79 protein-coding genes, 2 other RNA genes and 1 riboswitch are annotated in these 109542 nt (G+C 29.2%); of the genes, 56 read left to right on the forward strand and 25 right to left on the reverse strand.

The window, feature by feature from the left end:
• Window positions 1-462: 462 nt before the first annotated feature.
• Window positions 463-1449 carry an Abi family protein gene (locus JV122_RS01905; RefSeq protein WP_205842827.1) on the reverse strand — a complete coding sequence of 329 codons (987 nt, stop codon included), beginning with the start codon at window positions 1447-1449 and terminating at the stop codon, window positions 463-465.
• Window positions 1450-2447: 998 nt separating this feature from the next.
• Between JV122_RS01905 and JV122_RS01910 the strand changes: the two genes are divergently transcribed.
• The 4 genes from JV122_RS01910 (at window position 2448) to ssrA (ending at window position 4411) form a co-directional block, all read left to right on the forward strand.
• Entirely contained in the window at window positions 2448-2783 is a 336-nt protein-coding gene (locus JV122_RS01910) for a hypothetical protein (protein WP_205842828.1), read from the forward strand.
• Between the two features lie 292 nt (window positions 2784-3075).
• A complete protein-coding gene (gene rplJ / locus JV122_RS01915) occupies window positions 3076-3585 on the forward strand; it encodes a 50S ribosomal protein L10 (RefSeq protein ID WP_205842829.1) in 510 nt (169 codons plus the stop codon).
• A 1-nt stretch (window position 3586) separates the two neighbouring features.
• On the forward strand, window positions 3587-3955 hold the full coding sequence (rplL, locus tag JV122_RS01920; protein WP_205842830.1) for a 50S ribosomal protein L7/L12: 369 nt from the start codon (window positions 3587-3589) through the stop codon (window positions 3953-3955).
• Between the two features lie 85 nt (window positions 3956-4040).
• Window positions 4041-4411, forward strand: a transfer-messenger RNA (tmRNA) gene (gene ssrA, locus JV122_RS01925).
• 4 nt (window positions 4412-4415) lie between these two features.
• Here the strand turns inward: ssrA and JV122_RS01930 are convergent.
• On the reverse strand, window positions 4416-4667 hold the full coding sequence (locus JV122_RS01930; RefSeq protein WP_205842831.1) for a hypothetical protein: 252 nt from the start codon (window positions 4665-4667) through the stop codon (window positions 4416-4418).
• Window positions 4668-4824: 157 nt separating this feature from the next.
• Here JV122_RS01930 and JV122_RS01935 point away from each other — a divergent pair, with 157 nt between their 5' ends.
• The 14 genes from JV122_RS01935 (at window position 4825) to JV122_RS02000 (ending at window position 16063) form a co-directional block, all read left to right on the forward strand.
• Complete coding sequence (locus tag JV122_RS01935; protein WP_240463426.1) at window positions 4825-5631, forward strand: DeoR/GlpR family DNA-binding transcription regulator; 807 nt, start codon at window positions 4825-4827, stop codon at window positions 5629-5631.
• Window positions 5632-5654: 23 nt separating this feature from the next.
• Window positions 5655-6074 (forward strand): Dps family protein, encoded by a 420-nt coding sequence (locus tag JV122_RS04965; RefSeq protein WP_205842832.1) that lies wholly within the window; start codon window positions 5655-5657, stop codon window positions 6072-6074.
• Between the two features lie 277 nt (window positions 6075-6351).
• Entirely contained in the window at window positions 6352-7680 is a 1329-nt protein-coding gene (locus JV122_RS01945) for an ABC transporter ATP-binding protein (protein ID WP_205842833.1), read from the forward strand.
• The gene (locus tag JV122_RS01950; RefSeq protein WP_308699323.1) at window positions 7680-8528 is read left to right on the forward strand and encodes an ABC transporter permease; all 849 of its coding nucleotides are present in this window, start codon (window positions 7680-7682) and stop codon (window positions 8526-8528) included. The genes JV122_RS01945 and JV122_RS01950 overlap by 1 nt, the downstream gene beginning before the upstream one ends.
• Complete coding sequence (locus tag JV122_RS01955) at window positions 8521-9354, forward strand: ABC transporter permease (RefSeq protein WP_205842834.1); 834 nt, start codon at window positions 8521-8523, stop codon at window positions 9352-9354. The genes JV122_RS01950 and JV122_RS01955 overlap by 8 nt, the downstream gene beginning before the upstream one ends.
• Entirely contained in the window at window positions 9341-11053 is a 1713-nt protein-coding gene (locus JV122_RS01960) for a type 2 periplasmic-binding domain-containing protein (RefSeq protein WP_205842835.1), read from the forward strand. The genes JV122_RS01955 and JV122_RS01960 overlap by 14 nt, the downstream gene beginning before the upstream one ends.
• A gap of 228 nt (window positions 11054-11281) precedes the next feature.
• Window positions 11282-11869 (forward strand): type IV toxin-antitoxin system AbiEi family antitoxin domain-containing protein, encoded by a 588-nt coding sequence (locus tag JV122_RS01965; RefSeq protein ID WP_205842836.1) that lies wholly within the window; start codon window positions 11282-11284, stop codon window positions 11867-11869.
• Window positions 11870-11883: 14 nt separating this feature from the next.
• Window positions 11884-12678 carry a nucleotidyl transferase AbiEii/AbiGii toxin family protein gene (locus JV122_RS01970; protein WP_205842837.1) on the forward strand — a complete coding sequence of 265 codons (795 nt, stop codon included), beginning with the start codon at window positions 11884-11886 and terminating at the stop codon, window positions 12676-12678.
• Entirely contained in the window at window positions 12671-13189 is a 519-nt protein-coding gene (locus JV122_RS01975; protein WP_205842838.1) for a hypothetical protein, read from the forward strand. The genes JV122_RS01970 and JV122_RS01975 overlap by 8 nt, the downstream gene beginning before the upstream one ends.
• Before the next feature lie 164 nt (window positions 13190-13353).
• Window positions 13354-14211 (forward strand): hypothetical protein, encoded by an 858-nt coding sequence (locus tag JV122_RS01980; protein WP_205842839.1) that lies wholly within the window; start codon window positions 13354-13356, stop codon window positions 14209-14211.
• On the forward strand, window positions 14189-14689 hold the full coding sequence (locus JV122_RS01985; RefSeq protein ID WP_205842840.1) for a hypothetical protein: 501 nt from the start codon (window positions 14189-14191) through the stop codon (window positions 14687-14689). Before JV122_RS01980 ends, JV122_RS01985 begins: the two co-directional genes overlap by 23 nt.
• A gap of 69 nt (window positions 14690-14758) precedes the next feature.
• Window positions 14759-15124 (forward strand): hypothetical protein, encoded by a 366-nt coding sequence (locus JV122_RS01990; RefSeq protein WP_205842841.1) that lies wholly within the window; start codon window positions 14759-14761, stop codon window positions 15122-15124.
• Window positions 15125-15179: 55 nt separating this feature from the next.
• Window positions 15180-15620 (forward strand): hypothetical protein, encoded by a 441-nt coding sequence (locus tag JV122_RS01995; protein ID WP_205842842.1) that lies wholly within the window; start codon window positions 15180-15182, stop codon window positions 15618-15620.
• 53 nt (window positions 15621-15673) lie between these two features.
• A complete protein-coding gene (locus JV122_RS02000; protein ID WP_205842843.1) occupies window positions 15674-16063 on the forward strand; it encodes a hypothetical protein in 390 nt (129 codons plus the stop codon).
• 59 nt (window positions 16064-16122) lie between these two features.
• On the opposite strand, the gene JV122_RS02005 is transcribed toward JV122_RS02000, so the two are convergent.
• Both JV122_RS02005 and JV122_RS04970 read right to left on the reverse strand, forming a co-directional pair.
• Window positions 16123-16974 carry a hypothetical protein gene (locus JV122_RS02005; protein ID WP_205842844.1) on the reverse strand — a complete coding sequence of 284 codons (852 nt, stop codon included), beginning with the start codon at window positions 16972-16974 and terminating at the stop codon, window positions 16123-16125.
• 1 nt (window position 16975) lies between these two features.
• On the reverse strand, window positions 16976-19093 hold the full coding sequence (locus JV122_RS04970; protein ID WP_205842845.1) for a S8 family serine peptidase: 2118 nt from the start codon (window positions 19091-19093) through the stop codon (window positions 16976-16978).
• Between the two features lie 564 nt (window positions 19094-19657).
• Between JV122_RS04970 and pyk the strand changes: the two genes are divergently transcribed.
• From pyk to JV122_RS02150, 28 genes are all read left to right on the forward strand, one after another.
• A complete protein-coding gene (gene pyk / locus JV122_RS02015; RefSeq protein WP_205842846.1) occupies window positions 19658-21082 on the forward strand; it encodes a pyruvate kinase in 1425 nt (474 codons plus the stop codon).
• A 239-nt stretch (window positions 21083-21321) separates the two neighbouring features.
• Window positions 21322-23673: a putative immunoglobulin-blocking virulence protein gene (locus JV122_RS02020; RefSeq protein WP_205842847.1), complete on the forward strand. Its 2352-nt coding sequence runs from the start codon at window positions 21322-21324 to the stop codon at window positions 23671-23673.
• A gap of 11 nt (window positions 23674-23684) precedes the next feature.
• Window positions 23685-25946: an Ig-specific serine endopeptidase MIP gene (gene mip, locus JV122_RS04975; RefSeq protein ID WP_205842848.1), complete on the forward strand. Its 2262-nt coding sequence runs from the start codon at window positions 23685-23687 to the stop codon at window positions 25944-25946.
• Window positions 25946-27457, forward strand: coding sequence for an MSC_0624 family F1-like ATPase-associated membrane protein (locus JV122_RS02030; protein ID WP_205842849.1), 1512 nt, complete (start codon window positions 25946-25948; stop codon window positions 27455-27457). The genes mip (JV122_RS04975) and JV122_RS02030 overlap by 1 nt, the downstream gene beginning before the upstream one ends.
• A 3-nt stretch (window positions 27458-27460) precedes the next feature.
• Window positions 27461-28018, forward strand: a complete 558-nt coding sequence (locus tag JV122_RS02035; RefSeq protein ID WP_205842850.1) for an MSC_0623 family F1-like ATPase-associated protein — start codon at window positions 27461-27463, stop codon at window positions 28016-28018.
• 1 nt (window position 28019) lies between these two features.
• The gene (locus JV122_RS02040; RefSeq protein WP_205842851.1) at window positions 28020-28940 is read left to right on the forward strand and encodes an MSC_0622 family F1-like ATPase gamma subunit; all 921 of its coding nucleotides are present in this window, start codon (window positions 28020-28022) and stop codon (window positions 28938-28940) included.
• A complete protein-coding gene (locus JV122_RS02045) occupies window positions 28940-29410 on the forward strand; it encodes an MSC_0621 family F1-like ATPase epsilon subunit (protein WP_205842852.1) in 471 nt (156 codons plus the stop codon). The genes JV122_RS02040 and JV122_RS02045 overlap by 1 nt, the downstream gene beginning before the upstream one ends.
• Window positions 29403-31616 carry an MSC_0620 family F1-like ATPase-associated subunit gene (locus tag JV122_RS02050; RefSeq protein ID WP_205842853.1) on the forward strand — a complete coding sequence of 738 codons (2214 nt, stop codon included), beginning with the start codon at window positions 29403-29405 and terminating at the stop codon, window positions 31614-31616. Before JV122_RS02045 ends, JV122_RS02050 begins: the two co-directional genes overlap by 8 nt.
• Window position 31617: 1 nt before the next feature.
• Window positions 31618-33144 (forward strand): MSC_0619 family F1-like ATPase alpha subunit, encoded by a 1527-nt coding sequence (locus JV122_RS02055; protein WP_205842854.1) that lies wholly within the window; start codon window positions 31618-31620, stop codon window positions 33142-33144.
• Window positions 33144-34526 carry an MSC_0618 family F1-like ATPase beta subunit gene (locus tag JV122_RS02060; protein ID WP_205842855.1) on the forward strand — a complete coding sequence of 461 codons (1383 nt, stop codon included), beginning with the start codon at window positions 33144-33146 and terminating at the stop codon, window positions 34524-34526. Before JV122_RS02055 ends, JV122_RS02060 begins: the two co-directional genes overlap by 1 nt.
• A gap of 26 nt (window positions 34527-34552) precedes the next feature.
• Complete coding sequence (locus JV122_RS02065; RefSeq protein WP_205842856.1) at window positions 34553-36952, forward strand: putative immunoglobulin-blocking virulence protein; 2400 nt, start codon at window positions 34553-34555, stop codon at window positions 36950-36952.
• A complete protein-coding gene (gene mip, locus JV122_RS04980) occupies window positions 36953-39367 on the forward strand; it encodes an Ig-specific serine endopeptidase MIP (protein ID WP_205842857.1) in 2415 nt (804 codons plus the stop codon).
• Between the two features lie 181 nt (window positions 39368-39548).
• The gene (rpsB, locus tag JV122_RS02075; protein ID WP_205842858.1) at window positions 39549-40400 is read left to right on the forward strand and encodes a 30S ribosomal protein S2; all 852 of its coding nucleotides are present in this window, start codon (window positions 39549-39551) and stop codon (window positions 40398-40400) included.
• Between the two features lie 21 nt (window positions 40401-40421).
• Window positions 40422-41330 carry a translation elongation factor Ts gene (gene tsf, locus JV122_RS02080; RefSeq protein WP_205842859.1) on the forward strand — a complete coding sequence of 303 codons (909 nt, stop codon included), beginning with the start codon at window positions 40422-40424 and terminating at the stop codon, window positions 41328-41330.
• A gap of 84 nt (window positions 41331-41414) precedes the next feature.
• Window positions 41415-41966 carry a hypoxanthine phosphoribosyltransferase gene (gene hpt, locus JV122_RS02085; RefSeq protein WP_205842860.1) on the forward strand — a complete coding sequence of 184 codons (552 nt, stop codon included), beginning with the start codon at window positions 41415-41417 and terminating at the stop codon, window positions 41964-41966.
• Between the two features lie 9 nt (window positions 41967-41975).
• Complete coding sequence (gene topA, locus JV122_RS02090; protein ID WP_205842861.1) at window positions 41976-43835, forward strand: type I DNA topoisomerase; 1860 nt, start codon at window positions 41976-41978, stop codon at window positions 43833-43835.
• 322 nt (window positions 43836-44157) lie between these two features.
• Window positions 44158-49545, forward strand: a complete 5388-nt coding sequence (locus JV122_RS04985; protein WP_205842862.1) for a PDxFFG protein — start codon at window positions 44158-44160, stop codon at window positions 49543-49545.
• Between the two features lie 7 nt (window positions 49546-49552).
• A complete protein-coding gene (locus JV122_RS02100; protein ID WP_205842863.1) occupies window positions 49553-52600 on the forward strand; it encodes an ABC transporter substrate-binding protein in 3048 nt (1015 codons plus the stop codon).
• On the forward strand, window positions 52601-53656 hold the full coding sequence (locus JV122_RS02105) for an ABC transporter permease (protein WP_205842864.1): 1056 nt from the start codon (window positions 52601-52603) through the stop codon (window positions 53654-53656). It abuts the gene before it with no gap.
• Window positions 53656-54660 carry an ABC transporter permease gene (locus JV122_RS02110; protein WP_205842865.1) on the forward strand — a complete coding sequence of 335 codons (1005 nt, stop codon included), beginning with the start codon at window positions 53656-53658 and terminating at the stop codon, window positions 54658-54660. Before JV122_RS02105 ends, JV122_RS02110 begins: the two co-directional genes overlap by 1 nt.
• A 9-nt stretch (window positions 54661-54669) precedes the next feature.
• Window positions 54670-55905 (forward strand): ABC transporter ATP-binding protein, encoded by a 1236-nt coding sequence (locus tag JV122_RS02115; protein WP_205842866.1) that lies wholly within the window; start codon window positions 54670-54672, stop codon window positions 55903-55905.
• Window positions 55889-57205, forward strand: a complete 1317-nt coding sequence (locus JV122_RS02120) for an ABC transporter ATP-binding protein (RefSeq protein WP_205842867.1) — start codon at window positions 55889-55891, stop codon at window positions 57203-57205. The genes JV122_RS02115 and JV122_RS02120 overlap by 17 nt, the downstream gene beginning before the upstream one ends.
• Window positions 57206-57208: 3 nt before the next feature.
• Window positions 57209-59059, forward strand: a complete 1851-nt coding sequence (locus JV122_RS02125; protein ID WP_205842868.1) for a hypothetical protein — start codon at window positions 57209-57211, stop codon at window positions 59057-59059.
• Between the two features lies 1 nt (window position 59060).
• Window positions 59061-59642 (forward strand): hypothetical protein, encoded by a 582-nt coding sequence (locus JV122_RS02130; protein WP_205842869.1) that lies wholly within the window; start codon window positions 59061-59063, stop codon window positions 59640-59642.
• Between the two features lie 28 nt (window positions 59643-59670).
• Window positions 59671-64980 (forward strand): PDxFFG protein, encoded by a 5310-nt coding sequence (locus JV122_RS04990; RefSeq protein WP_205842870.1) that lies wholly within the window; start codon window positions 59671-59673, stop codon window positions 64978-64980.
• 134 nt (window positions 64981-65114) lie between these two features.
• Entirely contained in the window at window positions 65115-65861 is a 747-nt protein-coding gene (locus tag JV122_RS02140; RefSeq protein WP_205842871.1) for a hypothetical protein, read from the forward strand.
• A gap of 9 nt (window positions 65862-65870) precedes the next feature.
• Window positions 65871-66422 (forward strand): hypothetical protein, encoded by a 552-nt coding sequence (locus JV122_RS02145; RefSeq protein WP_205842872.1) that lies wholly within the window; start codon window positions 65871-65873, stop codon window positions 66420-66422.
• Window positions 66423-66434: 12 nt separating this feature from the next.
• The gene (locus JV122_RS02150; protein ID WP_205842873.1) at window positions 66435-67466 is read left to right on the forward strand and encodes a DNA cytosine methyltransferase; all 1032 of its coding nucleotides are present in this window, start codon (window positions 66435-66437) and stop codon (window positions 67464-67466) included.
• A gap of 45 nt (window positions 67467-67511) precedes the next feature.
• Here JV122_RS02150 and rnpB read toward each other — a convergent pair.
• From rnpB to JV122_RS02245, 19 genes are all read right to left on the reverse strand, one after another.
• An RNA gene (gene rnpB, locus JV122_RS02155) (RNase P RNA component class B) lies at window positions 67512-67788 on the reverse strand.
• Window positions 67789-67800: 12 nt separating this feature from the next.
• Complete coding sequence (locus JV122_RS02160) at window positions 67801-68064, reverse strand: DivIVA domain-containing protein (RefSeq protein WP_205842874.1); 264 nt, start codon at window positions 68062-68064, stop codon at window positions 67801-67803.
• Window positions 68057-68797: a TrmH family RNA methyltransferase gene (locus JV122_RS02165; protein WP_205842875.1), complete on the reverse strand. Its 741-nt coding sequence runs from the start codon at window positions 68795-68797 to the stop codon at window positions 68057-68059. The genes JV122_RS02160 and JV122_RS02165 overlap by 8 nt, the downstream gene beginning before the upstream one ends.
• On the reverse strand, window positions 68787-69314 hold the full coding sequence (locus tag JV122_RS02170) for a tRNA (cytidine(34)-2'-O)-methyltransferase (protein WP_205842876.1): 528 nt from the start codon (window positions 69312-69314) through the stop codon (window positions 68787-68789). The genes JV122_RS02165 and JV122_RS02170 overlap by 11 nt, the downstream gene beginning before the upstream one ends.
• 1 nt (window position 69315) lies before the next feature.
• A complete protein-coding gene (gene rnhB, locus JV122_RS02175) occupies window positions 69316-69924 on the reverse strand; it encodes a ribonuclease HII (RefSeq protein ID WP_205842877.1) in 609 nt (202 codons plus the stop codon).
• A gap of 333 nt (window positions 69925-70257) precedes the next feature.
• The gene (locus JV122_RS02180) at window positions 70258-70809 is read right to left on the reverse strand and encodes an inorganic diphosphatase (RefSeq protein ID WP_205842878.1); all 552 of its coding nucleotides are present in this window, start codon (window positions 70807-70809) and stop codon (window positions 70258-70260) included.
• 60 nt (window positions 70810-70869) lie between these two features.
• Window positions 70870-71580 carry a SemiSWEET family transporter gene (locus JV122_RS02185; RefSeq protein WP_205842879.1) on the reverse strand — a complete coding sequence of 237 codons (711 nt, stop codon included), beginning with the start codon at window positions 71578-71580 and terminating at the stop codon, window positions 70870-70872.
• Window positions 71580-72992, reverse strand: a complete 1413-nt coding sequence (locus JV122_RS02190) for an MSC_0618 family F1-like ATPase beta subunit (RefSeq protein WP_205842880.1) — start codon at window positions 72990-72992, stop codon at window positions 71580-71582. The genes JV122_RS02185 and JV122_RS02190 overlap by 1 nt, the downstream gene beginning before the upstream one ends.
• Window positions 72992-74509, reverse strand: a complete 1518-nt coding sequence (locus JV122_RS02195; protein WP_205842881.1) for an MSC_0619 family F1-like ATPase alpha subunit — start codon at window positions 74507-74509, stop codon at window positions 72992-72994. Before JV122_RS02195 ends, JV122_RS02190 begins: the two co-directional genes overlap by 1 nt.
• An 8-nt stretch (window positions 74510-74517) precedes the next feature.
• Window positions 74518-76866: an MICOS complex subunit MIC60 gene (locus JV122_RS02200; RefSeq protein WP_205842882.1), complete on the reverse strand. Its 2349-nt coding sequence runs from the start codon at window positions 76864-76866 to the stop codon at window positions 74518-74520.
• Window positions 76859-77374 carry an MSC_0621 family F1-like ATPase epsilon subunit gene (locus JV122_RS02205; RefSeq protein ID WP_205842883.1) on the reverse strand — a complete coding sequence of 172 codons (516 nt, stop codon included), beginning with the start codon at window positions 77372-77374 and terminating at the stop codon, window positions 76859-76861. Before JV122_RS02205 ends, JV122_RS02200 begins: the two co-directional genes overlap by 8 nt.
• Window positions 77367-78209: an MSC_0622 family F1-like ATPase gamma subunit gene (locus JV122_RS02210; protein WP_205842884.1), complete on the reverse strand. Its 843-nt coding sequence runs from the start codon at window positions 78207-78209 to the stop codon at window positions 77367-77369. Before JV122_RS02210 ends, JV122_RS02205 begins: the two co-directional genes overlap by 8 nt.
• Complete coding sequence (locus JV122_RS02215) at window positions 78196-78729, reverse strand: MSC_0623 family F1-like ATPase-associated protein (RefSeq protein WP_205842885.1); 534 nt, start codon at window positions 78727-78729, stop codon at window positions 78196-78198. The genes JV122_RS02210 and JV122_RS02215 overlap by 14 nt, the downstream gene beginning before the upstream one ends.
• On the reverse strand, window positions 78729-80117 hold the full coding sequence (locus tag JV122_RS02220) for an MSC_0624 family F1-like ATPase-associated membrane protein (RefSeq protein WP_205842886.1): 1389 nt from the start codon (window positions 80115-80117) through the stop codon (window positions 78729-78731). The genes JV122_RS02215 and JV122_RS02220 overlap by 1 nt, the downstream gene beginning before the upstream one ends.
• Complete coding sequence (glyA, locus tag JV122_RS02225; RefSeq protein ID WP_205842887.1) at window positions 80098-81366, reverse strand: serine hydroxymethyltransferase; 1269 nt, start codon at window positions 81364-81366, stop codon at window positions 80098-80100. Before glyA ends, JV122_RS02220 begins: the two co-directional genes overlap by 20 nt.
• Before the next feature lie 105 nt (window positions 81367-81471).
• Window positions 81472-82671 carry a phosphopentomutase gene (locus JV122_RS02230; RefSeq protein WP_205842888.1) on the reverse strand — a complete coding sequence of 400 codons (1200 nt, stop codon included), beginning with the start codon at window positions 82669-82671 and terminating at the stop codon, window positions 81472-81474.
• Between the two features lie 118 nt (window positions 82672-82789).
• Entirely contained in the window at window positions 82790-83701 is a 912-nt protein-coding gene (locus tag JV122_RS02235; RefSeq protein ID WP_205842889.1) for a 1-phosphofructokinase, read from the reverse strand.
• Window positions 83701-85779, reverse strand: a complete 2079-nt coding sequence (locus tag JV122_RS02240; protein ID WP_205842890.1) for a PTS fructose transporter subunit IIABC — start codon at window positions 85777-85779, stop codon at window positions 83701-83703. The genes JV122_RS02235 and JV122_RS02240 overlap by 1 nt, the downstream gene beginning before the upstream one ends.
• Window positions 85780-85866: 87 nt before the next feature.
• Window positions 85867-86886 carry a YihY/virulence factor BrkB family protein gene (locus tag JV122_RS02245; RefSeq protein WP_205842891.1) on the reverse strand — a complete coding sequence of 340 codons (1020 nt, stop codon included), beginning with the start codon at window positions 86884-86886 and terminating at the stop codon, window positions 85867-85869.
• A gap of 156 nt (window positions 86887-87042) precedes the next feature.
• Between JV122_RS02245 and JV122_RS02250 the strand changes: the two genes are divergently transcribed.
• Genes JV122_RS02250 through JV122_RS02275 form a run of 6 tightly spaced genes read left to right on the forward strand, consistent with a single transcriptional unit; the run spans window position 87043 to window position 96625 of the window.
• Window positions 87043-87798 carry a DNA-processing protein DprA gene (locus JV122_RS02250; RefSeq protein ID WP_205842892.1) on the forward strand — a complete coding sequence of 252 codons (756 nt, stop codon included), beginning with the start codon at window positions 87043-87045 and terminating at the stop codon, window positions 87796-87798.
• Window positions 87798-88097, forward strand: a complete 300-nt coding sequence (locus JV122_RS02255) for an Mbov_0395 family pilin-like conjugal transfer protein (protein ID WP_240463430.1) — start codon at window positions 87798-87800, stop codon at window positions 88095-88097. The genes JV122_RS02250 and JV122_RS02255 overlap by 1 nt, the downstream gene beginning before the upstream one ends.
• Window positions 88097-89227 (forward strand): Mbov_0396 family ICE element transmembrane protein, encoded by a 1131-nt coding sequence (locus JV122_RS02260; RefSeq protein ID WP_373422604.1) that lies wholly within the window; start codon window positions 88097-88099, stop codon window positions 89225-89227. The genes JV122_RS02255 and JV122_RS02260 overlap by 1 nt, the downstream gene beginning before the upstream one ends.
• Window positions 89227-91836 (forward strand): Mbov_0397 family ICE element conjugal transfer ATPase, encoded by a 2610-nt coding sequence (locus JV122_RS04995; RefSeq protein WP_205842894.1) that lies wholly within the window; start codon window positions 89227-89229, stop codon window positions 91834-91836. The genes JV122_RS02260 and JV122_RS04995 overlap by 1 nt, the downstream gene beginning before the upstream one ends.
• Window positions 91823-95785, forward strand: coding sequence for an Mbov_0399 family ICE element protein (locus JV122_RS02270; RefSeq protein ID WP_205842895.1), 3963 nt, complete (start codon window positions 91823-91825; stop codon window positions 95783-95785). The genes JV122_RS04995 and JV122_RS02270 overlap by 14 nt, the downstream gene beginning before the upstream one ends.
• A gap of 18 nt (window positions 95786-95803) precedes the next feature.
• Window positions 95804-96625 (forward strand): HAD-IIB family hydrolase, encoded by an 822-nt coding sequence (locus JV122_RS02275; RefSeq protein WP_205842896.1) that lies wholly within the window; start codon window positions 95804-95806, stop codon window positions 96623-96625.
• Window positions 96626-96643: 18 nt separating this feature from the next.
• Here JV122_RS02275 and JV122_RS02280 read toward each other — a convergent pair whose 3' ends face one another.
• Together JV122_RS02280 and JV122_RS02285 are read right to left on the reverse strand one after the other, a co-directional pair.
• Window positions 96644-97231, reverse strand: a complete 588-nt coding sequence (locus tag JV122_RS02280) for a hypothetical protein (RefSeq protein ID WP_205842897.1) — start codon at window positions 97229-97231, stop codon at window positions 96644-96646.
• A 15-nt stretch (window positions 97232-97246) separates the two neighbouring features.
• Window positions 97247-97335: riboswitch (TPP riboswitch) on the reverse strand.
• Window positions 97336-97439: 104 nt separating this feature from the next.
• Window positions 97440-99731 carry a putative immunoglobulin-blocking virulence protein gene (locus JV122_RS02285; RefSeq protein WP_205842898.1) on the reverse strand — a complete coding sequence of 764 codons (2292 nt, stop codon included), beginning with the start codon at window positions 99729-99731 and terminating at the stop codon, window positions 97440-97442.
• A 101-nt stretch (window positions 99732-99832) separates the two neighbouring features.
• Between JV122_RS02285 and mip (JV122_RS05000) the strand changes: the two genes are divergently transcribed.
• The 4 genes from mip (JV122_RS05000) to JV122_RS02305 all read left to right on the forward strand — a co-directional run.
• The gene (gene mip / locus JV122_RS05000) at window positions 99833-102082 is read left to right on the forward strand and encodes an Ig-specific serine endopeptidase MIP (RefSeq protein WP_444850753.1); all 2250 of its coding nucleotides are present in this window, start codon (window positions 99833-99835) and stop codon (window positions 102080-102082) included.
• A 173-nt stretch (window positions 102083-102255) separates the two neighbouring features.
• A complete protein-coding gene (locus JV122_RS05005) occupies window positions 102256-107118 on the forward strand; it encodes a PDDEXK-like endonuclease domain-containing protein (RefSeq protein WP_205842900.1) in 4863 nt (1620 codons plus the stop codon).
• Between the two features lie 282 nt (window positions 107119-107400).
• A complete protein-coding gene (locus JV122_RS02300; protein ID WP_205842901.1) occupies window positions 107401-108636 on the forward strand; it encodes a restriction endonuclease subunit S in 1236 nt (411 codons plus the stop codon).
• Between the two features lie 169 nt (window positions 108637-108805).
• Window positions 108806-109542: restriction endonuclease subunit S (locus JV122_RS02305; RefSeq protein WP_205842902.1), on the forward strand; the 737-nt coding region annotated here is incomplete at its 3' end.

Here is a 109542-nt window from a genome sequence, read left to right on the forward strand (position 1 = left end):
ATCATTAAAGCTATTTCTTTCTTGAATTTTGTATGACATTTTTCCTCCTAATATCATTATAAATTATGATACAAGTTCTCGAAAATTACTATCTAATTCTATGCGACAAAATTCATGGTATTCTATAAAATAATTTATGCTAAAAACAAATTTTTATGTGGTATCATTTATTTATTGGAAGATGGTCGCCCCTTGGCGGTACTGGGTATCTTCGACTTAAATGACGAATACGCAGAACAGTGAAAGCTTGCAGCAATGTGAGCTTTTTAAATTAAAAAGCAATAGATGTGCGTCCTAATAATTTTAATATAACAAAAAAATAAATAAATTTTTTGATAAAAATTAGTTTAAGTGATAGAATTTAATTATTGGAAGATGGTCGCTCCTATTGCGGCTCAACGTATCTTCGACTTAAATGACGAATATGTTGAACAGAGAAAAGCTCGCTTTTTAGCGAGCTTTTTAAAATGCTTTTTTAAAAATTTGAATTAATGTTTTAAAATCATCTTGAATAATTTTATTAACTGATTTATTCTCTTTTGTTATAAAAAAATCAAATGAACATGGTATAACACCTTCATTGCTTGAAAAGAAATAGATGAATTTACTTTGCTCAAAAGTTTTAATTCTAATCTGATAATCCTTTTTTAAGAGTTCTTTTCTAATAATGTCATTGACTTCTAAAATATAAAAGTACTGAATATTTTTTGAATGAGCTAGAAAATTTCTTAATCTTGATGTAAATGAGATAACTCTTTTTATTTTACTGGAATAAATGTTTCTTTTAAAAATTTCAAATTTTAAATTCTTTTTCTCTTGCTTAGATAAAAATAAATTATTTTCGTTTAAGAGGTTTTCTAATAGAGTTTGTAGATTCCCAAAACTTAAGTTTTCAATATCGAATCAAATGTAATTTGAGTGATGTTCAATTTTTGATCTAAATTTTAAATATTCTTCTTTATTTACTCAGATAGTTTCTAAAAAATCAAGTCATTTATCATATTGACCTTTGAAGGTTTCGACTTCTGTAACAGAGATTCATTTAGCAATGAAATTAGCTAAAATACTTTTAATTCTTTTTTCCAGTTTTAAAATGTTAATTAATAAATAATCAGAAAACTTTTTGTTGTTTTCATTAAAATTTTTGAGTTTATCAAAACTAAATCAGTTTTTGTAAATGTGATCTTGATTTTCATTTGTTTTGTAAAGGGATTTGAAGAAATTATGGTACTTATTTTGACCTTTTCAGTTTTGAGTGATTTGTTCTCACTCAATCTCTTCATTGTTTTTAATTTCTGCAAAAACTGGTTTAAAAGGAGTGAAAAAATGTACATAGTTGTTTTGTTTTAGATAGATAATTATCTCTTGTTCTTGGTCTTGTTTTGTTTTCATATTTTTGACTTTTTTTAGTCTTTTCAATTGCTGTTCAAATGTTAAATATTGTTTCATTTTAATCCTTTCTGGAGACTATTTCTCCATCTAGAATAGAAATTTTTTGCCAAAAACGGCCTAAAAAAGAAAAATTTGGGAAAATTTCCAGAATTTTTCCTAAATTTTTCCTTTAAAAAACAACACTTTTAGTTGTATTTTGTTTTTAAGTCCTAAAATAAAAGCTATATCAATAAAATTAATAAATTACAAAAAATCTTTACAAAAAATGATAGAATTTAATTATTGAAGGATGGTCGCCCCTTGGCGGTACTGGGTATCTTCGACTTAAATGACGAATACGCAGAACAGTGAAAGCTCGCAGTAATGTGAGCTTTTTAAATTCAAAAGTAATAAATGCTCATTCAAATAATTTTAATATAACAAAGAAATCAATAAATTTTTAATAAAAATTAATTTAAGTGATAGAATTTAATTATTGGAAGATGGTCGCTCCTATTGCGGCTCAACGTATCTTCGACTTAAATGACGAATATGTTGAACAGAGAAAATCTCGTCTTAAAGGCGAGATTTTTAAATTAATTTTTTATGTTTAATTTTGAAATTTTAATTTCAAGCAATTTGGTTATCAAGATCAAAAAGCTCAAAAAATGACAAAAAAACGCACAATTTTTTAAAGAATTAAACGTTATGTGGTTTTGTAAAAAAGTTAGTTGTATAATTTTAGTGTAACAATAACTAAAAAATCAAAATAAATAATTTAAGATTTTATTAAGTTTAGAATTGATGTTATTGTTTTAGCAATAAGAAACTACGAGGTGTTTATGCAACAAAACAAAAAAGTTAAACTTTCTACAAAAATTAATTTAATTACATATTGGATTTTTTCTCTTGTAATTATTGCGGCTTATATAATTTTTACGATGATTTTTAAAACTTGAAAAAACTATTCATTTTTTCTTAATGTAACACTAATTTCCTTATTTATCTTTTTCCTTTTCAATTTTTCATTTATTATATGGATAAAAAAACTCAAAAATAAAGAAGTTCCTGTAGGATTGAAAATCTGAGAATATATTCTGTTTTATTTTAATGATCAAAAAATTCCTACAACAAAAGAATTAACAGACAAAAATATTAGAAATCTCAAGACTTTTGTATCGATCTTTTATGTATTGCAAATTATTTATTTATTAGGTACTATTGGAACTGTGTTTGTCTCACTTTTGGTGGCAGCAGAAAATAAAGAAATTTTCAACATTAGTTCTTTTGTTTGTTCTGTTTTTCTTTTCTTTAACACAACATTTTTAATTCTTTTAAGAAAAGTTTGTCAAGTTTATATTGGAACAAATAGACAGAAACAAAAAAGTGATTGACTTTTCTTCTTTTATTAAAAAACTTACTAACTTGAATTTGGTTTAAAATTCAAGTTTTTTTTCATCAAAAATACAGAAATTTTCTGTATTTTAGAATTAATTTTAAAAGATAATCAGATTTTTTATTACCCTTAAGAGCATCATTAATATTTAATCCCTTATTAAAAGTCAATTATTTTCTTTTAAAAAAGTAAAAAAGTTGTATAATTCAAAAGCAATATATGGAGATAATAACTGCTCAAAGGCTTAATTCGTTATTTGAATATATTTTCATGATTATTGCACTTACAAATAATAAAAGGAGGTGTTAATGAATTCTTTTAGACAAGAAAAAGAGAATATCGTTGCTGAAGTTAAATCTACTTTAGAAACTCACTCATCATTAGTTATCGCTGAGTACCGTGGATTACACGTTTCAGAATTTGAAGAACTAAGAAAAGAACTTAAAGCAGCTGGTGTTAAAGTTAAAGTTTACAAAAACAGACTTTTCAAAATAGCAGCAGATTCTTTAGGATATTCAGATCTAAATAGTTCATTAGTTGGTCCAAACGTATTTGCATTTGGTTCTACAGATGCAATTGCTCCAGCTAAAATTATTGCAAAATTTGCTAAAAAATACCCAGCATTACAATTTAAAGCCGGGATTTATGAAAACTCAGTTATTAATGCTGATGAAGTTAAAAAAGTGGCATCTCTTCCAAGTTACGAAGAAGCTCTTACAATGCTTGCATCATCATTGATGGGTTCATTAAGACAATTATCAGTTGGACTAAAAATGTTAGTCGATGAAAACAAATTATCATCAGAAGGAGAAAAATAATATGGCTAAATTAACAAAAGAATCATTCATTGAATCTTTAAAAGAAATGAACATTAAAGAAGTAATGGAATTAGTAGAAGCAATGAAAGAAGAGTTTGGAATTGACCCTTCAGCAGTTGCTGTTGCTGCTGCTCCTGCTGCAGAAGCTGCAGAAGCTAAATCAGAAGTTAACGTTACACTAAAAGGTGACGGTGGACAAAAAGTTAACGTTATTAAAGTAGTTAAAGATGTTCTAGGATTAGGACTAATGGAAGCTAAAAAACTAGTTGACTCAATCCCAGTTGTTATTAAAGAAAACGTTAAACTTGCAGAAGCTGAAGACATCAAAGCTAAACTAGAAGCTGCTGGTGCTGAAGTTACTTTAGGATAATAATATTCCATACTAAACAAAATACTCAAATTTATTTTGAGTATTTTTTTCATTTATAGAAAATGTGCTAAAATTAAATAAATGCGGGGGTGTAAAGGCTTCGACATGCATTGATGAATATAGAACTCAGTGGTGTGGCAGACCATAATTGCTTCTAGGCTTTTCTAAACGGAAAAGAAAACAAAAAAGAAGCAAACACATTCATGTTTGCTTCAAACTCATCAAACCTAGCTTTCGCTTAAGAAACTAGTCAACTTTAAATATTCCCCTGATGTTTAAAGTTGTCGTTTAAGGGGTATGTGAGTGGATTTAACTAAAACTCAAAGAATTTCAGTTAAATAAAGTAATTTCTTTTTGTTGATTACAGACTTATTTTATTATCAAAAATCAACTAAACTGTAAACTCCTATATAAGTTGATGTGTGGACCCGGGTTCAATTCCCGGCATCTCCACCATTTTTTATTTTTTCATTTTGTAAAGATTTTCTAGTGAAATTTTTGTGTCATAAAAGAAGACATTTTCAGCATTTGGATCATTTTTTTCGCTCACACGATAAGTGATTTCTTGTGTTTTTTCATCAAAACTTAAGAAGTGGTAATAACTTCTTTTGAATCCGCAAGATAAACTCTCTTCTTCATCTCTTTTCGCTTTAGTTTCAAAAATTTCATCAAAATCTTGTTGTATTTGTTTTAGTGAATAAATTTTTTCCATAACAAAATTATTTTAGACCAAAAAGTACAAAAATTGACTAAAAAATTAAAAAAAGACAAAAATTACAAGCTTTTTTCATCTTTTTGATATTATTGCACATTTTTTCATTTTTGTTGTATAATTGCTATAAATAAGATTATCAAATTCGGGAGGATTTATGGATAGACCACATGGTAAAAAAGTTATGTCTTTCTTAGTTCAAAAAGACATAAAAGAATTCATTAAAAATAAAAAATTTCTAAAACCAAAAGAAATCCAAGAAAAATTTAATTTAACAACTTCAACAATCAGAAGATACTTAATTAAACTTGAAGAAGAAGGATTTGTAAAAAGACCTTTTGGTGAAGTTATTTACAACGAAAAAAGAAATTACATTGATAAAGTTGCTATTGAAGAAGTAAAAATTAATAAAGAAGGAAAAAGAGACATTGCAAAAACAGCAGCAATTCTTGCAAAAGAATATGTTAATGTTTATGTGGATAGTGGTTCAAGTTGCTTCCATTTATTAGAATTCTTAGATCCAAGTGTTAATTTATATACTAATTCAATCTATAACGCAATGCGTGCAATCGATTTAGGTTTTGAAAAAGTTAATATTATTGGTGGGCAAATCAAAAGTAAAAGTTTAGCTACTGTTACAACAGACTTAAGAAGCTTAGACAACATGAAATTTCAAATTGCGTTTTTAGGGGTTAACGGAATTGATGAAAATGGACGTCTAACAACACCAGATATGGTACAAGGAATTATGAAAACATTTATCGCTGATCACTCAGAATTAGTTGTAGTATTAGCAACAGAAGAAAAATTCGGATATAGAACATTCTATGACTTTACACCAAAAGATCGTTCAATTCTTGTTGTAACAGATTCTCAAAAACAAAGAGAATACGAATTCTTAAACATCATCAGAGTTAAAAAATCTGAAGAAGATGAAAACAAAGAAAAAGAAACTCAAGAATAAAAATATAGTGGTATAATATTGCCATGAACGAAATTAAAAAATTAAAACAAATTCAAGCAAGTTTACAAGTTTTTTATCAAAAACTAAATAACATTCACTGAAACATCGAAGGTGTAGAATTCTTCGAAATTCACGAAGAAACAGATTCTCTAAAAGAAGATGTTCAAAAATTCATCGATGAAATCGCTGAAAAAATCGTGATGAAAGGTGAATTAGCTTTAGGAAGCTTTAAAGAAGTTTTAGAATTAAGTTTAATTAAAGAACTTCCAACACAAGCTTTCAAATACGAACAAGCAGCTAAAATCATCACAGAAGACTTAAATGTTTTATTAACAGAAAGTGAATCATTTGAGTGAACAAAAAGAGTTCAACCAATCTTTGATGAAGTGCTTTTATCATTTGATAAATGACTATGACAGTTCTCAAAACTACTTGCTAAATAATCTGCTTTGGCGGATTATTTTTTTATTCACTTTTTTGAGTGTTAATTTTCAAGTTTTGGTATAATTTTCAATATGAATTTTTTAAGACTAGGAAACTTGAGAATCAAGCTTTACAAATTCATAAGTTTAGACTATACAAACTTACGTTTTTTAGCGATTGAATCCTCTCAAGATATTTTCGATAATTTCCCCATTCCGCTTCATTAGAGAAGGATTTTTTCCTTTATATAATGAAGTCTCAGGCAAATTAAAGTTATAGAAAGGTTTTTTATTTTACATGCAAAAAGAAAATCAAAAAACTCTAATTGAACTTATCAAAGTAGATAAAGAGTTTGGAGAAAAAAAAGTTTTAAATAATGTTAACTTACAAATCAAAAAAGGAGATTTTGTAACATTATTAGGACCTTCAGGGTCAGGAAAAACAACCATTTTAAGGTTGATTGGTGGTTTTGAGTGAACCACTCGTGGAGAAATCAAATTTGATGGATTAGACATCAAAGATTTACCAGCAAACAAAAGAGATGTTTCAACAATCTTCCAAGATTACGCTCTTTTCCAACACCTGACAGTTTCAGGAAATATTAAATATGGACTAAAACTAAAACGTTATCCAAAAAATGATGTTAAACAAGAAGTTTTAGACAAACTAGAATCTTTAAAAATTGAATGATCTAAACACGCACAACAAAAAATGCAAGAGTTAGACAAACAACAAAAAGAATACAAAGATGAACTAAACAACACAAGTTTATCTTCAAGAAAAAAAGTTAAAATCCAAAAATGATTGGATGATTCTGATTTCAAATACTCATACTGAGAAAACTACACAAATTCTAAAGTAGAACACTACACAAAAAGACACCTTACAAGAAAAATTACCAAACAAGAAATGGAACAAGAAGTTAAAGAAATGATTCAACTTGTTGGACTTGAAGGAAATGAAAACAAAAACATCAATGAACTTTCAGGAGGAATGAGACAAAGAGTTGCTCTTGCTCGTTCATTAGTTATCGAGCCTGAAATCTTACTATTAGACGAACCTCTATCAGCGCTTGATGCAAAAATTAGACAAAAAATGCAACAACTTTTAAGATCTGTACAACAAAAATTAGGACTAACATTTGTTTTTGTTACTCACGATCAAAAAGAAGCTTTAGAGCTTTCAGACAAAATTGCAGTTATTAGAGACGGAGAAATCGAACAATACGATTCCCCAACACACATCTATGACTACCCAGTTAACAAATGAGTAGCAAACTTCATTGGAGACTCAAACTTCTTTGATGTTGAGTTTATTGAACCTGGAAAAGCAAAAATTATGAATCACATTGTTGAAACAATTCATACAGAATTTGCTAATGGAGAAAAAGTTGATGGTTTAATTAGACCTGAAGACATGATTCTTTCCAGAACTCAAAAAGGACACTACTTTGGTAAAGTTGTTAACTCTACATACAAAGGTTCTTACTACTTTATCGAAGTAGAAGTTGGTGATAAAAATATTTTAGTTGAAACAATTGAAAACTTTGAAATCGGTGAGGAAGTTTATGTTCACTGAACAAAATCTTCACTACACTTAATGAAAAAAGACCGTAAAGGATTTTAGTGTTTTCTAACTTTGTTAAAAAATTAAAATCTAATCTTAATCCAAGATTATCTTTAATTTTACCTTATGTACTATTTTCACTAATTTTTATCATTTTACCTTTAATTCTTTTAGTTGTTAAAGCTGTATCACCTTTAACTACAGATGAAGGACAACAATTTAACAACCACTTATTAATTCAGCAAAAACAAACATGAATAATCATGCTTAGATCAGTTCTTTTAGGACTTGGAACAGCATTTATTTGTTTAGTTATTGCCTTGCCTTATGCTTTCTTTGTTTCAACAGCAAAATCAAAAGCACTTAAGGTATATGCTATTTCTTTAATGGTTTCACCATTGATCATCTTTACAATTGCAAAAACATTCTCACTTAGAGCACTTTTTGTAACAATGTTTGATGAAGCAAGCTTAAATAACTACTGATTTATGCTTGTTGGTCTTGTTTTCTTAAACTTACCATTTATGATCATTCCGCTTTATACAGTCTTTAGAGACATGCCTAAAAACATTTTAGAAGCATCTGCTGATTTAGGTTACAATAAAGCTCAAACACTACTAAAAGTTGTACTACCTTATGGACTAAAAGCAATTTTCTCTGGAATCGGACTAGTTTTCTTAATGGCTGCAACAAGCATCATTATTTCAGATAAATTACTTCCAAACGGATCACAAAACCAACTAATTGGTAATGTTATTAATGTTAATGCTAACCCTTCAAACCCATTTGATTTAGCAAGAACATCTTCACTTGTTTTAATTACAATTATTGTAATGATGGCTGTTTATGGCCTTGTGTATTTATTCCCAATTATTATTATGAAAATGAGAGGAGTAAAACATGACTAGATTCATTGACTTTCTTAAAAAACACGAAATCTTAAGAAAAAGCTACATCTGAATAATCTTAATTTTATTCTACATCCCAATTTTTGTTGGTTTAGTATTCTCATTTAACAAACCATCAGACAAAGACTTAATTTCAACTACCTGAAACACATTTAGTTGAAAAGGTTACCAAGATCTTGGATCTCAAGACAAACTATTAGCTTTAGCAAACTCATTTATCATCGCAGTTTCTACAGCACTAATTGTTATTATTATCTCTTTAGTTACTGTTTTTGCTCTTTGAAAACAAAGAAACAAAAGTGCTAAAGTTTATCTAAACACAACATCAAACATCCCTTTAATTAACCCTGATGTTATTACAGCTATTTCACTAGCAATCCTTTTAACTCTTTTCTTTGGAGTACTAAAAGCAACAGAAGAAGGAATGATTAGAGCAATCGTTTCTCATGTGACAATGACTCTTCCTTATGGAATTATGTTAATGTTCCCAAGAAGCGAAAAATTCTCTAAAAACCTTTTTGAAGCTTCTTTAGATTTAGGTTATGGAAAAATCAAAACCTGATTCAAAATCTACTTAAACTACATGCTTCCTTCAATTTCTTTTGTTTTTGTAATTGTTGCCTTTTTATCTTTTGATGATTTCATCATCACAAGAATTACATCAAACGCCTCAACAATTGGAGTTGAACTTTACCAAGGAACATTTAAAACTTGAGCTCTAGCTTTAGGAGCAATTATGTTAGTTATTACAATTTTAGGAAATGCAATTTACATTTGAAACAAAACTGTAAAAGCAAGAAAAGGAGTTAAAAATGGCTCTGTCTAGAAAAGTTAAAGTTGCAATTGCTTCTTCAGTAGTTGCTGCTGCTTTAGTGGGTACAGTTGCTCACATCAAAACCAAAAACCACTTCAAACCTAACATTTGAAACTACCAAGCTTACATGTCTAAAGAATCAATTGAAGGATTTTCAAAAAACTTTAGTTATAAAGAATTTGGAGATGTTTCAGAATTCTCAAAAGCAATTGAAGACAAAAGAGCAATTGCTGGAGTTGGTTCAGATTTCCAAATTGCTTGAATGGCTCAAAAAGAGTTAATCAGAAAAGTTGACTTTGCAAGATTATTTAAATCAAACAAAGCACTTTCAGAACAATTTGCAGTTGATCCTGACAAAAAACCAGAAGAAAATCTTGCAAAAAGAAGAGCTGCAATTGCTTCAATTTTAAGACCTGAAACTCTTGCTCACTTAGATAACTACAATGCCTTTATGTACAAAATGGGTTCTAAACAAAAAGGAATTATCGACGTTGACGGAGATGGTCTTCAAGATCAATTATGAGAATTTGTTGTTCCTTATTTCATCCAAGATAAAGTAGTCGCTTATACAACAGGAGACTACGACAACAACGGAACTCAAACACCTTTAAGACAAGCAATCACAACTTGAGATGATGCTAAAAAACAAGACATCAGAGAAAACGGAATCAAATTCCCAAAACAAGATCTAGTTTCTATTGCCAAAACACTTCGTGAAAACGGTTATAAATACTTTGAGTGAACAGAAGCTATGCGTGATAATTTACTTGCAGGAAGTGAATTAGTAAACGATCCAGAACTCAAAAATAACGGTTATACAGGAGTTGTTGATTCTCAAAACTACATCAAACAAATTGATAAATATGTTGAGCTTGTAAAAGAAGCAACAGGACATGAATTATCAAACACAGAAATTAACTCAATTAAATCATCTGGTCTTGAGCTACTAACTGCTCTAATCGATCCTAACGTTAAAACAGAAGTAGGATTTATTTACAACGGAGATGCCCTAGATGCTCTTAATGGTAGCGATAACTTCTCTTCTTTAGAAGATGGAACCACATTAAGAGTTATCCGTCCAAAAAATAACTTAACCCTTTTAGATGGTTGAATTATTACAAAAGATGTTGATGATAATTTAGTAAATCAATTCATTGATGATCTTTATGAAAACTTAGTTAAGGGTGAAGATTATTCAGTAGATGAGTTAGTATCAGAAAGCTTGCAAAAAGTAAATTACAACTTTGTTAAAGAAGATGATAAGTTTGTTGAGAAAAAAGGAAGAGGATTCAAACTTGATTTTTCAGCCCTTCCAAACCTTAACAACTTTGATGCTGTAAACTATACACCAGCCTTTAAATCAACTTATGAATACTTCGAAAAATTCTATTTCAATGATGCAATTAAAGAAGTTAAAAAATCAGAAGATGATGAAGAAGCAGAAAGTGTATTAGTAGATGCAAATGATGAAATCATTTCAGCTCTACCTTCATATCAAAACATCAAAGTTGAAACTTCAGAAGGTTCAACAATGCTTGCTAAAAACATCTACAAATCACAACCTAAAAAACAAACAATCAATGGACTTGAAGTTAAAGAAGACACTCCAGAACAAGAACAATATGAAGTTGTTTATAAATTCATTGTTCCTGTAGGAGAAAGTCTTAACTCAGAAATCAAAACAGAATACAACTCAAAAACAAAATCCTAATTTTACAACATTGCAATTAGTTGCAATGTTTTTTATTTACAGGGATTTTGTGTTATTTTAGGAAAAAATAAGAGAGTTTTTTAAGTTTGAGAAGTTGAAGAAATATATACAGAAAATTTGCCTATTTTAATTTAAGCAATAATTAAGACAAGCAATTAAAATACAGGTTTATACTATTTAATATTGCTCAAAATGGTATATAATTTAAATATAGAAAAAGGAGAATAAATGACAAAAAGAGAATTAATAAAGAAAATAATTAAAAAAAATGAAGGTTTTATAAGTTCTAAAGAACTGAAAGAGAATTTAATACCTTATAAATTGATTAATGAATTAGTAAAAAAACAAGAACTTGAAAAAATATACAGAGGTTTATGATTTGACTGAAATTACACAAATTATGACGAAACTTTTATGTTTTTAAAAGATAAAAAGAACTATGCATTAAGCTTCCAAAGTTCTTTGTATCTTCATGAACTTACAGACAGATTGCCTTTTAAAGAGGAAATTACAACTTTTAATAAAAACAAAACTCTTTTAGAAGAAAAATTTAATATTCACAAAATTAAAAAAGATAATTTTGAATTAGGACTTGAGAAAAAGAAAACAATTTTTGGAAACAAAGTCAATGTATACAACATGGAGAGAACCATGTGTGATATTACAATTGATAAAGACAACCAAGATCCAGAAATATTTGAAAATGCTTGATTTTACTACATTAATAGCAAAAATAAGGACTTAAGCAGACTTAAAGATTATGCTCTAAAATTAAACTGTTTAAATGAAATACAAGCAATTTTAGATAGCTTTTAAAACAAAGGAGAAAAATGAACAAAGAAATATTAAACAATAAACAAAAAGAAGAATTTATAGATTATGTAATTTATAAAATTTTTAGTAATAAAACTTACAGAAATTCCTTTGTTTTAGAAGGATCTCTTTCTCTTAAATTACAAGGTTTAAAAGTTGAAAAGATATTCTATAGACTTCCTAAAGATATGGATTTAAATCTGGTAACTATCAAAGATTTTCAAAAAAAGATGATAAATGTTTTACAAGAAGTTTTTCAAGATGACAAAGATATTAAAATTGAACTAAAGGGACAATTTGCTGAAAATAATACAGAAAAATGAAACAACTTCATTATAAAAAACAGCAAATCCAATTTGAGTATTGATTTAATCAAAGAACAAGAAATATTTGATAAAAAAGATGTAGAATTTTTAACATACAAAGGTTTAGTTAAAGTAAATGTTTATGATATAGAAAAGCAATTTGTTTCTAAACTGGAACAATTTATTAAAAACAACGATATTAAATACTTTTTAGATTTATGCTGAATACTAAATTCTTTTGACATAAATGATAATAAAGTAATTCTGTATATTAACAAAATAATATATAAAACTTTTAGTCTTAAAGAATTAGAAAATTTTATTTCTAATTTTGAAACTAACACAAAAGAGAACTTAACATTTAATATTTGAGAAAAACATTTAACAAACAACAAAATAGATTTTTGAACCAACACCGAAGAAGTGTATAACTTACAAGTTTTTAAATTTTTAGATTATTTAAAAAGCATCATTTTGAAATTAAAAAAGGAGAATAATAATGCTTAAAATTGCTAAAAAATCATTGCATTTTACATACAAGCAAATATCAGCAGCAACAAAATACAATAATTATTATTTCAATAATTATGTGGATGATGTTGAGTTTTGATACAAAGATAAAGAAAAAGAGAATAGAGTTTTATACATTACAAATAATCCTGAAAAACACCTTTTATCAGGAACTTATACTTATCCTGAAGATATTATTTATGTTCCTGGATTTGATGCTTCAGGTTTAAGACAACTTGAAAAAGCTGACAAAATCTATGTTTGATTATACCTTTTAAAATTCTTAGCAAATGAAAAGCTTAAAAATAAGCACAACATTTATTTTTCAGCCTGAGTCTTTATTGATTTAGTTCAAAAAGGCGAACTGAAAAAAGACTGAAATAAAATAATAAAAACAATCAAAACAAGATATAGTCATTTTCAATTTTCTAAAAAAGAAATTTATGAGTGATTTACTATTTTATTAGGTCGTGATATAAGTTATTTAAACACAGAAATTGATTGATAATTTGTTTCTAAAGATAATTGAATATCTTTGTTATATTAAAATATAACATTTTATATAATTCAATTAGGAAACTCTATAATCAATTTAATTTTTCTTTTTTCTTCTATTTCTTGCTTTAAAATAATATAATTTTAAAGAAGAACTTAATTTGATATAGAGGAGAAATGACAAAAATTACAAAGAAACAACAGAAAAAACAGGACTTTTTGGACTATATTGTCTACAAAATTTTTAGCTCAAAATATAGTGATAACTTCATTTTAGAAGGTTCAGAAGCTATTTTAATAAAATCACAAGATGAAATAAAATCAAAAAAGGTTTTCTTTAGATTGCCTGATGATTTAGACTTAAATTTAATCAGCATCGAAAAACACTATCAAGCTGTTTTTGATTTAATTAAAGACATTTTTAAAAATGATTCTCAAATTCAAATCAAACTCAGAAAAAATAATTTTGATAGAAATAACCATCTTGTAATTTCTATTTCTATTCCTTTTAAAAACAGTATTAGTGTTGATATTATTCACGATCAAAATATCTACAAAATAGAAAAAGAACCGTTTGTATACAAAGATCAAACAATTTTAGTAAACACTTATGACATTAATAAATATATTGCTAATAAAATTGTTTCATTTAGAAAAGTTCCTAATGAATCATTTAATAAAAGCGAACTAAATCATTGATTGGATCAATTTGAATCCAACAAACAGAATCAAATTACTGTCGATCTTTGGTGATTGGTTCTTAATTTCAATTTTGATCACATTGTAGTTGCTCAATATTTAGAGTTGATGTTTAAACAGAAAGATTTTAAGTCTCTTAAAATAGACTTGAGTGAATATTTGGATTACATCATAAATTACTTGAGTTTAGAAATTACCAAAAAAGGATTAATTGAGTTTTTAAACAACAGAAGGATGCTTGTGTTTTTTGAAAGTTTTGATCAAAACTACAACTTCTTTATTTCAATACTTAAAAAAATTAGATTGGAGTTAAATGATGTATATAGATTTCATTAAACAAAGAAACAAAAAGATAAATTACATTAATCAAAATCCCTGAAACAATATTTACAAAAAACTGGGTGATTTTGATGTTAAATTCTTTTGTAAGCACGAAGATAGCCAAAAAGCTTATTACATTACTAATAATCCCGATAAACAGCATTTTTCAAAATCTTATTTAATTAAAGACGATGTAATTTTTATTCCTAATTTAAAGAAATTAAAACTTGATTTTATTGATCGTTTATATATTCATATGTATCTATTAAAATTTTATGCAACAACACCACAAACTTCTTATTATCCCCAAGATCAAAGTTTCAGTTATATCTTTGATTATTCAATTAGAGAAGATTGAGCTAAAATTTTAAAAAGACTAAAAAGAAGATATAACGAATTCAGTTCTGAGTTCAATATTCACAATTTATACAAGTGATCAAATAAAATCGAAAATGAAGAATGAGAAATTCCAGAAACTTCAGAAATTTGGTAAGCTTTTTTAAAAAAAGCGATAGAATGAAATTGACTAAAATATTGATATATTCAAAATAAGGAGAAAAATATGACTCAATTACAACAAGAAGAAACAAGAGAAGTTAAATTCCCAATTAGTCTACAAATATTTTATGAAAGAATGATTACCTCTAGCTCATCAAATGGTTATGCTCTTGAATCTGGCGTCGCCAAATGCTTGAGGAAGTATATGTTTAAAGAAAACTTTGATCAATTTTTATTGAACAAAAAATTAAAAAACTTAAAACCCAGAGAAATCATTTTAGAAAGCGATTTTGAAGATTTTTCAAACAAAAGAAAATTCATTAAAATGTGAATCGAAGAATGTGTTAGAAATCACAATTTAGAAGGAGAATTTTCAATTAATGATTTTGAACAAAAAATGAGAGAAGGTTTAATTTTGGTAAAGAAATAATCTAAAACAAAGGGAAAAATCAGTATTTTAGTCAAAAAAACAAAAAGGAGAAGAAATGAAAAAAGTAGAAACTAAAATAATAGAAATGTTAAAGGAAGTTATTGAAGAACGAACACTAAACAAAACACAAAAAACAGAAATTTTATATAAAAGAACACTTGAAGTTAAGTTTCCTTTAAGCCTTCAAAGGTTTTATGAAAACATGTATGTTTCAAGTTCTGTTCACGGTTATTCACTAGATACAGGAGTTGCAAAATGCTTAAAGATATATATGTTTAAAGATTCATATAATTTAATGTACCAAAAGAAAAAACTTAATAATCTTCAAATGAATCTAATTTGAATTAAGTCAGCTTTTGATGACTTTTCAAACAAAAGAAAATTCATTAAAATTTGAATCGAAGAATGCATTAAAGCTCATAATCTTAAAGGAGACTTCTCTATTAATGATTTCGAGCAAAAAATGAGAGAACGCAAAATTTTAGTGATAGAATAGTATAAAAATAAAGGAAAAATCGCTATTTTAGTAAAAAAAGAAAAGGAAAAGAAATGAAAAAAGAAGATAACAAAATAATAGAAAATGTAGATGAAGGAAGAATTGAAGTTAAGTTCCCTATAAGTCTTCAAAAGTTTTATGAAAATATGGGGCAGTATATTTCTATTAATGGTTATGGACTATCTAGTCCAAGCATTGCAAAGTGTTTAAAAATGTATATGCTTAAAGATTCTTATAATCTAATTTACCAAAGAACTAAACTTAATAATCTTAAAACACGTTTAATTTGAATACAAACACCGATTGAAGACTATTCAAACAAAAGAAAATTCATTAAAATGTGAATCGAAGAATGTGTTAAAGCTCATAATCTTAAAGGAGACTTTTCTATTAATGACTTTGAGCAAAAAATGAGAGAAGGCAAAATTTGAGTAAAAAATTAAAATAAAGCAGTAAACTTAGGAACTTATACTAAGTTTACTGCTTTATTTATTTTAGTTTGTTAATTAGTGACTTTTTCAACGTTTTCTTTTGGAACGAAACTAATAATGAGTTCTAAAGGGGAATCTGGCAGCGATTCATCAATATCATATACATGATTATAGGTTAATTCTTTAAGATTTATGATTCCTTCTTTTCCAATTTTAATTGGTTGATCCTGTCTTTTGTAGGTAAATAAGATAATATATTTTTGAAAAAAATCATCATTTCATGATAAGTTATAGTCTCACATTCCATCATATTCTATTTCATGCTCGTGTTTTGGAATTCAAGTATCAAGATAATACTTAACTTCTTTATCATATTTTTTTATCTTGCCGTTCTTTTCAATAGAAAGAGGCAAAATTGTTTTTAAATTGTAATATTTATTAAGATTCTTATACTTTTTATCCAGTTCATAATTATCAATTTTTTGAAGCTGATTAAAAATATTCATTTGTTCAGCGTTTACTATAGGTACAAAATAAGAATTTTTATCATTTTTTTTAAAATTTAAAAATTCAGGATCATAAAATTTTACTTTCTCTCCCTCTCAAAGTCATTTATAATAAGAGAATCTATTTGAAAATTCAATATCTTGCTTTTTTGTAATTACTTTTAATTTAAAAAAATTTTTTGTATTGACTGTGGTTGATTCTAAATCATCTTTTGCGCCTTCATATGCTTTTTTTACTTTTTCATATTGCATAAAATTGGCATATTTATCATATTCTTTATATTTAACACTATAGTTTCAATCATTTAAATCGACATTTTGATCATTTTTATCTTGAGACTGTTTCGAAGTTTGGCATGATACCAATGGTAAAACAGAAGAAACAAACATTGAGATTGCAATAATTTTCTTTTTCATATTAGTCCACTAAATAACTTAAAGCAACTTCATCATTTTCAACAGATGTGTTTGTTGAATTTTTAACAATATAAAATCTGTATTTACCATTTTTTTCAACATCGAGTTTTAAAATTTCTTTATTTGCATTTTTTGATGATGTTGATTTTATTTTGTTTCATTTCTTTTGATTAGAATCTCACAACTCTATTTCTATATTAAAATCAGTTAATTGATGAAGTTGTAATTGATTTTTAAAATAGTCTTTTCCATTGTTTTCTTTTAGAAGTTTATTATTTTTAGAGTAATTTTTAAACCCTTTAAAAAGTCAAGCTGCACTTATTGTTATACTTTGTCCACTTTTTAAATTAATTTCTTGGACAGTATCATCGATTTTTCCATTGCTTAAATTTGAATTTATTTTATATTCATTTAGATTTTCAATTGCTTTTAGTGCTCTTTTGTAGTTTATAATACCAGAGCCTGTTGATTTGCTATAATCATTACCTGTAAGTAAATCTTTTTTTCAATTATTAAATTTAACAGAAGATGCTCCGATAATTGAAAAAATGGAAGCTGGTTTTTTTCTAATTTTTTCACTATTTCTAATCAATTTTGAAATTACTCCAGCAACAAGTGGTGAAGAAAAACTTGTTCCTGCAATGTCGTCTTCAAGATTTTTTGAAATTTTAGAAAAATAAAACTTATTACCAGGGGCTGAAACTGTTATATTTGGAAAATCCGTTTCAAAATATTCATCAGTCGAATCGTCTGTTGAAAAGTTTGTTGCTCCACTTTTGTATTGCATATCAAAAGCACCAACCTTAAATGCATTCATTGTTAACTTCATAGATTCTAATTTGGTATTAACTGTTTTATTTTTTGAATTACCTGCTGAAAAAACAAAAACAACTTTATAATCATTAACAATTTTATCTAGAAAATAACTGAAGTCATCATAGTAATGAATACTTTCTGAAAAAGTATTAGTTAAACCAAAGCTTGCGTTAATTACTTCCACACCTTGTTTTATTGAAGAAAGAATATTTTTTTCAAACGTACTTCCTGAATAAAAATTTAATTTTCAAACATTTATTGTTTTGTCATCTGAAATTTTTATTGTTCTTAAAAGTTTGCCGTTATACATATATCCTGGGTCTATATCGAATAATTCTGCGAAGGTATCAACACCCTCTAAACCTACAGCTAATGAAGATGTCTCAAATTTATGTGAATAACTATCATTTTTTAATTTTTCTTCATCATAACTACCGTTAAGATTGTTGAATTTAAAATTAGGGTGATTTTGAATTTTGTTACTTTCTCAAATTCCAACTTTTGTTCTGTAAATATCTACAGGTTTATTTGTTTTTTTATCGATTTTTACTTTCGATTCATCCTTTATATCACCGATAAAATCTAGCTCTTTTTTAAAAATATTTTTATATTCGTGGTCTTTTAAATAATAGTACTCATTTTCCACTTTAGGAGTACTATAAGTTGAATATTGTTGTTTTGGTTTTGTATTTATTTCTTTTGGTTTTTTTCAAATGGTAGCACAATTACCATTTGCATCAGGTCTATCTAAACAAAAACTATCAATTACTTTTTGTTTAAATTCTTGAATATCCATCGAAGCTATAATGTCTTTGATTAAATAATTTTCAAATTCTGTATTTTTTAAGATATCTTTTAGTTGTTCTAAATCCTTTTCTTCAACTTCTATTGAAATTGTGTTTATAAGTTCTGAACTAAAAGAACTTTTTACTTCAATTTTATCACTTAAAATATTAAGAAGTTTTTCGAGATGTTCTTTGTTTTTTGATGTGTAAAAATTTATCTTTTCAAGATTATTCAATTTTTCATCCACATCATAATTAATATAGAACTTTATTTCCTTATTCTTATTTAGAGATTTTGAAAATTTTTCTAAATCTTCTTGTTGCACTTTTTCATTTTCAAAATTTTCTCCTTTTGTATAGTTTAAAAAGGTGTCTATAAAATCATAAATATTAAAATTATTAGCCTGTTCTTTCGTTTCGCTTTTATTTTGTTGAGAATTACCAACAAAAGACAAAGTGCTTAAAGGTATCATCGCTACTGATGAAAGCCAAAATAAACTTTTTTTACTTTTTTTCATTTTTCCTCCAATTAATTTTAGTTGTTATAAAAAAAACTTGTACTCTAAGTACAAGTTGTGCTAATTCTTCTTTATTATTTGTTTTAAATGTAGAATTAAACCTTACTTAGGGTAGTATAAAATTGAACATTATCAAAAATAATGAACTTAACCATAATATTACGTTTTTTATTAATGAATGTTTTCATAATACTACCCTTTCTTTTTATAACAAACTAATTATAGCATAAAATTTAAATCATTTTAAATAAATTTATTTTATGTTAATAATAGATTGCTAATAATTAAGATAATCAAACTTGAAAAATTTATAGTTTATTAAAAATACTATAAATTCATTCTTGAATCTCTTATTTTATAAAAATGGTTTATTATAAATGATAAAAATATATTCTTTATTTTTGTCTTGCAAAACCAAAAATATTAAAAAAAGCATTTTTTTGAGTGCTTTATCAACTAATTTACTTTTTTGAAAAAATTCTACTAAAAAAAGCAAAATAATAGTAAAATTTAAAAGAAAATTTTATATTAAGTATAAAAGACATAAATTAAATAGGAGACACAGTGAATATTACAGATAAAAGATCAAAAATGATCGCTACAATCGGTCCATCTACTCAGGACTATAAATTACTAAAAAAATTAGTAGAAAACGGAGTTACAACAATTAGAGCTAACTTCTCACACGGGGATTTCGCTGAACAAAATGCAAAATTCGAAAATGCTAAAAAAGTTCAAAGAGAATTAGGAATTCCAGTTTCAATTCTACTTGATACAAAAGGTCCAGAAATTAGAGTTGGAAAAATGAAAGATGGAGCTCAAGTTATTGAAGCGGGTTCAGAAGTTACAATTTTAACAAGTGCTAACGACTTCAAAAACTTTGAAGGATCATCAAAACAATTTTCAGTTTCATATGAAATGGACAAAGACCTTAAAGAAGGAGACAGAGTTCTATTTGATGACGGAAAACTACAATCAGTAGTTAAATCAGTTAAAAACGGTAAAGTTATCGTTAAAATGGTTAACACACACAAACTAAAATCAAACAAAAGAATTAACTTACCAGGTGTTGAATTCTCACTTCCTTTCTTAGCGGAAAAAGACATCAACGACGTTAAATTCGGAATTGAAAAAGGTGTAAACTACATCGCTGCATCATTCGTTAACTCAGCAGACAACGTTAGAGAATTAAGAAAACTATTAGTTGATAACGGTGGATCACACATCCAAATTATTTCAAAAATCGAATCACACGTTGGAATTGAAAGAATCGATGAAATCATCGCTGAATCAGATGGAATTATGATCGCTAGAGGAGATTTAGGATTAGAAATTCCTTACCAAGATGTTCCATACCACGAAAAAAACATCATCAGAAAATGTAGACTAGCAGGTAAACCAGTTATCGTTGCTACACAAATGTTAGACTCAATGGAAAACTCACCTCAACCAACAAGAGCTGAAGTAACAGACGTTTATTGAGCAACAGAATTAGGAGCAGATGCAACAATGCTTTCTGGAGAATCAGCACAAGGAAACTATCCTTTAGAATCAGTTCAAGTTATGGCTACAATTAACAAAAGAGCTGAAGCAGAATTCTACAACAAACTATTCTACAAAGTGCAATTAGCAACAGTAGCAAAACACTCAGCAGGAAAAAGAGCTGAAATTGCTCACAAACTAGCTCACCTAACAATTGAAGAAGATATTAAATATGCAATCGTTCTTTCAAGAACAGGTGAATTACTAAAAACAGTTGCTAAATTTAGACCAAATACAGCAATTATCGGTATTTTACAAAACGAAAAAATGATCGGTGGATTCGGTGTTACATCTTCAGTTTTCACATCTCTAGATTCACTAAAACTATTCCCATTAATTAAACAATCACCAGAAAAAGCAAGAGAAGCTCTAAAAGTTTACGGTGCTCAAAAAGGTGACAAATTCGTTATTGTTGAAAACGAAAAAATTACAAAATTCACATTCTAATTTCACAACTAAAACCCTCTTTCGGGTTTTAGTTTTTTTATTATATTAAAGTCCGAAAATCGAAGTTATTGCCAAAAACTCAATCAGTTTGTTATTTCAAGCAAAAATGACAAGCAAATCAAAAAATAGTGAAAAAATGGCCTTTTTTTGCATTTTTCAACTAAAAAAAAAAAAAAAAAACGATGATTTTTTGTGGCAAAGTTATAAAATATAAATATAAAATAAAGGAAAAATACGCAATGAAAAAATCAAGCAAAAAATATGTTAAAATTGCTGCTTTAAGCACATCAATTGCAATTCCTGCAACAGTGTCTTCATTGTTGTATTTTTCCAGTTCAGATAATTCAAACTCAATCGAAAAAACTCGGCTTATTAAGGACAACACAACTCAACTAAATTCAAATGTTAATCTAAATTTTCAAGATGCTACTGATTCAATTAGAGATAAAAACCTTAAGCCAAAACCTCAAGTTCCAAAAGATAAAGCAGTTGTTGTAGAACCTAAAGTTGAACCAACGCCAACACCAGAACCAAAAGAACCAGAACAACCGCCAAAACCACAAGAACCTCAATCACCCAAGCAACCCGAACCAGACCCAATTGAAACAGAAACAAAACCAGAACCACCAAAAGAACCAGAAAAAGAACAAACACCACCTCCAGTTGTTGAAGTAGCACCAGAACCGAAACCAAACCCACCAGCTTCTAATAACAATCAAGACACAGATACTAAAGTAATTGATTTCCAAGGAACTCCAATTGTTGTTAGAGTTAAAAAAGTTACAGAAAGAATTCAAGATCCAGAAGATATCAATTTTGAACTTACAAACAGAATTGATTATATGAGAGATATTTCAGACACAATAGTTTCAGTAAATGTAACCGATGAAATTCGTCAAGCCAATCAAAAAAGTGCAGCTCAAGCAATTTCTAAAAGAACATTCAATACAACTAATATTGAATATCTAACAGCAAAAAACACTGAATTATTTAATATCAAAGATTACATCCGACAAAATCAAACTTATTATCAAAAAGAATTTGATAAATTTAGAAGGTTGATTGAAAATGGTGATAAGGTCTATGAGTTCTTAAAACCTGAAGGTCAAAAAATTTATTATTCAGAATTAAAGAAAATTGAAGATAAAAACGAAAAATATGCTAGAATTATAGGTTATCTAGATCCAACTAAATTTACAAAAACATCTGAAAATGTAAATCAGTTTCTAGAAAAAGGACTTGTGATTGAAAATGACAATTCCGAAGTTTACATAAACGAAAATGGAGAACTTGACGCTTATGTATTCAGCCCACTAATCAACAAAGTTGTCGACAGTAGAAAACGTGACAACAGCGTTAAAAGAGTATTTGGTTATAACGATCAATACGGGAGAAATGCAGAAGATATCAAAGCAGGAGTTTATCGTGGTTGAAACTCAAAAGATGTTACAAACGACGCTCGCTTTTCTGCTTACAATGTTTCTAAAAGTGATGGTTTCACAATCAGAGAACTAACAAGACAAGAACCTCAAGAAGGTCAAAGAAACAAAGGTTTAGTAGTTGATATTGATGTTTCTAACGCTTCGGGATATTCCAAAACTCTTAATTTTATTAAACAAGCAAAAGCAAACAATCTAGAAATAACGTCTTACAGAATTAAAAATATCGGTCTTAAAGATTCTAATCAACAATTTTTTAAGATATTCAAAGAATTACCTGATAAACTACCACAATTAGAATTATTCTTTGAAACAGAAAACTCTGGAGCACTAATTGCTCTTGAGAAAAAAGAAATTGATGAATTATCTTTATACACAACAAGAAACTCACTAACAGAAGGATGATCGCTTAATCCTTTAGCTCTTAGAAAAACTGCTTGAGTAAACACAATTGATTACAATGTAAGTAGTGAATATGCTTTTAATTACAAACCAATCACCAGAATAACCTTTAATTCCCTTTCTTTTGAAGAAAGTGATTTAGGGCCAGAAAATTCTCCAAACCGCTTAACAAGAATTAACAACGGCTTAAGAATGGCTTATTTTGTTAGAAATAACGAAGCTATTTTCCAAGGAGGTTTAGGTCCTGGATTAGATCCAGATCACAACGAAGGTGGTAATAGTTATCCAACAGGATTAGACTTAAGCAGAGTTCCAAGCTTAAAATCCTTACGTGGTTTAATTTTTGAAGATACCAAAAAACCTCAAAATGGATTAAGAAAACTAAGAAGACTTGTTTTATACAACAAAGGACCAACATTTGAAATAGACGCTGATGAACTTAACAACGCCCAATTTAGCAAAATAATTGATACAAATCCAAGATTAATGCCTAAAAGTAAAATTGTTTTTAACAACAAATCAGAAACCAAAAACATCAGGATTATTTCTAAAAATGGCGTTAACAAACTCACGTCAGTTGGAATTTCAAATTTAAATACTTTAATCAACTTTAGTGATAATACATTTAGTTCTTCAACACAATTTAGTGTTGGTCAAAACGATGATGAATTATACAACCAACTAAAAGGTTTAGGTAAAAAAGTTGAAAAAGTAAGTGTGCAATATGTCGACGCTGATGTATTTGCATAAAGGAGGTACAAATGAAAAAAACACACAAAAGAATCTTGTTTGCAACAACAGCTCTAGCAACTGCTTCTTTATTATCTGTAAGTTGTAGTTCAGAAAAGGTTGATAGAAATGATTTTATTGATACTTCTGGAGACAAACAAAAACAAAAAGCACTCGATGAAGCAGCAAAAAATGCTAAAATCACAATTGAATCCTATGAAGCACCTTTTCCAAGAGATAAAAAAGACATTTACTTTAGATCACTAAAAAATCCAGAACAAGTTAAATACAAAGTTGAAAATTTAGACACTTCCAAATTTAGAGTTGAATTCACCAACTATGATGAAGAATATCAAAATGGAACGGGAGTTTCAAACCTAACAGGAAAAGGTTATTTAATCTTTACTTTCTATTATAAAGATGATAAAAAAGAAGAATTTTATTCAACAAGAGAAATTTTAGAAGAAGGATTTAAAACAAACCCATTTAATGCTAATGAAGATGGTTCAATTCCTACTCCACCTTCGACCCCTGAAAGAGAACGTCAAAAAAGAGAAGATTATGTTAAAGGCGATCAAAGATTTAGATACAACTTTGACAACGAAGACTACATAAAAACGGCTGTATCTCAAATTACAAAAGGTGGACAAAGAGATATTGCTGATTTCAGAAAAGACGTTTCTTGAGACAAAATAAGTGCTGAAAAACTTGATGTTGAAGCAGAAAAATTAGGTCTTTCTAAATTCCAAGATGCTCTTTATAAAGGATTTAGTGTTCCTTCTTGAAATAAAGATGGAACAATTGACGGACTGAGAATTAATGACTCTGATCCAGTAGGTCAAGGACCTTCATGATTAGATTCAGTAAATCACAAAGGTGAAGAAGCATACAAAACTGTTGGTCTTGCAAGATATTTAATAAACGAAAAATACAAAGATTATGCACTACAAACGTTTCATGCTGCTTTCAATAACCCAGAAGACAGACCAGGGCAAACTGGACAATCATACGACACTGCAGGAACTCTTTGAATCCTTGATTTTGAGAAAAAAGATGATAACAGCTATCCAACTAAGTGATACTTTGGAACAAACTTGCACGTTGTTAATGCTTTAACAGATAAAACAAATAGCATCACAATCGGAAGATTGAACAAAGATGCAAGTATTCATACAAAATTTGATCTATTTTCTAAAGATGCTAACTTCTCAAACTTCATTTTCAAAAAATCAAACGATGGATTTGCTGTAAAAACAGTTTTCACAGGAGAAGATTATCTAAAAACTAATCCAGCACAATTCTTAGCTTCAGATCAAAAAGAAAAATACAAAGACTATGAAGAATTTGCTGATTTTGCTGTATTAGAGGTCGATTTTGAAAAAGCAGTTAAAAATGGAGTTGAAGCGAGAGGAAAAAACACTGGAACTACTGATGAAATTCTCAAAAATGCTCAAGAACTCGCTAAATTAGTAACAAACGACTATGCAACAGAAACAACAAAACACATCAGTTTCTTAAAAACATCTTATTTACAAGACTATGAAAAAGTAAATAGAGATATTACTAAAGCAAAAGAAGGTCAAAAACCTAAAGAAGTTGATGAACACTACTTAGTTGGTTATCCATCTTCTATAAAAGATTTCTATTTAGATCAATATGAAGATGCAGATAGTATTAGTCGTCAAAAAAGCGATTACAGTCTTTGAACAAACGCTGCTCCAAACCTTTACAATGCTATTAATAAACTAGATAATGGTTCAGAAGAAGATAATTATTCTATTTCTAAATCGGTTTGAGATCACGGGAACTACTTATCTTATGAAATTGGTTATAGAAGCTTCACTGATAAACCCGGAGTAACAGATGAGTTTATCGCATCACCAATTTTAGGAAGCGAAGTAATTACTTCTTCACAAACACACAAAAAACTACTTGCAATGGGACTTGCTTACATGCCAAGATTTTATGCTCCAGCTGGAGGTTCTTCTGGTTCTTCAATGAGAAACCAAAGAAATGAATTAGTTGCTGTATTCCATGCAGCAAACGATACAGCTCGTACAGGATTAGCTGCGGCATTTAGATCTGAAGGATTTGATTACAAAGGAGTTTATGGTTCTTACAATCTGCCACAATACGATCTGATCTATGGTGGAGGCGACCAACAGAAAAACTCTTATCGTGAAGCAATGAAAAAACTCTATCCAGGCGCAAAAACAAACTTATTCCAAAACGGATTTGATCAAATCCCTGAAGAATACAAATTTAAGAAAACAACCCAAGGAGGTACAAGTTAATGAATGTTTTTAGCACTAAACAAACAAATTTATCTAAAAACCAAAAAGCGAACACACTGTTGATTAATTCAAACACATTGTTCTTTATTTTAAAATATATTCTTATATTTCTTTTGGTTGTAGGAAGTCTGTTTATATTTACTTTCTATCAAAGAACCATTTTAGGTTCAGTCAACACAGCAGCTTTACTGTTTGATTTTAACGATGCAAACAGAAGGCAACTGAATTTCTTAGTTTTACTAAGAGTTTCGATATTGAGTTTTGTCTTTATTTACTCAATTTTCAAAAACTATATCAATCTAATTCTTAATAAAGAATTGATTTCAAAATATTGATATTTCTACATTGCTTATGTTTTATTTACACTGGCATCATTCATATTATTCTTTGCATTTACAATTTACACAGGAAATCAACAAGAGTTTTTAGTTCAATATAATTTCCCTGATCCAAACTTAGTTTATTCAGTATTTGGTTTAAGTTTTATCTTTTTACCATTAGTTCTTTTAAATGCTGGCTACCACACATTCATTTATTTAGAACAAAGAAAAACAAACCCATTACTTAAATTAAACTTAATTTCACTAATTGCTTCTGCAGTTGCTCAATTATTACTATTTATCACAGGAATTCTTTTATTCTATTTCTTTATAGAAAAAGATCAAAACACATACCGTGTGCTTGATAAATCAACTCTTTATAAATTCTTTGATCAAATTTTTGAAGTTAAACAAGCAACAAATATTGTCACAATCATTTTTGGAACACTTGGATTAACAATTTTAGTGTTATTAGCTAACGCTCATAAAATACTTGTTTTATTAAGCAAATATTACAGCACACTATTTTTCAAAAATTTAATCCTACTCTACTTTATTCTTTTATCTACAGCTCTATTATGATTCATTATTGTAATGTCTCTAGAACAAGGAATTAAAAACGCAATCGACGCACCGCAAACAGTTGCTGTTTTAGCTGTGAGTCTTGCTGTAGTAATTTCTTTATTAATTACAACAGCCTTTGTTTTAAGTCAGTTCTTAAGACAAATTCAAATCAAAGGTTCACTATACAACACAATGTTCTTTGGTGCAACTCAATCACTAATTTGATTAATTGCATTTATTCTTTTTGGATTTTCATCCTCAAAAGAAACAAATATTGTAATGATCTTCTTTAGTAGCTTATTCTCAATTATTACAACTGTATCATTCGCCATTAAACAAAAAAACATAACATTCTACTCTATGTTCTTTAGTTTAATGATCGTTGGTTCAAACATCTTATTATTATTTGCAACAGGATTTAACCAAATTCTACTTAGTCAACAAAACTACTACTTAAGTGCAATTAATGAACACTTTAGTACAATTGATTTATTTGTATTATTTGCAATTATTGCTTCTGTAATGATCATGCTTTCAACATTTGCTGATTTACTGTTCTCAATTTTCAAAAACTACAAATACAATCAAAAAGCAAAACAAACACAAAACCCAAAAGGAAAGGCGTAAAAAATGGCATTTAAATTATTTTCAAACAAATCACAAAACCAAGCACAACCTAAAAAAGTTGATCCACAACAAAAAAAGAAAGAACAACAAGAATTATTCGCTCTTTTTGATGTTTTTGGTGAAGTTGAAAAAGTTAAAAAAGATAAAAACTTTGTTTCATACGATAGTTTAATGTCTTCTGTTTTACTAAAATCAAATTTCGGTTATGAATCAGAAGTTTATAAATGATACTTTTCTACATTTAAAAACATCATTGACAAAAAATATGAAGCTGAATTTGATGGATTTATTATTTCCTTTTCAAAAGATTTAAGATTTGGAGACAAATTAGTTCCAATCGTTACAACAGAAGCAAATTCTCATCTTGAAACTTTTACATTTAGAACTTCAGATGACCAAGATGCAGAAGAGTTTTTAATTAAATTAAACTCAGAAATCGAAGATTTATTTGATAAAAATTCTTTCATCGAAATTTTTCCAGGTTTAATTATTTACTATTCACAAACTTCAAGAGCTAAAAAGATTCTTTTTGAAAAATCTTTTGTAGCACAAATTAAATAACATGCACTTAAAGAAAATAATCCAAAAGAAAAGCAATCTGGAAAAAATTTATTTAAAGGTTAATAGTGAAAAAAATATCCTACTAATCAAAATCATGAAACTAAATCAACAACTAAAATTCTTTGTTAATAATGCTTCTATTAACAAAAACACAATTGATTTTCTTTCTAAAAAATACAACATTCAAAACCCTTTTATAACTCAAAAAGATGAACTAAGTCTTTTTAAGGGACTGCTAAAAAAAGCTAATGCTAATTTAATTAAAGAAAAAGAATTATGAATCTATTTAAGAGAAGAACAAAAATACTCAACCGATTCATATTCAAGATATGAAAAAATGATTCTCAAAAACACAGAGAACAAAATCGCAAGCTTCATTGCTTTAGGACAACAAGCAAGCGATTTCTTTAGCACAAACAACATCAAACCACTTTATACATTTGATCTTAACAATCCAAACTTAGCTAAAGACTTATCAATCATTGTTAAATATCTTTACACAACAGAAAGATACTCAAAGGTAAACTTTGTAATTAACTCAAACAAAAATTACAACAAACCTTTTACAATCTTACCGATGAATGATTTTGATTTAAGCAAGCTAACTTCCTTTACAAAAGAAGAAATCTCACAAGATGCTTTAGCAAATCTTAACATCTATCCTTCTGTTAGTGAATATGTTGACTCAAATGCCAACATCTTCATTGAAAACGCTCTACAGTCTTTAATTATTGAATCTTCTTTCTACAACGCTAAAAACGGTTTAGTAAGAACTAACAAAATCATTAAAGATCTAGACGAAGAAATTTGAAAAATCTCAAAAAGAATTACTAAAATCAAAAGAGAAAACGAAATTGAAGAAATTGTTCTATTGACCAAAAACAACAATGAGTTTTCTTTAATGAAAAAAGGAGAGAACTAATGAAAAACACAAATCTCTCTAAAATTAAAATTGAAATTAATTTTAATAACAACACTAAATACAAAGCTTGAAACAGTGAATTAGAATTCTATTTAGAAGAAAGCTTATCTTGAGAAACAATCAAAGAAAACTCAATCGCTTCTTTTGAAAACATTCTAATCAGAATCACAAACCCAAAATTTGCTAAAAAACACTATCTATTTTTAAGAAATGCTAATTTCTTATTATTTGAACAAGTGATGAAAATTAATACCTTAAGCTCAAATGAAATTTATGTTGAAAGAGCTTCAAAACAAAAGGATAACAAAGACTTTAGTGAACTAAATAACAAAATTAGTTATTTAAATCACAGCCAAAAACTAAATCCTTCCCTTGAAACTCTCATTGAAATCAACCAACTAAATTTTGATCTTTATAAATTTAGTAAAATCAGCGAATTTAACTTAAGAAAAGGAGATGGAGATGAATAAAAGAAAAAAACTTAAACAACTATTAGCTCTTTCGGTTGCACCTGTTTTAGCTTCTCCAATCGCCTTTTTAAGTGCCGATCCTGCAGATAACAACGCAGGATCAACAAATGGTTCAACTAATGGCTCAACCAATGGTTCAGGTGATGCAAACAACCAAGGTGGAGAAACTAAACCAAAACAAGTTTCTACATTATTTGATAGTTTTAAAATTGACACCGAGAACGCTCTTAAATTAGCTTTTGATACTGCTATAGCTGGTGCTGTTGCCAAAATCAACGATGCTCAAAGCAGAATCAAAAACGATCTTAAAAACCCTGAAAAAGATGCAGAATTCAAAGAAAACATCAAACAAAGTTACTATCTACAACTTCTTAAAGACTACTTAGAAAAAAACAAAGACAAAATTAAAGAAAGTCCTAATAAAGAAGGATTTAATGTAATTTTCCCTAATGTTTATTCAACAAGAAAGAAATTTAAAAGAGGAAATGTAACTTTCCAAGGTGTAGAATACCCTGATGTTATCTTCGATCCCGAAATTTCTACAACTAACTACTCAGGTGTTATTGGTGATGGTGATAAACAAGAAGCAACAGCTGATGAAGACAACTTCTACACAAAAGAAGATGTTACCAAATTTACAAATGAATATGTAAATGCTCTAAAAGAAGGTTTCTATGATATTGTTTATAACTCATCAGACATTCCAGAAGATTTACAATTCGATACATCACTAATTGATGCAAAAGACGGAAAAATCAGTGCGATTACTTCTAAAGTTCCAGAAGGTTTCAATAGCTGAGATGATTATATTAAATCAAAGATTACACCAAGATATACAGCTTTCGATCTTGAACACAATAAAACAGATCAACCAGAACAAAATCAACCAGACAAAAAACCTGAAGATGACACTCTTGAACCTTTAGATCCAACAGATCCAATTGAAGGTCCAATCATTGAACCTACACCAATTCAAACTAAAGAAGCAGTTGAAAAACTACCTGCTTTAGCACCTAAATTCAAAAGCGAACTACTCAAAAAAGAAGGATACAACATTGACAAACTTGTACAAAGTTTCCAAAGCGATCCTCAAGGTGGTTCTGATAAATACTTCTGATTTGACAACCCAATCAACACAAGATACAAATACGAAGTTGAAACAGTAGAAAAAACTCAAACAGGAATTAGCTTTGTTGTATCAATTAGCGACACTGTTGACACAGAAGCTTCAAGAAGATACAAAACAACACCACAACCACTTCAAAAAAGAGAAAATTACGCTTTTGATGCTGCCAGAGAAAAATTTAGCTCTGAACTAAGAAGAGAAATGGTGCAATTATACAGTGCAATTGGTCTTGATGAAAGCATTGACTTTGCCAAAATCGGAAACAACTCAATCAAAAACAGACTTGTTACCTTTATTCAAACAATCACAAAAGACATTTACACAACTAAAAAATACGCTGATAACCAAGCAAACATCCTTAACACACTTGTACAATCGCTCGATATCAACTCAAGCGATTCAGAATTTGGTGATGTTTCAGATGCGCTTGAAATTCAGTTCTTAAGTTCTGTAAAAACTTCTACAATTACAAAACTATATTCTTATAGTTTCCTTATCAAAGGATTTGAAATTGCTGTTTCAAACCTTAGAGCAAAAGTAGAACAAAGAAAAGATCTTAAAGATGCTCTTACAAAAGCATTTGCCAAAGAAGGTTATGATTTAAATATCATCAACGAGCTATTTTATAACTTAGAACGTGATATTTCTGTTGGATACAAAGTTGCAGAAGCTCAAACATTTAATACTTTATCTTGATACCAAAGATACATTGAAGTTCTTTCAAAAATTGGTAAACAATTTAAATTACTACAAAGACTTTTAAATGTTCCTTTAGTTCCTGAAGAAACTGAAGAACAAAAAGCTCAAAAAACAAAAGAATTCAAAGATTCTTATACACAAACACAGCAAGTTCTTAAAACAGAAAGAAAAGAACAAAACACCTTTTTAGTAACAATTGGTTCACTATTTTCAATCATGTCACTTGCTGGACTTTCATTATCAACAGCAAACTTAATTACAAAACAAAAAGCAAAACAAAAATCTATGTTTAAAGCAAATATTTCAATTATTGCTTTATCATCAATAATATTACTAAGTGCAGTTGCTTTATTAGTAATAGGAATTATAGGAGGACTCTAATATGCAAAACCCAAAAATTACTGCGATATTTGACTATGTAATCGAAATTACAGGAGAATATCCATATAAACAAAGACAAAACTTTACTTCAGCAGAATTTCCAGATGTTAAAATGATGGTAATTAGTGCTACAGAAAACAAAGCCTTTTTATTAAGTGATACAACATCTTTAGAAAACTTAAAAATCGGTCAAGAAGTAATCGAAGTTTCAAATGATAACACAGTAGAAACATCATATTCACACTTTGGAAAAATCATTGATATTGAAGGAAAATCAATCTTCCCAGAAAAAGAGGAAATTTATGGGGATTTTGTAGGTTACAGAAGCAAAATGTTCGGTGATGCTCATAACTTAATGACAGTTAAAAAACTGAACGAACAACTATATACAGGTATCGTTTCAATTGATTTATTAATTCCAATTGGAAAAGGACAAAGACAATTAATTATTGGTGATAGACAAACAGGAAAAACACACTTAGTAGTTAATACAATTATTAACCAAGCTAAAAACAATGTTAAATGTATTTATGTTGCTATTGGTCAAAAAAGAGAAGATTTATCACGTCTTTACCAAACACTAAAAGAATTTAATGCATTAGATAACACAATCATCATCGACGCTCCTGCAACAAGTGCTTACCAACAATATCTAGCACCTTATGTAGGAATGGCACATGCTGAAAACCTTTCATACAACGATGATGTTTTAGTTATCTTCGATGATTTAACAAAACACGCCAACATCTTTAGAGAAATTGCTTTATTAACAGATAAACCAGTAGGTAAAGAAGCAATGCCAGGAGATATGTTCTTTGCTCACTCATCACTGCTTGAAAGAGCTGGATCATTTGTTGACAGAAAAACAATTACAGCACTACCAATTCTAAAAACAGTTGATGGAGACATCACAAGCTTAATTTCATCAAACGTTATCTCAATTACAGATGGTCAAATTGTAACAAGTGCTGATTTATTTGACAGTGGTAAATTACCAGCGATTGACATTGATCTATCAGTTTCCAGAACAGGTAGCTCTGTACAATCAAGAACAATCACAAAAATCGCCGGAGAAGTAGGAAAAATCTACAAAGCATACAAAAGACAACTTAAACTTGCTTTATTAGACTATGATTTCAATGAAGAAACATCACTACTTCTACACAAAGGAAAACAAATTGAAAAATTATTCTCACAAAAAGGATATTCTGTATATTCTTCAAGATTTGTTTTATTAACATCTAAATTAATTCTTTGAAATACACTAAAAGGTGTAAAAAACGAACAACAAGCTATGAGATTAATCAACATCTTAATTGATAATCACGAACTTGCAAAAAGCATCTTTGAAAAAATCGTTAACAACGAACAATACGACGAAAAAATCGTTAAAAACTTCTTCTCATTCGCTCTTAAACAATACTCTAATTATTTAAATTTAGGATGAGAAATTGATGTAGAACACAACTTCGTTGACTTTAGTCAAAACGAACTAGAAACACTTGCTTTATTAATGGGGGATAAATAATGAACGGAAAAATAGTTAAATTTTGAAGTGATGTTGTTGAAGTAGAATTTCAAAAGGACAACCTGCCATCACTTAACACAATCCTAACACTACACGATGATCAAACTTATCTATTAGTAAAAAGACTTGTTAATGAAACAACAGTTAGAGCAATTGTTATTTATCTACACAAAGAAATTTCAGTTGATGATGCTGTATTTAACACAAACAAAAGCTTCATGGTGCCAGTTGGTTCTGAAGCTCAAGGAAACATCTATGACTTCCATGGACAACCACTTTTAAGTGATAGATACACTTTCCCTAAAAGAGTTGAAATGAACTCAACAATCAACAAAGACAGAGTTTTAAACTCAGAAATCGAAATTGTTGAAACAGGAATCAAAGCAATCGACTTCTTTATGCCAATTGTTAAAGGATACAAACTCGGAATCTTCGGAGGAGCTGGGGTTGGAAAAACTGTGTTAATGAAAGAAATCATTTTCAACGTTAACAAAAACAACGAAAACACCTCTAACATCTTTATCGGTTCTGGAGAACGTTCACGTGAAGGAATTGAGCTATACAACGAATTAGAAGAATCAAACTTAATGTCAAAATCTTCAATGTACATCTCAAAAATGAACGAATCACCAGGAGCTAGAATGTCAATTGTGCCAATCGGAATTACGGCTGCTGAATACTTAAGAGATCAAGAACAAAAAGACGTTTTACTCTTTATTGACAACATCTACCGTTTCATTCAAGCTGAAAACGAAGTTAGTGCTTCTTTAGGTAAAAAACCTTCTGTTGGAGGTTACCAATCAACACTTGAATCTGATGTTGCTCACGTTCAAGAACGTCTATTTAAAACAGACAACGCCGGAATTACATCATTCCAAACAGTATTTTTACCAATGGATGACATCAGTGACCCTTCTGCTGTTGCTGTGTTTAACCACTTAGATGGTAATCTAGTTCTTTCTAGAGCACAAACAGCTAAAAACATTTTCCCAGCATTTGATCCTTTAGCTTCATCTTCAAAATCAGTTGATCCAAAAATCATTGGACAAAAACACTTTGATGCAATTATTGAAGCTAAAAGAATTCTTAAAACTTATAAAGACTTAGAAGATGTTATTTTAATTCTTGGATTTGATGAGCTTGATGATGAATCAAAAATCATTGTTAAAAAAGCACTTCAGTTAGAAAACTTCTTCTCACAAAACTTCTTCATGACTCAACACTTTACAAAAGAAGAAGGAGTTTATGTTCCTAAAGATGAAACTGTTGAATCAGTTATCAGAATCATTAATGGTGAGTATCTAAACCAAAGCCCAGAAATTTTCAGTTATGTAGGTTCAAACTTAACTATTCCTACAGACGCTGAACTTAAATTAAACTAAAATCCAAACAAAGCGAGGTATAAAAGGTGAAAAAGATTTTAAAATCAAAAGGTTTAAAGGTAGGTGTAATTTCTGCTACATCAATAGCAGCAGCGACTGGTGTCGGTACTGGTATTTATTTTTCAACATCTAATAGCATAGACGCAGTTGAACGTTCAAGATTAATCAAAAACAACACTGTTCAACTAAACACAAACGTTAATGCTGATTTTAAAGATGGAGATAATTCCTTTAGAGATGTTAATAATAAATACGTTAAACCAAAACCAAAACCAATAAAACCTCCTGTTATTGTTGAACCAGAACCAGAACCTCCAAAAAAACCTGAACCTCAACCAGATCCTAAACCAGTAGAACCGGAACCAATTCCTGATCCACCAAAAAACCCAGATCCAGAACCAGTTCCAACTCCACCTGAACCACCAAAACCAGACCCAGAACCAATTCCTGAGCCTCCAAAACCTCAACCAGAGCCTGAACCAGAGCCAGAGCCAACACCTCCTGCACCCGAACCACCGGTTGAAGAAGTTATTCCAGAACCAACACCTGAGCCACCTAAACCAGCACCTAAACCTTCAGACAATACAAGAACTGTTGATTTTAATGGTGTTAGAGTTAAAGTTACAGGATACAAAGAAGTTACACCAAGAAAAGAAGATCCAAGAGACGTTGCAGCGGGTATTACTAACCGTGAACCTTACACAAATAAACCAATTGGAGAAATTACAGCAATTGAAGTTACAGATGAAATCCGTAAGAAAAACATCGAAAACTCAATTAAAGCTATTAATAAAAGTGTGCCAAAATCTGAACTTTCAACATTAAGACTTGATAATCCAGGAATTAAAACTCTTGACGATCTTAAAAAATTAGTTAATGTAGGACCGACCTCAAAACGCTGATATCAAAGAATCATTGAAAAATACAAATTACTAATTGAAAATGGTGATAAAGTTAAAGAATACTTAACACCAGAAGGTCAAAAAATTTATGAAACAAAGCTAAAACCTCACAAAAACACAGAAGAGGGAATGCTTCAAATTATCGGTTACATTGATCCTTCTAAATTTACAAGACAATCAAGTCACTTAGAAACAGAATTAGCTAAAGGTTTTGTTATCTATGAAGACAACGACAATATCTATATCAACGCAAACGGAGAAATAGATTCTTATTCTATTTCACCGCTTTCAAACACAACAATTGCTCGCTATGAAAGAGATAATGAATTAAAACGTGCTTTTGGTTATAAAGACTGAATCTGACGTCCTGGAGGAGATATTGAATCAGGAAACTACCCGGGTTGAAAGAAAACAAATATTACAGACCAGTACAAAAAATATGGTATTTCAAACGGTGATGGTATCCAAGTTGATAGACTAAACAGAGAAGAGCCTGTTGAAGGTCAAAGAAACGAAGGGGTTGTTGTTACAATTGATGCTGCTAACAAGCAAGGTTATGAAAAAACTCTAAAATTAATTCAAGATCTTGTTAAAGCCGGAGAAAAAATAACTTCTTATAGAATTAAAAATATGGGACTAAATAATTCAGGTCAAGCATTCTATAAAATTATTCAAGCATTGCCTAAAAAACTTCCTCAACTTGAGTTGTTTTTAGAAAATCCTACTATAGCTCCAGCTCTATGAGCACTTAGAGATAAAGAAATTGATGAATTAGGTCTATATACTTCAGGGAACTCATTGCTTGAAACATGAGCAATTAACCCACTTGCACTTAATAAAGTTGCATGAGTTAACACAGTTGACTACAACGTAAGCTTTGATTTCAAGAAAAATGAAAGAGTTTATACTCGTGTTGTATTTAACATGCTTTCATTTAATGATAAAAACTCAATCGAAGACATCAACAATGGGTTGAGAATGGCTTACTTTGTTAGAAATAATGAAGGAGCATTCCAAGGTCAAAGCGGTCCAGGTACAGAACCTGATCACGACGAAAAAGGAAACAGTTACCCAACTGGTTTAGATTTATCACAAACAAAACTAAAAAGCTTGAAAGGGCTTGTATTTTATGACAAATACAAACCAGCAAACGGTTCTAGAAAACTAAAAATTATCAAACTTCACAACACAGGTTCTGTGTATGAAATTAGTGCTGCTGAGTTAAATGAAGCTCAATTTGATGTTTTAGATACACAATTACCTCAAATGCCAAGATCAAAAATTATTTTTGATAATGGTTCACAAACAAATACAATTAAGATTGTGGGTACTGATTCAAAAACAAGACTTACATCTCAAGGTATCAAAAACTTATCAATTCTTACTAAATGATCTGAAAGTTTTACTGACAATTCAACAATCTTAATTCCTGTTGGACAAGAAGCACTCTTTAATCAAATAAAAGGAAATGGTTGACGTCCACAATACACTAACCAATCAAGCGATAGCGACATTTTTGGATAGATGAAAAAGAAATTTAAAGCAATTTTAGCTTCTGTACCTTTAGTTTCAGCTGCTTTAGTTTTCAGTTGTAACACACAACAATCTAAATCAAAAACAGACCCAGATCAAGATAAGAATAATCGAAGCAATCCTGCAAATCCTAATAACCCAAACCCAAGCAATCCACAAAATCCAAACCCAGGAAATCAAAATCCTACAAACCCACCATCACAACCTCAACAACCATCAGTTTTAGACAACAAAACACAATATATTTCTGTTCCAAAACCTAACAAAACTTTAGAAAAAGTTGTTGAAGGTCTTAAAGTTGAATTTGTGCAATTTGATGAGAGAAACACAAAACAATCAGAATTACTGTTTGCAAAAGTAAAAAATAACCTTGATTCAATCAAATTTAAGATTACAGGAGAAAATGCAAACACAGTAGGTGCTGAATTAGTTTCTTCTGTGGGAATTTTAAATGAAAACGGAGATGATATTTCTGCTCTTGTAGGTCGTGGAAACTTCACTTTAAGCTTCTTCTTTACAGAAGACAAAGATAATAAACAAAAACAAACCTTTGAAAAAACATTTGAGGTTGGAGGATTTTTAGAAAGTCCAGTTAACATTAATGAAGATGGGACAATAAATCAAGGGCATTTCTCTTCAGTTCCGCAATCTGAAGAAGGAAAATACGCAAGAGAATTTAATCAACAACAAAGATTTGACAAAGACAATGAGCAATATATTGCAACTTTAAAAAGAGGTCAATTTAATGATGATCAAGATGCTATTTCTAAATTTAGAAATCTAAATACTTCAACAGAAAAAATCCAAGAATTTAATCAAAAAGCAAAAGAGATTCATCAAGATAGCTATGATGATGCCAGACTTAAAGGATTTAGCGTTCCAAGCTATAATGCTGATGGATCTTATGATGGATTAAACATCTATGATTCTAGAGAAGTTGGAAAAGGTCCTTCTTGAGTTGATGTTAAAGACAGAAATAGATATCGTGCACAGGGAATTCCAAGATATTTAACAAATGAAAACTACAAAAAAGCTGCTCTACAGTCTTTTCAAGTTTCATTTAATAACAAAATAGAAGGAAAACCAAAGGAATTCAAAACAGATTCAGGAACTGCTTGAATTTTAGACTACGTTCCAAGAGCCGATGGAAAATATCCTACAAAGTGATATTTAGGAACAAATCTGCACGTAGCAGATGCTATTTCTAAAAACACAACAACAATGTCACTTGCGAGAATCAATGAAGATGCTGGAATTTACACTAAATTCAAACTAATTGGATTAGATGAAAACTTCACTCGTTTTGGTTTTCCAATTGATAACCAAAACCAAAATTACAACCCTATAAAAGTAGTTTATAGTGCTGCAGATTTTATGAATACAAAACCAGCAGATTTTCTATCTAAAGAACAAAAAGCTAAATTTAGTGATGTTGAAGAATTCATTGATTTTGCTGTAATTGAGCTTGATTTTGAAAAGATTTTAGGAAACGATCCTGAAAGAGGAGTTTATGTTTCTAGAGGTTATGATTCTGAAGAATTAGTTAAGGATCGTTCTAAATTTGCACAAGCACTAACAAACAATTATGCAAACAAAAAAGAAGATCAAATTAAGTTTTTAGCTACTTCATATCTCAAAGACTACTCAAAAATTGATCGTAAACTAACAGTTGACGACATCAACAAGCAATATGAAAATCAAAACACAAGGCCAGATGATCTATATGCTGTTGGTTTCCCTTCTGGATTCTATGATTATTTCTTTGTTCCTTATGTTGATGATGATCAAAGAAGTGTTTCTCAACACTACTTCACAATGTGAACTAATGCTGAAGAAAAATTCTTTGACAAAATAGTAGTAAATCAAACAACAGAAAAAGTTGATGCTTTTAGCGAAAGAGAACTAAAACAAGGAAACTATTTATCATATGCTTTAGGTTATAGAACTTTCAGCGATAAACCAGGTGTGCTAGATTCCTTTATTGCAGCGCCAAGACCACAAAAAGATCTCTTTGTAAACAGATTAGATAATAAAAAATATCTTGCTTATGGTCTTGCATACAATCCAAAACACTACGCTCCTGGAGGTGGTGCTTCTGGAACATCAATCAGAAATCAAAACAATGAATTAGTTGCTATTTATCACTACTCAAACTCTTCAGCAAACACAGGAATCGCTTCTGCATTTAGATCTGAAGGATTTGATTACAAAGGGCTTTATGGAACAGGCCAAAACGCCTATAAATTACCTCAATATGACTTAATTTATGGTGGTGGTAAAAACCAAAAAACTTCATATCGTGAAGCATTGATTAAACTTTATGGAGACAAATTTAAAACTAATTTATTTGAAAATATTAAAGAAATTCCAGATAAATTTAAGTTTAAAAATGATGCTCAAAAATAATTTCAAAAACACACATTGCTGTGTTTTTTGTTTTTTAGTTTTTTAAAAACCGCTTTTGTGGTAGAATTTAAATAATTAATTTTAAAAAGCACCAATATGGATTCGTCGGGTGTGCTTGTGAAAAGTGCTGGCGTTAGAAATATTGGGAAGACTAACAAACTAAAAAAGAAAAGGATACCTTATGGAAAACACACAAAAAGAAAAACACTTAGATAGAGAAGTTGTTTCAAAACAAAAACTTCTAGAAGCAGGAACATATTTCGGACATAAAGCTGCTCAATGAAACCCAAAAATGAAACCTTACATTTATACAAAAAAAATGGGTACACACATCATTGACACACAAAAAACACAAAAATCATTACTATTTGCTTACAACTTAATTTTTAAATTTGCAGAAAACAATGCAAAATTCATTTTCGTTGGAACAAAAAGACAAGCTAAAAAAGCAGTTGAAGAACAAGCTTTAAGAACAAACTCAGCTTATGTTTCAGAAAGATGATTAGGTGGAACACTAACAAACCACAGAACAATTTCAAACAGTATTAGAAAAATGGAAGACTTAGAAGTTTTAGCAAAAAACAACTTCGAAGGTTACACTAAAAAAGAAGGAGTTCTAAAAGCTAAAGAACTTCAAAAACTACAAAAAAACCTAAATGGTATTAGAAACATGCAAGGATTACCTTCAGTAATGATTATTGCTGATCCTAAAAACGACATTATTGCTGTTCAAGAAGCAAGAAAAAAAGGACTTAAAGTTATCGGAATCATCGACACAGATACAGATCCAAACTTAGTAGACTTTGCTATTCCAGCAAACGATGACTCAACAAAATCAATTACTTTAATTTTAACAATTCTAGCTGATGCTATTGTAGTTGCTAAAGGTGGAAAAGCTCTATTTGCTTACCAAGAAGACGACAAAATCGTTTTACCAGAAGATCCAGTTAAAGAAAGAAGAGAATTTAACGGACAAAGAAGATTTGCAAACAGAGAAAACGCTCAAGAAAACAAAAAAGAAGAAAACAAATAATTAAACAATAAAAGGAGAAATATGTCACAAATTAACACAATGGCTCTTATTAAAGAATTAAGAGAAAGAACTGATGCTCCTATGGTTGATTGTAAAAAAGCACTTGAAGCTTCAGATTGAAACATTGAAAAAGCAATTGCTTGATTACAAGAAAACGGTAAAGCAAAAGCTGCTAAAAAAGCAGGAAGAATTGCTGCAGAAGGATTGGTTTATGCAGTTTCAAACAACAACAAAGCAGTTATTTTTGAAGTTAACTCAGAAACAGACTTTGTTGCTCAAAACAAACAATTTGTTGAATTAGTACAAGAAATTGGACAAATTCTATTAAATAACAAATTTGCTTCAAACGAAGAAGCATTAGCACTAAAAAATGCATCTGGAAAAAGCATTGAAGAATTAACAGTTGATGCAACAGCAACAATTGGAGAAAAAATTGCTTTCAGAAGAGCAGAAGCATTTGATATTGCGGCTGACCAAAAAGCTGGAGTTTATGTACATACAAACGGTAGAGTTGCATCTATAGTTTTAATTAACGGAGCTGATGAAGAAGCTGCTAAAAACGTTTCAATGCACGTTTCAGCTATGAACCCAGAATACACATTAGTTTCTGATTATCCACAAAACAAATTAGATGAATTAACACAAGAATTCGCTAAAGAAGTAAACGAAGATCCTAAAAACGCTTCAAAACCAGATAAAATCAAAGAATCAATGATCAACGGAAAAGTACAAAAAAAACTTGGAGAAGTTGTTCTTGAACTACAAGAATTTGTTATGGATTCACAATTCAAAGTTGCTAAATACTTAGAATCTAAAAAATCATCTCTAGTTAAAGCAATTCGTTTTGAAGTTGGTGAAGGAATTGAAAAACAACAAACAGACTTTGCTGCAGAAGTTGCTGCTCAAGTAGCTGAAGCTAAAAACAAATAAATCTGTTTAAAATAAAATCAAGAGAAATCTTGGTTTTATTTTTATATTAAGTGGTAAAATAGTTATTAAAGGTTGTTAAGTAATATGGAAATAGACAAAAGAATAAAAAAAGTTTTATATACAAGAGAATATTTAGAAAAAGTGATTTATGACTTGGCTCAATGAGTAAATGAAACATACAAAGACTCAAAAGATTTAGTTATAGTAGGTTTATTAAAGGGATCTATCCCTTTTTTAGCACAATTAATTAAAGACGTCAGAGTTGATCACATCATTGATTTTATGACCCTTTCTTCTTATCAAGGAGGACAAGAATCAACGGGTTCTGTAAAGGTTATCATGGATCTTGCTTATGATGTACAAAACAAAGATGTTTTAATTGTTGAAGACATAATTGATTCAGGAATCACAATTGAAAAAGTAGCTAATCTACTCAAAACCAAAAACCCAAAAAGTGTTAGAGTACTAACTCTTCTAAACAAACAAACAGGAAGAAAAACAGATTTTAATGCTGATAAATACGGAATTGATGTCCCTGATGCCTTTTTAGTTGGTTTTGGATTAGATGTAAAAGAAAAACTCAGAAATTTACCATATATTGGTATCTTTGATGAAGAAAAATTTGATGAATTATAGGAGTAAAAAATGCAAAAATTAGTAATCGTGGAGTCACCTAATAAAATTAAGGCAATCAAAAGCTATTTAGGTGATGAATATGAAGTTTTAGCTTCAGTAGGACACATTTATAAACTAAAAACAAGCGGGCAATTTGGTTTTGGAATAGACATGGATAACTGAGAACCGCTGTATTCTCAAGACACAACCAAAAAAGAAGTTATTAAACAACTTAAAAGTGCTGCTAAAAAAGCCGATTTAGTTTATATTGCAACCGACCCTGACCGTGAAGGAGAGGCGATTGGAGCTAACTTAGTAGAACTTTTAGGCGTGCAAAACAAATACGAAAGAATTAAATACAACGAGATTACAAAAGAAGCAATTCTAAACTCTTTAGAAGCTCACTTAAAAATTGATGAAAACCTTGTAAATGCTCAAAAAACAAGAAGAATGATCGACAGAATTGTTGGATTTAGACTTTCTAACTTGCTTGCTAAAAAAATATCTAATGCTCCTATTCAACCATCAGCTGGTCGTGTGCAATCTGTTGCTCTAAAACTTGTAATCGATAGAGAAGATGAGATTTTAGCATTTATTCCTAAAATTTACTACACACTCGAAGCAATTCACAACAAAAAAGTTTCTTTTAGCTACTACAATAATGAAGACAAATTCGAAGGAAATGCAGAATGAATCGCGCCTGAAAAAATTGAAAAAATTCTTTCAGAACTAAAAGGTGATTTAGTTGTTGTTGACAAAAACGAAAGAACAAGAACAGAAGCTAAAATTACTCCTTTCAAACAATCTGTTTTATTCAAAAAAGCAGGATTAGCAGCTTCAACAGTGCAAGATGCTCTACAAAGACTTTATGAAGGATTTGGTGAAAGCGGAGGGCTAATTTCATACCCAAGAACTGACTCAACGCGTTTAAGTGCATCTTTTGTGCAACTTGCTAAAAAATATGTTTTAGAAACATGAGGTCCTGAATATGTTTCAGCAACTGTTAAAGGTGATGCTGGAGATCAAGATGCCCATGAAGCAATCAGACCTACAAACCCTTACTTAACACCACAAAAAGCTCAAGAACAATATAACTTGAGTAGTACAGAATTAAAAGTTTATACTTTAATTTACAACACAACACTTCAAGCGATAATGGAACCGCCAAAAAGAACCATTGTGCGTTATGATTTAGAAAACAATGGACACAAATTCAAATATGCAACTTCAAGAATTGATTTTGATGGTTACTACAAACTTTTCAAAGAAGATGCTGAAAAAGAATTTTTAGACCCAGGTTATAAAATTGGTGATACAGTTTCAGTTGAAAAATACAAAGAAACAAAATCACAAACAAAACCTGTTCCAAGATACAACGAAGGAACATTAATTGAAAAACTTGATGAAATCAAAGTTGGTCGTCCTTCAACCTTTGCTTCAACAGTTAAAATTCTAAAAAACAGAAAATATGTTGAAACAGAGAACAAAGCATTAATTCCTACAGAATTTGGTAGAACCGTTTTATCTAAACTATTTGAATTAGATAAAGAAAGAAAAATCATCAACGAAGGTTATACAGCAGAAATTGAATCAGAACTTGACTCAATCGCCGAAGGTCAATCAGAATATAAAGAAACAATGACAACCTTCTGAACTCTATTTAGAGAAAACTTCGAAAACGCAGCTGAATCAACAGAAAAAACTGTTTTAGAAGTTGAAAAAGTTGGAGAACTTTGTCCAAATGACAATGCAGAATTAGTTTACAGATACAACAAAAAGAATGGACAAAGATTTATTGCTTGTTCTTCTTTCCCTGCTTGTCGCTTCCTAAAAGCTGATCCAAATGCTAAACCAGTTTTCAGAAGAAGATTCACCAAAAAAGAAGAATAATTACTCAAACACAGAAAAAAATCTCTCTGTGTTTGTTTTTTTGCAAAAAAATTAAGCAAATACTTGGAAAAAAATTATTATTTAGTATAATTCTAATAACTTTATTAAAACAAGAAAGGAAACTGAAATGAGAAACACATTTAATATTATTATTAAAATGAATAAACGTATTTTTGGCACAGACAAAACTACATGTGTTTCTTACTTTTAATTTCTTTTATAAACCATTTGCATTTTATAGATTAATATCCTTTATTTAGAAATTAGAAGTTAAAAGCTATTTTTAAATAAAGGATTTTTTTTATAGACATAGGAGAAAAAAATGAAAACGAAATTAAGTCTTAAAACTAAAACAATAATATCGGCTGCAGCAATCGCTTTAACTTCAGGTGCTGTTGTAGGTTCAATGTTTATTTATGCCAACAACTCTTCAGAGGTTAAAGGAAGAAATTCAGGACTAACAAAAAGTCAACTAAGTAATGACTACTCAAAAATTTACAATGATAAAAGAGAGCTAAATCCAGTTATTTCAATTGTAGATCCACTAAAGAAAAACAAGGTTGCTGATTTTGATTATGATACAAATACTTTTTGATTCGTTGAAAATTCATCAAAAAAATACTCATTTCAAGATTTCTTTTCAGAATACCACAAGCGTTATAATGAAAGCTTTGTTCTAGAAGTTAAATATGGTTCATTTAGCTTTTTTGATGAATATGTTTTAGCTGTACAACCAAGACAGTTTATTGATTTTACAAAATGATTCTTTGAAAATGTTTCTTGAGGTCCAGATTTAGTAACACTTGAAAGTTTTAGAATTGTTCCGGGAGTTGAGCAAAACGGTAACTCAATTACTTTAGGTTCACACTCAACACTACACAAAGAAGTTAGTGAAATTAAATTCTTCCCAGATGCTTTCTTCGGTTCTTTACCAATTTATTCTTCAGGAGCTGGACAAAGTAATGCAACAGATGCTCTAACTTATTCTTTCTTTAGAACAGAAGAACAAAAACCAGCTGTTGACGCTTTATTAAGTTCAATCCCTCTGTCAAGTGCACTCAAAAACTCAATTGGTGAAGGTTCAAACGATGCCTTTTTATCAATCATTAACCCTTCTAAATTTGATAAATTAGAGTTTTCGGCAATTGTACACAGAGATGTTGCATCATCACTAAAAGAATATGGTAGAGGAACACTATTATTTAAACGAGGAATAACAGAAGCTGAATTTAACCAAAAATTAAAAGACTACAACATTAAAGCTGACTCAAACATTTCTTATTCTAAACTTGAAAATGTTGTTGTTTCAAAAGTTGTTTCAGGCTACAACAATGGAAATGAAGCACTTGATTTAACACTACAAACAGAAAAAACAACAAAAGACAACCAAAAAGAAGAAGTTCTTTTCAGAATGACAAGTGGTGAGATTTCAGAAAAATGAAGACTTTCTTATGAGTTTTTAAAAGATATTGTTGATTCTCAATTAGTTCACTTTTTAGACTTCTATGACATTAAATCATACGAAAACAAAAACATTTTTGTTTACAAAGATAACACACAAACAAGATACTTCAGCTCAAAAATAGAAGCAATAAATGAAGTTGATGAACTTAAAAAATACAACGAATTATCACAAGATAAAAAAGATCAATTAGTTCAATATAAAGTAGAAAAACTTTCTGTAGAAAACAAAAAACTTATTGCAAACCTTGTTTCAGTTGCTGATGCAAATAAAAAAGAAACAATTGAATTTGAACTTAAAAAGACAGAAAATGAACTAAAAGAAAACTTCAATGAATTTAAAACAGCTTTAGGTTACAAAGGAGGAATCAATCCAATTGCAATTTCTTTTGGACCAGAAGATATCAACCTTAAAGATGAAAACAACAAACCACTTACAGGTTTAGCTGCTAGAAGATACCAAGTTTATGTTGAAGCTTATGATGGAATCATTGAAAAAGTAACTAAAAAATACCCACATTTACTCAAAAAAGTTACAGGACCTTACATTGATAAATTCCTTAATGATAAAGGATATTATGAATATAAATTAGCTTATGGAGAAAAACTTTTATTCCAACCTTCAGATAGAATTGGACTTCCTTTAGTTTTAGGTGCTACAATTGATAATTTCGAAGGAATTTCAACAGATTTCTTAAAATACGTTGCAGCTCATGAATACGGACACCATTTCACATTAGATCAAACACAAGCACTAAACACAAATGACAATGCGATTTTAGTTGGAGGTCTTTCAACTCGTGGAGGAATTAGTGAGTCTTCATATTACTCAGCAACAGCTCTAAAAAACTATTTAGATGCTCGTTCTAATTTAGAATTTGAAAGAGTTAATGTTTTAGGAGTTCCAAGTCCAAAAGGGCAATACATCAGATTTAAATTTATTAAAGAAGATGGAACAACAGAAACAGAAACATTCAAAGACATTTGAGGTTCTGATGACGAAAAAGCTTCTGTGTTTGAAATCACAGATAACCCAAGAAGAAGATTCTTACAAACCTTTTCAGGACTACAACAAGCTGCTAAATTGCGTGGTGTAAAACTTGGAGATCTATTCTTAGCAAACTCCTTTGATGAAAACTCAGGAACACTTAACCCTTCAATTAGTGGACCTTACAAATCATTTAAAAAAGAAGAAGTTACAAATGCAGATGGTTCAAAAACAACACACTACAGACTTGAAGAAAACACACCAGAAAATGTTTTAAAAGACATTAAAGACGGTCAAGGAAACTCTTTATATGATTTAATTACTTTTAACCCTGATGGTTCTTTCACAATTAATCCTTACAAACTAACAACAACAAAAGAAGGCGATAAAACCATTACAAAACTTCTTGAATTACCAAAAGTTTACAATGCAGATGGAACTCCTTACATTAATGTTCCTTTAAATGAACCGCTTGACAAACAAACAGTAGATTACATCAAAAAACAAGAAGAACTACTGAAAACAACTTTTGAAGCAATGATTTCCAGAAGATTCTTTGACAACGGTTGAAACAACTCAAGTACAAGTATTGGTGGAGAAATCAAATCAGGATTCCAAAGTTTCTTTGGAGAAAATGAACCAAAATTCGTCAAAGACAATCTCCTTTATAGAACTGAAGAAGCAGAAAAAAATCCACAATACAACGCTTCTGTTATGTCAAAAGACACAAAAAGAAAAGGACATGAGTACCACGTATTTAACAATAATACTCAATCAAATACCAATCTTGCACAGCAACTTCAAAGTCTTTTAGTTGCTGATCAACACTTTGCAACTTCAAGATACGCTCTTGCAACCCGTGGTCAAACAAACAACACTTGACTATTTAAAGAAGGGGATACAGAAACAGCATATAGTTTCCCACTGACACAAAACGGATTATTGTCTCAATCAATTAACTATTGAGAAAACCTTTCAAGAGTTAGAGAAATAGGAACAGATTTAGGAACACGTGTTTCAGGAAGAGTTCAAGTAGCACCTTCAGTAGCTATTGTTAGAGATGGACTTGGATTTGGTCGTTTATTACAAAACAACATAAGACAAAGAGTTAACAACTCAATCAACCACTTTTTAGCAATTGCTAAAAATGACAACTCACAAGCAACTGCAGAAGAAATCTTTGGACTCTTTACAAATAGCGGCTTAAGTCCAGAACAACTAAGACAAAAAGCTGCTGAGTTAATAAACAAAATTGTCTTTAACAAAAATGCTGCAAACCTCGAAAATGCCTCATATTCACTGTTTGATGCATTTAATGACTCTGTTTTAGTTGACTTCAAAACATCAGACAACAAAAACATCAAAACAGTTGGATTTAGTTCCTTTAAAGACTTATTAGAATTTGCTTCTATTGATTATTCAAAAGCAACATTAAGAGAAGTAGAAACATCTGAAACAGATAAACAAAATGCTATTTATGACTGAAATGTTGACTATGTAAAAACAAAATTTGATTTTGAAAAATTCAAAAAAGCAGCTAAAGCAAGCACAAACGCTAACTCAAAAATTGAAGACATTGATAGCTATGATGATCAAAAAATAGCAAATGAGCTAATGAAAAGATTCAGAAGATCTTCATACTTCTTAGCAACAAAAGATTTCAATCCAGCTACAGAACTTGCACAAAACTATGCAATTTTCTCTGAAGATTACGGAATCCAAATTGCAAACGAAGCATTTGCAGAAGGTTTAGCATTTGATATTAGCAAACTACATGCAAAAGACACAAGAACAAGATTTGATGCTGCTAAATTATTAGAAGCATTCAAAAAATACATTATTTCCTTTGTTGGACAAGAAAATTACGAAGCTGTATCACAACACCTAAACTCACAAGATCTTTACAGATTCATGGGAAATGTTATTGCTTGAAGAGACTTTGGGGTATTAACTACAGCAACTTTTGGAGACATTTATTTCAGTACCTTTGTTAACGGAGTTCCGACTGAGGATGTTATAAACTATAACCAAACAAGAATTGAACCTCTAATTAATGATAAATTTACAGACTATGTTTATAGTATTGCCGAAACTCTAACAAGGGATTATGTGCAAACAACATATGTTCCAAGTAGAAGCGATTTCCAAAACTTACCTAAATTCGTTTCTGGAATTAATGAAATTTCAACAGGACTTGATTATGTTGTTGATGCAACAAAATTAAGTATCTGAAACGACAGAGCAAACACTCAAATTAGACTAAACAACTCTATTTTCCTAGCAATCAGAGGTCAAAAATTTGATGAGTACTTAGAAAAAACTTACCCAATTTTCCTCAAATACTCAGCTAGAATTGAAAAAATTAGAGATGATGTTAGAGAACTTGCGATTGAATTAGATAAAGCAAAAGCAGAAAAAGACGAAAAGAGAACTGCAACACTTGAAAAAGCACTTCAAGACACAAGATTATCAATTAGTCAATACTCAGATCAAAGAATTAATGAAACAAAACCAATCAGAGAAAAAATCTTTGGAAACTTCAGTTCAATTTCAGTTTATTCTCAAAGAGAACAAAGAAACTCTTCATTCTTTGGAAGATTCATTTCCAAAAATAACGGATATTTCAAGGATTTAGGTCAAAAAGAAACAATCGATTCAAGGTTATATGATGACAATGGAGATGAAGTAGTTGATGACTCAATTAGACTATTAGATTTTGAAGGAAATAAAATTAATACAAGAGCTAAAGCTTTCTTTATATCACAACTTAAAAATTATGGAGTAGGTCACAGAAACGTTGCTGGGTTATTTAGAAACAAACAAAAAGACGCAATTGCCCTTTATGGATTTGTTAAAAATGAAACAGCAGCTAAAATCAAAAAACTGAAATTTACAGACACAGTTACAAAAGAAGTTAAATATCTTGATGTAAATATTTCTGACACAAACAACCTCTTCTATTTACAAAAACAAGCTGATGGTTCTTCTAAAAAAACACTAAAAGATTTAGGGTATTCATCATGAGTTTCAGATTATGCACTAATGGCAAAATACAGCGATACTCTGTTAGTTCCTAAACATAAATACTTTATTGAATTTGTTGATCAAGACAACAAATTAGTTGAAGGAATTGAATTAGGAGATATTCCTTCACTATCAGAAAACGGAAAAACAAACTCTCAAGCTTCAGTAAGAATAGAAAAAGATTCAGACAATAAAACAATTATTAATATTGATTACCAATTCAACATTACAGGATAGGAGATAAATGAAAAATACACTAAGAAAGGTAATTTTAGGTAGTTCAGCTCTGGCAATGCCACTAACAACACTGATTTTTGCTGCCTGTTCAAAAAGTGAACAACCGGCAACTCAATCATCTAGACAAGTCAGTGTTGATTATGATTTAGGACTAACTTCAGAACCTATCAACAACCTAAATTACATTCGTTATAAATCGATGGATAAATTACTTCCAGCCCTGATTGACCCTTTAATTAAGAGTGGACCAACAGCAAGCTTGAAATCATTGATCCACACAAATAACTTCAACTTCGTTTTAGTTGATACAAAGGATTCTAAAAACGATCAAGGTCAAGAATCAAGTAACTTTAACGATCTTTTCAAGCTTTCAAAAGAGCTAGAAGATAAAGATGGTTATGGACTTGTGCAAGCGAGCTACTACAACTTCTCATCAGCTTTTGAGCTTGTTGGAGGTATTGCGGCTTCATCACAAGGAGACATTGTTAGAAACGGTTCTTTCTATGCTTTTAGAAACCCTAAAAACTCAAACAACTACATGGCTCTAACAGCTAAAATCAACAACAAACTAAACCGTTGAAGCAATGGAGACTATATTTCAGCAAACGACGTTAGAGACTATTTAGAATACATTTTAGACATCAACACAGGTTCACAAAGACTTGATCAAATAAGAAAATTTGGAATCAGGGGTGCTGAAAGATTTATTGATGCTCAAAAAGAGTATTTACAAAAATTCAACACACAATACATCAACCCTTGAGGTAGAAGAAAATACATCAAAGACAAAGATGGAAACTTCATTCAAGATCCTGAACAAAAAGTTTGACAATCACAAGCCAAAGATGCAAATGGTAATCCAATGGATGATTCCAAAGAAGTAGAAGCAATCAAACAAGCTGCATTAAACTTTGGATTCTACACAGGGCAAATCTTTTTAGACTATTCAAACGAAGAAATTGAAAAAAACCTTGAGTACAACAAAGGTTTTGATTTAGAAACTAATGACAACCAAACTTTCAAAATCAAAACAGGAACAAACGCTAAAAACGAACCAATTTTCAAAACTGTAACTTTAGTTAAAAACGATTATCTAAACCCTTATCAAAAATTTATAATCAAAGACAACAAAATCGTTGCAAGCTTCAATCAAATTGCAAACTCTGAAAACGTTTTTACAGTAATTTTTGATGAAAACAGAACACCAAGCTTAAGTTTCTTAATTACTCAAATAATGACTAATTTATATCCAGCAAACAGAAAATACATTGAAACAGTTGCTGGAGGAATTGATAAATTCGGTTCAAACCCTTATCAATTCTTAACGAGTGGTCCTTTCAAAATGAATCCTAAAGAAGTTATTTTAGGACCTCAAGGTGAAATTAATCTTGAAAAAGATAAAGACTACTTTGATGCAACTAACACAATTTCAAACAAAATCAAAATCTATTTCTCAACTGATAGAAACATTAACTCAACATTCTTTGAAGATGGTTATATCTCTCAAACTTATATTCCAGCTCAAAAAATCAACAAATACTGATCAAATCAAGAATATAAAGATTATCTAAACAAAAATGTTGGTTATGGAACAATTGCTTTTGGATTTAACTTAGACGAAGAAACAAATGCTCAAAGCTACATTCAAGATCAAGACTTAAGAAATGCTATTTATTACTCAATCAACAGAGAAAACATTATTAAGTTTGTAGGATGAGACTTCTCATTCCCTGTTAACACCTGAACAGCTTATGGACAATACAAAACTGTTGACGGAAAAAACATTGAAACATTCTTCAGTGATCTACAAGCTTCAGCAAAAAATAATAAAGAATTTGCTGTACAAAACTATGATTATGTAGTGCATTTATCTAAAGGATACACCTTTGAAAAAACTTCTAGAGGTGACATTGCTTTTGATGTTGACACAGCACAATACTACATTAATCGTTTCAAACAAAAACACCCAAACCTAAAACAAGTTAAATTAACTTTCTTAAATAACTCAACAGATGAACAGAAAAAAGCTGGAACATTCTTAAAAGAAGCTGTAAAACACGCTTTTGGAGGATTTGTTGAAATTGAAGTTAAGAGCTTACCAGAAAACACCTTTGCTTCCTTTATTGAAACAGGAAAATATGATATTATTTACCAAAACTACGATAAAATCGGAGGGAATGGTGCTCACGACTACATCGCAGCCTTTTTCAGAAGAGATGAAATTGATAGCTTAATCCAAAAAAGCATTGGATTTAAAGACAACCCAGTTGGTTCATTTACTTATGCAGACTACATTGCTGATTTAGTACTTGAAAAACAACAAAAAACAAGAGAAGAAATTTTAGCTCCTTTAATCCAAAAAATAGTTGCTAAAATTAACTCAAATACAGGAATTAAGCAGGAATTCTACTCAATTAAAACAGAAGACGATTCCAAAAAATTAGACATTGTTAACTTCGCAAATAAATACTCAATTGACTTTGCAAAAGAATTTAGTGATGCTCAAGACGCTGATGCTAAATTACTATCTCAAAGACTAATTAAAGAACTTCTTGAAAGAGAACTAATTAGTAACAAAAACATCAAAATCGGAAGACTAAAAAGAGCATTTAACACTTATTTAGTAAGCAAAATGAGTGTTAAAGAAATTGCAGAATTAACAAAAGATACAGAAAAAAGACTGAAATTCGAACAATCAATTGATCACCAAAAATACCCAGAAATTAATTTCTGAGAAAAATTCATTGAACTTTCTCTACAAAAAGATTCAGAAACAACTTCTCAATACTCAAGTAGATTAAGTGCTTTCTTTTCAGCTAACTTTAGTCAAGAAGAACTAAAACAACAATGAAAAGAAACATTTGTGTATGTATTAATTGGTCATTTCGAAAAAATAGTTAGAGATGGTGCGTTTGTAATTCCTTTAATGGAAGTTGATACAAACTGAGAAATAACAAAAGTTGGAGGAGTAAGCTCTGTGTTTACTTTTGCTCTACAATATGCATATGATTTTACAAGACCACCTAAAGCTGGTTTACCAAGAAAGAGAGGATAGATGAAATTAATCAAACAAAAACAAGATAATAAAACTATTTATTTTGATAATAATGATATTTATTTCACAAACAAACGTACAGAAAAGAAAACAGTTGCTCAAAAAATTGTTTCTGTCGACTCTCCAGTTCTAAAATCATCATGAAAACTACTTAAAATTATTCTAGAATTCTTTTTAATTGGTTTTATTGTTATTTCCATCACATTCTTTTTAATCAACGCCGTTCCAGGTTCAAACAGTTTAACTGCAGGACTTGATGAAGCTGCAAGAAAAGCTGTAGAAGCTAAATACGGACTAAACCTTCCACTAATGCAAAGATATCTCAATTATTTAGGAGGCTTATTCAGGGGTGATTTTGGAATTTCTCTATCACTTTTCCCTGGACAAGAAATTAACTCCTTTATTTGAGAAAGATTCCTAAAATCATTCTATGTAGGGATTTTCTCTGTAGGATTGACTGTTTCAATCGGAATTTCTTTAGGGGTTTGAGTAGGTAAAAATCCTGGAGGATTTGTTGATAATGCTTCAACAGTAATGGTAAGTATTTTCTCTTCTATCCCTTCAATTATCTTTGCTCTATTATTAGTATTTTTAGGAAGATTAGTGGGTTTACCTTACATCTTCGATTCTAAAAACTTCTTAACATACATCCTTCCTGGACTTGCACTTTCTTTAGGAAGTATCATTGTTTATATTAAATACATCAGAACTGAGCTTAACAGAGAATTAAACTCAGTTCATGCGAAATTTGCTTATTTAAAAGGTTTATCAAAAAACCGTTTTGTTTGAGTGCATGCACTTAAACCATCACTATTCCCAATTGCAACATTCTTCCCTGCTGTAATCTTTGGTTCATTCTTAGGAAGTATCTTCATTGAACAAATCTTCTTTATTTCAGGGTCTGGAGCAATGCTTCTACAAGCTATCCAAACAAAAGACTACAATGTTGTATTGTTCTTAATTGTGATGTTCTCATTATTAACTATTGTTTCATATGCAACAAGAGATATTCTTTATGAATTAATCGATCCAAGAATCAGAAGAAAGGGTGCTTAATGTCGATCTTTAAATTTTTCAAAAAACCAAAGCCAAAAGATGAAATTGATGCAGAATCAATTTTACTGGCACCAAACGCTGTTTTGCAACCTTTCCAATATCAAGCTTGAAAAATAGTTGGTAAAACATTTGAGTACTCAAACGATACTCACATGAAACCAGAAACCAAAACATTCAAAGAATTTATTTACCGTTATTCAAATAACTTTTCAGGTGTTTTAGGTTTTATGATTATTACAACAATCATTCTTTTAGCACTTATTATTCCTTTTACAACTTTAGATCCAACAATTTCTGATGTTGAAAACCGTTATTTAATCTTTAACCAAAGAGACTCAAAGGGAATTTACCATATTTTAGGAACTGATGACACAGGAAGAGACTTATGAGCTCGTTTATGACATGGTCTGAGGTATTCTTTATCTTTAGCCTTTGTTGTTACTTTTATTGAGGTTATCATTGGACTAAGTGTTGGAATAATGATGGGTCAGTTTAATGTCTTTGACAAAGTGATGACCTTTATAATTAAAATTCTTTCTGTTGTACCAACAATTCTAATTTTGATTTTAATTACAATTGTTGCACAACCAACTTTCTGAGTTATTGCTCTTGCTCTTTCTTTAACCTCCTGAACAGGAATGGCAAACCAAATTAGAGCACAAGTAAAAAGAGCCAAAAACTTTGAATGAGTTGCTGCTTCTAAAGTTTTAGGAACACCAACAATCAAAATCTTAAGCAACTATGTTCCAGTTATTTTACCAATCCTAATTACTCAATTAGTATTTACAATTCCTGGAGTTGTTTTATCAGAAACTTCACTTTCATTTATTGGTTTAGCAATTGAAGATGTTCCTACATTAGGAAACTTAATTTCAGAGGGTCAAAAAACATTCCCAACTTATTTAAGATATGTTTTTGTTCCTTCAACCATTTTAGTCTTAATCACAACAAGTGTTCAATTAATTGGTGCAAGTGTACAAGATGCACTTAGAAGACAAAGATAGGAAAAAACTATGAATAAGATCTCTAAACATTTTAAAATTCTACACTCAAGAGCCAAAAGAAAATTTAACGATTTTAAAACAACACTAAAATCTAAAAAGAAGACTAAAAAAATTGCTAAAAAACACTTTAATTTTGCAGAGTTTTCCAAAAATGCAAAACTACAAAGCTTTGCAAACGGAACTGAATTAAAAGTTGCTGCAGAAATCAAAAACATTCATTTATCTTTCTCTAACCCTGCAAGACCAGGAGAGAAAAACAAAGTTTTAAGAGGTCCTTCAATCAAAATTTATGAAGGTAAAGTACATGCAATCATTGGTGAATCAGGAAGTGGTAAATCAGTTATTACATCTCTGCTTTATGGACTAACAGGAAACAATGCAATCATTGACTCTGGTGAAGTTTTACTTTATAACAACAATGTTGAAAAATTCTCACTAAAAGACTGAGAACGTTCTAACTTCCGTGGGCGTGTTGTATCTGCCGTTTTCCAAAACCCGATGTCAACACTAAATCCAACAATGAAAATTGGAAAACAAATCATTGAAGGAATGCTTTTAAACAAAATTGTTAATACTAAAAAAGAAGCTCAAGAAAGAGCAATTGAATTTTTAAGATTAACAAAAATTAACGACCCAGAAGCTGTTATGAAGCTTTATCCTCATGAACTTTCAGGAGGAATGATTCAAAGGATTGTTATTGCTGCTATTGTTGCTCTTGAGCCAAAAATTCTTGTTATGGACGAACCAACAACAGCACTTGATCCAACTGTACAAGCCCTTGTTTTAGATGTTATTAAATCACTACAAGAAAAACTAAAATTAGCAATTGTTTTTATTACTCACGACTTAGGAGTTGTTGCCTCAATTGCTGATTACATCTCAATTATGTACGCTGGACAAATCATTGAAGAAGGTACAAGAGAAGAAATTCTTAACTACCCACAACACCCTTATACTTGAGGTTTAATCTCAAGTATGCCCGATTTAAATAAAGGAAGAAGACTTGCCACAATTAGAGGAAGTGTTCCTTCTAATTTAAATAACATCCAAGGAGATGCTTTTGCAGTCAGAAACGACTACGCCCTTGGAAGAGACTTTCAAATCGAACCTGATTTTTACTTTGTATCAGATACTCACAGAGTAAAATCTGCTCTTTTAGATAAACAAGCACCTACATACGAACCACCAGAAGTTATAGCTCAATTATGAAAGGATTATTTAAATAAAAATGGAAAACAATCATAAAATTTATAGTGTCAAGAAATATCCTTTCGGAACAAAAAAGGTAGCTAGAAAAAACACAAAAGGTGTAGAGCAAATGCTTGAGCCAAAACAAGGCCAAGAAATCATTGCTACATTTAGAAACGTTGATATTTCTTATGGTAGTGGTTCAAAACAGTTTAGAGCTGTAAGTGATCTAAACTTAAACATCTACAAAGGAGAAGTTTTAGGACTTGTAGGAGAATCTGGTTCTGGAAAAAGTACAATCGGAAAAACACTTGTTGGACTTGTTCCTTATAGCTTTGGAGAAATCCAAATGCTTAACAAAACCCTTCCTAAAAAAATGCAAAGAGGACTAAAATTTGGTCAAAAACTGAAAGAATACAAAGAAATCGAAAATTTCTTAGTAAATAAAGTTCAAATGATTTTCCAAGACCCAGCAAACTCACTGAATCCACACAAAAACGTTGAAGCAGTAGTTTCTGAAGGTCTAATGAACACAAAGAACTCAAAAGAAATTTTCCTGTTTAACTTTGATCAAAATATTAAAAGAGAAATCTATTCTCTTTTAGAAAAAAATGACCAAAATAAAGGATTTTACGGGGAATTCGAAAAAGAATTAGACGCTAAAATCTCTTTAGACTCAAAAAGTGCTTACAGTGCTTTATATGAAGATTTACTAAACAAACTCACAAATGAAGAAATTAAAGCAAAACTTCAAGAATTCAAAGCTCAAAGAGACAAAATGTCTGAATTAAGCGAAAAAGAGTGTAGAAGAGAGCTTGTAAGAGATATTCTACAATCTGTTGGACTTGATGAAACTGTTTTAAGAAGATATCCACTTGAGTTTTCAGGGGGACAACAACAAAGAATTGGTATTTCTCGTGCTGTTGTTTTAAGACCTTCTTTATTAGTTGCTGATGAGCCAATTTCAGCACTTGACGTTTCTATTCAAGCTCAAGTAGTTAACATCTTTAATGAACTTAAAGAAAAATACGATCTAACCATTCTCTTTATTGCTCATGACTTAAGAATGGTTGAGTACATTTCAGACAGAATTGCTGTTATGAACAAAGGAAGATTATTAGAGGTTGGTAGCGCAGAAGAAATTATGAATAACTCACTCCACCCTTATACAAAAAGCCTTTTAGATGCTGTTCCTTCTATTTCAGGAAACAAAGGGAGTCTAATTGGTTATGTGTATGATATTAACATGCACCAATACTCAGAAACAAATCAACCTGAGTGAATTAAAATAAATGATGATCACTTCGTGTTAGGAACACAACAAGAAGTTGAGAATTGAAAGAAAGGAAACTATTAAAATATGAAAAAAACTAAGAAACTTTTATTTGCCCTTAGTCCAATAGCGCTTTCAACTGTTGCTTTAGCATCTTGTCAAAAAGTTGCTAAAACAGAACAAGAAATCGAAAAAGAAAAATATGAAAGTGAAAAAGCAAAATTAGCTACAAAAATTAACGACTCACAGTTTTTAAGTCAAGCTGAAAAAACCACTTTCACTACAAAACTAAATGAAACAAAAACTTCAACAGAAGTTGAAGTACTTAATTCAGAAGTTGACACAACAATTGCTCAAAATGAACTAAATATCTTTTTTGATCAAATTGAGGCACAAATTAATACATTCTTTACAAGGGATGTGGCTGAAAAATCAGAACTTAAAAACAATTTAACTGCTACACAAAGAACAAAAGAAGAGTTAGAAAAATTCAAAGCTACTGTTGATCAAAAAATCAAAGAACAAAAAGCAGAAGTTGAAGTTGAAATTAACAAACTTGAAACTGAAGCTAAAAAACAAGAATTTACTATAGAGCTAAACTCAATCGAAAACAACAAAAAGCTAGATGAACTTAAAGCTAAAGTTCTAGAACAAAGAAACACAGAATTTGTTGCTAAATTAGATGAATATAAAGCAAAAACAACAAAATACATCGAAGACAACTTCAACAAAAAAGAAACAATTGCTAAATTAAGTGAAGAAGTTCAAAGTGTCGATAGTTATGCAAAATCACTTGAATTTGATAAAAAACTAAAAGCAGCTCTTAAAGAAGATATCAGAGATACAGAATCTTCAAGATACTCACTACTTCAAGAATTTGATATCTACTCAACATTATTAGCAAATGATAAAAAAGAAGAATTTAACACAAGATTAGGTCAAAGACTCGAAATTGCTGATAGACCTCTTAATACTTTAGTTGAAGAACTTAAAGAAGCAGCAAGAACACCCCAGCCTTCTGATGAGCAAGTTGCTCAATTTAAAGCTAAAGTTTCTGAGTTAATAGGAACATTAGAAGAATCAACAGACGCTGAGAAAAAAGTGAAATCTGAACTAAAAACAGAATCACAAAAAGCAGATTTAACATTAGAAGAAGCTAAAGCACTTGCAAGAAAAGTTCTAGATCAATATCAAAAAGATGATAAAAAAATAAGAGCTTTAGCTCTTGTAAATGTTAATACAATCGAAAGATATGAACCAGGAACAAAAACTGAAACTTTAGATCAACTTAGAGAAGCTGACACTTTAGAAAAATTAAGAGAAGTTAGAAAAGTATTTTTAGCTAGAATTAATTCTCACAAACCTTCTCTGTTTACAAAAGCAGATGGTTCATATGATTATGATAAATTCTTTAGATCATCAGCTTACACTTCTACTGTAGTTTCTGAAACTAATCCTTTAGAAAAAGGAGCTACAAAGGTTAGAACTTCATACATTAGAAGCAGAAAAGAAGAATACAGAATCATTTCTGATTTAGCACCAAAAGTTGAAAGAGCTTACAAACAAAATGAAGAAGATATTAAAATCAAAAATCTTTTAATTGAACTTAAAAAAGAAGTTCTTAAGGCATTTTTCGAAGAAAAACCAGTTGGAACAGAAAAAGAATTGCAATATAAAGCAATTCTCTTTGGTGGAACAACAAACCTTCCTATAAGAGATAAAATTTCTAAACTACTTTATTCAATTGATAGAGCTATAATTGATGGATATTTCTATGAAGAAATGTATAAAATTCTTTCAGGGTATACAGTAGCAGAAAGAGCATCAGAAAGAGAAAATTACACTGTTTATGATCCTAAAGGTTTTCGTGATCAAAAACCTTTCTGATCATTTAGATACATTAAAGAAAATGCAGAAGGTCTAAAAAAACTTAGCTAATATGAAAACAACCAAAAAAGCATTTATTTTGCTTTTTTCTTATTCTTTGGTTTTATCATATTCGGCTTTATCTTCATGTCAACAATCCATAAAACCACAGAATGAGAAAGAAGCAAAAATATTTTCAAAAGAAGAAGATTTTGAAAACAAAAATCAAATTATTAATTTAAACAACTACAACAAATCAAAACAAATTTCACAGCAACAAAAAGAAAAAAACAAAATAAATACACAAACATACGATAACGCAAACAATCCACAAATTCTTTCTGAATTTTTAGTCGAACTAAAAGAAAATACAGAAATTTCTTATCAAGAATTTGTTGATAAACTCTTTTCATTGTTTAATGAAAACAACGATCTTAATTTCAATGATGCTTTAATTAAATTAGATCAATTAGGTTTTATCAATTATTATACTTATCAACAAAACATCAATCTTGATCTAAAAATTAGTTTAAATTTAGATCCTAAAAGAAAACTAGTTGCTTTTAGTTTTGCTATTAAAGGTAAACTATGACACATTAATCACTATGATGAAATAATACAAACCAAAAACGATATACTCAAATTTAACAAATAAACAAACAATATGCAATATATGAGGAAAAATGAAAAAAATTAAATCACTGAAAACAAAAGGGTTAATTGCAGCCGGAATCATTTTGGGATTATCTGCAGCTACACTAACTTCAATGTTTATTTATGCAAATAACTCGAATGAATCAAAAGGATATTCTTCAGGTCTAAAAGCTGAAGATTTTGATAATGATTACACAAAGATTTATGATCAAAATCGTAATTTAGTTTCTCAGTTATACATAACAGATCCATCTAAAAAACAAAAAGTAGGTTCTTTAAACAAAGAAGGAACTCTCTTTTGATTCAATGAAAATGAATCAAAAAAGTATGACTTTGATCAATTCTTTAATGAATACTACAAACGTTATAATGAAAGTTTTATTTTAGAAGTTAAATATGGTTCATTTAGTTTTTACAATGAATATGTTTTGGCGCTAAGACCAAAACAATTTATTGAGTTTTCTAAGTGATTCTTTGGAAATGTTGCTTGAGGACCTGATTTATTAACTTTAGATTCCTTTAGAATAGTTCAGGGAGTTGAGATGAATGGTAATGCTATAACTCTTGGTTCTCACTCATCTCTAGATAAAGAACTAAATGAAATTAAGTTTTTCCCAGATGCCTTTTTTGGTTCACTTCCGATTCACTCCAATTTAGCTGGAGAAGGAAATGAAACCGATTCACTGAGTTATTCTGTATTTAATGACAATCAGTCTTATCAAGATTTAGTTGATTTTGTTAACACAATACCAACTTCAAGTTTAATTTCTAATTTTATTGACTCAAGCACAAACCGTTCCTTTTTAGATCTACACTTACCAAAAAGACTAATAAACAGAGAATTTATTAGTGTATTTTCTAAAAGTGCTCTAAAGCCTATTTTTATCAAAAAAGACACAACAAAAGAGCAATTTGATGCTTTAGTTTCTAAATATAAACTAAACAAAGATGATTTTGATTTTGACTCAAAACAAAACATCAAAATTTCTGCAATTGAAACAAAGATTTCTGAAAGTGGCGAAGCCATTTTAGAACTCAAATACACAGACCAAAATTCTGATCAACAGGAAATTAAGTTTTTAGAAAGTGAACTAAAAGCAATTTATCAAATAAGTCTTGATCAATTTGCTCAGGAACTTAATTCTGAAGTTATTAATTTCTTAGATTACTACGGAATTAATTTTGCTCAAAATAAAGAAGTTTTTGTGTATGAAGATGATCAACAACTTGTCTTTTTTAAGGATAAAACAGAAGCATTAAATGACTTTGAAGCCCTAAAAAACTACAATGAACTTACAAAGGAACAAAAAGAAAAATTAAGCAAATGATTAATTAAATCTCTGAAAGTTCAAGATGGTGTTTTAATTATTGAACTTTCAAATGATAATGCTCAAAAAACAATTAAATTAGATGCCTTTAATTTAAGTCAAAAAGATGCTCAAACATTCGAGTCTCTAAAACAAGCAACTTCATATAAAAGAGCAATTAATCCAATTGCTATTTCTTACAGCCCTGAAGACCCAAATGCCCTTGATTTAAATGGAAACAAACTAGAGGGTTATAAAACAAGAAAATATCAAGCTTATGCAGAGGCTTATCCAGGCTTAATTGAAAAAGTTTCACAGAAATATCCACATCTGCTTAAAAAGCAAAATGGTGCTTATGTTTCTAAAAAATTAAACAAAGAAGGATTCTACGAATTCGAACTAAAATACGGGGATTATACAGGTTTTAGTTCAAGTGACAGAATTGGATTGCCTTTAGTTTTAGGTGCTTTAAGTGATAATTTTGAAGGTATTTCTACAGACTTCTTAAAATATGTTGCAACTCATGAATATGGTCACCATTTAACTCTTGAACAAAATCAAGCACTAAACAACGATCAAAATGCTTTAGTAGTTGGAGGAATAGTTACAAGAAGCGGAATCGGAATCAACTCTTATTTTGCGCAAAGCGCTCTAGAAAACTACTTAAAAGCAAGAACAAATCTTGATTTTCAAAGAGTTAATGCTTTAGATGTTGAGAGTTCTAAAGGTCAATTTATTAAGTTTAAATTTAAAGACTCAAATGGTGATTTTGTGACTGAAAACACAGCAGATGTTTGAGGTTCTGATAATGAAAAAGCTTCAATTAGTGAGCTTGCTGAAAACGAAAAAAGAAGGTTTTTACAGACCTTTAAAGGGATGGAAGAAGCAGCAAGACTAAGAGGAGTTAATCTTTCTGATCTCTTTATTGCAAACTCATTTGATCATCACTCTGGCACAATCAACCCAACAATTAGCGGTGATTTTAAGGTCTTTAAACTAGACTCTAACTCAAATGAATATGCTATTTCTAAAGTTGATGTTAAGTCCATTATTAGCTCACTAAAAGATGGAAAAGGCAATTCTTTAGAAAATGCAATTATTTGAAAAAATGATGATGATTTTGATGTTAATGCAGTTAATGTGACTTTAGATGTTGAAGATGGAAAAATAGTCCAAAAAGCAATTAGTTTCAACTGATTTAAACAGGATTCAACACCAGTTTTCAATGTCGCTCTAAATGAACCTTTAGATGCTCAAACAATTGAGTTTATTAAACAACAAAATCTAAAACTTAAAAACTATTTAATGTCTGTTATAGTTAAAAAAATAACAGAAAATGGTTGAAATAGTGCTGACAGTAATTTAGGAAATAAAGTTTCTACAGGCTTTAAAACCGTTTTAGGTGATGTTGATCTTAAAACTTTAGAAACAAATTTAATTAACAGAAATAATCCAGAAGAAAAAGATCCACAATACAACGGAATTCCTGGTGATCAAAACCCAAGAAAAGCAAATGAATACAGTGCAATTAGTGCTAATTCTTCTGTTGCAGAGCAGTTATTAAACATTTATAAAACAGCAGCAAGCATCAAAAACTCACCACAACAAGCTTCCGTTTTAATCGGACAACTAAACAGCATTTTTGCCTTTGTAGACAATGACAAAAACATCACAAATTCCTTTAGTTTCCCTGATGTTTCAAACACAATCAGAATAGGAACTGGAGCTGCCTTTGAAAACTTAAGTGAGATCTATAAAACTCAATCAACTTCTGATTTATTAAAGAGAATTGAAAAGGTTTTAAATGCATATTACTCAGGTAAAGCACAGATTAATCCAGCCTTTGTGTTTATTGAAAAAATGATTGGTTTAAACACAGAAGATGATGAACCTAATTTATTAGTTTTTGTTGATCAAAACAATGTAGAAATTAATCCTGCAGAGATCAAACAAATCCTTAATTCTTCTTTAGAAAACAAAAAGGAATTATTAGAACAAAAGATTAAAAAAGTCGCTTTTGCAACAAATTCTAAAGTGTTTGATAGTCATCTAAATAACTCACTTTATGCAGCGTTTAGTGATTCTATTAAGACAGAAATAACAGACACAAATGGAAAAACTTCAACAAGCATTGTGTTTGATTCTCTAGAAAAACTATATCAATTTGCTTCAATTGATTACTCAAAAGCAACTGTAAGTGCTAAAAAGAATCCTAAATCTAAATTTGATGTAGAAGTTAATTGAGATATTGATTATGTTAAAACAAAATTCGACATAGACGCATTTAGAATGGCTTTCTTTGGAGATCAAAAACAACACGAGCAAGCTAGAGCAATTGTTTTATTTGCTTCAGAACAACAACTTGCAAATGAAATTATGCTTAGATTTAGAAATTCTAATTATTTTATGGCGCTAAAAGATTTCAATCCAGCCACAGAAATGGTGCAAAATCAAGCTATTTTCTCAAAAGAATTTGGTATTAACATCAATAACAAAATCTTTTTAGAATCCTTTGATTACAACTTGGAAAACAAAGAACTCAAAAATAATCAATTTGATCCAAAACAATTGCAAGATATCGTTAAAGATTTTGTTAAAAATCTTATTGACACAAAAGATCAACAAGCAATTATAAACTCACTAAACTCTCAAGATCTTTACAGATATATGGGAAATATAGTGACTTGAAGAAACTTTGGAATGCTCAATTCACCTTCAATTTTAGATGATTATGTTATTTCTAATTTCAATGCAGCAGTACCTTCTGATGATGTACTAAATTACTCACTAACAAGAATTGAACCTTTATTAAACGATAAATTTAGTGACTATATTTTCTCTATTTCAGAAATTTTAACAAGGGATTATGTGCAAACAACTTATGTTCCTTCAGATGCTGATTTAGGTGGAATGCCAAGCTTTTTATCATCGCTCAACGAAAAAACTTCAGGTCTTGTTTATGTAGTAGATGCAACTAAAATCGACAAAATCAATAAATCTTTAATTGATCTCAAAAACTTTAGATTCGGAGTTTTTGATGCAATTAAAGCTAAAAGAAATACAGATTTTATTGGCTCAAAATTTGATGAATTAATGGAAAAAACAGAAAAAGCTTCACAACTTGACACACAGATTTTAATTATTAACCAACAAATTCAATTCAATGATTTTATGGACGAAGAAAACAAAAAAAGCGAACAAGAAATTCAAGAGTTACAAAAACAAAGAGAAGATCTACAAAAGCAACTTAAAGATCTTGAAGTTGATTTAGAGATTCAAACAAGAAAAAGACTGTTTGGAATCTTTGGTTCAAGTGCTGAAAAAGTTTTAAGTCAAGATAGCGAAAGATCTTCTTCATACTTTGGAAAATTCATCACAAACAGCAATGGTTTTTTTAGAGATCTAGCTCAAAAAGAAATCATTAATCACTCAATTTATGATCAAAACAGAAATGAAATTGTTGATGATTCAATTAGAATCACAGACTTTGAAGGTAATAAAGTAAACACAAGAGCAAAAGCTTTCTTTATTTCGCAAATGAAAAACTTTGGTGTTTCACAAAGAAACGTTTCAGGAATTTTTAGAAACAAAAAACAAGATACAGTCGCGATGTATGGTTATTTAAAAAACGAAATAGCCAATAAAGTTGCCAAAATCAAATTTGTTGACACTAAAACAAATGAAGTTAAGTATCTAAAAGTTAATATAAAAGATACAAATAATTTATTTTATCTACAAAAACAAGGTGATCCGAATTCTAAAATAACTTTAGAGCAAATGGGTTATTCTTCATGAGTTTCTGATTATGCTCTAATGGCTAAATACAGAGATGCTTTATTAGAACCAAATCACCAATATACAATGGAGTTTGTAGATGAAAACAACAACTTTGTTGCTGATTTTGAATTAGGTGATTTAAGTCATATTTCTGAAAACGGAAAAACAAACAAACAAGCTCCTATTTCAATTGAAAAAGGACAAAATAACAAAGCGATTATCAAAGTTGATTTCCAGTTTAACATTAATAACTAAAAGCAAATAGCAGTATTATTCTGCTATTTTCTTTTTGGTTTGTTTTAGTTGCAGAATTCAAACCTCCAAAAACTAAAATACAGAAAATTTCACTTATGAAACAAGAATTTTATATAATTAAATAAAGGAGAATGATGAGAATAAAGGTAACTAAAGAGAATTTTGATGACTACATAATTTTTTCAATTTTTAGCTCAAAATATTGAGATAAATTTGTTCTAGAAGGTTCTAGAGCGCTAGATGTTTTGTCTGATGAAAATTTAGTATTTAGAGTTTTAGATGATATTGATATTAATGCTGATGATAACCCGAATATTGAAAAAATCTTTAGAGATATTTTTAGAAATAACAAAGACATTGAAATTAGCTTTAGCGAACTCAAAAAAAGAACAAATAACAGCGAATCACTCTTTTACAACGTTTTAATAACTTACAAAAAAGAGCTAAAAACTAATATTGATTTTACACTGGAAACAAAGTCTTTTGATAAGGTTATTAAAGAGAAAATCCTCTTTAATAGAAAAATTAAAATTCAAACTTATGTTATAGAAAAATATCTTGCTAACAAAATTATAGCTTCTTGAAAATACAAAGAAAACACAAAAAGAGAGAAAACTTTATTTGATGTTAATTTTATTGTTTCTAATTTTGATATAGATTACTTAAAATTCATTAAATATTACAATTATATGAATGCTAAAAATATTAAAATAAAGGATTTAGTGGATGATTTGATTAAATTCTATCAATTAAGCAGCCTTAATTTAGAACATTTAAATGAAGAATTAAAGATCTATTTAAATGAATTTTATACAAAAACAATAGTCGCCAATATACTTGATTCACTCAATAAAATAAAAACAGAAATTGAAAAATTTTAAAGGAGAATGATGTTTAAAATATTGTACTATACAGACGAATACGGAATTAAAAGACCTTTAGCATACAAAGATATGCAACCTAAAGCAATAATAAAAAAATACGCAAAAGAAGAATTACAAAATGAAATTAATTTAGAATTTTTAGATGAAAATAAAGGGATTTTGTTCTATATTAGCGACATTGAATTTGAAGAAAAATTAAGCACTTTGAAAAAGAATCAAATCGATAATTTGATTGTATTTTATATCCCTTATTTAAATAATGAACTTAAAGAATTAGATAAATATGATAAATTCTTTATGCACTTTTGAATTTTAAAACAAGTAGCAAACAACATGATAACAAATTATGATTACAAAAAATCGGTTGATTACATTGAAAACTTTGATAAAAAAGAGATTCAAAAAGTAAGAGAAATTTATGATATTTATGCCAATGAAATAATTTACAAAAACTATCTAAAATATAAATGAACCATTCAAGATAAGTGATATATCGATTTTGAAAAAACAATTGAAACAAACAAAAATATAAAACTTGATGTTTGAGATTTAGATTAAAAGAAGGAGAAAATGAACAAAAAACACACTGTAATAGAGCTTTTTGCTGGAGCTGGAGGTCTTGCTTTAGGGCTGAAACAAGCCGGTTTTAGTACGCTTGGATTGGTAGAAATTGATAAAGATTCTGCAAATACTTTAAGAAACAACAATAAAAATTGAAATGTTATCCATGAAGATATTGTTGAGTTTGCTCAAAAAGACTTGCTAAAAGAATTTAATCTTAAAGAGGGTGAATTGGATTTATTATCTGGAGGTTATCCTTGTCAAGCTTTTAGTTATGCAGGGCAAAAAAGAGGATTGGAAGATGTCAGAGGGACACTATTTTATCAATATGCACTATTTCTAAATAAACTTAAACCAAAGATGTTTTTAGCTGAAAATGTAAAAGGATTAGTGACTCATGATAATGGAAAAACACTAAAAACAATGATTGAAGTGTTTGAAAATGAGGGTTATGAAGTTAAATATAAGGTTCTAAATGCTTGAAATTATGGAGTTGCTCAAAAGAGAGAAAGAATTTTTATAATAGGAATTAGAAAAGATTTAGTAGAAAACATTGAATTTAATTTCCCTCAAGAACACTCTTACAAACCTGTATTAAGAGATGTATTAGTTGATGTTCCAGATTCTGTTGGTGTTGAATATTCTGAAAATAAAAAGAAAGTAATGGAATTAGTTCCTCCTGGAGGTTGTTGGGTTAATTTACCAGAACAAGTTGCTAAAGACTATATGAAAACAACTTACTATATGGGTGGCGGAAGAAGAGGGATTGCAAGAAGATTATCTTATGATGAACCTTCTTTAACCCTGACAACTTCTCCTTCTATGAAACAAACAGAAAGGTGTCATCCAGAGCAAACAAGACCACTCAAAACAAGAGAATATGCAAGAATACAGTCTTTTCCTGATGAGTGACAATTTAGTGGTTCAGTTGCGAGCATTTACAAACAAATCGGAAATGCTGTTCCTGTAAATTTAGCAAAAGAAGTTGGAAAAGAAGTCATTAAAGTGCTTGAGAAAATCAAGAAAATTAGGTCGCTATAATTTTCCGAAAATAAAGAAAAACACCGTATAAACGGTGTTTTTAGCATCTATAAGCCGCGTTCTGTTCTCTTGCGAGTGTCAATTATTTATCTAGATTTTCATCTTCAAGGTATTGTTCATTTCCTTAACCTTGATTCCCCTACCGAAATTTGGGTTTCTAGCTCGTGGAGTTTACCGCGTTTCACCTTAAATTAATAAGCTCGTCTCTGTGGCACTTGTCGTCTAGGCTTGGGTTTATTAGACCCAACACGAACACTACTATCATCTCAGATAGTGCTAGCGCGGACTTTCCTCTATCTTGCGACAGCAATTGACCAATGCTTATATAATTGTACTATATTTTTTGTTGTTCTTTAATTGATTTTAGGATATTTTCTGTTTGTTTAGCATTCATTTCTAATTCTTTTATTTTTTGTTCGTTTTGTTTTAGTTTTTCAATAAGCTCGCTTATTTCTTTTTCTTTTTGTTTATTTTGCTCATCTAACTTTCTAAACTCATTTATTAAATTATCTATAAATGAGTCTACTTCAGTAGGATCATAGCCATTTATAGCAACACTGAATTTCTTGTCTACTATTTTTTCGATAAATTTATGCATTTTTTATTTCCTTTAAGTGATTAAGAATGATCGCTGAAGCGGCAGCAACATTAAGTGATTCAAAGTTTATTTTTATATAAACGTTTTGACTAAAATATTGTTTTAAATGATCGGAAATTCCATTTCCTTCATTTCCGAAAACAACCATTATTTCTGTATTTTTGGTTTTTATTTCAGTAATTTCTTTTGAGTTTTTATCAATTATAGTTCCAATAATTTGATAATTTTGTTGATGTTTTTTAAAGAAGTCTTCAAGGTTGTTTGTTTGTAAAATATTTAAATAAAATAAAGCTCCTTGAGATGATCTTACAGTTTTTTCATTATAAACATCAACTCCTTGAATTACAATTGTGTCAAACCCAAAAGCGACAGCATTTCTCATAATTGTTCCAAGATTTCCTGGGTCTTGAATCTGATCCAAAACAACAACTCTTTTCATTTTAGATTCAGAAAATTGAGTTTTTTTGCATACAGCAATTATGTTTTGAGGTGTTTTAGTTGAAGAAAGTTTTTCCAGTATGCTTTGGGTTATGTAAGTTATTTTTATATTGCTATTTTCTAAATGAAAATCAGTATCAGTTGTGAGAATTTCTGTAATTAAGTTTCTATCAATGCCTTCTTTAATTATTTTTCAGTTTTCAACTAAAAAAAGACCTTGAGCATCTCTTTCTTTTTTGTTATGAAGCTTATAAAGATCAACTATGTGTTGATTTTTGAGTGAACTAATTATCATTTAAAATAAAGTCTTTTCCTTTTTGAACTTCATATTTTGAAAGGTTTTTAAAGTCTAATTGACGCATAATTTCATATCCAACAACAACCACAGAATTAGCTAAATTAATTGATCTGTTTTCTTCAACCATCGGAATTCTTAAACAAGCATCTAAATCTTTTTGTAAGATTTTTTTAGGAATTCCTGTTGATTCTGTTCCAAACATCACAAAGATATCTTCGTTTTGCTCTTCTTCTTTTTTAAAATCAACTTCTGAGTAAGTTTTTTGTCCATAACGAGTGATGTAGTAGATTTTTTTGTTTCCATATTTTTCTAAAAATTGATCGTAGTTTGCATGAACTTCGTGTCTGATGTCGCTTAGTCTTTTACCTGCTGCAGGACGCTTCAGAAATCTTGGTTCAAGTTCAAAAGCAATTGGTTTAATGATGTGTAATTTAGCTCCAAGAGCAAAACAAGTTCTGATTATATTTCCTGTATTTGGACTTATTTCTGGTTGATATAAAATTATGTTTAGCATATTATTTTTCCTTTTCTTTAATCATAGTTTTTATAGGTTCAAAAGTTTTTCTGTGAATTGGGCTATAGCCATATTCTAAAAGTGCTTCTTTGTGTTTTTTAGTTAAATAGCCAGCATTTGTTTGGAAGTTATATTGAGAATATTTTTTAGCATAGTCGCTCATCAGTTGATCTCTGTAATATTTAGCGATAATTGATGCCGCTGCAATTGATAAAGATTTTTGATCACCTTTAGTGATGCTTTGGTGTTCTTTATCAATATCTAATTTAATATGATCAACTAAAATTATATCAATTTTAGTTTGAAAACTTTCTATTGCTTCTTTCATTATTGTTTTAGTTGCATTCAGTATATTGATTTTATCAATAAGATCGATATCACCAACTTTGATATGATACTCAAGTGCATTTTGTTTGATTAAGTCTGATATTTCTTTATGTTTGGATTTTGGAATCTGTTTAGAGTCTTTGATTAAGTTGCTATTAAAATCCTCTTTTAGCATTATGCAACAAGCTACAACAGGACCTGCAATACAACCTCTTCCCACTTCATCGCAGCCAACTAAATTATTTCCTTTTTGTTTTCTATATTGATCATCAAAATTTTTCATTTTTAAATTTTAATACAAAAAGTAATTTTATTTGCTTAATTATAATATTTATTTTGACTTCAGGTTGTGTGAAAACAAAACGTATATATTCTTTTAATACTGTTATTTAAAAATAAATGCTTCTGAATGTCACAAAATTGTGCCGAATGTCACAAAAAAACGTGAATGTCACTCGAATGTCACACGAATGTCACGCTGAATGTCAAAAATAGCCCTCAAACAGACTGAATGTCACTCGAATGTCACAACTTTTGTTCGAATGTCACAATAAGAATTGTTCACGATAACAAAGGTAAAAAACAAGCAAACAAAAAAAATGGCAAGAGCCATTTTTTATTCGTATTTTTCTGGGTGTTTTTCTTTCATTAAAGCAATAAAGTCTTTTTTAGGTAAGTGTCCGTAGTCGTTCATTAGTTGTAGACATTCTTCGTATTCTTTCATTGCTCATTCTTCGCCTTCAAAACCTCTAACAGAAGTAATTCCTTCTCTTTTTCAGTTTTTGTATGTTGAGAAGAATACTTCAACATTTCTTAATCATCATTTTGGAAGGTCTTCAAGTTTTTGGATGTTTTCAAGTCTAAAGTCATCTGCATGAACTGCGATTAATTTAGTATCTGTTTCTCCATCATCGATCATTTTCATTGCTCCAATAATTCTTGCATTTAAAGCAACTCCAGGAGCAAAAGATTCTTGAGAATAAACTAAAACATCTAATTCATCTCCGTCTCAGTCTAAACATTCTCTTAAAGAACCGTAGTTTGCTGGATAACTAAATCCATCTCTTAAAATTCTATCTACAACAATCATTTGTTTTTCACGATCGTATTCGTATTTTATGTTTGAACCATTTGGTATTTCAATATTAACTGTAACTAATTTTTTCATAAAGTTATTTTACCATTTTAATTCTTTATTAAACTAAAAATAGTGTGAAATTGTGTGTTTTTAGTGTTTATTAGCTCTTTTTTGCTTTAAAGTCGGTATTGTGTCTTTAAAAATAATCAATAGAACTAATATAAGATTAATTACAACAGCAAATGATGCTCAAACTAATAATTGAATCATTTCTTCAACAGGAACGCTTACTCCACCTTGAATATTGTAAATAGTTAATAAACCAGCAATTAATCAATAGCTAAATCAAGAAACCTCAACACCTAAAACAAGGCTTTTATAAAATAAAGATAATCCCTTGATTTTGTTTAGATAAATTGTTTTGATAATTTGCGGTAAAGAAGCAAAGGAAATACAGAAACTTGCAAAGTTAATTAAAACGCTGTTTAAATAGAAGTTATTGATTTTAAAAACATTACTTAAAGCAAGTGTTGCTAAAACAAAAATAGCTAAAATTCCTGTAGAAAGGATTCCTATAACGACTTTGAAAAGCTTGTGATTGGAGTATTTATAAAATAAGAAAATTAAGCTAGATAACAGAAATAAATCAATTACTGAAGCTGTTAAAAGAATTGGTGAAACTTCAGTTTTGTAAACAGAATAAAGAATTCATGCTATAGAACCGCTTCAGAGAATTCAAAATGAATTAAAACTAATTGTACCAACATTTTTTGTTTTAATTGTTTTATAAAGCTGAGGAATAGTTGAAAAAGGAGTGATTATAACTGCTATAATTCCAATCAACCACTGAAAAGTTACCATTATCGCTGCTGTTCTCTTTCTTGAATTTGTTGATCTGTTTCTAAATTTTCTGTTGATTCAATGTAAAGGAAATCAAAAGGATCTCTTGAAATAAAATCACCATTAATGATTTGTTCGATTGAAGAAATCGTTTTTTCTAAAGGAACAAAAGCACCTTTTTCTTTTGTAAAGTTTGAGGCACTGAAAAGATGTTGTGAAAAGAAGTTTGTGATTTGCATCGCTTTTCTTACAATTGTTCAGTTTTCTTTGTCCAGTTGATCAATTCCTAAAATTAGAATCATGTCCTTAAGATCTTTGAATTTTTGGAGGATCTCTTTTGTTTTAATTACAGCGTCAAAGTGTCTTTTTCCGATTTTTTCTTCTTTTATTGAGTTAGATTCACAAAGAAGAGGATCAACAGCAGGGAAAATTCCTTCTGCAACTACATCTCTAGATAAAACTAAAGAGGCATCTAAGTGTGAAAGCATTGCTACAGAACCTGGATCTTCAAAGTCATCCATTGGTAAAAAGACTGTTTGAAAGGAAGTAATTCCGCCATTTTCGTTTGTTGTAAGTCTTTCTTGCACAGAAGAAACTTCTGAAACAAGTGTAGGTTGATAACCGGCTGAAGAAGGTTTTTTAGCTAAAGATGCTGAAAGTTCATTTCCTGCTTGAATAAAACGGTAAATGTTATCGATAAATAAAAGAACATCCTCTTTTTCTATGTCTCTTAAGTATTCTGCTGAAGTTATTCCTGCTGAAACAATTTTTTGTCTCGCTCCTGGTGTTTCATCCATTTGAGCAACAAACATAATTGATTTATCTAAAAGACCTGAATCTTTTAGTTCCTGATAGAGTTCTTGACCTTCTCTAATTCTTTCTCCAGTACCTATAAATACAGGACTTACTGTTTTAAAAGAGTCTTCAGAGTGTCTTGAAAGGTTGAAAATCAACTCTTTCATTAACACAGTTTTACCAACTCCAGCACCTCCAAAAATTCCAAGTTTATCGCCTTTAAAAATAGGAATAAAGAAGTCAATGATTTTAATTCCTGTTTCTAAAAATGTGTTATTTTGAATTGAATACTCACTTTTTTGGTATTTTTTGTTTAAATCAACAGTTTCAAAAGTTTCATAAGGATCTAAAACAGAAGTTCCAGCAATATTAAATAGATGCCCTTTTGTTTTTTGACCGATAGGAACTTGTAGTTTTTTGTTTTCAAATCAAGCATCATCATTGATTGAAATGGGTTGATTTTGGAATAAAATTAGCGCTCTAACAAGGTTTTTTGAAACAACTTTTTCTATTATTAAAAGAGTTTTTGAATTATGCAGGCTAATGATGTAATCAATTGCTAAATTAAGCGTATTTTCTGTGTTTTCGAAATAAATTTCAATAACATTATTTAAAATTTTTACTACTTTTCCTTGCATTATTCCTCCTCTTTTTTGTAGCTTTCTATTTCTTTTTTAGATAGCTTAATAAATTTGTTTTTGAGTTCTAATTTTGTGTTTATTTGTTTGTATTCAAGAAAGTCATTTAATACAGAAGAAATGAAGTCTTGAAGCAGGTTTTGATTAATTGTAAGCCCTTTATGGAAGTTTTTAATTAGTTGTTTTGCTGTTGTGTTGTGAGCGAAGATATTTTTTAAAAATACAGAAATTTCCTTTATATTTAGCTCGCTTATTTTATAAATTGTGTTTCATTCAATGATTTTTGAGATTAAATAAATATCAACTAAGTTATAAAAACTGAATTTAGATTGAATTAAGAATTTTTCTAATAATTCCCCTTGTAAAAACAGTGTTGAAAGAGTTTTAGAAAGATTTAGTTTAACATCTTTAAGTTTGATATTTTTTTGGTAATTGTTATAGATTTTATAAAGCTTTTTAGATACTTGAGAAATTTCAAAAAGTTGTACAGAACTACCCGTTCTAGAAACTGATAAGCTGTAATTAATAGCTGGAATATTCCCACCATTAAAAAGACTTTTTGAGGTTACTAATTGTCCATCAGTAATTGAGATGATGTTAGATGGAATAAAGGCTGTAATGTCTTCGTTTATTGTTTCAACAATTGGTAAAACAGTTATTGAACCACCATCAACAAAGTTTCCTCCTCTTTCTAGTAATTGTGAGTGCATAAAGAAGATATCACCTGGATAAGCCTCTCTACCTACAGGTCTATCAATTAAAAGGGAAATTTCTCTATAAATGTCAGCGTGCTTTGTTAAATCATCAATAATTAAAAGAACATCATAACCTTTTGAACTTAAGTTTTCTGCATGAGCCATTGCAACATAAGGGCTTAAAAATCTTTCAAAAGAGTTATCAGAATCTGAAGTGATAATCATTGTTTTGTGTGCTATGTTTTTGTCTTGGATGATTGAATAAATTTCAGATAAGCTATTTTTCTTTTGACCTACAGAAGCATAGATGATTCTGAGGTTTTGGTCGTCTTTATTATTGATTGCAAAAGAAAGAGCAATTGAGGTTTTTCCTGTTTGTCTATCACCTAAAATTAGTTCTCTTTGTCCTTTACCTAAAGGAGTAAAAAGGTCAATTCCTAAAATTCCAGAAGGAAGTTGTGTGTTGAGTTTTTTTCTTTTGTAGATCTTTTTAGCTGCTGCAAAGATGTCTCCTTGAGCTACAAATTTGTTGAGTTCAATATTTTTGCTTGAGCTCAAAATATTACCTTGAATATCAATGATGTGTCCAAAAAATTCTTCATAGGTATCAATTTTATCGTTTTCGATTTCAAAAATTTCTTCTCCTACTAAAATATCCTTATTAGTTTTTTCTACTAATAAGAAAGCTTCTGTTGTAGTTGCTGAAAGTAAAAATGCTTTTAGTCCGTTTTTAAGTTTAAAAAAGGAATTTTGTTTGTAATTAAATTCTCCAACAACTTTAATGATGGAATTATTTATTGATTTTATTATTGGATTTGTCATATTTACTCCTAGTTAATTAAGTTTATTAAAATGTAAACAGCAGCAATTAAAGAAGCTATTGCAATTGATCCTGAAGTTCCTAAAAGACCTAATTTAGATCTAAAAGGAAGTGATTTTTTAGCAAAAATTACAAGAATTGAAATAAGTGCTAAAGCGGAAATTGTAAAACCTAAAACACTTAAAGTTCAAGAAAGCCCTCTTTCTGTTTGGGATTGAATTCTCTTTATATCTCTGTGATTTGAGTTTAGTAACAAGTCTTCTAAAGGAGTTCCTTGAATGCTGTTAACTGTGTTAATAATTTTGTCTAAATTATCACCTAAAGCAACTAAATCACCATAAGTTTTGAAATCTAGCTGATCAAATTCGTTGTTTAGTTTTTCTTGAAATTTTTTAAGTTCTTCAATCCTTTTGTTTAGTTCTTCAGGATTGGCATTTGGGTTTTCTTTGAATTTTTCTATTGCATTTTCAATGCTTTTTTTAATGATAAGATCAACAGATTCTTGAGCAACGTTTTGATTGCTAAATAGTTCTTTAATCTTTTTAGAGTATTCATCTGCGATTTCTTTTTTGATATCATCTTCACTCAATGAACTTAGATCTTTATTTTTTGTGATGTCTTCGATTGTTTTGTCTAAAAGAATTTGAGCTGAATCTTGATTTATTAAGAGGCCTCCAAGAGCTAATAAGGCTTGATCTTTTTCATTTAGCTTAGAATAATCGAGTGAATCGATTATTTTTTTGTAAGAATCGATTTGATTTTTAGCAACTGAATTATAAATATCATTTTTTTCTTCTTCGGAAATATTAAGTTTTGATTCTTGGGAATTTGTATCTGAATCAAAAGCAAAATTAGCAACTGTTTTTGTGTAAGTTTTGGATTCAGAACCATTTGTTACTGAAATTGTGATTATTGCATCATTGTTGTTTGGATTGTTGGATGCTTTTTTAATAGATTCTATATTGTAAACATAACCTGATTCTTTTGGATTAAAAATAAAATAAGGTTTTTGAGCAATGCTGCTTGAAATATTGTAATAAAAATCCTTTGGAGCGTCTTTTAAATAGATAAATTGAGGATCTAAAAGCGGTGCATTTTCTATGTTTTTTGGATTTTGCAATACATATGAATAAAAATCATAATTAGAACTTAATTCAACAGTTTCAAAGTTGCTAAAATCGCTTAAAACAAAGCCTTCTTCATAACGATTATTTGCCGTTGATAAATTATTAATATCCCAGTAAATTGAGTATTTTAGATCAAGTTTTTGTTGTGATTCACTTATTTCATTTACTGAAAAAATAATGTTGTTATTTAAGTATTTAATCTCAAAATCATCACTTTCAAAAGAGGAATTTTTGAGTCTTAAAAGACTTGAAAGTTGAATTAATTTATTTTGATTTATGTAGTTTGAAAAGGTTTGAAGTTTGTTGTTTGTGTATTGTTTGAAGTCTTGTTCAAAAGAAAAAGTTTTTTTCAAAACAAAAGGGACATTTCTGAGTTGAGCTTGAACTTTCATTACAATAACTTTTCCATTTTCTTGCGTTGATTCAAGTTCAATATTACCATATTCAACGCTTTCAAGTGGATTTGAAACAGTAAAATCACTGTTTTTTAGATCAAAAGCATTTGAAAAGTTTCCTTTTAAAACAATTTCTCCAGCAGCATTTCTTTCAAGGAGTTTTTGAATTCTTTGTTGATCTTCTTGTCTTTGATTCAGTAAGAATTTGCTGATTTCTACTATAACAATTTGTCTATTTTGACTATCAGTTGTTGATTTTTTGATTAAATCATCTGTAATTTCCTTTATTTTGGCTTTTTCTTGCTCTGTTGATTCTTTGTCTTGGATGTTATAGTCTCTTCCGTAAATTGGGAAGTTTTGTGGATTATTTAATCAATTTAGTTCTGTTTTATTTGTTTGATCTAAAACAAAATTTTGAGAAAGATTATTTAATATAGTATTTAAAATTCTTGCTTTTTGCTCTTGAGGAATTGTGTTTTTTAGTGATCTTTGTTCTGAATTTAAATAATAACTTTCTGTTTCTAAAGTACTCAAATTATTTTCTACGACTTTGAAAACTCTGTCTTTAATTGATTCAATTTCGGTTTTAATAGAGTTTAGGTATCTGATTCTTGAGTTTTGTTGTTCGGTTGGATAAGCAGAACCGATTTCTATAGTTGCATTTTTTATTTCTTGATCGATTGAATTTAAAAGCTTTGTTTCAAATTCTTCTTTGAAAATGTCTGAACTCTCTTTAGGATTTTGAGAATCATAAGCGGACATAAACAAAAAAGGAGTTATTGGAGCAATAACACTTGATGATAATATAAGAAGCTTTTTAAATTTCTTTTTATTCATTTTGTAATTTTAATTTATGTCCTTTCATAATTTTGTAACTATAGAACTTGTTTTCAACTTCCTTTTTTTGAATGCTTTGTTCGATGTTTAAACCAACTCTGGAAATTCATTTGAACTTTTTGTTTTCTTTTTTGTAGAGTTTATATTTTCTTTTTATTTGTTTAAAAACTTTTTTGTCACTGATGTGTTCGAGCAGTTCGATTTTTCCTAAAACATCTATTTTTGCTGTATTTTGTTCAGAAGAAATGATGAAATTATTAACTAAAAAGAATTTTTTTTGTTTTGGATTTTGGACATCTGCGATTTTGATTAAAGCAAGATTAAGAGCTAAAAACTCATTTTTTTTAAGTTTAAAAAGAGCTTTTTCTTTTGGGCTGAATGTTGTTATTGTGACTTGTTTAAATTCTTTTTGCTCAATATCAATATCATTGATTTCTAAATCAAAAGCAAGCTGTTTTTTCTTACCTAACTTAAAATTTTTTCATTCAAATTTGTTTGTTTTATTCATGTGTTTCACCTGCATTATTGGATAGTAAAACCATTTCTTCTGTTAGTTTTTGTCTTTTGATTTCTTTTTCAATTCTTTTTATTTCTTTGATTTTAGCTTCTAGATCATCAATTATTTTGTTTTCTTTAATTAGTTTTTGTTTTAGTTGGAAAAACTGAGACTCAATTAAAATTGCAGGTATGATTGCGTTTAAATACATTTTAATTGAGTTAATGAAGAAAGTTTGGATGTCAGGAAGGAAAAGCTTTTTTTGTAAGTTTTGTTGATTGTATTCAGAAACAGTTTTGAAATTCATTTTTGTAAAAGGGAGAATAGTTAGTTGGTAATCATCAATTCTATTTGTATTTAAAACAAAAACAACTTCATTAACTCTAAAAGAAAAATAAAGATTTGTAATTATATTTTCTATTTCAGGTGTTGATTCTGTGTGTGAAGAATCATAAGAAATTAGTGGTGTTATGTTGTTTTGTTTTGCAAAATCATTAGCATATTCTCCAATAGAAATAAAGAGGTCATCTCTTTTAATTTTATCTTTTAGAAGTTGATTTATTGCTAAGTATTCACTGTTTTTTTCTTCATTTTTTTCAGTGATATAAACTCAAAGTTTTTTTGGATTTTTTTGTTTATTTTTAGACTCTGAAAATATTGATTTCAGCTTGTGTTTGTTTTCCAAAAATACAAGAATTTCCTTTATTTTCATTGAATTTTCAAGTTTGTTTTCAAAGCTTTTATTTATTTTTAAGATGCTTGAAATTGTTTCTATTTTTGCGATGTTTGTTGTTGCTAGAAGACTTTCAAAAACTTTATTTCTATTTTTTATGTTATTTTGTTTCATTTAAACATACTGCTTGTTTATCAAAGAAAATTTTGTGATTCTTTGAGCTATCTCTTGAAATTAAAATCCCAGGAGAAACTAAAATGTTAGAAATATTATCAAAAGTTTCATCTATTAATTGAGCAAGAATTATTAATATTCTGTCTTCAAGCTGTTCTTCGTTTCAGTCTTGTTTTCAAAGTGAAATCAGTTGGTTTTGTTGCATTGTTTGACTACTTAAAATTGGATAAATAATTTTTTTATCGATTTTTCAGGAAAGAATAAAATGTTCAAAAGCAATTTCTTGGTTGTTTTTAAGAGCCTCAAAAACTCTGTTTTTAATCTTTTCAAAAACATTTTTATCTTCTTCTTTTTGTAAATCAAAGCAGATTTCTGTGTTGTTAAAAATTTGTTCTAGTGTTGCGAAATTATTTTGAGCAAACAGTTCATTGTAGTTTTTTTGGGCAAAAAAGGTAGCATCATTTGATTTGATACTTCTTTTGATTTTGTTTTCTTTTCATTTGTTGTTTATTACGGACATTATATTCTCCTTTTGGAATAGCTTGCAATGATTTTGATTTGCTTAATTGTTAAAACAAGAGCAAAAATAGAGATTGAAATTACTATTAGTAAATAGAAAATGTTTTCAAGTCTGATTTGAGAATTAATTACACTAAATAACTCATTAGCCTTTAAATAAATTACAACTGAAAGAGTGATGGTGATTATGTTTAAAACAATTCTAAATCAGATCCGATCGCTTTTTCATCATAATCTAAGTTTTGGAAATTGAGTTAGTGTGATTATAAAAGTAGTTGCTGAAACTATAAATAAATTAATTTCAGAAAAGGTTAGAGGAATTTCATTTTTATCTGCTTCTTTATTGAAAAAAGCATTTGAAATAAAGTGTGAGAATCAAATAATTATTAAGCTTGAAACAACAATAATTAATGAAAGATGAAATTTTTGTGGTCTAAAATAGCTGATGATTGAGTAAATTAGGATGAATATGATTACAACAAAACAAATAGAACCTACAACAAAATTTCATGACTCAAAAAGTAATTTATTTCAAAAAGATTTTATGAATAATACTAAATTTGAGAATAAAAATGATAGTGAGTAAAGGGTATAAAGTTGATTTAGACTTTGAATTTTTTGAGAACTCTCTCAGAAATTCATAAAGTTCATGAAAAAAGGGAAGGTAAATAAAGTTAAAACAATTAAAAGTAGTGTTTTTAAAATAATTCCTGCAACACTTCAATCAAATCCTAGTAAATTTATGAGAGGATGTGCTTGTGCAGGCATTCCAGCAAAAACACCATAATCAATTAAACTTCGTATAAATAATAAGAAAAAGATGTAATAGAAGAATTTGGAAACATAACCAATTAGTGTTCATTTGGTTCTATATTTAACTTTGGCACTGAATTTAGCGATGTAAACAATTAAATAAATATCATAAGCTAAATTAACTATTAGAGCGAATAAAAATATTCATCAGTTAGCAAAAATCATCTCTATACTTTTATTTGTAGTTGCTTCTTTAGTTGTTTGTTGAATTAAACTTAAAACAAAAAACAAAATAGAACTTAAAACAAAAACAAAGAATCAAGGGAGAAATTGCTTGAGTTTTAGATAGTTTGTATTAATCTGGACGTATGCTTTGGTTAAAAAATAGAAAGCAAAGAAGTTATAAATTACATAGTTGACAAAAAAAGCTATATTGGATTCTAAAATTGATGGTTTTTTATCGCTGAAGGAAATAAAATCATTGATTGCAATAATTGTTATTGTGCTGTAGACAAAAATAACAATAGCAATGATCAATTTTAGTGCTAGAGCTAATTTCTTTTGATTCTGAAAAACTGATTTCTTTTCAATTTGATTATCAGAAAATAAAAGTTGATTATTTTTGTTTTTTATCATCTCAGTAAGATTTTTTAATTGGGAATGCAGAAGTTAATTCTTTTACTTCGTGATCTAAAATAGCCATTTTTTCTGTATTTTCGTAATTTAAAAGGGCATCATTGATTATTTTTGCAAGCTTCTTAAATTCTTTTTCTTTAAATCCTCTTGAAGTCATTGCAGCCGTTCCAAGTCTTACTCCTGAAGTTACAAAAGGCTTTTCTGTATCTTTAGGAATTGAGTTTTTGTTTGTTGTTATGTTAATTTTTTGTAAGATTTCTGAAGCTTTTTTACCTGAAATTTGATAAGTTTTCTTTACATTAATTGTGAAAAGGTGGTTGTCAGTTCCGTCTGAAACAATAGAAACACCAAATTTTTTAAACTCATCTGCAAAAGCTTTTGAGTTTTTAACTATTTGTTTAGCATATTCTTTAAAAAATGGTTGCAGAGCTTCATTAAAGGCAACGGCCTTACCGGCAATTGAGTGGAAAAGAGGTCCACCTTGGTATCCAGGGAAAACTCAACGATCAATTGATTTTGCGATTTCTTCGTTGTTTGTCATGATAATTCCACCTCTTGCACCTCTTAGCGTTTTGTGAGTTGTTGAGGTTATTAGATCAGCGTATTCAACAGGAGATGGATGAACTCCAGCAGCAACAAGTCCTGCAATATGAGCAATATCAACCATTAAATAAGCCCCTACTTCCTCTGCAATTTCTCTAAATTTTTTGAAGTCAATAGTTCTTGAGTAAGCTGAATAACCTGTAATAATTAATTCAGGCTTAATTTCTTTAGCGATTTTTAAAATAGCTTCATAGTCTAAAAAACCTTCATCATCAACATCATATGAGTATGATTCATAGAATCTTCCTGAAAAATTGATGTTGTAACCGTGTGTTAGGTGTCCTCCTGATGAAAGAGACATTCCTAAAATTTTCCCACCTGGTTTTACAACAGAAGCGATAGCAGCAGCGTTAGCTGTTGAACCTGAGTAAGGTTGCACATTAGCAAACTTTACATTAAATAATTTTTTCAGTCTTTCAATTGCAAGAGTTTCCACAACATCGACATTTTCACAACCATCATAGTATCTTTTTCCTGGGTATCCTTCACCATATTTGTTTGTTAAAATACTTCCAGTTGCACGCATAACATCATCTGAAACATAATTTTCAGATGCAATTAATTCAATGTGATTTTGTTGTCTTTTTAGTTCTTTGTTTATAGCTTTTTGTAGTTCTTTATCATGTAATTTAATTCTTGAATACATATTTCTCCTTCTTTTCTTTTTAAATTTTACTTTAAAAGCTCTTTTTTAAGTATAAAAAAGAAAAAAATCAATAAAAAAAAGCGAAATTTCTTCCGCTTTTAAAAATTAAACAAGTTTATCAAAAATATCTTCACCGGTTTCGATTAATTCTAAATCGAAATTTCTTGCGATGATGTTTCCTGTTGTTCCTAAACCTTGAACAACTCCAAGATTTCTGTCTTTTCCTTTAAATGATTTAGAGAATACTGTTAAAGGTAAAGCTTCTCTTGTGTGGTTGCTTCCTGGGAAGGAAGGGTCGTTTCCATGGTCTGAAGTCATGATTAATAAATCATCTTCTTTTAGTGCATTAATTAGTTTTGCTAGTTTAATATCAAATGAATTGATGTTGTGCGCATAACCTTCTAAATTTCTTCTGTGTCCATAGTGTGAATCGAATTCTACTAAGTTTACAAATACAAATTGGTTTGTTGTGTCTTTTGATGCTAATTCAATTGCAACATCCATGTTTTCATTATCGCTTGCTGGTGGGAAAACTTCATCAATTCCTTGTCCAACAAAGATGTCGTTGATTTTTCCAACCCCAATTGTTTTAATTCCTTTTGCTTGTAATTGATTTAGAATTGTTGCTTTAGGAGGTTTGTTTGCATAGTCGTGACGATTAAATGTTCTTGTGTATTTTCCGTCTTCTCCTACATAAGGTCTTGCAATAATTCTTGCTACGTTTCATTCTGGTCTTGAAGAACAAATTTCTCTAGCAGCTTTTGAGTATCTATAAAGATTATCTAGTCCCATATATTCTTCATGCCCACAAATTTGCAGTGTTGAATCAGGGGAGGTATAAACGATAATTTCATTGTTTTCTTTTTCTCTGTGTCCAAGTTCTGCAAGAATAACAGTACCACTAGCATCTCTGTTTCCAATTATTTTTCTTCCATCAAAAGCTTTTTCTAATTCAGCAATTAATTCAGCTGGGAAACCTTTTTCAATAAATACAGGGTTAGGAACTTTTGTTTCAATCCCCATCATTTCTCAGTGTCCTGCAAGAGTGTCTTTAGCGTTTGATTTTTCTACAATACGCCCCATGTAAGCGATGTGATCTTTGTTTGCTTTATTGTGTCCTGCAACTTTTGTAACTTCAGCAATTCCTAATTTTTTTCATGTAGGAATTTCTAAAAGTCCGCTTTCACTAACGTGGAAAAGAGTGTCAGCTCCTTGATCTCCAAATTCGTGTTGTCTTCCATCGTTACCAATTCCTAAAGAATCTGTAACAATCATAAAAATTCTTCCAAATTTTGTTTTTTTCATTTCCGTCCTTTAAAGATATGTTTTTGATTTACTTTTAAATTATATTACTTTGTTATTATTTTTTCTATAAAATTCAAGTTTTGAACCAAAAAGTGCAAAAAATATGAAAAAAAGTGGCTTAAACCACTTTTTCGACTTTAACATTATTTAAAAACTTTTCTGTAAGCTGCTTATTTGTTAATCAGTTTGATGAAACAGTTCCCATTGCGGCTGCATTAGCTAAAGCAAAAGATTTAATTGGATCTTGGCTTTTTAGATAATTAGCTGCAAAAACAGAAATCATTGTATCTCCAGCACCTGTTGCTGAAACTACTTCGATTTTATTGATAATTGTTGCTCTGTAAACTTCTTTGTTTTCTGTAAGTAATAAAGAACCACTTTTATCCATTGAAACAATGATGTTTTTAGAACCCATTTGTTGGATTTTTAGCATTGCATGAATGATATCTTTTTCTGTTTCTGTTTTGAGACTGAAGTTTCTTTGAAGTTCATCTTTATTTGGTTTAATCAAATAAGGTTTGTAAGCAATAAAGTCTTTTAATTTTTGTGAATCTACATCTAAAACAAAGGAAATTCCTTTATTTTTGATAAATTCTAGAATTTCAATCATTAAAGAATCTTCACCAGCTCCCATGATTAAAAGAGTGTCATTTGAGTTAATTTTTGATAGTTCTTTGAAAAGAGTTTCTTTTTGTTGTTGTGTGATTGTTGTTCTTGGTCCATTTAACTCAAAGTCTGTATTTTCTCCATAGAATTTAATATTAATTCTTGTTTTACTTTGAGGTTCAATATTAATGAAATAAAGATTTTCTGCTTCAAAAAGTTGCTCAAAAGAACTTAGGCTTGCTTTATCAAAAAAGCTAATTGCTTTTGTGCTAAAGTCGTGTCTTTTTAAAACTACAGATGCATTTATACCTTTTCCACCTGGAAAAAGAGAAAATTCTGAATAACGATTAACTCTTTCTGTTTGGAAATTTCCGTTTTCAATAACTAAATCGACAGACGGAGATAGTGTTAGTGTGTAAATCATTATGCTTTTTTAGTTTTCTTTTTGAAATTGATTTTGTGTCCGTATTTAGACATTAAAAGAATTGTTAACATTGAAGCAAATGCACCAGCAACTATTGCTAATATTCAGAATAGAATTCCGAACCCAATTTGCATTTGAATAGAACTAAAGTGGCTTGATTTTGCTAAGAATGCAACGAAAATTCCTCCGTGTGGAGCAACAATGTTTACTCCAAGAAGAGCTGAAGTAATACCTGCAACAGCTCCACCAACCATGTTAGCTGGAATTAAAACTTTAGGTTTTTTAGATGTATAAGGAATAGCTCCTTCTGAAATGAATGATAAACCAAAAATAATGTTTGATCATTTTCCAGCATCTCTATCTTCTTTAGATCATAGGTTTTTGTTGATTAACATTGATAAAGAAATTCCTAAAGGCGGAACCATACCTGCAGCCATAACTGCTGCCATTGAAATAGTTGATTGTCCTGAAGCAATTGTTAGAGTTCCAAACACATAAGCTGCTTTGTTGATTGGTCCACCTAAATCAGCAGCCATCATTAATCCAACAACTAATCCCAGTAATCAAACTAAATAAATTTGTTTTTCTAGTAATTGTAAAAATAGAACTAATCCTAAGTTTGCAAAGATTAAAGGAATGTTAACTAATCAGAAAATAATTGCGATTGTTAATGTTCCTAAAACTGGCACAAATAGGATGTTTTTAGCACCTTGCATTGTTTTTGGCATCTTTCCAAAAACGTATTTTGAAAAGACAATAACCATAGCAGCTGCAAAGAATGCTCCAAGGATTCCACCGATAAATCCTGAACCTGTTCCTAAGAAACTTTCTGGATTTGCTACACCAGATTTTGTAATAGGACTTAATAAGAAATTATAAGTAGATGAATCGAGAGAACCACTTGCAATTCCTCCTACAACAAATCCAGGTAGTAACCCTTGTCTTCCAACAAGTGCAAATGTAATGTATCCTGCAAGAACTGGAACAGCAAATGCTAATGCTACTTTACCAATTCAGAATGGGATTGAAGCGAAATATTCGTTAAATCCAAAACTTTTGAAAAAGGCAGATCCAGGTGCTAAGTTTTCTCCCTTAATTCCACCGATAATAAGATCTAAAATAAATCCTAAAGCAAGCGCAATTCCTCCAAAAACAATGAATGGAAGCATGTGTGAGATACCTGTCATTGTTGAACGGTAAAGTTTTTTACCAAATCCATCAAAACTCATTGCTGCATCATCATTTGATTCTGATTTAGCTGCTGCTTTAATTTTTGATCCTTTTAGATCTAAAACAGATTGAATTTGCTCTTGTGCATTATGAATAGCTTTTTTAGTAGAAATATCTAGAACATTTTCGTGTTGTGTGAATCTTCCTCTTTCAATTTCTCTGTCAACAGCTAAAATAACACCTTTAGCATTTTTGATTTCTTGTTCACTTAGTGCGTTTTTTACACCTTCTGAACCCTGAGTTTCAACTTTAATTTTGATTCCCATTTTTTGAGCAGCTTCAATTAATTTTGATTCTGCGATGTATGTATGAGCAATTCCTGTAGGACAAGCTGTTACAGCAACTACATCATATGTTTCTTGATTGTTTGTTGTTTCTTTTTTATCTAATTCTGCTTCAAATTTATCAATTAAAGCAACGAATTCATATTCATTTTCTACCTCATCTAAACCTTTTGTAAATTCTGGTTTGATAAGAATTTTTGATAATTTAGCCATTACTTGTAGATGAGCGTTGCTTCTTTGTGAATTTGAAAAAGCAATTCCAAAGATGTATTTAACACCTTGTCCATCTAAAGAGTTTCAGTCTAAATCTTTTACTCTTGCAAAAAGAAGTGTTCCTTCTTTGATGGTATCAGAAGCCATGTGTGGCATAGCAATAAAATCACCAATACCTGTAGAACCTTGATTTTCTCTTTCTACAAAAAGATTGTAAATTTGATTTTGATCAACACCGTAATCTTTAGCAACTAATTCTGAAGCAAAAAACCTTAATACTTCGTCTTTTGATTCAAAAGTTTTATCTAAATAAATAGTGTCTCTGTTTTTAAACAAACTTTTTATTTGCATATTTTTCCTTTCTTTAAATTAAGCGCAAATATTATATACTATTTTTAAATAAACAAAAAAAGAAAAACAAAGGGAAAAACCTTTGTTTTAGTTAATTTTTTTGCTTTGAAAAGTGTATTTGTTTTTTGTGTTTTCTCCAAAGAAACTTTTGTAGAAAACCTCATTGATAATCACTCCAAAATAAAGGAAATAAGAGATATAAAACACAAATGTAGAAAGGTATAAAAAGGTTGCTAGAGTTCCGTATTTATCATAGTTTACAAACTTCGCAGAAGCTAAAAAACCAAACAGAACAGAGAAAATAACACAAGATAAAGTGCTAATTAGTGTTCCTGGTAAAATGTGTTTGATTTGTAATTTGAACACAGGGCTGAATTTAAATAAAAATAATCAAATAAAGTAAAAGAAAAGCGAAATAAAGACAAAAGAGATGATATAGAAAATTGAGTTGTAAATATAATCCCTTCCTTCAAGTGCTTGTTTTAAATAATAAAAGGCAATTCCAGCAAGAATCAACACAAAAGCTAAAAACACAGAAATTAATAGAACATAAACAATTCCTTTGAGTCGATTCATAATGATGTTTCCTGTGTTTTTGTGGTGATATAAAATTGATTGACTTTCAATAAATTTTGCATATCCACCAGAAGCAAGTGCAAAAGCTGAAAGTAAAAGAATCACAAATGTTGTTGTTTCTCAAGCTGAAGAAGAAAAAATACTTAAAGTTTGTGGCAGTGAGTTATCTAAACCTGGAATGTATCTATTTAAAATATCACTAATAATAAAACCTTTTAGATTTAATAATTTAGGATCGATTCAACTAAGATCGATTGAAGAAATAATTGAAAGAGCGATGATTACAACAGGGATAAAAGAGAGAAAAAGGTAGAGTGCAAATCCAGCTGGAATAAATGAAAATTCAGCAGAAGAAAGTTTTTTGAGACTTCTTGGCACAAGCGACCTTGCATCTTCTCTTTTTTCTTTTCATCATTTTGGTTTGATGGCAATTTTCAAAGGAATCAACATCAAAAAGCTCATTATTTTTTCTAAATAATTTCTATTTTTTCTTTTGATAACTCTGTCTTTAAATCAATTATTTTCTCTCATAGTTCTTAATATTATACTTTAAATTTTTGTTTTATTTTAACAACATTTTGTGGGAAAAACTTAGGAAAAATTTAGGAAGGAATCCGGAAATTTTCCCAAATATTTCCTTTTCTAGGCGATTTTTGCAAAAAATTTCTATTCTAGTGTGGAGGAAACATGGATTCAATATTAATTTATTTAGCAATTAAGTATCAGGGAAAGTACTCTGATATATACAAAGCATTAAAAGATCAGGAAAAAATTCCTGTTAAAGAAGTCGAGAAAATCGACAGGATGATTGCAAGCGGAGAAATTAAAGCAATCACCATCATCGATGAGAAATATCCGCAAGAATTTAAATATTTATTTCAACCACCCTTTGTAATTTTTTATGAAGGAAATAAGGAGCTTTTAAAAAATCCTTATAAACTCTGTTTAACAGGAGACTCAGAAACTCCAAAGGTTAATCGTTATTTAGATCAATCATTACCAGAAGTGATCAAAAGACAAACTCTTGTAACTTCTTATTTTAAAAATGTTGAAGAAAAGGTTGTTGATTATTTTGAAAAAAATGACGCACCAAGAATTTTTATTTCAGCAAACGGACTAAATAACCCTTATTTTGCAAAAAAAGTTATGCCAGGAGAAAATACTTTAATTATTTCTGAATATCCAAACGGAGTTCATCTATCAAAAAATAAACTTAAAAACAGAAACCGTCTAGTGGCTTCTTTAGCTCAAGCACTAGTCATCTATAGTTCTGGAGTAAAAAGCGGAATTATGAATTTAGTTACAAACTTTTTAAACATGGGTAAAGATATTTTCTGCTATCCAGGTAACTTCGATGAAAATGACGGAAATTCAAAACTTCTAAAAGAAGGAGCTAACTTAATTACTTCAATTAAAGACGTTTATGAAACAGGAGGTGTATAGTGTCTTTATATCTTTTTTCAGGAAATGGTGAAGCAGTCATCAATGAAATAGCCGATAAAACAAGTTCAATCGGTTATATAATGCTCTCTGCTTTTTCTGGGATAGTTGGACTTTTATTAATGGTTGCTGCAATTTACACAGGTGTTAAAATCGTTTATTCAACAGGCGAAAAGAGAAAAAGCAACATCAATCACATGATTATTATCATGATAATTTTCATCATTATTGTTGTTATCTTTGCGATCGGTGTAAATTTTGCAGTAGACATAAGTAAAAAAGCAGCTTCAGGTATTTCTTAATGCAGTCCTTTTTTGAAGGTGTTTTTTACGGAATTTTCAGGGGATTTTGATTTATTTTAGTCACGATCCCCTTTAAGTTTTTAAGCTCTATAAGCAATCTCTTTAAATTTTTTGGTACACCATTAATAAACTTTTTGCTTTTTGGCAAAAGTGATAAGTTTATCAAGCTTGATCAAGTCAGAATTCCAATAATTTTGCAAGCTTTTTTAGTAATCAATGTAATAGTTTTTATTTCATTGATTTTGTTTGTAATTTTAAGGTGATCATACAGAAAAATCAAAGCAACTAAAAATACATCACTTGTAAGTTCAATCAGGAGTTTTCTGCCTTCGATTATTTTGATTTTTATCTTTCCAATTCTTTGTTTAATCGTTTTATTCTTTATAACTTCAATTTTTGATGTTGCAATTTTGAGTTTTAAAGGGACAAATAACTTTGGAGAAGCACTTTTTATCTCGCTCAAACCCGATTTTATTGATCAAGATATTTGAGCAAACTTAGCTGATAATAGCAAATTTAGTCCAGTAGAACAAGGAACATACTCAACAATGCCTGTAAGTGCTGCTGAGTTGATATTTTTCCCTTCTGTTATTGGATTTTCGCTTTTAGTAGTGATGTCTAAAACTTTAGTCAAGCTTGCTAATTACACTTTCCAATATGTTCTATTGTTTAGTGTTTCGCCTTTTGTATTTTCAAGTTTAATTGTTGACCAAGGACAAAGATTCAGAAAATGAGGAAGATATTTTGCAACTAGACTTTTAGGAATTTTTATTCTTTTATTCAATTTATATTTCTTTACTTTCTTTGCGAAAGTAATTAATCAGTGAGTGTTTTCGTTAGTTGATTTAAGTTATTTTACAAGAATGACGCTGATGGCAATTTTAATTATTGGAGGTGCAAAATCACTTGAAAAAGCAACAAAAATTATTTTAAGAATAATCGGAATAGAAACCAAAACAAAAGAAATGATGGTTGAAAACAAAAACTTGATGAAGGAGTATTTTAGCTTTATGACAAAAAACAAACAATACAAAATTGAAACAAAAACATCTGAAAAAGACTTGGTTTTCAAGACTTCAATTGAAAAAGAGTTAGAAAATTCAGACACAAGATTTAGGATACAAATCTAATGCTTCAACCTAAAAAAATAACAAAAAACAAAACTGTAATTGCAAAGAATTTCTATTTATCTGATTTAATAGTTAGCTTTAGTTTAGTAATTTTGTCATTTTTTGTAGGTTGATTTTCTATACCACAAATCAAATACAAAAACATCATTTCAATCAGTCTTATTTTAGTCTTAATAAGCTTATTTTCAGCCTTCTTGATTTATATTCCTAATCAAAACGCAAGAGTTTGATTGCTTTTTTGAAGATGATTTTTATACTGGATTGACAACAAAAAATTCAGTGAAAAAGTAAACAAAACAGAAAGCATTTTTAACTATAAAACAATTAATGAAAACGGTTTTATCGAACTCAAAAAAGCACTCAACAATAACTATAAATATCTTGGTTTCATTGAGTTTGAAGGTCAAAACATTTGAAACAAAAACTCGCAACAAAAGAAAACGTTTTTATCGCAGTTTTCTAAGTTTTTAAATGTTTTAGAGTTTGATGTTTGCTTTGTTAAACTTAAAGTAAAAGCAGATTATACAGAATTCCAAAAGGATTTAAAAAGCAAAATAAAAAACTCAAAACAACATCCAAAAATTAAGCAATATTGACTCAAAAATAAAGAAATTATTGATTCAATTGAAACAAAAGAATACAAAGATAAATACTATATTTGCGTTTATTCTCAAAACACAAAAGAGCTTGAAAATAACATCAATTTCATTGTTTCTCATTTTGAAAAAATGGCAATTATTTCTAAAAAAATGGACAAAAAAGATGTTAAAGAATTTCTTAATTTATTTTATGAAAAAAACGAAAATACAGAAAATAAGGACATTTTAGAATTAATTCCTTCAAAAATTGAAACAAAATCATCGCATTTAAGAATTGATAATGTTAACTATAGAATTTCTACAATTAGTGATTATTCCATTGATTTAAATGTTGGATGAGCTAATTCCTTTTTTGATACTTCTAATACTAAAATAGTCTGAAAAATAAGTCCAATAAATTTTGAAACATATGAAAAAATTATCAATAGTGCAACAAATAAATTGCTGACTTCAATGGCCTTTAATAACAAATCCATTTTCAGAAAGAAAAAGGATCAAAAGTATGTTGATGCCATTGATGAAACAATTAATTTAATTAACACAGAAAACCAAAAGCTCTTCAATTCTTCTCTATTTTTCATTACAAAACTTGAGGACTCAAAAGAGCATAATAAACAACTTCTCAAAGAGAATAACCTAAAAATCAAGTATGAAAAATGTTCTCAAAACAACTTAACTTTTAGGCAGTTTGAAGCCTATAAAAGCTTAAATTTTTGTAATGATGATACTTTAAAAGAGGGAATTGAGATGATTTCAAGAAACATCGCTTTTGGTTGGCCTTTTATCTATGAAAACTATTCTTTAGATGCAAATTCTTATGTTGGTAAAAACCAAAAACAAAATTTCTTTTTAAATATTTGAAAAAGAAATTTCTATCACACTAATTCTAACTGTGTGTTTTTAGGAACTTCTGGAGCAGGTAAAACAACAGCAATGAAAAAGTTGATTTTAGATAACTATCTAAAAAACAATTGTGATGTTGTAATTTTAGATCCTCAAAGTGAATATAGTGATATTGGTAATATTTTTGATATCAATATTATCAAAGCAGGAAGTCCTGAAAACTCTATAAATCCCTTTTGAATTGAAAATTTTAAAGCAATAGAATCGCTTGAAAATAAAGAGATAAAAGAAAGAATCTCCTTTTTAATCTCTTGATTTAAATTGATGATTTCTAACTGAAGCGAAGAAAAAGAAATTATTATCACAAATGCCTTAATTTCCCTTTACAAAAGCAAAATTAATGAGATTAAAAAGGGTAATTTTCCTGTAGTTTCTGATTTTATAAAAGAAGTAGAAAATCAAAATTGAGAAGATGTTGAAAAAGAAATTTATCAAAAAGAGCAAATTAAGTTGCTTGCTTGATTAAAAAGTAATTTTGAAAATGGAGGAATTTATCAAAAGTACTATAACTCAAAACAGAATCTAAATCTTAACTCTAATTTTATAGTTATTGATACAAAGGTTTTGATTGAAAATTCTTCTAAAACAGAAATTAACGTTTTCTTTTATTTAATTTTGTTCAATTTAAGATCAAAATTAAATCAAAATGCTTTTGTAAATAAAAATAAAACATTGATTTTAATTGATGAGTTGCATAAGTTTATAGACGAAAATAACCTTCAAACACTTAATTTCGTTTTTGATAGTGCAAAAACTATTCGTAAATATAACGGGAGTTTGATGCTAGCAACTCAAAATATTTCAGACTTTTCACTCAACAAAAAACTAGAAAATAAAACTAATGCAATCTTGAAGAATATGCAATATAAATTCTTTTTTAACCTGCCTGGACAAGACATTAAATTAACTAATTTACTGTTTAATCCAAGTTCTGAAAATGATAAATATCAAAACTTAATTAATGATATTGATGCAGATTTTATAACAAATTCAACAAGAGGTGAGTGCTTATTGATCTCATCCATTAAACACAAATATTACTTCAAATTTGATTACAACAAATTTGAAAAACACTTTTTCTTTAAGGAGAAACATGATCGACACTAATCCAGTTGTACTAAGTGTACAAACTAATGAAAATAGCAATTTAATTGACCACTCTTATCACAAAGCGAATGTATCAATCGATTTTGATAAATTTGTTTCTCAATATAGTGTTCTAAGTAGGTACTATTTACAAAAACCATTGAGTGATATAAATTCAAGCAAGAAGCCTTTTATGAGACTTGTGACACCAAATTACAATATTTTACAGCATGCTAATCATGCTTATTATCATAAACAAGGAGGTTTTCTCTTTGGAAAATGAGAAAACATCCTAACAACAAATTGATATGGAGCTAACAAAAATATTGCTGTAGGTCTTGAAGGTTGGGGTTTTGAAGGTCTTGGTTGAACTAAAAAAGAATACATCGGTTCTCATCTAAAACCTCATGGTCTAAATTACGATGATGGATCTTTTGCCATTTTAAGAAGTCCTGAAGTTTATACTTTGTCTCAAGATAATTTTATGCCTGATTTTAAGTTGTATTTTGGACTAGAACAAGAAGAAAATTTTCCAGTGACACAATTTTCAAAAGGAGAAGAACAAGGAATTGAAATTAGTTGGCCAATACTTGGAGATATCAGAGAAAAAATCGAAGAGAAAATCAAATTTTATAACTCAAACGGAAAGAGTGTTAACAGCATTAAAATCCGCAATTTAACCTTTAAAACGCAATTTTATGTCCACACAGATGAAAGATTGACGGGTGATTTATCAAGCCAAAGAAGTTATATTGATGAATTTAAAATCAACACCTCTTTTGATATTGAAATTGACTACACTTACACAAACCAAAGACAAAGCAATAAAAACAGTGATTTAGCTAAACTTAAAAACAATTTTAGCTCTTTATTAAACAACCAAAACAGACTTAATTTAGATACTGACACAGGTTCTTGAAGAGGAATTGACACACCAACTTACTCACCTTCTGAAAAATCTAATGTTTATTATTTACAACAAAAACTGAAAAAGTTTAAAGATGACAATCTTTCAACTTTTAACAAATGAGCTTTTGATCTTAGATACAGAAAAAGAGAAGAAAATGGTTCTGAAGTAATTGATTTTTTCATTAAGACTCAAAACGAACTAAACAATGCACCAATCGAGTATTATTTAGCAAAATCAATTAAAATTAACTATTTAGAAACGGAGTTTAAAAAGGCTAGAACAATTGTTGATCGCTTTAAAATTATTCCTGGAAAATACCTCGATCAAACTGATATTAATAGCTTAAAACTCAAAAATGATACAAGAGTTAGAGTTGCAAATGATAAACCTCTTTCAGCAACTTATGGTGGAACTTGAATCTACAAAACAGGAGTTAAAATCTTTTTTAGTACCACTAAAAAAGAAGATGAAATTCTTTATATAAACGACAAAAAAATCGATGTTTTAAACAGAGAATTTTACAAAGATTTGAGTGCACTTACTCAAGAAACTAAATACAACATTAAACTTAAAAAGTTTTCTAAAAATAACATTAATCAAGAAAACAAAAACCTTGTTTTATCTTGAGAAACTAATATCATAATTAAAAACGAAGGAGCAGATTTAAACATAAAATGATTTGGTTGAGATCCTGATAACAACCCTGCCCAAAAAGAACTAATACAGGAATTTGTTTTAGATCAAAAAGGCGAAATCCTTGTTGATTCTAAAGGCGAAAAAGTCAAAAATCCAAAATATGACTCTGAAATTGATAAAGAAAATGGAGTTAAAAAAGAGATTGTCTGAATTAATTCTGGTTCTGATTTGCCTTATAAAACAAGATTTCTGCAAGATCCTTTATCAGAAACTGATAAACCTTTAGCACAAATTGATCGCTTTAATAAAGGATTTATTGCAGAAGCAGTTGTTTTAGGAAAAGGAAGTGAGCTAACAATCAATGACAAAACAACCCTTGTAAAAAGATACAAAGTAAAAGAAGTGGAAAATCAGTTTGAATTGATTGAAGAGCCAATTTATACCTATACAGCAAGCTCTGGAACTGAAGTAAAATTAAGTCAAAACACAAATAATTACTTTTCTTCTGAAGGCCTTTGATTGTTTAGTTACAGAACAACAGGCGGAATTGATAATTACAAATTGGTCTTAATTGGCGATCGCACAAAGAGTGAAAAATTTAGCTCAATTTTTACAAATAGCCGCATAAATCCTTTATTTTCGACTTTTCAAGGTAGACACTTAAAGAACTTTTTAAAGACCAAATTCCAAATGAGTGATAAAGATATTTTAAAAATTCCTTATGCTAACTTGATTGAGTATTGAAAGATGTATCTAAATGATTTTCATAACTTAATTGAACAAAAACAGAGCAACTTAATTACTGTTGAACCTCTAATTAATGAGCAAGCAATTAAAGCTAAAGCAAATCTTATAACTAAAGAAGAATTCTTAAATTTAACTACAGAAGAAAAACAGAATTTTATAGCAGATTTTGAAAACAAGAATCTTTTAGATTACACAATTTCTTTAGATAAAGATAATCAAAATGTTGTAATAGTTAATTTTAGACTTAAAGATAATGTCTTTGATGATAACATCCAAATAAACAACAAAACTCAATATGTTTGAGTTTCTTGAAGGGATGAATCTGAACATGAACTAAACCAAATAAAAGAAAAGGCTTTAGTTGATATTGTTCCTAAATTAGATCAAGAAGTTGTTAATGAAGCTTTAAGAAACTCTCGATCAAAAAGCGACATTTTACCTGATGATACTTGATTTGACTTTTTATATTTTGATAAGACTTATTATGAGATTAGTGTTGATGATCAAAAGCTAACTTTTGTTTTTAAACTAAAATCAGGAAATGAAGATGATTTTATTATTAAAAAGGAAAATAGCGTTATTTATGTCTATTTTAAAGACATTGCAGCAAACAATAAAATTGATATTTTTCAAAATATCAACTTTGATGAAATCAACTTTATCAACCAAGAAGATTCTCAAATTATTAAACAAAAAATCTATAATCAAATTGGAGAATCTGTTTCAAGCGAGTATGTAATCGATCAAGACTACGAAATTGAAAATTTAGATCAAAAAATTGAGCAAATCAAGGAACTTTTATCTAAAAATCCTTATGACAAAGTCTTTATTAAACTTAAAACAAAAGATGACACAACAAAGAATATCAAAGGTATAAAAATATTAAGAGTTTATAATAGAAATACAGAAAAAACAGACCTAAAAGAAGATTTCGATCTTTCTAAAGTCAAAATTGATGATCTTGAAATCAATAACGATGTTGACTTTCAAGCTCTTCAAGAAATCATTATTAATCACTTAGAAAAGTACTTTAAAGTCTATGATTTCAAATTCCTTGAAAATTACTATGTTGAGTTTTTTGAGTCTAAAGTTTTTGCTTTAAGCTACAACAAAAATAAATGAATTGATTTTAAAGTTTTATCACCTAACAAAAACATCATCAATTCAACAACTTTTAGAACTAAATTAAACAATGATTTTAATTATAAAAAGGTCGATCTTAAGACTTTTAGACTTGAAACTCTTAATCTTTCTTCAAATAACTATATAGCAATTAAAAACGAAATTGAAAAATACACAAAAATCTTTTTTGATCAGTTTTTATTAGCTTATAAAGAGGACTATGAAATTGAAAATATTGAAAATAGCGACTTTTTCAAACCACTAATCGAAAAACAAGGAAACAACTATTTAAATCTTGTAATAAAAGCCAAAAACACAGAAAAAATAGTGGGTTCTACAGAACTTTTAGTCAAAAATAACTTAGTTACTTTTGATAAAAAAACGGTTTTAAGAAACTGAAAACAAGATCCTAATAACCCTTCTGAAACTTTGGGATCTAAAATTACAAAAAGACTTTGAATTTTACCTTTATCACTTGGTTTAATCATCTTTTTCTCTGTATTTTCAATAAAAATTTACAATAAGTTTTTCAAATATAGAAAGAAAAAGAAATAATGTTGTAAAATTAAAAATATGATTAAAAAATTAATAGCTTTTTCCGATGCGGACGGAACAATTTATGGAAGAGATTTTAGAGCAAGTGAAGAACTAAAACAAGACATCAAAAGATTTCAAAAAGAAGGCGGAGAATTTGTTGTTTCTACAGGAAATCCAGCTTTTGAAAGACATCAAAATCTTGCTGATGAACTTGGAATTAGATACTTAATAACCTCAAACGGTTCTTCTGTTTTTGATAACAAAACAAAAACATATTTATTAAATAATGTTTTTCCAGAAAAAATGCAAGAAATCATTATTTTAATGTCAAATAAATATGGTTCTCAACTAAATTATTGAGATGATCAAAATTATTATACTTGAAATGCTAGAGAAGAATTTTCTTATAGTTATGACTTTTCACTGCTTGATACTTCTGTAATTATTGAATCAAATAAAGTTTATAAAAATGTTGTAAAAATGGAGCTGTTTGATACAGTTGAAAACATCAAAGAAATTTATGATCAAATCAAAGATTTAGATCTTAATATTGCTTTTATGAGACCACAACATTTAGAAATTACAATGAAACAATCATCAAAAGGTTTAACAGCAAAATGATTTGCCAAAGAATTCTTTGATGAGGATATAAAAAACTGTATGACAATAGGTGATAGTGCAAATGACTGACCAATGTTTGAGTTATCCGATTACTCTTATGCAATGGAAAATGCAAATGACTTAACAAGATCAAAAACACACTTTAAAACAAGCAGATTTGATCAAAATGGTGTTGGTTTAGCTTTAAGAGACTATGTTGACAGAACCAAAAATTTAATGCAAAACAAAAAATCTTAACACTTGGTTAAGATTTTTTTAGTCCATTCTGTTGTGTTTGTTGAGACTTTTTGCAAGAAAAACCATTGGAATTACACCGACAACAAAAGCAACATAACCTAATAAATTAAGTCCAAAAGACAATAATCAATAGAAAATTTCGCTCTTAATTGCTGGTTCTAAATATTCTTTGAAGAAAATAATTCCACTGATTGTGTGTGATAAAAGTGCTAAAAAGACAAAACCAAAGGCAATTAATATTAAAAATCGTTTCTTGAGTTTTCTAAAAAGACCAATTACTGCTATTAAAAATAGAGGAATAAAGTAATCTAAAAAATACACTCCAGTTTGTTTAGCAAAAGATTGAACATAGAAAACGCCACCTATAAAAAAGGAAGCAAAGATTAAAGAAATGACTACTATGTAAATAAAAAGAGCGATTACCGTTCTTTTAAAACCTACACTAATTGTTGCAATTAATAAAAAAGCTTCTGAAATTTTAGCAATATTTCCTAAACCGTTTGGTAAGTCCGGAATTACTTTTTCAATTGTTTTTCCTGCAATTAATAGTGCTAAAATCACTGCCGTTATAACAATGTCTTTAACACTAAAATACTTGTTTTTCATTTTTCCTTTCTTGGGTAAAAGAAAAAATACACTCCTTACGTCAGTTTTAACTGAATCAAGTTAGAGGGTATAATCTCAGCTCGAAAGCACCCCTGTGTTTTTATATAATTAAATTGTATTACTATTTCAGATCTTATCTTAAAAATAATTGTTATATTAAATAAAAAAACAACTAAAAATGCTGTTTGATGCATATTTTAGTTGTTTATTAGACTAGAATGTCTCCACTTTCATATCTTACTTTATACCCTAAAGTCTTAAGCTGATTATAAAGTTTTGTGTTTGAGTAGTCTACTAATATTTCTGTATCGTGTTTTGGAAAATCTGGGTTTCATTCTAATAAAATGTTTAGGTTTTCAATAGCAGAAGAACTTAATTGAGAACCGTTTAATTTAATTTTTTGAGTTCCCGCTTCATTGCTAAATCTAATTTCAGATTTAGGCATTTGGAAGCCTGAACGATCTAAAATTGTAAATTGTGCTTCTGCTAATTCTTCTGTATCAATTGAGAATGTATCAGAGTTATTAAATAAAACTATTCTTTTTAGTTTTCTTTCTCCATTAGCTGGTTTATATTGATCTTTAAAAATAAGACCTCTTAGAGATTTTAGAGATGTAACTCTACTTAAATCAAGACCTACAGGATAACTGCTTCATCCTTCGTTTTGATCTGGGTTTAGTCCAGAACCGAATCCTCCTTGGAAAACAGCTTCATTATTTCTAACAAAATAAGCCATTCTTAAACCATCATTAATTCTTTTGAGTCTGTCAGGTCCGCTTAGTAAATCACTTTGTTCAAAAGCAAGTGTATCAAAAGTAATTCTTGTAGGAACTTTTGATCCTAAAGCATAATCAAAGCTAACGTTGTAATCAATTGTGTTAACTCAATCTGTATTTCTAAGAGCTAAAGGATTTATGCTTCATTCTTTTTTGAGTGAATTACCTGAAGTATACATAGAAAGTTCATTAATTTTTTTGTTTTCAAGAGCAATTAGTGCCTGTGTGTTAGCATTAGAGCCTTCAAAAAATAACTCAAGTTGTGGAAGGTGATCTGGAAGTGCTTTTAAAATACTATAGAATCTTTGGTTTGAGTCTTTAGAACCCATATTTTTAATTCTATAAGATGTGATTTCAACACCTTCAGTTTTTGCTTGTTTAATAAAGTTTTCAATTTTTGCATATCCACTTGGATTTGCAGCATCAATTTCAACGACAACCCCACTGTTTCTTTGGTTTTCTTTTGGCTCAATTCTATCTAGTCTTGAAATACTAAAACCATCACTTTTAGAAACATTAAAGTGCTTAAATTCTTGAGAATCAGTAATATCAGTTTTGGTTCAACCTGGATAAGTTCCTTCAGCAATTGAACCTGGAGTTCTTCCATAATAACTATCATAACCAAAGACTCTTAATGTGCTATTATCTCTAATTAAAGAATGTTGAACAGCATTTACAACAACATCTCTAGAATATGAATCGATTTCTCCTTTTTCATTAATATAAACGTTTGAGTTGTCTTCTCCAATTGTTAAACCTTTAGCTAAATCGTTATTTACAGCTTCTGAAACTTTAGTAAATTTAGAAAGATCTAAATAAGCAATAATCTTAATAAATCTTAAATCTTTATCTTGAATTTTCTTAAGTTCAGGATAAAGTCTTTGTCCTTCTTCACTTAAAAAAGGATAAACAGCATCACCGTTTTCTAATAGTCTTCTAAATTTATCAATTCTATTTTTGTAAAAATCAGTGTTAGCAAGTCTTTTTAGGTTTTCGTCTGTATATTGATTTGTTCTGATTTCTTCTGCGATGTGAGAAGGGAATGTAGTTTTGTTTAGTGCACTAATTGCATCTTTTTTGTTTCCTTCTTTTGCTGCTTCTGTTACTTCAACAGAAACAATTTCAGGAGTTTCATAACGAACGTAATTTATTGGAGAAACAATTCCTGCAGCAATGTCTCTTGAGTCTTGTTCTCTTGGAGGTCTTGTTTCAACAACAACTTTAGTTTTAACACCACCTATATAAACATAAATTTCTTTTTGGTTTTGGCCTAAAGAACTTGAAGGTTTGTTGTTTGTATTATCAATTGGTTGAGGTTCTGGAACAGTGATTTCAATTGGAGGATTTTTGTCTTCAATTGCACCATTTTCTACATATTCAATAACTTCAGGTTCTTTATTAGGATCAACAACAGGGATGTTTGTAATTTCTTCTGGTTTTTCTTCGATAATTTCTGGTTTGGTTATTTCTTCTACAATAGGTTTTGTTTCTGGTTCAACAGGTTTATTTGGTTTAAGATTGTGGTCTCTAATTGAGTTTTCTCCATCATGAAAGTTAACATCTCTATTATCTATTTTAACTATATTATCTGATGCTAAAAAGGGATTTTGAATGCTAGAAAAGTCTTTTAATGAAAAAACTGAAACTGCAGCAGCAGATAGAGGAATCGCTATAATTCATCCAGAAAGTATTAAAATCTTCTTATTTTGTGCAGTTATTTTCATTTTTTGCCTCTTTTCTTTATTTTAATATTAAAAAATTATATAATTTTTTTATAAATAATAAAGGAGAAAATATGAAAAAGCACTTAAAAGCATTATTGATGATGGCATCAATAACACCATTAGCATTTCTTTATTCATGTAATAGCGCAGCTAAACCAAAAGAAGGAGATAAAACTCAACCACCAGGAGATAATCAAAACCCTGGTCCTGGAGATACTTCACCAACTCCTGGAGGAGGAGACACAGGAAAACCAAGTGATACAGGATCTGGTTCAGGTACAGGAGAAGTTGTAACTCCACAAGTTCAAAAAGTCCTTGATAATTTAAACATCACAGTTACTGAATGAAACGCAGAACGTCAAGATAAAAAAGATATACTATTCTCTAAATTAACAGAGTCAGCAATTAAATTCAACTACAAAAAAGAAGGGGTAGAAGATGTTTCTATTCTATCTATTGTTCCTGAAAGGGATGAAAAAGGAGATGAAAAATCAACATATACTGGTTCTGGTGAAATAATTTATTCAGTTAAAATTGATGGAAAAGAATATAATAAAAAAATTCAATACACAGGATTTAAACAACAACAAAACTTCTTAGATAAAGATGGATTTATCAAAGATCCAAATTTCAATGTTTCAGAAGATGAAAAAGTAAACTACTTCAAAACTTCTCAAGATGATAGATTTAAAGTGGACAACAAAAAATACACAGATTCCCTAAAAGCAAGTTTCCAAGGATACAGAAGTTCTGAAACATTAAGTCCAGAAAAAGAAGCTGAGTTAAATAAAATTGCAGAAGAATTAAAATTAGACACCTGAGAAAACCAAAAATACAAAGGATTCTCAATTCCTGTTTTAGAAGACGGTAAAGTTAAACTTTCCATAAATGATAGAGCAGAACAAGGTAAAAGATCTTCATGAGCTGATTTTATTCCAAATGGCGCTGAATTTACACAACATGGAGTTCCGAGATATTTATTAAATGATAAATACAAAGATTTTGCTTTACAAACATACTCTTTAACAATGACATACCAAGATCCAGAAGCTCCAAACGATCCCTTAAAATCAAGATCTACATCAGGAACAATTTGAATTCTTGATTACATGAAAAACGATGATAAGGAATCATATCCAACAAAATGATTCTTCGGAACAAACTTCCACGTTGCAGATGTTTTAAATAAAAAAATTAAAGGATTCTCTTTAACTAAATTAAACCCAGAAACAGGAATTCACACAAAATTAGGATTAATTGAGTATGATGAGAGATTCCAAAAACTATTTTCACCAAAATTTGAAAAAGACAAAGGACTAAAAATTCTTTACTCTGCAGATGATTATTTAAATTCTAAACCTGCTGACTTTTTAGAAAAAGAGCAAGCTAAAAAATACAAAGATGCAGAAGAATTTGCAGATTTTGCTGTAATAGAACTAGATTTTAAAGAATTAGATAATAATGCTGTATTTGCTGGACAAACTATTGGAGAAGATGGAAGCAAATTCCTAGATAAAAGTTTACTAGCTAAAGAATTTACAAACGATTATGCAAATAAAACAGAAAAACAAATTAAATTCTTAGAAAAAGACTATCTCCATGATTACACAAGAATTGATAGACCTAAACTGAAAACTGAACTTGAGAAATGAAGAAAAGAAGATGGTAAATGAGATGAATTATATCTTTTAGGTTATCCATCAGCAAGAGAAGATTTCGATTTTGATAAATATGAAGAAGAAGCTGATAATGCAAGAAAAGAAAGATCACTAGAATTATTTACAAATGGAGATCACACTTTATTTAATAAAATTTCAAAAAATGAAATAAATGAACAATATACCATTCCACAAGAAAAATGAGATAGAGGATGAAATCTTTCTTATGCTCTAGGGAATAGAGTATTTGCAGATAAACCAGGTATTACAGATGAGTTTATTACTGCAACAAGAGTTGGAAAAGACTTTATAATATCTGAAAAAGATAAGAAAACATTAATCGGTTCTGGTTTATCTTACATGCCTCAATATTATTCACCTTTAGGAGGAGCTTCTGGTTCTTCAGCTAGAACTCAAGACAACAAAGTTATTGGAGCATACCATGCTTCACAAAGATCTGTAAAAACTGGATTAATTACAGCTTTAAGATCTGAAGGATTTGATTACAAAGGATTTTATGGTTCATATAACCTACCACAATATGACTTAATTTATGGTGGAGGAAAAGATCAAAAAACATCTTACAGACAAGCTTTAGAGAAAAAATATCCCGGAAAAACAACTAATATATTTAAAGAAGTAGGATACAAAATTCCAACCGAATTCCAGTTCCCAAAAACAGACAAAAAATAATCTCACAGACAAATCTCAGGGCTTTTCCTGAGATTTTTCTCTCACAGTTTTCTGTCAGAGAAAAACGGCTCATTTTAGCGAATTCCCTTTATTTTTCTGTATTTTTTTGCTAAAATGTTAATAATCAATAAAATTATTTTGTATGCATTTTAATTAAAAGAAAAGGAGAATAAATGTATTTAGAATCGCCAAATAATAATGAACAAAAAAATAAAGTAATTTCAGAACTTAAGAATAAATTACTTGATACAAGTGCAAGAAATCCGCTTATTAATTTCAAGTACTCAAGATCAAGTGTAATTCAGTTATTTTTTACAATTGAAAAAATATTAAATCAAATAGAAAACTCTAAACCTTCAACAATTTATAACGTTATTAGTTTAGGTGAAGGAGATATCGATCAACGTTCTGGAACTGTATTTTTAGAAACTACACTTCATGCAGCAGATATCAAAAGAATATTAACTTTATTAGAACGTAAAGGTCGTTTAATGTTTGAAGAACAAGGGATAAATGTTATCTTTATCTCTTTAGGAATTCTAAAATGAACAGGAGCAAAAGGTGAGCAATTACACTCACCAATTGCTTTTATTCCTGTTAAACTTGAACGTGGAAGTTCAGTTGAAAAAATGAAAATCAAAATTACAAACAATGAAAACTTAGATCTCAACCTTTCTTTAAACAAAAAGATCTTAAATGAGTGTGGTCTTAAAGTTGAAATTGAACCAAGCGATTTTGAAGGACTTTCACTATCACAATCATATAAACTGATAGAAAGTAAATATCGTGATTTAGTCGATAAAGCAAACGCTAATAGCCCAATTGAACAATGAGAAATTTTGGACGAAAGTCATATTGGATTATTCAAATTCGCTTCCATCGAGATCTACAATGATGTTGTTTTAAATGAAGACAAAATAAAAGATTCAAGAATTTTAGATATTTTAGTAAATAATGTTGAGGATGATGGTTCTAAAATGGTTGATGAAGACAGAATTGATCAACTAATTGATCCTTTATCTTATTTCCACTCACTACCTACAAACTCATCACAAGAAGCTGCAATTCAATCTGCTGTAGCAGGAGCTAGTTTCATAATCCAAGGTCCACCAGGAACAGGAAAATCACAAACTATTGCTAATATCATTAGTGAATTAGTTGCAAGAAACAAAAAAATCCTTTTTGTCGCTGAAAAAAGAGCAGCTTTAGATGTTGTTAATGAATTGATTAACAAAATTGGTTTTGGTGATTATGTATTAAACATGCATAATGACAAACTTGAAAAAAGAGCTTTTATTAAAGACTTAAACGACACACTAAATAAATCTGCTGAATACTCAAAAGTTTCAGAAAATTATCACTCCAGCAGAATTAATTCTCACAATTTCACACTAAAATCAATGAATGATTTTAAAACAGCTCTTTTAACAAAAAGAGGAAGAATCAATCGTTCCATTTATGAATTAATTGGAGAACACCAAAAATACATCAACCTCAAAGCAGATGAGCTAAAAGTCGACATCCAAAATATCGAATCACTTGATTTAGAGCAATACTCAAACATCCTAAGAGAAATCAATTCTTTCCAATCTGTTTTTGAATCAATTAATTATGATTTCAAAAACAACCCTTGAAAAGGTTTTTATAGAACAAATCTTAATATTCTAGAAAGAGAAAACCTTTCTTCTTTCTTTTATGAACTTAAACAAGAACTAATTAAATTAAGTAGTTCTATTTCAAGCATTATTCCTTCTGGTTTTGATTCTTCAATTTCTGTTGAAAGTGCAAAAACAGAAATGTTACAGAGATTTTTTGATATTTCAGCTTCTGTAGATAAACTTAATTACCTCGAAAACTATAGATTTTTATTAAATAGTGTTCCAAATTCATTAATTGAGCAACTGGAACTGCTAATCAAAGAAAGAGAAGTTTATGAAAAGTTAGCAGCTGAACTTTCTCAAAACTATAACTTAAGCATTATTGATACTCAAAATCACAAATTCCTAAATCAAATTGAAGATTTTAATAACCCGCTAAAACGTTTTTTCAGTGGTCAATATAGACAAATCAAAAAAGCAATGCAAGCTCACAAAATCATCAAAAAAGTTACTTATCAAGAAGTTGTTGATGATCTAGAAATTCTTGAAAAAATTGCTCAATCAAAAGAAAAAATGAAGCCAATTGTTGAGCAAATAGAACTAATTTCGAAACTTAAAGTTAAGGATGTTGAGCTTAATAAACTAATTTTTGAAAAAGAAAATTGCCAATACTACATCAAATTCAATGAAGCACTTGATTTATCTGGTGTAAGATTTGAAAACAAAAACAATTTAGCAAATATTATTGCCAACCAAGCTCAAAACTTACAAAATTACTATGCTAATTACTCTAAATTTTCTGAACTAAAACAAAAATTTAGCGAATACTTCAGTGACCAAATCTTTGAGTACAAAATTGACACTCAAACAATCAAAGATGTAATTTTCAAGCTTGATTCTCTTTTATCTCATAACTTTAATTATGATGATTTCTCAAAATTTAGAGAATCATATAATGACTTATATACATCAGAATACACAAAAGATTTAGCTCAAAAATCAATTAATTTAGATCCTATGAGTCTTAAAAATGCTAAATTAGAAGATATTTATGCTAAAAGATTTATTAGATTGCTAACTGATAAATATATTTATGAATTCATGCCAAACTGAAACTCAGCGCAGTATGAGCAAATCATCAAAGAATACAAAGAAGTATTAGATGACTTAGCAACTATTGCAAAATACAGAATAATCGAAAACATTTCTCAACAAATTCCTAACTCAAATGGAACAGTTGTTTTAAGTGATGTTAGAATGATCAAAGAACAAGCTGCAAAACAAAGAAATCAAAAGCCAATTAGAGAATTCTTTAAAAAAGAATACTATCCTCTAATTCAAAAGCTAAAACCTTGCTTCATGATGTCGCCTTCTTCTGTTAGCTCATTCTTTTCATCAAGTGACATCAAATTTGATGTTGTAATTTTCGATGAGGCATCTCAGCTTAGAACAGAAAATGCTGTGTGTTCTTTAATGAGAGCAGAGCAATTTATTATTGCCGGAGACACAAAACAACTACCTCCTACAAACTTCTTCCAAGTAAGTGATTCAATTTTAGAAGAATATGAAATTAGCGATGAAGGTTCTGAAAGCGACTATGATTCAATTCTTGAACGTCTTCAAGGTAGAGTTAATGAATTTATGCTCAAATGACACTACCGTTCTCGTTTTGAAGAACTAATCGCTCCTTCAAATGAGTTTATTTATGAAAATAAATTAATTACTTTCCCAAGTGCCAAAAAAGTTTCAACAAACCCTCAACAAATTGAAGGAGTTAAATTCATTAAGGTTAATGGACTTTATGATTCTTCAACAAACGAAATTGAAGCTGACAAAATTGTAGAAGTTCTTAAAGAACTCAGAGATAAATTTGGCGCTTCTAAAACAATTGGAGTTGTTACATTTAACCTCAAACAAGCAAGCTTAATTGAAGATAAGCTAACCAGAATGATTCTCAAACAACCACAATATCAATCTCTTGAAACAGAAAACAAATTATTTATTAAAAATATTGAAACTGTTCAAGGAGATGAAAGAGATATTATTATATTAGGAATAACTAACGGTCCTAATGCAAGAGGTTATATTTCAATGAACTTTGGACCTCTTAACCTTTCAGGTGGAGAAAAGAGACTAAATGTTGCCACAACACGTGCCAAAGATTCAACAATTGTTGTTTCATCAATTTCTTATAGCGACTTAAGAGTTGATGATCTTAAAAATGAAGGAGTAAAATTCCTTAAACAATATCTAAAATATGCAGAATTTGGCTTTGATCAAAAAGTTGATAATGTTTTAGAAGACACCAAAACTGTCTTTGATAGTCCTTTTGAAATTGAAGTTTATAATGAGATTAAAAAACTTGGCTATGAACTTAAATCACAAGTAGGATGTTCAAGATTTAAAATCGATCTTGGAGTTGTTGATCCTGAAAATCCTGCAAGATTTGTTTTAGGAATTGAGTGTGATGGAGCAACCTATCATTCCTCAAGAAGTGCAAGAGATCGTGATTTAATTCGTCAAGGTCTGCTTGAATCAAGAGGTTGAAAAATTTATAGAATCTGATCTACAAACTGATTTAAAAACCGTGAATTCGAGGTTTCTAAATTAAATAATGCAATTAAAGAAGCAATTGCTTCTAAAGATATCGAAACACCTTCAGATGATTTTGTAGAACAAAATCACAATTTATCTAATGTTCCAGTTATAGAACAAAAAGATGATTTTATTCCTACAGAAATTGTAGTTAAAGAAACTTTAGGAGAAAACGTATTTAAAAAATCAGTTGATTTTAATGAAGTTGTATCTAAAGTTTTTGAAATCATTAAACAAAACCATTGAGCTGATGATATGAGTGTTAGATGACCAAAAGACAACATCAAAAACGTTAATTTAATTACATCAGCACTTAAAGAAGTATTTGAGTACGAAAACACAATCGATTCCAAAGTAATCCAAAAATACTTCAAAGCTTTCTTAGATACTTTTGTAAGAAGCTATTTTGGAAATCAAAAAGATATTTTAGCAGCAGCTCTAAATAATCTTCAATGAGAAAACTTTTTAGTTTATTTTGAAGATGCAGAAGGTAAAATCTTTTATCATAAACTAAACACAACTTGAGAACCAAGAGTTAACTACAGACCAAACCACAGAAGAATAGTTAATTTAAGTCCTCAAGAAATTTGTTATTTAATAATTTGAGTTATTTCTCAAACAAACTCAATCACCCAAGAAGATTTAGTATTTTCAGTAATTAAGATCTTCGATGTTATAAATGGGGCTCAAAATCGAGAATTTGTAGAAAAATACATCATTTTTTTACAAAATAGATCTATAATTAGAATAAATGATGAAGATAAATTAGAGCTTCCAAGAAAAATTGAGGGCCAAAAAGACATAGATAACATCATTTTTGCACTATTTGAAGTAAAAAACTAGAAAATTTATAAAAAAAATAAAAAATTTTCTTGACTTTTAAAAAATATGGTGTATAATAATAATGTATATATGCAAATATATACAATATATGGTACCAGACGGTTAACACTCGAAGGTTAGAAAGTCCTTGCTAGTCAAGGATTTTTTATTACCTTTTTTTTATAATCTCCAAAAAACATTTGCAAAAAATCTTTAAACTTATGCTGATTTCAAGCATCAGTTTTTAAGCATTTTAATGTATAATTTTAATAATAAATATTTGACAAAAAAGGAGTTAAAAATATGCAAAACACAAAAAATGTACCCAAAATTCGCTTCAAAAATTTTACTTACGCTTGAGAACTTAAAAGCCTTGAAAATTTATATGTTTTATCTGGTTCTGGTGGAACTCCTTTAACTCAAAATAAAGATTATTATGAAAATGGAAACATAAACTTTCTAACTATATCTGACGTTTCAAATTCTGGAAAATATATTTTTGAAACAGAAAAGAAAATCACAAATTTAGGGCTAAAAAATAGCACAGCTTGAATAGTTCCTAAAAACAGTATTTCGTTTGCTATGTATGCATCAGTTGGGAAGGTTTGCATTTTAGGGAAAGAAACAGCAACTTCACAAGCTTTTTTCAATATGAAATTTGCTAACGAGGAATTAACTCAAATGATTTACTATAAATTAAAATTATTTGAACTTACAGATTTCTGAACCAGTTTAATTTCCACTGGAACACAAGGAAATTTAAATTCAGAGAAAATTAAAAATCTTTCTTTTATGCTTCCAACAGAACTTGAAGAACAGTCCAAAATTTCACTTATGCTGCAACACATCGATACAGTCATATCTCTTCGCGAGCGTGAGCAAAAAATCTTTGATAGTTTGAAGAAATCACTTTTAGAGAAAATGTTTGCATATCAAGATAACCCTTATCCAGCCATAAGATTTAGGGATTTTACTCACGCTTGGGAACTTAAAAAACTCAAAAATGAAGCTTTGTTTTTTAATGGTAAAAGTTATGAAAACTCAGTTAGTGATAATGGTAAATTTGAACTTGTGAATCTGAATTCAGTTTCTTTGGATGGAAATTTAAAATCTTCTAACAAATTTGTTTCTACAACAGATGAAACTTTGAGAAAAAATGATTTAGTTATGATTTTGAGTGATATAGCACATGGATTATTACTTGGAAAAGTAGCAATCATAGATCAAGAAAATAAGTATATTTTAAATCAGAGAGTTGCCGGATTAAGGATTAAAGGAAATGTTTTAGCGGAATACTTAAAATTTCTGATAAATATAAATCAAAGATATTTTAAAGAAAAAGGAGCTGGAACTTCTCAATTAAATATCTCAAAACCAATAGTAGAAAATTTTCAGTTTTTATCAACAAAAAATAAAAAAGAACAAGAAAAAATCTCTTCTCTTTTTACTTTATTGGAAAAACTTCAATCACTTCTTGAGCGTAAAACAGAGAAATTAAAGCAAATCAAGAAATCAATGCTTGAGAATTTATTTGTTTAATTTTGAAATTGAAAATAACAACCTTAAATTTTAATGATTTAAGGCATTTTTATTCCCTTTATCGATTTTATTCTTTTGAAAAGGTACAGAAAATCCCTTTTTACAGTGATTTTCCCTTTATTTTGGCAATTTTTATATTTACGCTTGGGAACTTAAACAGATAGCTGAAATGTTTAAAGTTACAAGAGGTTTAGTTCTTGCGACCGCAAAAGTTAAGCCATTTGCATTCGGTGATTTTATTTATCCTGTATATTCTTCGCAAACAACTAATAAAGGATTAATGGGATATTATAATGAATTTTTATTTGAAGATTCTATTACTTGAAGTACTGATGGTTATGCAGGAGATGTAAATTTTAGAAAAGGAAAATTCTACTCAACAAACGTTAGTGGAGTTTTACTAAATCAAAATAATTACTCAAATTTATGTATTGCAACGATTTTGAATAACGAAGCATGAAAACACGTTTCCACAGCAGGAATACCCAAATTGATGAATAATGTTATGGCGAAAATTAGAATTGTTATTCCTATTGAACCAGAAGAACAACAAAAGATAAGTTTACTTATAGATAAAATAAATCATCTTCGATCACTTCTTGAGCGTAAGCAAAAGCGTATTTTCGTTAAAAATACAGACTTTTTCTGTTTAACAAGCAAAAAAGACAATAAAAATACAAAAAATCTATTGCTTACTTTGTTTTACTTGTTTTGTTATAAGAGAGTAAGTAAAAATGAGTTAATCAATTTAAAAAATATGAAAATTATGTGTTTTACTTACGCTTGAGAACTTAAAAGCCTCGAAAATTTGACTGAAATTACAAGTGGAGAGTTTGTAATAAAAACAAAACAAAAAGAAAACGGAAAATATCCTGTTTTTAATGGTGGAATCTCAAATACAGGATT

Origin of the sequence: Mycoplasma procyoni, assembly GCF_017052595.1 — a bacterium.
In the GTDB taxonomy this organism is placed as follows: domain Bacteria; phylum Bacillota_I; class Bacilli_A; order Mycoplasmatales; family Metamycoplasmataceae; genus Mesomycoplasma_A; species Mesomycoplasma_A procyoni.